Genomic DNA, 112631 nt, shown 5'->3' on the forward strand with positions numbered 1-112631 from the left:
CAACGCTTCTATGTCCTCCCGCAAGCGGTCTGAATCATTCATCAATTTGATGGACAGGAGGCAAAAAGGACTTGCGTCAGAACAGAGTATCTACGCGGGCTGCTTGTTAGGCGATTTTTTTCACGGAAAAGGTACGCGATGCGTACCCTGCCCGGCTATTGCTCTTCATAAGTGGCTCGGACATTATCAAGTCGCGTTTGACCAACGGCTTCAGAGCCATCATCCTTCAATACTCTACATGTATAGCCTGGATATGTTTTTTCAAAACGCTTATTCTTCCATTCATTGACAGTCATACTGCGGTTGGCGCGTCGATCAAAGTCGTATTTCGCAAATCCATTAGTTTTTGGATCTACCACATTCCCATTATTATCGAGAACTTCAACGTTGAAATTTTCTAGTTCTGCTAGAGCAGTCATTCGAGTTTGAAGAGTTGTCATTTTTTTCTCTCTTAGTTGTGGAGGTGCTGTCTACCTCCGGTAGGTCGGCTTACTGGAGGCTAACGTGTTCTAGATTGCACTAGGCTGCTCTTGTTCTAGACCGCGCGCAGTCTAGCTCATTACCGTCCTACCAAGACACACGCGATCAAGTGAAGCACGCAACCTTATCGTTCGCAACCTGCCATTCGATTCCCGCCTTTGATCAAGATCATCTCACCGCCAGTTAATCACCGAAACCCCGCCCGCATTGAATCCCGTCCGGAACGACAACCAAACGAGGATGACAGATGATAAACGCCGATGATCTGCGCGCGTTGCAGGCACCGCTGAGGAGCGTTACCGGGATGATTCGGCGGCGGTCGTGACGCTGCGGGCCGGGGGTCAGCCCGCGTAGATGTCGATGATGAACGAACCGCATCCATCGCAAACGATGCGGTCCACCGCTCAACCCTCCGCCCGCGCCGTGACGATCCCCTGTTTGGCCGCCCACAGCGCCACGTCCTCGCGCCGGATCGCGGCGGCCATCAGGCTCGGGAACTGGTCCGGGGTGCAGGCGAAGGAGGGCGCGCCGAGCGCGGCGAGCTTGGCGGCGAGCTGGTGGTCATAGGATGGCGCGCCCTCGTCGCTGAGCGCGAGCAGGACGATGAACTGGACGCCGGACTGGATCAGCTCGGCGGCACGCTGGAGCAGGTTGCGCTCGACACCGCCCTCGTAGAGGTCCGAGATGAGCACCAGGATGCTGTTGCGCGGCTCGCGGATGAGTTCCTGGCAGTAGCCGACGGCGCGGTTGATGTCGGTGCCGCCGCCGAGCTGGACGCCGAACAGCACCTCCACCGGGTCGGTCAGTTGCTCGGTGAGATCCACCACGGCGGTGTCGAACACCACCAGATGCGTTTTCACCGCCGGCAGCGAGGCCATGACGGCGCCGAAGATGCTCGAGTAGACCACCGAGTTGGCCATGGAGCCACTCTGGTCGATGCAGAGGATCACCTCGCGCTGGGTGCGCCGCGCCTTGCGTCCATAGCCGATCAGTTGCTCGGGGACGATGGTCTGGTACTCGGCCTGCCAGTGGCGCAGGTTGGCGCGGATGGTACGGTTCCAGTCGATCTCGGCGTGGCGCGGTCGGCGGTTGCGCTCGGCGCGGTTGAGCGCACCGCTGACGGCGGCGCGCATCGGCTCCTCCAGCTTCGCCATGAGCGCGGCGACGACCTTGTTGACCACGGCGCGGGCGGTGTCGCGGGTCTTGGCCGGGATGATGCCGCGCAAGGACATGAGCGTGGCGACCAGGTGCACGTCCGGTTGCACCGCCTCCAGCATCTCCGGCTGCAGCAGCATGGATTTCAGATCGAGCCGCTCGAAGGCGTCCTTCTGCATCACCTGGATCAGTGGGGACGGGAAATACTGGCGGATGTCGCCGAGCCAGCGCGCGACCCGTGGGGATGATGCACCGCTGCCGCCGCGTAGTCCGCCCGGACCATCCGGGTCGTAGAGCGCGCCGAGCGCGGTGTCGATCTGGGCGTCGATGCCGGAGAGCGCGCAGCCGCAGCCGGACTCGGCCGGTTCGCCGAGAACAAGACGCCAGCGCCGCAGTCGGTTCTGGTTCGGTGCCTGATCGGGGTCGGTCGGGCTGGTCATGGTGCAAGTCCCAGTAGACGTCTCAGCAGGGGAAGGGGCAGCTCACCGCGCGCCTGGTCGAAGGCCGTGGCCCGCGTCGCGGCGGGTGCGGCGGCCGCCGGCCGTCTGGCGCGCTCGCCGAGCTGGCGGCGCTCGGCCGGGGCGAAGGCGGAGAAGGCGCGCCGCAGCAGCGGCACGGCACGCATGAAGTGGTCTTCGGTCAGTCCGGCCAGCCAGCCGTCCACCAGACCCCACAGCGCCGGGTCGTGCAGCAGCACCATGGCGCTCTGGTTCAGGAAGCCTTCCAGCCAGGCCGCGGCCGGCGCCGGGTCGTTGGCGGCCGAGAGCGCCAGCGACATACGCCGCGCGGTCTCTTCCTGGTCGGCCTGCTGGGCGTCGAACAGCAGACGCGCGGCCAGACCGCACACCAGTCCGTGACAGCCGCCGGGCTCGGCCAGGCGGATCAGCGCCGCCGACCAGTCCGACTCGAATCCCTGGTCCTTCAGCAGACGCAGGTTCTGATCGGCACCCTGGATGGCCGAGCGCATGGCGGCGGCCGCGTCGTCGTCCAGCGCCGAGCAGGCGCCCGGCAGTCCGATGGCGGCGCGCGGCACCAGCCCGGCGAGCACGTGCGCCACCATGCCGCCGTCGGTCTGGCGCACGTTGCCGTAGCGCAGGATGGCGGCGAGCGGCGGGACGGCGGCCAGCATCTGCAGCACGTCGCTGGCGACCGCCGCATGGTCCTCCAAGATGTGCGTGACCGGGGCGATGGCCGACTGCAGGTCGGCGAGCAGGATGCGGTTGACCAGCTCGGACAGCTCCGGCAGCGATTTGGCGCGCTCGGCCGAGTCGATGACGAAACGGGTCGCCGCCTCCTCGACCCGGTTGCCCCAGCGGCTGGCCTCGATGATGGCGAGCGTGTGTCTGGGCTCCCACTGCAGGGTCCAGATCTCGTGGAAGGTGCCCTTGGCCGAGCGCCCGCTGCGGCCCAGATCGCCCCAGTCGATGCCGAGCAGCGACAGACGGTGCAGCAGATGGCTGCGTGCCAGGTCGTTGGGCTGGCGCAGATCGAGGTCGAGCGACTTGCGGCTGGCCTCCGGTTTCAGGCGTAGCGCACGCTGGCGCTCGGCGATGTCGCGCTGCAGCGGCACCGCCGGGGTCTGCTCCGGGGTGGTGCCGAGCCGGTCGCCGATGACCAGCGCGCGGGTGATGAGCCGCATGGGGCCGTCCTCGCCCTGGCAGACGACGGTGCGCAGCGCCTCGTCCAGTTCGTCGAGCCCGGGCTGCGGGCGTTCGCGCATGGCGGCCAGTGCATCGGCCAGACGCACCGCCTCGATCAGGTGTGCCGAGGAGCAGTCGAGGTCCTCGTCGCGGAACAGCCGCGCGGCCCTGGCGACCCAGCCGATGGCGCGCTGCTCGGGCGGGCTACGCCAGAGGTGTTCGTACCAGCCGGGTGCGTCGATGCCCGCGCCGTAACCGCTGGCGGTGCTCAGATGCGGGTAGGACCAGGGCACCCAGGTCGCGGCCACCTTGCGTTTGGGCAGCGACTTGAGCAGGGCGTTGTCGTCCTTCGCGCTCGGCAGTTCGGCCAGCGCCGGGACGTGCCAGGCGCCGCAGACCACGGCGATGCGCGTGAAACCCTCTTTCTGCGCCTGGCGCATCGACTTGCGCATGTGCGCCTCGCGCCGGGCCTCGCGCTCGCGCCGCTCGGGTGTCCAGTGCCGGGAGCCGGACTCCTCGCGCACCAGGGTCATGGCCTCGCGGATGGCGGCGAAGAGGTGCAGACCGTCGCCGCGTTCCTCGACCAGGTGGTTCCACCAGGATTCACCGTCGCTGTAACCGGCGGCGCGACCGAGCCAGTCGAGCGGGTCGTCCCGGACCAGATCGGCGGTCTCGGTGTCCGCCGCGGTCGGCTGGTCGGCCGCGTCCTCGGCTGGTGCGGTCACTGGTGGCGTGTCTGGTGACTCGGTCGCCGCCGGCGGTGCATCGGCCTCGTCTTCCGCCGTCTGCGTCCGACCGAGCTGGTGACAGATCGGCAGGTCGAAGAAGCGGGTCGGGATGTCGCGCGCGAGCCCGAAGCGCAGCGCCTGCCACTCGGGCGAGAACTCCGCGAAGGGATAGAAGACCGCGTCGCGCGCGTTCTCCGGGTCGTAGACCAGTAGCGCCACCGGCGGCACGAGCCCGGCGTCACGCATCAGCTCGAGCATCTCCTGCCCGTCGGGTGGACCTTCCACCAGCAGACAGTCTGGCTGCAGCGCCTCCAGCGCCTGGACCAGACTACGCGCGCAGCCCGGGCCGTGATGACGGATGCCGAAGAGGTGGAAGGGGGAGGGCACGGGGAAGTTCTCAGGTGTCAGTTTTCAGTTGTCAGTGTTCTGGTGACGAAGCTCCGGCTTCGTCACCTGCACGATGAAGCTCCGCTTCGCAACTGCGCCAAGCAATTGGAATAGGATCTCCCACATCATCAGCCTGCGCCCGGCGCGCCCGAAAGAGGTCAGAGCCTATGCACGTCAAATCTAGAAGCGGCCGGGTCTTCCGGATCCCCTCGGACGAGGAGGACACCAGGATCCGCGACGGGATCACGGCCGATCCCGATGCATGCGAGCTGTCGGACGAGCAACTGGGGCAGCTGCGTCCAGTGCGACGGTCGACATCCGAAGCGAGCAAAGAGGCCATATCCATCCCGTTATCGTCCGAGGTTCTGGACTATTTCAAGGCATCCGGACCCGGCTGGCAGACCCGCATCGACTCCGCCCTGAGGGAGTGGATCGAGACGCACCCGGCAGCCTGACCGCACCCGCGGCGCCATTCTTCTCGCTCACGACCCCCTTCTGGTGACGAAGCTCCAGCTTCGTCACCCGCGCGATGAAGCTCCGCTTCACGCCCCTGGGCGCGACGTGGCTCACTCCTGCTCCCGGCACGTCCGGTAGAGATCCTTCCAGTCCCCGCGTTCCTTCATCACCGTCTCCTGGTATTCGCGCCAGACAAATTCGTCATGCACCGAATCCTTGACGATGGCGCCGACCAGGCTGGTGGCGATGTTCCCAGCATCCACCACGCGGTCAACGCCACTTTGCCCTCTCAGGACACGGATTGCGCCCGCGGTAGGCTCGGTGTAGCCTCGCTTTGCGCGAAAACTGGCGATGTCATTCGCCGTTTCCGGTCGCCAGTCGAGAGGATCTGACGCAATGAGGACCGATATCCTAGGAGGCCGGTCATGAAGAAGATGCTTGCTTTGATGCTCGCGCTCATGTGCTCGGTCGCGCCGACCGTGCTCTTGGCCGCCGAGCCTAACCTGGTGGGTGACTGGACGCTGACTTTCCAGGGTTATTATGGCAATGACACCGTTGGTGTGACGTATGGTCAAGCCGACATGACCCTTCATATAACAGCCCAGACTGGCGGCGCATTTGCTGGCAACGCCGTGTTGGATGTCGATGGAAGCTCGACCCATGGACTCATCACAGGCGTCGCCCAGAAAAATGAGCTGCATATGGTCTGGGGTGGCAACAACTTCATCCACGGTACCATCGTGAATCCTGGTTCCAGAGGGAAGATGCGACTCAAACTCATCATGGAGACTCAGCAGATGAGCGATGCTGATACCCAGGGCGTTCTCTATGGAACCGGTGTAGCCCAATAAAGAGGCAGGGATTGCTCCTCGTCCACTTATGGTGACGAAGCTCCAGCTTCGTCACCTGCACGATGAAGCTCTGCTTCGCGACCCTGGGTGCGATCTGGCTCACTCCTGCTCCCGGCACGCCCGGTAGAGATCCTTCCAGTCACCCCGTTCCTTCATCACCGTCTCCTGGTATTCGCGCCAGACCAGTTCGTCCTGTACCGGGTCCTTGACGATGGCGCCGACCAGGCTGGAGGCGATGTCCCCGGCGCGCAGTACGCCGTCGCCGAAGTGCGCGGCGAGGGCGACGCCGTTGTTGATGACCGAGATGGCCTCGGCGGTGCTGAGGGTGGCGCTCGAGGTCTTGAGCTTGGTCTTGCCGTCCTCGGTCTGGCCGTTGCGCAGTTCGCGGAAGATGCGCACGACGCGCTGCACCTCCTTGAGCGCCGGCGGCTCGGCCGGCAGGGCGAGCGCGCGGCCCAGCTCGGCGACGCGCTTGCTGACGATGGCGACCTCTTCCTCGGCGCTGGACGGGACCGGCAGCACCACGGTGTTGAAGCGCCGCTTGAGCGCGGATGACAGCTCGTTGATGCCCTTGTCGCGGTTGTTGGCGGTGGCGATGGCGTTGAAGCCGCGCACCGCTTGGACCTCGGTGCCCAGCTCGGGGATCGGCAGCGACTTCTCCGAGAGGATGGTGATGAGCGTGTCCTGCACGTCGGCCGGGATACGGGTCAGCTCCTCGATACGGGCGACCTTGCCCTGTTCCATGGCGCGCATCAGCGGGCTCTGCACCAGCGCCTGGGTCGATGGACCCTTGGACAACAGCTCGGCATAGTTCCAGCCATAGCGCATCTGCTCCTCGCTGGTGCCAGCGGTGCCCTGGATCAGCATGGTCGAGTCGCCGCAGATGGCCGCCGCGAGGTGCTCCGAGACCCAGGACTTGGCGGTGCCCGGCACGCCGAACAGCAGGAGCCCACGGTCGGTGGTAAGGGTGGCGATGGCGGTCTCGATCAGACGGCGGCTGCCGATGTACTTGGGGCTGACCTCGAAACCGTTGTCGAGCCGGCCACCGAGCAGATAGGTCGCCACCGCCCAGGGCGACATGGCCCAGTTGGGCGGACGCTGACGGTTGTCGGCGCGTTTCAGTTCGTCAAGTTCCTCGGCAAAGGCGTGCTCGGCATGCTGACGCAGGATCTGGCTCATGATGATCAGGCTTCCCGGAGTTGGTGGATGAGTGTCTGGCGCTGCCGGATGACGGCGAGGGTTCGGGCCAGGGTGTCGGCGAACGGCTGAAGCTCCGGGCGGTCGAGCGACCAGCCGTCGGCGGCCTCGGCCAGCAGGTCGGCAGGCAGACAGCAGATGAAGTCGGGGAGCGTCCGGCGCAGGCTGTAGTCGTGCACGCCTTGCCCGTCCGCGAGCTGGCGGCGGATCCGGTCCAGCAGGCGGCGCGCGATGGGCGTCGAGAGCAGTGTGCCGTCGTGCATCAGACTCTGGGCGATGCGGCCCAGCATGGCGCCCAGGACGGCGCCGCGCGGCGGGTTTTCGATGACACCCAGCCAGTGCGACTCGCGCTCGGGTGGTGGCAGGCGGTCGATGAGATCGAATGGATCCAGATGGAGCCCCTTGACCGGCAGGCGTTGCAGCAGCGCCTCGATCCAGGCGACCGTCGGTGTCCGCGCCAGTGAGTCGATCCAGGCGCGCAGCAGGGCGAGTTCCCAGTCGGTGCCCTTGGCCCAGCGCACGCACTCGGGCGCATCCAGCCTGGTCTGGCGGTTCCACCAGTCGAGCGGCAGGGCGCGGGCCATCTGATAGAGCCACCAGGCACGCTGGCCGAGCCCGTCACCCTGGGGAACGCTCTCTTCGATGGCGTCCTTCTTCCACTCGGGATCGAAGGTCTCGGGCGGCTCGATGGTCGTCGTCTGGCGCAGTCGCTTGCGTTGCTGCCCGAGACAGGCGCCGACCCGCTCGCCCATGCGGGCGCTGTAGCGGCTGTCCGGCAGTCGAGCGAGCAGTGACGCCGCCTGCTGGCGCACCTCCTTGGCACGGTCCTTCAGACAGCCCTCAAGAAAGTCTTCGTCCTCCGCGCCCAGTCCGGTCGCGAACTCGGCCAGCAGACGGGCACGACCGCGCGCGTCGGTCTCGGCGAAGGTCGCGGCCAGTCGCTGGCGGGCGTCTGCCGGATCGGTGCGGCGCAGCGCGGCGAGGAAGCGTCCGCGCTGTTCCAGCGTGCCCTCGTCCCACCAGAGCGGATCGGGCGTCGTCTCGTCCGCCGCCAGGGCCGGCTGCCATTCCGGGTTGATGCGGGCCAGCCAGCGTCCGCGCTCGCCGACCACTGCCGGCAGCAGCGGGCGCAGCCAGGTCTGCTGGAGGGCGAGTCTCAGTGCGCGCGGCAGCAGACGCGGGGGCAGGGTGCGCCCGGCGCTGGCGAGCTGGCGCAGGGCCAGCGCACGCAGCGGATCGGGGCCGTCGTCGAGGATGGATTGCAGGGTCGAGACCAGTTCCGGTGTCCCGGCTGGCGTCTGCTGCGCGTCCGGGCAGGGCGCGAGCAGAGCCTGTTCGGTGACGCCGGGCAGGAAACCGGCGTCCGCGCAGACGGCGAGCACGCCGGCCAGGCGCAGCGCGGTCGGTTCGGGCGCGCTGGCGTCGGACTGGATCTGGGCTAGCAGTGCGCCGAGTTCACCGTCGGTGCTCGGCCAGTCGGGCGGGCGGCGCTCGGTGCCGATGAGGAGCTGGGTGGCGAGCTGGTCGATCAGTTGCATCAGGCGGGGCTCCGGGCGTCGGTCCAGACCAGTCCGGGCGCCCAGGCGCTGAGCGGCCGCAGATGTTCGCCGTCCCATTCGCCGAACAGGGTGAGCGGCGAGCCGCCAGCGATGGCGACCAGCGGCCAGGCGCCGTCCTCGTTGAGTTGCAGGCGCAGCGCGCAATCGTCATCCAGACGTAGCATCCAGCCAGCCCCGTCGGTCGGCTGCGGGACACCGGCGATTAAAAGACCGCGCGGCGACTGCCACGGATTGGCGGCGATCTGTCCGGCGAGGCGTGACAACATGTCCGCGAGCGCGGTCGGCCCGACCGGCAGGCGATCCGGCTGGCGTTGCGGCGGATCGACGCAGAGCGCACGCAGCGGGGCGGAGCCGGGATAAAAGGCGAGGGTCGCGGTCAGGGTGTCGCCGGTCACCAGACCTGGCTCGAAGCGGGCGCTGCCGTGGCTGTAGTCGAGCAGCAGCGCCTGCCGGCCACTGGCGCGCCCCTGGAGCCAGGCGCGGCGCAGCAGCAGACGCTCTTCCTCGGCGACAAAGACGCCCAATACCAGCCAGTCGTCGCTGACACGCTCGCCGCTGCCGAGCACGGCGTCCCGGTCCTGCGACAGACCCAGCGCCGCGCGCAGGTCGGTCTGCTCGGCGTCCGGCAGCGTATCAAGGCGGCGGGCGCCATCGATCATGAGCTGCATCCGCCCGAGTTCGGCCAGCAGTCGCCCGTGCCAGTGTTCGCCGCGTCCAACCAGCCCGCCCGCACGGCGCAGGCGGTAGGCGAGCCCCGGCAACTGAGCGTCGATCATGCGCGCGGCCATGGCGTCCCAGATCTCCGGCTGGCCCGGAAGCTGGGCCAGACCCTGACGCAGCCGGTCGGCCAGCCAGGTTTCCAGCTCGGCCAAACCATCCTGCATGCGCTGGAGCCGGATGGTCTCGCGGCGGGCGGCGGCCTGTGGATCCGCCGGTGCGGCTGAGACATCAGCCGACTGCTTGCGCTCCTGCCGCTCGGCGCGCTGGGTGCGCGAGGTCAGCCACTCGCTGACCCAGCCCGGCGGCTCGGCTTGGGTGAACTTATCGGCGTGCTGCAAGTGGAGCAGACCCAGCGCCAGACCGTGCTTGCAGGGAAACTTGCGGCTCGGGCAGGTGCAGCGGAAGGCGGGGCCGGAGAGGTCGATCTGAGTCTGGTAGGGCTTGGATCCGCTGCCCTGGCATTCACCCCAGATCGCCGTCTCGTCGTATTCGAGTCGCGGCCACTTGGCCGGGATCACCAGCCCCCTGGCTGACTTGACCGAGGAGGCGTCTGGCGCAAGTTGCAGAAGTTCATCGGCGCTGAGGTTCAGTGGCATGCGGCGCTGTCATCCGTCGTGGTGTGGAACCCTGGCCTGTCACGATCCGCCCTCGCCGGGTTCGCCGTTCTGGTTCTGAGATGCGATCACGGGGCGCTGGACGGGGCATCAATTCAGGTCATTTCCGGGAAATACTATACCCGGATCAGAATTTTGATTTAGACAGGATTAACAGGATTTTCCAAGATGGATGGGATTTACAAATCTTTGTTTTTAATCATGTTAATCTTGGATCATCCTGTTAATCCTGTCCATTGACGGCATTTCGGGCGAGTACGAACTTTGCTGAGAATCGCCTAAGCATCATCCCGCCCAGCGATAGAGGATGCACCCAACACCTCCAGATAATGCGCGGCGCTCTGTGCCTGCTCATAGTCGGCAACTGCCGCCCGCAGCCTTGCAGCCGGCGTCGGTTGTTCCAGCATGCCCTGCATGGCGTCGGCCAGGGCACTGACATCACCGAGCGGCACCAGTGGTGCAATGCGTCCGCCATCGAGAATCTCAGCCGGCCCGCTCGGGCAGTCGGTCGCGACCACCGGCACCCCGAGCGCCATCGCCTCGGTCAGCACATTCGGCGAGCCTTCCCAGGCGGAGGAGAGCACGAACAACCGCGCCCGCGCCAGCCAGGCATAGGGATTGTCCTGAAAGCCGGGCAGCTCGACGCTGTCGGTCAGGCCCAGTTCGGCGATCAGTGATTCCAGTCCGGCGCGTGCGCCGCCCTCGCCGAGGATCAGCAATCGGCAATCGCGGGTCGCCCGTACCTGAGCGAAGGCGCGGATCAGGGTCGGAAAATCCTTCTGGCGCTGCAAACGTCCCACACCCATGATGACCGGAGGCTGATCGGGCATCAGCCAGGGATGCGGGCAGGGCGCGGCGGCCTGGATCGTCAGGTCGGGCGTGATGACCGGATTGCGGATGACCTGGATCCGCTCGCGCGGCAATCGGGCGATGCGGGCGGTATCCTCGGCGACGCCATTGGACACGGCGACGATCCGATCGATGCGGGGATACAGCAGCCGGATCGGTGCATAGCGCAGCCAGCGTTCAACCGGCGTGCGGTCGGCCATCGCGGTGGACAGATTGGTGCCCAGGCGCAGCACCAGACGGGTATCGGTCCCAGCCAGTGCGCGCGCCAGCACGGCGGTGCGCCCGGCGCGGTCTTTTGCTGCCAGCAGGGCAGCAGGCCGGCGCTGGCGCAGATAGCGGGCCAGCGCCGGAATCGCCGCCAGGGTGTGCGTGACGTTCAGGTGGATCGGATTGACCTCGGGCGGCAGACGCGCCAGATGCGGGCTCTCGGCGCGCACCATGACCAGATCGACCGGCTGTCCAAGATCCACGAAGCCGTGCAGCAGATTGATCAGCATGCGCTCGACGCCACCGGCGCCGGAGAATGAGGCGAAGACGGCGAGCGGGGCGGGGATAACCCCGTTTGAGTCGGGCAGTGGGCGGCTGTTCAAGGTTTCTGAGATCCGGACGCAAGGTGTTTGAGTGTGCGGCAGCCGGGTCATGATAACTGAGCCGTCTGGTGCAGTGGTTGAGGCGATGATCCGTGTCAGCCAGGCACAAATCTTCCTCCGTCCCCGGTAGTCAACCAGACGCGGCTGACTTATTCTTCTGAATCACGGGATCAATCATCGTTTCTGGAGTCATCGCAATGGAGAGAAATCGGCTGATCGGAAGGCTTTTTCCGTTGATTTTGCTGGGATTGTCTGGCGGTGCCCTGGCGGTTGAGGTCTTTCCGCAACCCCAGGCCACGGGCATGGCGCAGTCCGCGCAACAGCTTGTGCAGCAGGCCAGCGTGCAGCGGTTGAGCGCGCTGATCGGACAGCGTCCCACACTCTCCGCCGCCAGACTGGAACTGACCGATGCGGATCGGGAGCGGATCGATGCAGACAACAGGGCGGCTCGCTCTGGTGCGCCGCTCAAGGTTGGTCTCGTCAAGGCGCTGGATATGCGCATTGATCTGCAACCGCTGGATGTCGATGCGATGACCGATCAGACCTATTCGTTCCTTGGCGGGCATGTCCGCCGCGCCGAAGGACACCTGACCTGGGCCGTGCGATTGGATACTGTGGGAGCGGCAGGTGCGCGGTTTCGCTTCGATGACGTCAGTCTGCCGAATGGGGCGTCGATTCATGTCTATAACGATGCCGGCGCGTCCCATACCTACTCTGCTGATCGCAAGAGTTTCTGGACGCATTCCGTCACTGGAGACCAGATCTACATTCAGGTCGAACTGCCCGATCAGGCCAGCGACAACGCTCACTTTCAGATCGGCGCCGTCATGCTGCTCGATGCCTCATCGGAGGCGTTCTGCCCCAACAATGCGCCCTGCGTCGAGGATGGCTCCTGTCATGACACCAGCGAATGGTCCGAAATCGACAAGGTTCGCAAGGCGGTCGCGCGCTTCAACTTCATTGAAGACGGCTGGAGTTACCTCTGTAGCGGCGGTCTGCTGGCCGATACCGACGACACCACGGCCATCCCCTATTTCCTGACCGCTGACCATTGTGTCAGCACGCGCGAGGTCGCCGCCACGGTGGAGACCTGGTTCGACTTCCGCACCGCATCCTGCAACAGCGAATGCCCCACCGGGCCGGGAACCTCATCCACGCTGGGCGCGACCCTGCTGAACAATTCAGCCCTCAACGATCACAGCCTGCTGCTGCTGGACGAAGAGCCGCCAGCGGATGCCTGGTTTCTGGGCTGGACCGACACCCCGGTCGCGCGCGCCAATGAGACCATGCTGTACCGTCTGAGTCATCCCCGTGGCTCGCCGCAGGCCTATTCGACCCATCGGATCGACACGAACGCTGAGACCTGCGGCAGTCTGCCGCGCGGTCCTTTTATTTACAGCCGTGATGTCGTTGGTGCAACGGAAGGCGGCAGCAGCGGTTCGCCTGTGATGCAGTCCAACGGTCAGGTTGTCGGTCAGCTTTACGGCGCCTGCGGTCTTGATCCCGACAATGTCTGCGATGTGGTGAACAACGCCAGCGTCGATGGCGCCTTTGCCAGTTATTTCCAGGATGTCGCGAAGTGGCTCAAACCCGATCCGCTCAATCTCCCGCTGACCCTGCAAAAGTTCGGCAGCGGCAAGGGTCGCGTGCAGTCGTCGCTGGACGCGGGTGATCCCGAGGCATTGGCTCAGGCCGGACTCAGCGTAACGCCGAAGCTGGCAGGCGGCACCCAGGTCGCGCAAACCGACTGGCCCTGGCAGGCCGCCATCAAGATCAGCACCTGGCGGGTCAATGGCGAATGGACCTGCGGCGGGTCGGTCATCGATTCCAGATGGGTGCTGACCGCCGCGCACTGTATCGTCGATGGCATCGAGGATCCTTATCACGAGTTTGTCACGGTCGCACCCGCCAACATCCAGATCCGCGTCGGTTCCGAGCGGTTTGAGTTTGGCGGACAGACCACAGGGGTCAGGCGCATCGTCAAGCACCCGGATTTCGATCCCGTCACCCGTGACAACGATCTTGCCCTGCTCGAACTCAAGGAGGCCGTCTTTGTCGAGCCGGTGCGTCCGGTCACTCTGGAACGCGAAGAAAAGCAGGCCTGTCCCGGCATTCAGGGCGCGGTGACTGGCTGGGGCACTGATGTCGCCTGCGGTCAGACGGCCAGGGTGCTGTCAAAGGTCAACGCCAGTCTGGTCGATCCGGCGCAGTGTCGCACGGCTTACGGCGCTGACAGCATCACCGGCAACATGCTCTGCACCGCGCCCGGAACGGATAATGGCACGCTGTGTCAGGCCGACGAAGGCAGTCCGCTGGTGGTCAGCAATGGTCGGGGTGGCTATGTCCAGGCCGGCATCCTGAGCCGGGGTGACGATGACTGCACGAACCCAACCCGACCGACCGTCCATACGCGCCTTGCCAATTATGTCGGCTGGATGGAAGGCATGACGGGCCTGGATCTGACCTCCGAGGTTGGCTCTGGCATCATCGACTGCGGCAGCACCTGTTCCGCCGAGTATCCCGGCGGCACCACCCTGACGCTCACCGCCACCGCCGATCCGGGATCCACCTTTGCTGGCTGGGGCGGCGCCTGCGAAGGCACCGAGAGCACCTGTCAGCTCACCGTGACCCAGGCGCTCAACGTCCGGGCGACCTTCAACTCGATTAACGCTCAATCGCGTGCGTGCGCAGGCTCGCCTTAGGTGAATCCGGCTGGGGCGAGCGAGCGTGAGCCCCAGCCGGATCACGCTTGGTGCGCCTGCTTTATCAACGCGGTTACGCGCGCGAGCAGGTACTTGAGCTATTTCGTATTCTGGATTGGATTCTCCGCCTGCCGGATGCGCTCTCACCGCGCCATCTGCCCCACAATGCCCTGAATCCCCGGATGTTCCATCAGACGCTGAATGCGCGGATCCGCACGCAGCCGCTCCAGATCGCCAGCGAGGATCAGGCGCGTCAGTTCAGGGTCGGCAAGGACGGCCTGAATCGCCGGGTCGTTCTGGAGCGCCGTGATCTGTCCCATCAATCCAGGATTGGTCGCCAGTTGCTGTTGAATGGAGGCGATCTCAGGCCCGTAGGCCGATACGTCGGGCGCGATCCCCCCGCCGCTGCCCGGCGGCTGAATCGAGCGGATCGCTGACTCGGGAACCGACATCTCGCCCAGGGTCGTGGAGCGGATCCGATACTGGCCGTTGTCGATCCCCACCAGCTCGCCGGTAATCAGGCTGCCATCGCTGAGTTCAATCCGGCTCTCGCCGGCCAGGAGCGGGTTGCCGCCTGCCAGAAGAAGACCGGCGATCAGTCCGCCCGCGACCCGCTGTCTTGAAAATACACGAAACATATTCATTAACCTCTCGATTGAAGAGCAATCCAAAGGATTGATGGTATCCTTGCCGCCGGACTTGAAAACAGCGCCGCGTCACGAAACGCTTAAACCGCGCCCACTCCGATAATCCTTGAGCCTGCCGGGGCCGACCCGATCCACAAACATCGCCTATCGCGCCGGGCGCGGTTTAAACCGTATGAATATGAATCTCTTGTTTGTTGCGCTCATCCCGTTGATGGGCGCTGCGCTGACCGCCTGGGTGTCCCGCTTCGGGCGCATGGGGTCGGCCTGGACGGCAGGAGGCGTGACGCTCCTCGCCCTGCTCTGTCTGCTCCCCTCGGCGGCGGCACCCTTTGATGGCGAGGTCATCGTGCAGCGATGGCCCTGGATCCCCGGCGCCGGTCTGGATCTGGCCTTCCGTCTGGATGGTCTGGGACTGCTGTTCGCCCTGATGATCCTGGGGATCGGCCTGCTGGTGATCCTCTATGCCCGCTATTACCTGTCCGAGCATGACTGCATGGGGCGCTTCTACGCCTATCTGCTGCTGTTTATGGGCTCGATGCTCGGCATCGTGCTGGCCGAGAACCTGATTCTGCTGCTGATCTTCTGGGAGATGACCAGTCTCTCGTCCTTCCTCCTGATCAGCTACTGGCGTGGGCGCGAAGATGCCCGGACCGGGGCACGCATGGCGCTCACCGTTACGGGTCTGGGCGGTCTGGCGATGCTCGGCGGCTTTCTGCTGCTGGGCGAGATCGCCGGCAGCTACGATCTGTCGGTGATCCTGACGATGGGCGATGTTATTCGTGCCCATCCGCTCTATACCCCGATGCTGGTGCTGATCCTGCTCGGCGCCTTCACCAAATCGGCGCAGTTCCCCTTCCATTTCTGGCTGCCCCATGCGATGGCCGCGCCCACGCCGGTCTCGGCCTATCTGCATTCGGCCACCCTGGTCAAGGCCGGGGTCTTTCTGCTGGCGCGACTCTTTCCGGTGCTCTCCGGCACGCCCGAATGGTCCTGGCTGGTCGGCGGCGCGGGGCTCACCACGCTGCTGATTGGTGCCTGGTTCGCGCTCTTCAAGCATGATCTCAAGGGTCTGCTGGCCTATTCCACCATCAGCCATCTGGGACTGATCACCCTGCTCTTTGGTATCGGCACGCCACTCGCCGCCGTGGCCGGCGTCTTTCATATCATCAACCACGCGACCTTCAAGGCGTCGCTCTTCATGGCCGCCGGGATCATCGACCATGAATGCGGCACCCGCGACATGCGCCGGGTCAATGGTCTGTGGCGCTTCATGCCCTATACAGGCACCCTGGCGATGGTGGCGGCGGCCTCGATGGCGGGGGTGCCGCTCTTCAATGGGTTCCTGTCCAAGGAGATGTTCTTTGCCGAGACCGCGACCTTTTTCGAGGAGCACGCCTGGGGCTGGCTGCTGGCGCTGGCCGTCGTGATCGCCGGGATGCTGGCGGTCGCCTATTCGCTGCGGTTCATCCATGATGTCTTTTTCAATGGCGAGCCGGTCGATCTGCCACGCACGCCCCACGAACCCCCGTTCTGGATGAAGGCGCCGGTGGCGGTGCTGGTCGCGATCTGTCTGCTGGTGGGCACGCTCCCGGCCTACACCGTGGCGCCACTGCTCCAGGCGGCCTCGGCTGGCGTACTGCAAGCGCCGCTGCCCGGCTATGATCTCGCCATCTGGCATGGTCTCGGTCTGCCCGTGCTCATGAGCATCCTGGCCCTGACCGGCGGGCTGCTGATCTATGCGGCGCGCCGCCCGCTGTTTGCACTGGCCGCGCGGCTGGAGGGTCGATTGGACGCCCGCGCCATCTATGACTGGGCACTCGGGCGGACGCTGGATTTTGCCGGGGCCGTGACTCGACGGCTTGATACCGGCTCGCTGCAACGGATGCTGCTGTTTTTCATGCTGTCTGCCCTGACGCTGGGTGCAATCGGCTTCATCGGTGGTGGTTCGTCGCTGACCGGGCCGCGTGTCCTGCTCCCGGTCGATGGCGTGAGCATCCTGATCGCGCTGGTGCTGGTGGCGGTTGCCATCGGCACCCTCATTCTGCACCGTCAGCGTCTGACGGCGCTGATCGTGATGGGCGCGCTGGGTCTGCTGATCGCGCTGATCTTCGTCAAGTTCTCCGCCCCTGATCTCGCCCTGACCCAGCTCACGGTTGAAGTCGTCACCATCGTGCTGCTCCTGCTGGCGCTCTATTTCCTGCCGCAGCAGAGCCCGGCTGAATCCAGCCGCGCGCGGCGCATCCGTGATCTTGGCGTGGCGACCCTGGCCGGCGGCGGTACGGCGGCGCTGACCTGGGCCATCCTCAGTCGTCCCTTCGACTCCATCTCGGGTTATTTCCTCGCCAACAGCGTTCCCGGCGGCGGCGGAGCCAATGTGGTCAACGTGATCCTGGTCGATTTTCGCGGCTTCGATACGCTCGGTGAAATCACCGTGCTCGCGCTGGCCGGGCTGGGCATCTACGCCATGCTCCGCGAGCTGCGTCTGCCCGGGCCGACCCACGACGATGCTGGGCGTCCCTGGAACTGGGACGCGCACCCCACCATCATGGCCGCGCTGGCGCGACTGCTGCTGCCGCTCGCGCTGCTGGTGTCGGTCTTCATCTTCCTGCGCGGTCACAATCTGCCGGGCGGCGGTTTCATCGCCGGACTCGTCACCGCCGTCGCGCTCATCATGCAATATCTGACGAATGGCGTGGAATGGACGCACCGCCGTCTCTCGCACGATCTGCACCCGCTGATCGGCTGGGGTCTGCTGATCGGCACACTCACCGGGCTGGCGAGCCTGATCTTCGGCTATCCCTTCCTGACCTCAACCTTTACCCATGTCCACTGGCCAGTCGTTGGCGAGTTCGAGCTGGCCTCGGCGATTGCGTTCGATCTGGGCGTCTATCTGGTCGTGGTCGGCGCCACCCTGCTGATCCTGGTTCATCTGGGTCTGATGCATGGAGCCAGTCACCCCAAACAGGGCATTCAACAGGAGTCGCGCTGAATGGAAGTCCTCATGAGTTTGATCGTTGGCGTCCTCACCGCCTGCGGGGTCTATCTGACCCTGCGCGGACGCACCTTTACCATGGTGCTGGGACTCACCTTTCTGTCCTATGCCGTGAATCTCTTTCTGTTTGCCACCGGGCGGCTGGTCGTCGGTCAGCCGCCCGTCATCGCGGCACAGATGGCGGGCTACACCGATCCACTGCCGCAGGCGCTGGTGCTCACGGCCATCGTCATCAGCTTCGCGATGACCGCCTTCATCGTCATGCTGGCGCTCAAGGCTTATGCAGAACTCGGTAACGATCAGGTGGACGGGCGTGCGGGGCAGGGGGGTGAGCCGTGAATCATCTGGTCATCGCCCCGCTGCTCCTGCCGCTGCTGACGGGCACGCTGCTGTTACTGCTGCGTCGCGTCCTGCCGCTCAATGTACGCCGCTGGCTGAGTCTGGCGGCAGTGACGGCGCAGGTGGTGCTGGCCGCGCTCCTGCTGCTGGCCGTCAGCAACGGCGACATCCTGGTCTATGCGCTCGGCAACTGGCCGGCGCCCTATGGAATCGTGCTGGTCGCCGACCGGCTGTCGGCCTGGATGCTGCTGATTACGGCGCTGCTGGCCTGGTTTGCCCTGCTCCATGCCATCTGGGGGACGGATCCGGGCAACCGCCACTTTCATCCGCTGTTCCAGTTGCAGCTGTTCGGTCTCAGCGGCGCCTTCCTGACCGGCGATCTCTTCAATCTGTTCGTCTTTTTCGAGATCCTGCTGCTGGCGTCATACGGTCTGCTGCTGCACGGCGGCGGCGCGGTGCGCACCCGCGCCGGGCTGCATTTCGTCGCCCTGAATCTGGCCGGCTCGACCCTCTTTCTGTTCGCCGCAGGAACCTTCTATGGCACGCTCGGCACCCTCAACATGGCCGATCTGGCGGTGAGAATCGCCGCGACGCCGCCCGACAATCTGAGTCTGGTGCGGGCGGCGGGACTGCTGCTGTTCGGTGTCTTCGCGCTCAAGGCGGCGCTGGTGCCGCTGCATCTCTGGCTGCCGGCGGCCTATTCGGCCACCTCCGCGCCGGTCGCTGCGCTCTTCGCCATCATGACCAAGGTGGGGGTCTATGCCTTGCTGCGGGTCGGCACCCTGATCTTCGGCGGGGAGGCCGGCCCGGTGGCGCATCTCTATGCCCCCTGGCTGCTGCCGCTGGCGCTCGCCACCCTGATGCTCGGCGTGCTGGGCGCGCTCTCGGTGACTGATCTGCGCCGACAGATTGCGTATCTGGTCGTCGTCTCGGTGGGACTGCTGCTGACTGCTTTCAGTCTCGGTACGCAGGCCGGGATCGCCGCCGGACTCTATTATCTGGCCCACACCACCTTTGCCGCTGCGGCCTTTTTCCTTCTGGCGGACAGCATCGCCAGGGGGCGCGGCGAGCGGCTGGACCGGCTGCATCCCGGTCCGCCGCTGGCGCAGGCCGGACTCGTCGGCGGGCTGTTCTTCATCACCGCCGTGCTGATCGCGGGTCTGCCGCCGCTGTCGGGCTTTCTCGGTAAATTTCTGGTGCTGCGTGCCGCGCTCGCCGAGCCCGTCTGGCCGTGGGTCATGGGACTGGTGCTTACGTCCAGCTTGCTCGTTGTGGTCGCGCTCGCCCGTTCCGGCAGTCTGCTGTTTTTCCGCGCCCAGGGCGTTGCCGCTGCCCCGCCCGTCACAGCCGGCGCGCTGCTTCCAGTCGCGGGATTGCTCGCGCTCTGTCTGGCCCTGACGCTCCAGGCCGGCCCGCTCGTTCGCTTCACCCAGGCGACAGCGGATCAACTGCTGCATCCACAAGGCTATATCCAGGCCGTCCTCCAGCCAATCGCCGACCGGGAGACTCAACATCAATGACCATCCGGCTTCTGCCCCATCCCATCCTGACCCCGCTCCTGACGCTGATCTGGCTACTGCTGGTCAACAGTGCCGCACCCGGACAGATCCTGCTCGGCCTGCTGCTGGGCTGGCTCATTCCACTGTTCACCCTGCGCTTCTGGCCGGATCGGGTGCCCATCCACCAACCACTCACCCTGCTGCGCTTTCTGTTCCTGCTGATCTATGACATTCTGGTCGCCAATGTCATCGTCGCCTTCCGGATTCTGCTGGGACCGAAGCATGTGCAGCCGGCGTTCGTGGTGGTGCCGCTCGATCTGCGTTCCGATCTCGGCATCAGCCTGCTGGCCAACACCATCTGTCTGACGCCGGGGACCGTCTCGGCCTGGCTCAGTCCCGACCGTCGCACGCTGGTGGTGCACGGGCTCGATGTCCGCGACCCGGAGGCGCTGGTGACCACGATCAAGCGCCGTTATGAGACGCCACTGCTGAAGGTCTTCGAGCCATGCTGAATCTTGCCGTCATCATCGCCTTCGGGCTGGTCTCAGCCGCCTTGGCGCTGACGTTCTGGCGTCTGCTGCGCGGACCGGATCAGCCGGATCGTATCCTGGCGCTCGACACCCTCTATGTGAACGCCATCGCGCTCCTGGTTCTGCTCGGCATCCATCTGAACTCGTCGCTCTACTTCGAGGCCGCGCTGCTGATCGCCATGATGGGCTTTGTTGGCACGGTCGCGCTGTGCAAATATCTGCTGCGCGGCGACATCATCGAATAGGCCCACCATGCTCGACATCCTGCTCTCCGTTCTGATCCTGACCGGCGCGATCTTCACCTTCATCGGCTCGCTGGGGCTGGCGCGTCTGCGCGATTTCTACACCCGTCTGCATGGCCCGACCAAGGCCACCACGCTTGGCGTCGGCAGCCTGCTGATTGCCTCCATGATCCATTTCAGTGCTCAGGGCGAGGGCGTGAGTCTCCATGAGATTCTGGTCACGCTGTTTCTCTTCATCACCGCCCCGGTGAGCGCCCACCTGCTGTCGAAGGCGGCGCTGCATCGGCGGGTAGAGTCACAGGCGCAGGTGCCGGCGCAGATCGAGGAGGCGGAGACACAGACCCATTTTGCTGCGCCAACGGTTGATCGCCTTTGATTTGCACGCTGTCTGTAACCGACAATCACGCCTGTCTTGCAGTCAATATCGGGGGTCTCTGTGGCAAAGGCATGGTTTCTGGAAGGCTACATCGGTGATTCCAAGCTCATCCGACGCTTGCGCCTGAACGAGTTTCCCTGTCGTGTCGGGCGTCAGCAGGATCTGACGCTCCCGCTCGATACGGTCGGCGTCTCGCGCAACCATGCCGAGTTTGTCGCCACCGGCGATGGCCGGCTGATCCTGCGCGATCTCAACTCCACCAATGGCACCTACATCAATCGCCAGCGCCTCGCGGGCGAGCAGGAGGTTCAGGCCGGCGACATCATTCACTTCGCCGATCAGGAATTCCGTCTGGTTGTCCAGGATCTCACCCCTTCCCAGCCGCTTTATCAGACCCAGATCGGCATCGGCCTGCTGCCCGAAAAGCTGCCGCAGGGCGCACGTGAGTTCCAGCAGATGCTGCTTACCGGCGCCGTCAGCGCCGCCTTTCAGCCGATTGTCGATGCACAGGGGAGCGTGGTCGCTCATGAACTGCTCGGTCGCGGCGCCTTTCCGGGCCTGCCGTCCTCGCCCTGGCCGCTGTTCCAGATCGCCGAGAGCCTGGACCTGGAGATCCCCTTCAGCGATCTGCTGCGCTGTCATGGCGTCGCCACGGCCTACCAGATCGATCCGCATGGCACCTATTTTTTCAACATCCATCCGCGCGAAACCGAGCAACCCGACCAGTTACTCCGGCGCATGGATCTGATGCGCGAGACCTTCCCGACCCTGCGGCTGGTGCTGGAAATCCACGAGGGCGCGGTCACCGATGTGCCGTTGATCCGCCGGATCCGGGACCATCTCAAGGATCTGGTGATCGATCTCGCCTATGACGACTTCGGCGCCGGTCAGGCGCGGTTGATCGAGCTGACCGAGGTCTCGCCGGACTACGTCAAATTCGACATGGCCCTGATCCAGGGCATCGACACGGCGACCGAGGCCAAACGTCAGATGCTTGGCATGTTCCAGCAGTTCCTGCGCGGACTGGGCATCGCGACCCTGGCCGAAGGGGTCGAGACCGCCGCCGAGGCCGAGGTGCTGCGGGATCTCGGGATCGATCTCTATCAGGGCTATTACTTCGCGAGGCCGGGCGATTTGCCCGTCACCGGCCATCTGGGGGCTTGGGGCAAGACATGATGTCATTGCGTGCAGCGGAGCGCGGTCTCTGTCTCGGGATAGGATTCAGCGGGACGGCAGCGACCAGCGTCCGGCGGCGGTCTCGTCCGACTGGCGCGCCTCGACCCAGCGTTCGCCCGCAGCGGTGCTTTCCTTTTTCCAGAAGGGCGCGCGGGTCTTGAGAGAGTCGATAAGGAATTCGCAGGCGCGAAAGGCGTCGCCGCGATGCGGGCTGACGACGCCGACAAAGACGATGGGATCCTGGGGCTCCAGCGTTCCGACCCGGTGGATGAGCGTGACGCCTTCCAGTTGCCAGCGCGCGGCGGCCTCGTCGGCGATGGCGGTCAGCGCCTTTTCGGTCATACCCGGATAGTGCTCCAGGGTCAGATGCGAGACGCCCTCGTTGAGATCACGCACCAGACCAACGAAGCTGACCAGCGCGCCGACGCGGGCATTGCCACGCCAGAGTGCCTCCTGTTCGGCGGCAAGGTCGAACGGCTCGGTCTGAACCTGAATGCGGCGCATCGATCAGCCGAGGGGGGCGACACCGATCATGGCCTGATGCAGCCAGAAGATGAAGAGCAGATAGAGCACCAGTCCGCCGACGAGGGCGATGGCATCGTTGCGCGGGCCGGGCGGTGCGCCCTGTACCGGCGGTCCAATCCGGTGCTTGAGCGAGATGCGGTCGGCGATGGCCCAGGCGAGAAAGGCGCCGAACAGGAGCAGATCGTGCAGTCCGCCGTTGGCGAGCAGATGAGCCAGCGCCCAGATCTTGACCGCCAGCAGCATCGGGTGCTTGACAGCGGTCTGGATGCGCCCCGGCAGATAGGCGGCGAACAGCAGGGTAAAGACCGGCAGCATCAGCAGCAGATTGATGTGCTTGAGCCAGGACGGCGGATGATACAGAACGATAGCAGCCTGACGCGCCTCGCCGTATCCCGCGAGGATCAGCATGAACCCGACCAGTGAGATCAGGCCATAGACGGCCTGCCAGGCCATGGGGCCGAATCGCTCGATCGCCGCCGCCCGCCACTGTGGTCTGACGATGGAGATCGAGTGCATGCCGAGAAAAACGATCAGACCAAGAATCAGCATGGTCATGTGACAACTCCTTAAACCGCGCCCGGCACGGTATGCGATGTTTTTGGATTGGATCGACCTTGGCAGCATCGACGACTGTCGGTGCTGGCGCGGTTTAAGCCTGTCTATTTCATCTGCATGGCGAAATCCTGATTTCTGCCAACTGCCTAAACCGCGCCTCCACGGATGTCGCTGACATCTCCAAAGCTAAACACAAACTGAAAATTAGGCATGTCGCGCTGGACGCGGTTTAAATCAGGTCCGTCGCGTGAGAAAAGCATCCAGCGCATTGGCAAACGCCTGTCTGTCACGCTCTCCGAGCGTCGCCGGTCCGCCTGTGTTGACACCCGTCGAGCGCAGCGTCTCCATGAAATCACGCATGTTGAGGCGCTCGCGGATATTTTCACGGGTGTAGAGCTGACCGCGCGGATTCAGGGCGTGGGCATCTTTGGCGATGACTTCCGCCGCCAGCGGGATGTCGGCGGTGATGACCAGATCGCCCGGCTCCAGACGCTTGACGATCTCGTTGTCGGCGACATCGAAACCGGGTGCAACCTGAATCGAGCGGATGAGACGCGAGGGCGGCAGACTCATCGGTTGATTGGCGACCAGTGTGATCGCCACGCCGACCCGCTCGGCGGCACGAAAGAGGATGTCCCGGATGACCCTTGGACAGGCGTCGGCATCGACCCAGATGCGCATCCTTACTCCTGTACCAGGATCCAGGGCTTGATGACCACCGCCCACAGACTGGCCTGAGTCTCGAACCAGCGTCTGGCCTGTTCGTCCGATACGGGCGCGACGGTCCCGTGCGATACTTCGCGCGCAATGGATGGCGCGTCGTCACATGCGATCAGCCGGGCGATCTCGATCAGATCGAGACCGTCCTGAACCCGGATCACCCTGCCTTGCGCGAAAAACCGCTGCAACTCCAGCCAGGGAATCCGCGCCGTCTCCTGATTGAGCCGGATGCGCTCCAGCTCCTCATGCCCTTCAATCCGCTCCATCGTCGGCTCGATCCGTCTGCGGCGTGTCGGCGGTCGTCTCGGGGAGATCGTCTTCCGCAATATGATCGGGCTCATGGACCATGACCAGTCCACCGAGCGGCGGCAGCGCGATCAGCAGCGAATGCGGACGGCCCATCCAGCTCACGGGCTCGGACTGCACCCCGCCCTGATTACCCATGTTACTGCCGCCGTACAGCTCGGCATCCGAGTTGATGGCCTCGCGATAGAAACCGGGCTCAGGCACGCCGATGCGGTAATCGGTACGTGGAACCGGGGTGAAGTTGAAAACGGCGACGACCAGATCCGCTCCGGCGCGGTCCTTGCGCAGATAGCTCAGAACCGACTGCGAGCTGTCGTGGCAGTCGATCCATTCAAAGCCGGAGGCGTCGAAGTCGATTTCATGCAGCGCAGGCAACTCGCGGTGCAGACGGTTCAGGTCGGCAACCAGTTGTTTCACGCCCTGATGCTGGGGTCGTTCGAGCAGCTCCCAATCCAGCTCGCCGGCAAAATTCCACTCGGCACCCTGGGCGAATTCGCAGCCCTGGAACAGCAGCTTCTTGCCCGGATAGCTGAACATGAAGGTATAGAGCAGACGCAGGCTGGCGAATTTCTGCCAGCCGTCGCCGGGCATCTTGTCCAGCATGGACTTCTTGCCGTGGACCACTTCGTCATGCGAGAAGGGCAGGACGAAGTTTTCGGTGAAGGCATAGAGCAGACCGAAGGTCAGCAGATCGTGATGGAAATGCCGGTAGATGGGATCCTTCTGCATGTACGACAGGGTGTCGTGCATCCAGCCCATGTTCCATTTCATGCTGAAACCCAGGCCGCCGAGATAGGTCGGGCGCGAGACGGCCGGCCAGGCGGTGGATTCCTCGGCGATCATGAGGCTGCCGGGATGCTGCTCATGGGTGACGCTGTTGAGCTGGCGGATGAAATCGACCGCCTCCAGATTTTCGTTGCCGCCGTATTTGTTGGGGATCCATTCGCCCGCGTTGCGCGAATAGTCCAGATAAAGCATGGAGGCGACGGCATCGACGCGCAGTCCGTCCAGATGGAATTCATCCAGCCAGTAGAGCGCGCTGGAGAGCAGGAAATTCTTCACCTCGTTGCGACCGAAGTTGAAGATGAGCGTGCCCCAGTCCTTGTGCTCGCCCAGACGCGGATCGGCGTGCTCGTAGAGTGCCGAGCCGTCGAAGCGGGCCAGTGCATAGGCATCCTTGGGGAAATGGGCCGGCACCCAGTCGAGCAGGACGCCGATACCCCGGCTGTGGAGATAATCGACGAAGAAACGAAAATCGTCCGGGGTGCCATGCCGTGCGGTCGGTGCGAAATAGCCGGTGCACTGATAGCCCCAGGAGGCATCGAGCGGGTGCTCGGTGATGGGCAGCAGCTCGATGTGGGTGAAACCCAGCTCGGTCACATAGTCGGCGAGTTCCTTCGCGAGGATCCGGTAGTTGACAAAATTACCGTCTGGATCGCGCCGCCAGGAACCGAGATGGACCTCATAGACCGAGAACGCCCGATGCTGCCAGTTCGCTTCCGCGCGTGCCGTCATCCAGTCCGCGTCAGTCCAGCGGAAGGCGGTTTCAGGACAGATGAGCCCGGCGGTCTGGGGGCGTTCCTGGAAGGACTGCGCATAGGGATCGATTTTGATATGGATATGACTGGCGTGGTCACGGATCTCGTATTTGTAATAGCCGCCGGTGGCGAGGCCGGGCACGAAGAGTTCCCAGACACCGGTGCCGCCGCGCACGCGCATGGGATGGGTGCGTCCGTCCCAGCCATTGAAATCGCCGACCACGCTCACCCGATCCGCATTGGGTGCCCAGACGGCGAACTGGACGCCGGAGACGCCTTCAACCTCGCGGACATGGGAACCCAGAAAACGATAGGCATGCCAGTGACGCCCCTCGCCGAACAGATGCAGGTCGAAATCGGCAAGCTGGGCCGGGAAGCAATAGGGGTCGTAATCCTGATGCGTCACGCCCGCTGCATCCTCCCAGGCGATCCGGTAACGCTCGGGTGCCTGCGAGGCGTCGCCTTCCCACACAAAGAGGTCGGTGCCCTCGATCCGGTGCAGCGCGGCCTGCGCCTCGACCAGGATTGCGCGTTCTGCCTGAGGCAGAAAGGCGCGCACGGTGGCCCGGTTCTCGCTGACGTGCCGCCCCAATACCTCGAAGGGGTCATGATGGCGCGCCTCGACGATGCGCAGCAGGGGTTCGGGAAGTTTGGGCGCGGAGCCTTTGGCGGTTGGCATCTGTTGTCGTGTCCTCTGCTGATCAGCGAATCGTGTCGCCCGCACCCCTGGTGATTGGGCTTAAAAGCTGTCGAAAAGCGGGTTTCGGCACCGCCTGCGGTTCCAAATCCAAGGGTTGCAAACGATCTTGATGGTACCATAAGGGCGCAAAGACAAATGCAGCCGCGCAACGTCTAAACAGGAGCCGGATCCATGCCCCATGCCAATCCCCGATTCATCAGCCGTCTGACCCGCAACACCCTGGCGCTGATCCTGGCCGGGGGGCGGGGCTCGCGGCTCAAGCATCTGACCGCCTGGCGCTCCAAGCCCGCAGTGCCCTTCGGCGGCAAGTTCCGCATCATCGATTTCCCGCTCTCCAACTGCATCAATTCAGGCATCCGCCGCATTGGCGTGCTGACCCAGTACAAGGCGCATTCGCTGATTCTGCACATCCAGAAAGGCTGGGGTTTCCTGCGCGGCGAGTTCGGCGAATTCGTCGAACTCTGGCCGGCCCAGCAGCGCGTCGTCGAGACCGCCTGGTATGCCGGCACGGCGGATGCCGTGTTCCAGAATCTCGACATCATCCGCGATCACAACCCCGAATATATCCTGCTGCTGGCAGGCGATCATATCTATAAGATGGACTATGGCGCCATGATCGCCTATCACGTCGAGAGCGGCGCCGACATGACCGTCGGCTGTCTCGAAGTCGAAACCGCGCGGGCCAGCGAGTTCGGCGTCATGTCGGTGGATGACGACAACCGGGTGCGCAGCTTCGCCGAAAAACCCAGCAACCCGGAAACCATCCCCGGCTCGCCTGATCGCTGTCTGGCTTCCATGGGCATCTATGTCTTCAATCGCGGCTTTCTCTTCGAGCAGCTCATCAAGGACGCCGGCACTCCCAAATCGAGCCATGATTTCGGCAAGGACATCATCCCCGCCGTCATCAAGCTCTACCGGGTGATGGCCTACACCTTCCGCGATCCCAAAAGCGGCGAGCAGGCTTACTGGCGCGACGTGGGCACCCTGGACGCCTTCTGGGAAGCCAATCTGGAGCTGATCGGCGTGACCCCGCCGCTCAATCTCTATGACAAGAACTGGCCGATCTGGACCTATCAGGAACAGTTGCCGCCCGCCAAGTTCGTCTTCGACGACGAAGACCGGCGCGGCATGGCGGTCGATTCCATGGTCTCGGGCGGCTGCGTCATCTCTGGCGCGACCGTTCGTCACTCGCTGCTCTTCTCCAACGTGCGGGTGAACTCATACGCCTATGTGGCCGATTCGGTCATCCTGCCGGACGTCGATATCGGGCGTAACTGCGTCATCCGCAACGCCGTCATCGACCGCTATTGTCAGATCGGGGAGGGCTCGACGATCGGCATGGATCCCGAGGCCGACCGCCGTGCCGGGTTCCTGGTGAGCGAGGGCGGGGTGACACTGGTCACACCGGAGATGCTGGGGCAGGAAGCCAATCATGTCCGTTGACGCCATTGGCAGTTGGCATGTTGATCCTGGCTGAATTCAACTCCGCCCATCCTGTGAATCGGGACGCTACCGAATCATGAATATCGTTTTGAATGGAGAGTGCAGGCAGGTCCGCGAAGGCGCGCACTTGTCTGATCTTGTCGTGGAGCTATCCCTCACCGGCCAGCGTTTTGCCATTGAGGTCAATGCCGAGCTGGTTCCGCGCAGCCGTTTCGCCGAGCATCGGCTCAACCCGGACGACCGGGTCGAGATCATCCAGGCCGTCGGTGGCGGATGACATACGGCTCATGAAAGGCTGTCGTACAATTCTGCCAACCGAATCCCCACCCGCAGGATCATTTCATGTCTACAGCAACCGCTCACCACGATCCGCTCCTCATCGCCGGCAAGTCATACCAGTCGCGTCTGCTGGTCGGCACCGGCAAATACAAGGACATGGATGAGACCGCTCGCGCCATCGAAGCCAGCGGGGCCGAAATCGTCACCGTGGCGGTGCGCCGCACCAATCTCGGCCAGAACCCCGGCGAGCCGAACATCCTGGACGTGCTGCCGCCCGAGCGTTACACCATCCTGCCCAACACCGCCGGCTGTTACGATGTCGAGACCGCCGTGCGGACCTGCCGGCTGGCGCGCGAGCTGCTGGATGGTCACAACCTCGTCAAGCTGGAAGTCCTGGGCGACGAGAAGACGCTCTTCCCGGATGTCATGGCGACCCTCAAGGCCGCCGAGATTCTGGTCAGGGAGGGCTTCGAGATCATGGTCTACACCAACGACGATCCCATCGTCGCCCGTCAGCTCGAAGAGATCGGCTGCATCGCCGTGATGCCGCTGGCCGCGCCCATCGGCTCCGGGCTCGGCATCCGCAATCCGCTCAACATCCTTACCATCGTCGAGAACGCCAAGGTTCCGGTGCTGGTCGATGCCGGCGTCGGCACGGCATCGGACGCCTCAGAGGCGATGGAGCTGGGCTGCGACGGCGTGCTCATGAATACCGCCATCGCGGCGGCAAAGAACCCGGTGCTCATGGCGAGCGCCATGCGCAAGGCCATCGAGGCCGGGCGTGAGGCGTTTCTGGCCGGACGCATGCCAGCCAAACGCTTCGCCTCGGCTTCATCGCCGATTGAGGGGCTGTTTTTCTGAGGCGGTCGTCGTCATCGCGGCTCAATCCGTCGGTGGTCGGCGGATGGATCGAACCAGGCGTGGGATCTCGGTTTCCAGGCTGTATTTCGGGCGGAAGCCGAGCGTGCGCTCCAGCTTCTCCGATGAATACCAGGCATCCCCGGTGAGTTTGGACAGGCCATCCAGGGTCAGCGGCAGGCGCCGACCGAGCAGGCGTTCGCCGATGGATCCTCCGGCAGCGGCGACACGCAGGGCCCAGAGCGGGACGGTCCAGCGCGGAATGGGACGGCCCAGCGCCAGCAGGATGCGTTCATAGATCCAGCGGGTCGAATAGGCGCGTCCGTCCGTGACACAGTAAATCTGACCGGCGCTGGCCGGATTCCGGGCGATCAGGATGGCAGCGGCGACGGCGTCCTCGATATGGATCGCCGAGCGGCGATTATTGATCTGCGGCCAGGGCGGAAAACGCCGCGCCGCGATGGCGGCGATCAGACGCGCGAGATTTCCCTTGTCATCCAGGCCATACACCATCGGCAGCCGCAGAACGCTGGCCTGGATGCCGGCTGTCTGTCCGGTCGCCAGCACCCGCTGTTCCGCCGCCAGCTTGGCGCGGCCATAGAGCGTGTCGGGCGCCGGAGTCAGGGTCTCGTCGGCGGGTCGTCCCAGCTCGCCGGCTGCATCGCCCATCGCCTTGACGGTGCTGATATAGATCAGGCGCTTGACGCCTGAGTCTGCGGCCTCTGCCATGAGGTTGGCGGTGCCTTCGGCTGTCACCGGCCAGTGGTTCGGCGCGTTGTAGAGATCGGGCTCGTCGGGTCGTGGCGCATAGCTCGCCAGATGAAAGAGCGTGTCGATGCCCGAACAGACCGATTGCAGGCTCGACGGGTCGGTCAGATCGCCGACGCGGACATCGACCCTCTGACCGGGCCAGAGATCGAGCGCGACCTGCGGGGCGCGGGTCAGGATGCTGACCGGCTGCCCTTCTTGCAGCAGGGTCGAGACGAGCAGACGGCCCACGCGACCCGTCGCGCCAGTCACCAAAATGTTTCCCAGTTCCAAACTTCATTCGCCCCAAAATAGACAGGATTAACAGGATTTTCCAGGATGGACAGGCTTTTTCAAAGCCTTGTTTTAGATCCTGTTAATCCTGTCTATTTCCTAAACCGGCGCACGGCCAACGACCACTTCACCCCGAAAAAATGCAGCCGGATGCCGAGGATGACCAAGAGGCTGAACAGCCGTGGATAGCGGCCAGCCTGGAATTTGCGAAAGAAGCGTTCCATCCCATGATGCTTGTGACGCTCCACCGCCAGGGGGTCGCCGGTGCTGCATGCCCCTTTGTGATGGATGACGCGAACATCGGGGACGAAGGCGATCTTCCAGCCCGCCTGATGGAAACGCACGAACCAGTCCAGATCCTCGCAATGCAGAAAATAGCCTTCATCGAGCGGGCCGACTGCATCCAGTGCCTGTCGCCGCACGAACATGAATGAACCCGAGATGGCCGCGACCTCGACCGGTTCGATCGGCAGCGGTTGGTCATGCAGATTCAAACGCGATCCTCGCGCTTGCAGCCGGTCCAGACCGGTGAATCGTTTGAGCGCGATCCAGGGATCGGGAATGGCGCGACGGCAGGCAACCTGCTCGGCGCCATCGGGATCCAGCACCAGACAGCCGGCCATGCCGACATCCGGGCGACGGTCCAGAAAGCCCGCCAGCCGCGCCAGGGTATCGGGCGCGATGAGACAATCCGGGTTCAGAAAGAGCAGATAGTCCGCGCAGGCGAGCGGCAGCGCCCGGTTGTTGGCCTTGGCGAAGCCCAGGTTGGCGCAGTGCTCCAGGATGGTCAGTCGTGGATCCTGGCCACAGGCGGACCTCACCCGCTCCAGGCTGTCATCGACCGAGCCGTTGTCGCTAACGATGATCTCCACCGCGACACTGGAGGCAAGCACCGCCGTCACGCACTCGGCCAGTAAGGGGCCGGCATTGTAGTTGACCACGATGACGCTGACGGCAGGCGGCTCGCGCTCGACCGGCATCATGACGCTGGCTCCAGATCCAGCGCCTCACGCACCGCCCGCTCGGCGGCGGCGAAGCTGAAATGCCGTTCCATGACCGCCAGACCGCCAGCGGACAGACGCGCCCAGAGCGCGTCATCGGTATCCAGACGCGCGATGGCCTCGGCAAAGGCCAGTGCGTCATCGGCAATCAGCACCGATTCGCCATCGACCAGATGCATGCCCTCGGCGGCGATGCTGGTCGCCACTACGGGCAGGCCGTAAGCAAGGCTTTGATTGATCTTGCCCTTGACCCCGGCGCCATAGCGCAGCGGGGCGACGGATAGCCGGCAGTTGGCGAACCAGGGCGCGACATCCGGCACATAACCCAGGATCTCCACCCCGTTGCCGGCACAGGCCAGCACCTCGGGCGGCGGATCCGCACCGATCACCCTGAGTGTCAGGTCGGGTCGGCGCGCGCGTAGCAGGGGCATGACCTCGCGACAGAAAAAGAGGACGGCGTCGCCGTTCGGCGGATGGGCGAAGGCGCCGATGAACAGCAGGTCACGCCGGTCGCCTGCCGGTCGCGCCGAGCCGTGGATGGCATGGATGTTCGAGACGATGCGAACCGGGATCTCCGGTGCCTCGACGGCCAGCAGATCGCGTTCCATCTCGCTGACGACCAGGGTCAGATCGGCCTGTCGCATCAGGTCCAGTTCCTGACGCCTGCGTGTCTCGGCGACCAGCCGCGTGACCCGGTCGCCGCGCATCGTCGCCAGCCGGCGCTCGCGCAGAAAATGCAGATCGACGGTATCGAAGAGGATGCGCGCCTGCGGACAATGACTGCGCGCGGCAGCCATGACCTGAGCGGCGGCGTCGGCGCGGCTCAGGATCACCAGATCATAGAGTCTGCCGCGCTCTGCCAGGTGACGCGCCAGCGAGCGCACAAAGGGACGATACAGCACCTCGACACCCTGGCACTGAAGCTCCGCCACATAGGGCTGGGGCGCTTCCAGATTGGCGGCGGCGAAGGTGACCTTGTATCCCAGCCTTTGCAGGATGTGGAACAGATTGAGCATGCGCAGCGAACCGGATTCGCGATCCGGGGTGATCATGTAATTATCGACCACCAGTACGCGTCGTTTGACCTGACGCTCCCGGGCGTGCTCCAGATCCTCGCCCCGTTCGCCAAAGTTGGCTAATTCAGGCTGCCAGCGCTGGCGAAAGGTCTCGGCATGGAGTTGCTGAAAGCGTTTCAGACCCTCGGCGGCGGTCTCGTCGCGTCCAGCGGTGACGCCCTCGAAATGTACGACCCAGGACAGCGGCTGATAGTAGACCTGCAAACCCGCCGCGCGGACACGAAAGGCCAGATCGGTGTCTTCGTAATAGGCGGGCGCAAAGACCGGGTCGAAACCGCCAAGCTGCCGGAACAGCGCGGTGCGGATCGCCAGCGCCGCGCCGGAACAATAATCGACGGCGCGGCGATAGCTGTATTCCGGCTTGTTGGGGTCGTCCAGATGGCCGTCATTCCAGGCCGAACCATCGCGAAAGAGGATTCCGCCGGACTCCTGCTGGCGTCCGTCGGGATAGACGAGCCGACTGCCGACCAGTCCGGCGTCCGGCGCCTCATCGAAAGTGCGCAGCAGGGCATCGAGCCAGCCCGGCTGGACCTGGGTGTCGTTGTTCAGAAAGACGATGAAGGCACCACGCGCCAGTTCCGCCCCGCGATTGCAGGTGCCTACGAATCCCAGATTCTCGGCATTGCGGACCACGCGCACGCCGGGGTAGTCGGCGAGGCGCGCGGCGGTGCCGTCACTGGAGCAGTCATCAATGACGATGACCTCAAAGGCCGCCTCGGTCGTCGCCTGTGCGAGCGCGGCGAGACAGTGATGGGTGAAGTGAAACTGATCATGCACCGGGATGATGATCGAGGCGAGGGGCGACTCCGGGAGCGGCAGGGCGACCGGCTGGAAAGGCTCGCTGCAGGCGATCAGTTGTGGCGGTCTCTGCACCGCCAGCGGCGTCGTGCGCAGGCGGCGTCTGAGCTTGTGCAGGAGCACGCGCGCGCCTTCGGTGCGCAGCACATGCAGCAGGCGGGGCAGATAACGCAGCGCGAAGCCAAAACGGCCCCGATTCTCGATCATTGTCATTCAGTCGAGCCTTGCCGTTAACGGATGGCGCCTGAATTCAATCGTGGCTGTGATCATGCGCATGGTGGTGGTGATGGTGATGGAAATGTTCGTGACGGTGCGCCGCGTCCTGGGCATGCAGGCGGGTGCTGTCCGTCTGAGTGGCTGGGCGAGTGGTCCGGCCCTGAGCCAGTCTGGCGCGCTGTGCCGCCAGTTCATGACGCAGCCAGTCCAGCCAGGGTTCCAGTTGGCCCGCGCCGCGCGTGGAAATGGTCTCGAATGGCGCCACGCTGGCCAGATTGCGCAGATACTGCTCGGCCCGCTCGGGCTGGAACTCGGGCAGCACCGTCAGGAGATCGGACTTGGTGCAGAGCACCAGGTCGGCGGTACGGAACATGACCGGATATTTGGCCGGTTTATCGTCGCCCTCGGGCACTGACAGCAGCGTGACATTGCGATGCTGGCCCAGATCGAAGCTGGCGGGGCAGACCAGATTGCCGACGTTCTCGATGAACAGCAGATCGACGCCGTGCAGGTCCAGTTGATGGAGTGCATCGTGGACCAGATGGGCGTCCAGATGGCAGGCGCTGCCGGTCGAGATCTGCACCGCTGGCACACCCTTGGCGCGGATGCGCAGCGCATCGTTCTCGGTCTCCAGATCACCCTCGATCACGGCGATGCGCAGTTCGCTCCCCAGCGCATCGATGGTGGCCTCCAGCAGGCTGGTCTTGCCTGCGCCGGGCGAGGACATGAGATTGAGCGCCAGCAGGGCGTAACGATCAAAATGCTCCCGGTTATGGGCGGCCTCATGATCGTTTTCGGTCAGCAGCCCCTTGAGCACGGCAACCGCCGCGCGTCCATCCTCGGTCAGCGCATGCTTGCCATCGCCCTGCACAAGATGTTCGTTGCCGGGTGTGATGTTGCAGCCGCAGGTATTGCACATGATTCGGATCTCCCAGCGAAATCGGCAGTCTACGCCATCGCCCGACGAAGGGTTAGTGCGGATCGCTCAATCAGGTCTGGCCGGACGCTCACAACAACCCCCGTTCGGCGAACGACACCCCGTCGCCGTCGCCCACGATGATGTGATCCAGCACCCGCACCTCGATCAGATCCAGCATGGACTTGAGACGCTGGGTGATGCGCAGGTCGGCCTGGCTGGGCTCGGCCACCCCGGATGGATGATTATGCGCGAAGATGACAGCGGCGGCGTTGGTGTCGAGCACCCGTCGCAGCACCTCGCGCGGATGCACGCTCGCGCCATCGATGGTGCCGCGAAACAGCTCCTCGAAACGGATCACCCGATGACGGTTGTCGAGAAAGAGACAGGCGAAGACCTCGTGCGGCAGGCCATAGAGACGCATCTTCAGATAATCGCGCGTGGCCTGGGGGCTGGTCAGCACGTCCTGCCCGTCGAGACGGGTCAGCAGATAGCGGCGGCTGAGTTCAAGCACCGCCTGCAACTGCGCGAACTTGGCCGTGCCAAGCCCCTTTTCCTGGCAGAAACGGCGCTGATCGGCGGCCAGCAGACCGGCGAGTCCGCCGAACGCGATCAGCAGCTCGCGGGCCAGATCCACCGCGCTCTTGCCCGGAATCCCGGTGCGCAGAAAGATGGCCAGCAATTCGGCGTCGGACAGCGCGCCCGCGCCGCGCTCCAGGAGCTTTTCGCGCGGACGTTCGTCTTCCGGCCAGTCCCTGATCGTCATACGCCCTCCCGCTTTGCGGTTTAATCCTGTCAAAATCTCCATCCGTCGGCGAGCGACCGGCGGATCGGTTAAACTTCGCGCTTCTATTTCAGGTCAGAATACACATTCAGCTCATGGATTTGAACCAGGGTTCACGGGTGCTGCTGGGCGTCGGCGGCGGCATTTCCGCCTATAAATCGGTCGATCTGGTGCGCCGTCTGAGCGAGCGCGGCTGCGAGGTGCGGGTGGTCATGACTCAGGCCGCGACCGCCTTTGTCGCGCCCCTGACCTTTCAGGCCGTCTCCGGCCATCCGGTGCGCACCGCGCTGCTCGATCCCGCTGCCGAGGCCGGCATGGGGCATATCGAACTGGCGCGCTGGGCGGACTGTCTGCTGATCGCACCGGCGACCGCCGATCTCATGGCGCGGCTCGCCGCCGGTCTCGCCGACGATCTGCTCACGACCCTGGCGCTCGCCACCGAGGCGCCGCTCTGTCTCGCCCCGGCGATGAATCAGCACATGTGGCGTCATCCGGCGACTCAGGCCAATCTGCAAACACTGCGCGCACGCGGGGCGCGGATTCTGGGTCCAGCCGAGGGTCAGCAGGCGTGCGGTGATGTGGGACCGGGACGCATGCTGGAACCGCTGGAGATCGCCGAGGCGCTGCGTCCGCTGGCCGGACGCCCGCTGGCCGGCGTGCGCGTGCTGCTGACCGCCGGTCCGACCCGCGAGCCGCTCGATCCGGTGCGCTATCTGGGCAATCGCAGCTCGGGTCGCATGGGCTATGCGCTGGCGACGGCCCTGAGCGATCTCGGCGCACAGGTGACGCTGATCAGCGGCCCGACCGCCCTCCCCATGCCGCCGGTCGCCGAATCGATCCAGGTCGAAACGGCGCTGGACATGCACGGCGCGGTCATGGCGCGCGCAGCTGACTGCGACCTCTTCGTCGCGACCGCTGCTGTTGCCGATTATCGGCCAGCCGACCCTGCCGACAGCAAGATCAAGAAAGACGCGACCGGGCTGACCCTGCATCTGGTGCGCAACCCCGACATCCTCGCCGAGGTCGCGGCGCTGACCCCGGCGCCCTTCACCGTCGGTTTCGCCGCCGAGACCGACCGGGTCGAAGACTACGCGCGCGGCAAGCTGGCAGCCAAGCGGCTGGACATGATCGCCGCCAATCTAGTCGGCGGCGCGACAGGCGGCTTTGAGCGGGACGACAATGCGCTCATGGTCTTCTGGCCGAACGGACGCCGCGACCTGCCCATGATGGACAAACGCCAGCTCGCCCGCGAACTGGCCGCACTCATCGCCGAACGCTATCGGGAACGCCATGCTGCATCCGCTTGAAGTCAAAATTCTCGATCTGCGGCTTGGCCGCGATTTCCCGCTCCCGCAGTACGCGACCCAGGGTTCCGCCGGACTCGATCTGCGCGCCATGCTGGAGACGCCGCTGGATCTGGCGCCCGGCGACTGCGAGCTGATCCCGACCGGGATGGCGGTGCATATCGCCGAACCGGGGGTCGCCGGCATGATCCTGCCGCGCTCGGGCCTCGGGCATCGGCATGGCATCGTGCTCGGTAATCTGGTGGGTCTGATCGACTCTGATTATCAGGGGCCGCTTATGGTCTCCTGCTGGAATCGTGGCGATGTGACCTTTCGGATCGAGATCGGCGAACGCATCGCTCAACTGGTGCTGGTGCCGGTGCTGCGGGCTGATCTGGTGCTGGTTGAGTCGTTCGAGACCTCCGAGCGCGGCGAGGGTGGTTTCGGGCATACTGGTACGCGATAATTGACTGTTTCTAAAATGAAAATTTTAGAACCGCAAAGGCGAAAAGATCGCAAAGGGTTCCCAATACATTCGCGTCGGATGGAAGCGGATCCGATCCACGCAAAGCCGGCCAAATGAGAAAGCTTGATTTCTCTTTGCGTCCTTCGCGCCTTTGCGGTTCGATTGTGTTTGTTGTTTTTCTGATGATTCACTGAGACTTGGCACACGATGACGCTCCCAACCACAAACGCCCAAACCATCGCCCATGTTCTGATCGAGGCGCTGCCATACATCCGGCGCTTTCAGGGCAAGACCATGGTGATCAAGTACGGCGGCAACGCCATGGTCGATGAAACCCTGAAAGAGGGCTTCGCCCGTGACGTGGTGTTGATGAAACTGGTCGGGGTCAATCCGGTGATCGTGCATGGCGGCGGGCCGCAGATCGGCTCATTGCTCGCGCGTCTCGGCAAGGCCAGCGAGTTCGTGCAGGGGATGCGCGTGACCGACGCCGAGACCATGGATGTGGTCGAGATGGTATTAGGCGGTCTGGTCAACAAGGAGATCGTGAACTTCATCAATCGTCACGGCGGCGCGGCGGTGGGTCTGACCGGCAAGGACGGCGATCTGATCCGCGCCCGCAAGCTGCTGCTCAAGCGCGATGCGCCTGAATTGCAAGCGCCCGAAATCGTCGATATCGGCCATGTCGGCGAGGTCCAGAGCATCGATCCGGCCATCGTGCACATGCTGGTCAAGAGCAACTTCATCCCGGTCATCGCTCCCATCGGTGTCGGCGAGGACGGACGTTCCTACAACATCAACGCCGATCTGGTCGCGGGCAAGATGGCGGAGGTGCTCAAGGCTGAAAAGCTGCTGCTGCTGACCAATACCGCCGGTCTGCTTGATGCCGAGGGTGCGCTCATCCCCGAACTGGATGCCGGGCGGGTCGAGACACTGATTGATGAAGGCGTCATCCACGGCGGCATGCTGCCGAAGATCCGCTGCGCGCTCGATGCCGTCCGCTCCGGGGTGAAATCGGCGCATATCATCGACGGGCGGGTCGAGCACGCGGTGATGCTGGATCTCTTCACCGACACCGGCGTCGGGACGCTGATCCGCAGTCGTTAGGCTACGGAATCGGCTATCGCGTCACGGCGGCGCGGAAGCCGTCACGGATCCTCTGGTCCTGTTCGGTGGAGCAGGGTCTGGCCGTCAGCCGCTCCCGACAATCCAGATCAAAATAGAGATACACCGGATCCGCGGCGCTCTTCTGAGCCCAGATCAGCGCGAACCGGCGATCCTCACGTTCGTCCTTCCGCCACGACAGGAGCAGTCCCGGCCCCGCGATTTCATCTTTGGGGTTGGTGTGGGCTCGGAAATAATCCATTGCCCGCTGCCAGTATTGACCGCATTGCTCAGCGCCCTGGCAGCTTATCGGATCATTCGATGCGGGATCGCCAGCCATTTCAGAAGGCGTCGGCGCGGGCAGCTTCTTCAACATGCGGTAACGCTCAGCGTTCTGCGCGAATTCCTGGCGAACCGGTCCTTTTTTCAGTGTCTGCTCAAGGATGAAGGCATAGGACTCACGCAGATGTGTTTCAGACTGGGCAATGCTGTCCGCAAGTGAGGCCGGGACAGCTTTGCCAGCGCGCTCCAGGGCGGCTTTTTCCTCATGCAGTTTTCCCAGGTGCTCCTGTTCCGGACGCATGGCGTCGCGTTTGGCCTGGATCGGCGCCTCGATGGCGGCGATGCGCCCCCTGCGCGCAAGCAGCAGATCGTCGATGGTGCGGTAGGTTTGCAGCAGCGCCTGATCAGCGGCCTTCTGCTGTTCGATCAGCCGTGCCGCTTCCGCTTGCAGACGTTCCTGTTCCCTGGCCTGACGCAATTCCTCTTCCGTGGGTGGCGGCGGGATGGTTTCGGTGCGCACCCCGACCTCATTGAGTCGGGTATGACCCTGTCCGAGCTGGGCGGGCGGCGGTTGATCCGTGTATTGGACTTCGCCCTGTTCGTCTACCCAGCGATACATCTGCTTTTGCGCATCGCTGCGTTCCGGCCAGCCGGTGGCCAGGAGACAGAGACCAAGCAGGGCGACTGTCATCAGTGATCGGGGGACGGAGCGGGCAGGGGTAAAGCGGTTTCTCATGTCATGACCTCTTGGCGTCGTTGCCGCGCAGGTGACGCGGATCGAAAAAAGGCGGTTGGTGCAGCCGTGCAGATGTTCCGAGACCGTCTCCAATCGTTGTCGTCTTCGTAATCGTCGGCTTGCGAATCTTCGATTACGACAACGACAACGAACGGCCTCGGGATTTCCAGGGCGCGTCACTAGGGCGGGGAGGGCGGCGGCTGCGTCACGGCGGCCCGGAAGCCATCGCGATGGGCGATGGCGGCCTGATCGATGCAGGCCAGACTCCCCGTGAGCCGGTTTTTGCACTGGAGATCCAGATAGAGACGGACGGGTTGCCCGACGCTTTGCTGAATCCAGGCAAGCGTCAGCCGGCGATGTTCCCGTTCATCCGTTTGAAAGGCGATCAGCAGACCGGCGCCCAGCATTTCGTCCTGAGTGCCGGCCTGCTGGCGGACGTAGGCCAGCGCACGGTCCCACAAGACCGCGCATGGTCCGCTGCCCTGACAGCTCACCAGATGTCCCAACAGGAGGTCGCCCGCCGGATCAGGGCTGGTTGCGGGCGGTTCGGGAAGCCTTCTCAGCCGGCTGAAACGGGCCATGATTGCATCGAATTCACGGCGGATCGCCGTTTTCTGGAATTCCTGGTCGATGATGGCGGCATAGCTGTCGCGAATCAGGGTTCCGGTCTGGTCGATCTCGCGTTTCAGTTCATCGGGGACGGGCTTGGCGGCGCGCTCCAGGTCCTTCAACTGCTGATGGAGCTTCAGCAATCGCTCCTGCTGGACGCGAATGCCATCGCGCTGGACCTGACTCAGCGCCTCAATGGCGGCAACCTTGCCTTCACGGGCCAGAACCAGATCATCAATTGAGCGGTAAAGATTGACCAGCCGCTGATCGTCCGCCTTCTGCTGGGCGATGCGCCGGGCCTCCTCGGCCTTCAGGCGTTCCTGTTCGCGTGCCAGATCGATCTCCTGCTCAGTCGGTGCTGGCGGGACTGTCTCGGTGGGGATACCTTCCGGGCTGAGTTTGGTGTGGCCCTGCTTGACCTGCCCCGGTGGCACCTGATCCGTGTAATGAACGGTCCCGCTCTCATCGACCCAGCGGTACAGGGTCGGCTGCGCCGCGCCGACCGCCAGCCAGGTGGCGACCGCCAGACAGAGAACGAAGCCCAACCACAGGCGGCGGGATGGTGACTTCAGATTCGTTCGCAGTCTGAAGCGCGCCATGTTCAGATACCGTAAGCGGCCCGATAGTCGCGCATGGCCTGCGCCACAGCCTCGCTGTTCGCACCCTCGTCGAGATAGGTAATGAGATCTGCCAGGGTCAGGATACTGTAGACCGGGATACCGAAGGTCTCGCGTACCTCGTCCACCGCCGAGCGTGCGTCCTGACCGCGCTCCTGCCGGTCCAGCGCGATGACGACTGCCGCCGGAGTCGCCCCGGCGGCGCGGATGATCTCGACCGACTCGCGCACCGAGGTGCCGGCGGTGATGACATCGTCGATGATGAGGACGCGCCCGGCCAGCGGGGTGCCGACGATGAGGCCGCCCTCACCATGATCCTTCGCCTCTTTGCGATTGAAGGCATAGGGCGTCTCACGGTCATGTTCGGTCGCCAGCATCACGCTGGTGGCGGCGGCAAGTGGGATGCCCTTGTAGGCCGGACCATAGAGCACATCGAAGGTCAGACCCGAGTTGACGATGCATTGGGCATAGGCGCGGGCCAGCCGGGCGAGCCGGGCGCCGGTATCGAAGCCGCCGGCATTGAAGAAATAGGGGCTCTGACGACCGGATTTGAGGGTGAAATCGCCGAAGCGCAGCGCGCCGATCCCGGTGGCGAAGCGCAGAAAGTCACGTTGGTAGTCATGCATCGCAATGGTTCCGCCGACAACAGTCACAGTTGATGAAAAGGTTCATTCCGGAGATCTGCCGTGTCGCTCACGCTCACCCAAGTTTACCTCACGGCCTGGCTGGTCGGGCTGCTGGGCGGGGTCCATTGTCTGACCATGTGCGGCGGTCTGGTCGGCTCGCTGACCGTCGGGCTGGCCCCGGACATCCGCTGCGATCCCTGGCGGATGCTGCCGTATCAGTTTACCGCTAATCTGGCCCGTGTCATTGGATATGGTCTCGCCGGTGCACTGTTCGGTGGTCTGGGTGCACTGCTGCTGCAAGTCGATTCACTCCAGATCGCACAGCGTGCGCTCTACGCCTTCGCCGGCATCATGATGATCCTGCTGGGACTCTATCTGGGCGGCTGGTGGCGTCTGCTGGCTGCAACCGAGCGTCTGGGCCTGATCCTCTGGCGGCGACTGCAACCGCTGACCAGGCGTCTGTTGCCGATCCACAGCCTGGGACAGGCCGCTGCCATCGGCTTCATCTGGGCCTGGATTCCCTGCGGACTGGTCTACAGCGTGCTCATCACCGCCATTGCGACCGGCAGTCCGCTCGACGGCGCGGGCGTGATGCTGGCCTTCGGTCTCGGCACCCTGCCGAATCTGCTCGGCATCGGGCTGCTCGCGGGCGCCGCCGCGCGTATTGCCGAACGTGACTGGGTCCGCAGGATTGCCGGACTGCTGATCATCGGCTTCGGTCTCCACGCGCTCTGGCGGTTGACCGGTTAAGCGCGCCAATGCGGCCTGCGTGGCCCGCAATCCGGCTATCGGGGCTCGACCGGAATCGGCAGACACCGGGGCCGCTGAATCAGCAGCCGTTTGTAACGGGCATGCTCGCCGCCGAGGATCTCGACCTGTGAGGGGGCGACGCCAAAGGCATCGGCGATGAAGCGTCGCAGCCCCTGGTTGCCTTTGCCATCGACCGGTGGCGACTGGATGCGCACCCGATAATGCTCACCGCCCGGATCAGGTCCGACGAATCCATCGCGCGGCGCACGGGGCTGAACCCGCACCGAGAGCTCCAGATCCTCGCCCTTCCAGCGATACCAGGACATTCGCCGCGCGCCTCAGAACGGACTGCCGACGAGCCACCTGAGCGGCGGAATCAGGAGCATGTTGAGCAGCACCAGGCTGATCATGACCAGCATGGGGGACAGATCGATGCCACCAATGGGGCGGATGACGCGCATCGCCGGGCGCATGATGGGGTCGGTGAGTCGCGCCAGCAGGGATACCGCCGGGTTATAGGGATCGGGATTGACCCAGCTCAGGACGACCCGGATCAGCACCGCGAACAGAAAGAGGTTGATGAAGAGTTCGACGACGGCCGGCACCGCCCAGCCCAGCGCCAGCAGCGGAAAGCGATCCACGCCGAGCAGCAGTCCCAGAATCGCCAGCTCGACGGCGGTCAGGAGCCAGACCAGCACCAGGGCTGCCAGATCCATGCCGCCATAGCCGGGGATGATCTGACGCAGCGGGCGGAGCACGGGCGTGGTGACCTTGACCACGAACTGCGAGATGGGGTTGTAGAAATCGGCCCGCGCCCATTGCAGCAGGAAGCGGATTGCCACCACGGCGGCATAGAGCCCGAACAGGGTCTGGATCAGGAAAACGAGCGGATCGATCAGATAGGAACCGGTCATGACTGCTCCGACAGGGTGTGAGAAAGTTCGGCGGCGCGGTCGCGGGCGGCGGTTGCGGCGCGTGCGACCAGATCATGCAGATCGGCCCCATTGAAAACAGCCAGCGCGCGTTCGGTCGTGCCGCCCGGCGAGGTCACCTGTTCGCGCAGACGGGACGGCGGCGCGTCGCTCTCCATCGCCATCCTGGCCGCGCCCAGGGCGGTCTGGATGGTCAGCAGGCGGGCGGTCTCGGCATCCAGTCCCAGGTCGATTCCAGCCGCTTCCATCGCCTCCATGAAGAGAAAGAAATAGGCCGGACCACTGCCCGAGATGGCCGTGACCGCATCGATCTGCGTCTCGTCTGCGACCCAGCGGATGAGCCCGACAGCACGCAGGATGGTCTCGGCGCGATTACGGCCTTCGGCATCCACTTCCGGGCTGGCATGCAGACCGATAGCGCCGCTCTGCACCATCGCCGGGGTGTTGGGCATGGCGCGCACGATGGGCAGCGTCGTCCCGAACCAGCGCTGCATGGCCTGTTCGGGAACGCCGGCCATGACTGAAATGACCAGCGGACGCCCGCTCTTGAGCGGCGTCGCAATGTCGCGGCAGACCGCAGCCGCCAACTGCGGTTTGACGCAGATCACCACGGTCTCCGCACCAGCGATGGCATCGGCATTCTGGGCGAAGGCCCGCACGCCGAAGCGGGACTCCAGGCTGTTGCGCCGATCCTGGCTGGGATCGGCGATTTGCAGGCTGTCTGGCGCCTGGCCATCGGCAATCAGGCCGGCAATCAGACTGGTGGCCATGTTGCCGCCACCGATAAAAGCAATCCTCGCTGTGGTCATGTCAACCCCGGAAAAGATGGAAGGGTGAAGTCTAAACCGCGCCCAGAGCGGTATGCGATGTTTTTGGATTGGATCGACCTTGGCAGCATCGACGATGCGTCGGAGCATGCGCGGTTTAAGCTATTAAAAAATATAAAATTTTAAACCGCGTCCCGGCTAAGGGTCGTGGATGTGCCAAACGTCGAACTCACTCGAAACGCAGCATCTCGCTCTGGACGCGGTTTAATGGCGCTCCCCGAAAATCGCGGTGCCGATGCGCACGAAGGTCGCGCCTTCGAGGATCGCGGCCTCCAGGTCATCGGACATCCCCATCGAGAGACAGGAGAGCGGTCGGGTCGGGGTGGCGAGCTGGTCGCGCAACATCCGCAGCGCGCGGAATGGCTGGCGCTGTGTCGTCTCGTCATCGCTCGGCGCGGGCAGGGTCATGAGCCCTCTGACCCGCAATCCCGGCAGGGTCTCGCACAGATTCAGCAGATCCGGGACCGCCGATGGCTCGATTCCGCCCTTGCTGGACTCGCCGCTCAGGTTGACCTGAAGACAGACATTCAGCGGCGGCATCTCTCCGGGCCGCTGTTCGCTCAGGCGACGCGCATGGGCGGAATCAGCCAGACCATGCACCCAGGCGAAATGGGTGGCGATCTGGCGCGTTTTGTTGGCCTGGATGCGACCGATGAAATGCCAGTCGATGTCGAGATCGGCAAGCTGGCTTATCTTGTCCAGCGCTTCCTGGAGATAACTCTCGCCGAAGGCCCGCTGTCCAGCCTCATAGGCGGCGCGGATGGCCTCAGCCGACTGCTTCTTGCTCACCGCGATGAGCGCGACGCTTTCGGGATCACGTCCGGCCCGCTCGGCGGCGGTGCGGATGCGCGCCTGGGTCTGGCGCAGGCTGGCTTCGATATCCTTGTTGGTCATGGGTTGCAGCCTGCTTCCAGCAGCCGCTGAAGCCGACGCAGCGCCTGTCCCCGATGACTGAGCCGGTTTTTGGTCTCGGGATCCAGCTCGGCGGCGCTGCAACCCTCTGTCGGCACGAAAAAGACCGGATCATAGCCGAAGCCATTCGTGCCACGGGGTGAGGTCAGGATGCGTCCCTCCCAGGTACCCTGGCAGATCAGCGGGGTCGGATCATCGGCATGACGCAGATAGACCAGCAGACACTGGAAACGCGCGGTGCGCTGGTTTTCGGGCACGCCTTCGAGTTCACGCAACAGCTTGAGCAGGTTCTCCTGATCGGACGCGCCAGCCCCGGCATAACGGGCCGAATAGATCCCCGGCGCGCCGCGCAGTGCATCGACCTCCAGCCCCGAGTCATCCGCGATGGCAGCCAGTCCGCTGTGTCGTGCGGCGTGCCGTGCCTTGAGAATGGCGTTCTCAACGAAGGTCAGCCCGGTCTCCTCGACCTCGGGGACACCGTATTCGCCCTGGGGCACGATGCGAATCCGCGCTTCGGTGAGCAGTTGACCGATCTCGCGCACCTTCCCGGCATTGTTGCTGGCGAGGACGATGGATTCGCCAGTGTGTGTTTGGCTCATTGTTCATTCCCCAGCTTATGTCAGCAATTCGATGGTGCATTCTCAACTCACCCACTCAGGGCCGCACGCTGCGCCGCCTGAATCTGCCGGATCCCGTTCGCCCCGAGCGTCAGCAGGGCATCCATCTCGTCGCGGCTGAATGGCGTGCCTTCGGCGGTGCCCTGGATCTCGATGAAGCGTCCCTCACCATCCATCACGAGATTCATATCGGTTTCGGCGGTGCTGTCTTCGGCATAGTCCAGATCGAGCACGGGCACCCCTTTGTAGATGCCGACCGAGACGGCGGCAACCTGCGACTGGAGCGGGTTGGTCGCCAGCTCGCCGCGCGCGATCAGGCCGTCGATGGCGTCGCGCAGGGCGACCCAGGCGCCGGTGATGGCGGCGGTGCGGGTACCGCCGTCGGCCTGGAGCACGTCGCAGTCGAGCGTGATCGAGCGTTCGCCCAGTGCACGCAGATCGGCGCTCGCGCGCAGCGAGCGACCGATGAGCCGCTGGATTTCCTGGGTCCGTCCGCTCTGCTTGCCGCGCGCGGCCTCGCGGTCGGTGCGGCGGTCGGTGGAGCGGGGAAGCATGCCATATTCGGCGGTGATCCAGCCGCTGCCCTGTCCTTTGAGAAAGGGCGGCACGCGGGACTCGACGCTGGCGGTGCAGAGCACGCGGGTGTCGCCGAATTCGACCAGCACCGAACCTTCCGCGTGACGGGTGAAGCCACGGGTGAAACGGAGTGGGCGAAGCTGATCGGGACGGCGTTGGGATGGTCTCATAAGGTCTCCGGTAAGGCTGTAGTAGTGCAGATGTTCCAAGACCGTCTCAGATCGTTGTCGTTGTCGTAATCGAAGATTTGCAAGCCGACGACAACGACAACGAACGGCCTCGGGATTTCTTAGGTGCTGCTGTCGTGTCTGTGATCACTGGCGGCTGATGGCTGAAAGCTGGTGGCTTGATGTCAAATGCGCCGGCTTTCGCCCAGCAGCTCCGAACTGGTTTCCTGAGTGAGGCGCGAAAGCTGGGGATCGTCGAGGTGCGGGGCCAGCACATTCAGCAGTTCGGTGGCGTCCTGCGGACGCTGCGCGGGATCCATGGCGAGCGACCAGTCGACGGCCTCCAGCAGAAACGGCGGGTAGCGGTCTTTCAATGCCTCTTTGGCGGGCAGGAGTTTATCTTCCTTTTGACGATCGGGGGCGGGTTGGGGGGTGCGCCCATCCATGCAGGTGCGCAGACTGGCGCCGACGGCATAGACATCCGTCCAGGGACCGACCTGACCGGCGCGGAAATACTGCTCGACCGGCGAATAACCGGCGGTGATGACCTGTCCGCCGCGCGCACGTCCGCGATTGAGCGGATGGACCGCGCCCAGATCGAGCAGCAGCGGCTGATTGCCGTGGCGCAGATGGATGTTGCCCGGTTTCACGTCCAGATGGAGCATGGCGCGCCGGTGCATCAGCGCTAGGGCATCGAGGACGGGCACGAAGACCTCCAGCAGAAAGGTGGTGCTGAGTCCGCCCTTGCGTTCGTGCAGATAGGAGCCGAGATTGCGTCCGCGCTCATTGGGCATCACCAGATAGCCGGTGTCGTTGGCGAGCAGGAAGGCCAGCACGCGCACGATATTGGGATGTTTCAGCGAGGCCAGCGCCTTGACTTCCTGAAAAAATAACTTCCGCCCGTGATGCAGGTTTTCGGTATAGTCCGGGGTGATTGGTATGATCCGCTGGTCGGGATCGCGGCTCGCGATCTTCTTGGGCATGTACTCCTTGATCACCACCTCCTCACCGCTATTCTCATCGAGAGCCAGATAGATGAGACTGAAGCCTCCTTTGGCGATGGACTTGAGGATCCGGTAGCTGCCCAGCAGGGTGCCGGGGCGAAGAGTCTCTCGGGCAGCAACGGGGGTCATGATTGCGTCTGTGGCGTTCCGGGCGGACGTTGGCTGAAGACAGCCGGTATAATAGACCGAATCACGCGCAGAATTGGGCTCCTTTGTCAGTTTCGCCCCTTCTTGATCGATCCGGGAGACCCCCACTCACATGATGAAAAGCATCGCACATGATTAAAAGCATGACGGCCTTCGCCCGCGAGACCCGCAGCGGCGACTTCGGCGAGCTGACCTGGGAACTGCGAACCGTCAACCATCGCTATCTGGAGCCGCATCTCCGTCTGCCTGAGGAACTGCGCGCACTCGATGTGGCGGTGCGGACACGGCTCTCGGCCCGTTTGCAGCGGGGCAAGGTGGATTGCGGTCTGCGTTATGTCCCGGCGCTCGGCGCGGTGGGCACGCTGCACATCAACCGGCCCTTCGTCGAGCAACTGCTGGCAGCCGGTCAGGAGATCGGCGTGCTGATCGGTCGCGGCGTCGAGCCCTCACCCTTTGAGCTGCTGCGCTGGCCGGGCGTCATCCAGGAGCAGGAACGGGATCTGGACCGGGTGACGACCGTGGCGCTGGAGCTATTGGAGGTTGCCATCGATACCCTGCTGGCGACCCGTGAACGCGAAGGCGTGCGTCTGGAGACCCTCCTGCGTGATCGTTGCGACCGGCTTCAGGAAAGCGTGGCGCGGGTGCGAGCGCGTCTGCCCGATGTCCTGGGCGGAGTGCGTCAGCGTCTCCATGATCGGCTCATCGAATTGCGCGCTGAGCTGGATCCGGCGCGACTGGAGCAGGAAATCGCCATTCTGGCCGCCAAGCTCGACGTGGATGAGGAAATGGACCGTCTGGAGGCCCACGTCGCCGAGGTGCGGGATGTCCTGACCCGCGACGAACCCGTCGGACGCCGGCTCGACTTCCTGATGCAGGAACTCAACCGTGAGGCCAACACCCTGGGCTCCAAATCCGCCGATGTCGCCGTCACCCGCGAGGCGGTGGAGATGAAGGTGCTGATTGAACAGATGCGCGAACAGGTTCAGAACCTGGAATAGCTGACGCCAACCAACCGAGTGAATGATGGTCGCGGGAATCCTCTTTATCGTATCGGCCCCCTCGGGCGCCGGCAAAACCAGTCTGGTCAAGGCGCTGCTGGCGCGCGACCCCGGTCTCAGCCTCTCCGTCTCCTGCACCACGCGCACCATGCGTCTGGGCGAGCAGGAAGGGATCCACTATCATTTTCTCGATCAGCCCCGCTTTCGTCAGGCGGTTGACGCAGGTGATTTTCTGGAGCATGCCGAGGTCTTCGGCAACCTCTATGGCACCCGTGAAACAGACGTGCGTACCTGTCTGGAAGCAGGTCGGGATCTGATTCTGGAGATCGACTGGCAGGGTGCCCGTCAGGTGCGTGAACGCTTTCCGGCGGCGGTCAGCATCTTCGTGCTGCCGCCGAGCATCGCCGAGCTGGAGCGCCGGCTGCGTGGTCGCGGTACCGACAGTGACGAGGTCATCGCCCGACGCATGACCCAGGCCCGCGATGAGATGGCCCATTACGCCGAATACGACTATCTGGTCGTCAATGACCGCTTCGACATGGCGCTCGATGCGCTCGCCGCGATCACCACCGCCGAGCGACTCCGCCTGGAGCGGCAGAGACCGCATTTGGCAAAATTGTTTTGAACTGATTTTCAGGATTGGAGTACGAAAACATGGCAAGAATTACCGTCGAGGATTGTCTCAATCACGTCGATAACCGCTTTGATCTGGTTCTGCTCGCGACCAGGCGGGCGCGACAACTGGCGCATGGCGTCGAATCCACTCTGCCCTGGGAGAACGACAAGCCGACCGTGATGGCGCTGCGCGAGATCGCCGCCGGTCATATCTCCAATGCCATGGTGCAGGAGGCCCAGAAGAAAATGGACGAAACGGCGGCGGCCATGGCGCTCAACACCGGTTTTGCGGTGGAAGAGCCGGAGATCGAATCGCCACGGGATGCGCGCGAATGACCTCAGCCCCTGTCCACCCGGATCGATTGATGCCGGCCCGGCGTGTCGGCTGTCGCGTCCCGCGCCATACCTGACCGGCACGGGTACGTCTCATGCAAACGGCCGTTGCACCCTCGCCTGCTGTCGGACCTGATTCAGGATCCGCCGACGCCGGGTTCAGCGCCGAGACGCTGGCGCCGTCTGCGCCGCGTTATCTCGCCAGTGACTTCTGCGCCTATCTCGAAACCTATCTGCCGCCCGATCAGGTCAGCGAATGTTATCGCGCCTATCTGTTCGGGGCCGAGGCCCACGAGGGCCAGAAGCGCAAATCCGGCGAACCCTATATCTATCATCCGCTGGCGGTCGCGCGCATTCTCGCCGAGATGCGCATGGACTATCAGTGTCTGATCGCCGCCCTGCTGCATGATGTCATCGAGGACACCCTGATCCCGAAGGAACAGGTCGCCGCCACTTTCAGCGAAGAGGTCGCCGAGCTGGTCGATGGGGTCAGCAAGCTCTCGCAGATCGCGTTCAACTCACGTGCCGAGGCGCAGGCGGCCAGTCTGCAGAAGATGCTGCTGGCGATGACCCGCGACATCCGCGTGATCCTCATCAAGCTCGCGGACCGGCTGCACAACATGCGCACGCTCGATTCAATGAGCCCCGAAGCCTGCCGGCGCATCTCGCGCGAGACGCTCGACATCTTCGCCCCCATTGCCAACCGGCTCGGCATCAATCGGGTCCGGATCGAATTGGAAGAACTCGGCTTCGCGCATTACTGGCCCTGGCGCCGCCGGGTGATTCAGTGTGCGCTCCAGAGGACCGTCGGCGCCCGCGTCGAGATGGTCGGCACGGTCGAAACGGCACTGAAGCAGGCGTTGCAGCAGGAGAGCATTCAGGGCGCGGTCGAGGGCCGGCGCAAGCATCTGTACGGCATCTATCGCAAGATGCGCGACAAGTCGCGCGGTTTCTCGGATCTGGTCGATGTGTTCGCCTTCCGGGTGACGGTGGACCGGGTCGATACCTGTTATCGCGTGCTGGGTCTGATCCACAATCTCTACAAGCCGGTTCCGGGGCGCTTCAAGGACTATATCGCCATCCCCAAGACCAACGGTTACCAGGCGCTGCACACCGCGCTGGTGGGTCCGCAGGGCATCCAGATCGAGATCCAGATCCGCACCGAGGACATGCAGCGGGTCGCCGAATCCGGCATTGCCGCCCACTGGATGTACAAGGCCGGCGGACAATCTCCCGCCAATCCCGCCGCACTCGCCGCCGACTGGTTGCAGAACCTGCTGGAGATGCAGCGCGAGGCCGGCAACTCGGTGGAGTTCCTGGAACACGTCAAGGTCGATCTCTTTCCGGGCGAGGTCTATGTCTTCACGCCCAAGGGGCGGATTCTCAACCTCAAGCGCGGCGCCACGGTGGTTGATTTCGCCTATGCGATCCATTCGGATGTGGGTAACAACTGCGTGGCCGCCCGTATCGACCGGCGGATGGCGGCCCTGAGCACGGCACTGCGCAGCGGTCAGACCGTCGAGATCATCACCGCACCCGGCGCGCGACCCAATCCGGGCTGGCTGAATTTCGTCGTCACCGGCAAGGCCCGCGCCAACATTCGCGGCTATCTCAAGAACATCCAGCAGCGCGAGGCGCAGGTCTTCGGTCAGCGTCTGCTGACGACCGAACTGGCAAGTTTCAACCTCGATCTCGATCATATCGATCCCATCCGACTCGCCACCTATCTGGCTGACGCCAATCTGCGCGATCTGGACGATCTGCTCGGCGACATCGGTTTAGGCAATCGTCTGGCCACGCTGGTCGCACGTCATCTGGCGGGAAATGAGAGTGATGAGAGCGCCAGCGAGACCAGCCGCGACGGGGATGTCCATCCGCATCGGCTGGCCATTCGCGGCACCGAAGGCATGGTGGTGAATTTCGCCCGCTGCTGCCGGCCCATCCCCGGTGACGGCATCGCCGCACTCTTCAGCCCCGGTCGCGGCATCGTCGTCCACCGCAGCGAGTGCCGCAATCTGGGCAGTCTGGAAAGCAAGCGCGACAAGCGTCTGGACGTGGAATGGGCCAAAGATCCGGAAGGCGAGTTTCCGACCGAAATCCGGGTCGAGATCGGCAACCGTCGCGGGGCGCTGGCGGTCGTCGCCGGTGCCATCGCCGAACTGGGCTCCAATATCGAAACCGTCCAGTCACGCGAAAAGGATGGCATGACAACCGACCTGGAATTCCAGCTTCTGGTCAACAGCCGCGCCCACCTCGCCCGCATCATGCGCCGTCTGCGTCTGATCCCGCTCGTTACCCGCATCACCCGCATCACCCGATCTTAAACCGCGCCCTGTGCGACAGGCGATGCTTGTGGTTGGACCGATCCTGGCCGCCTCAATGAGCGTGTGAGCTGGCGCGGTTTAAGATTAAAACAATGCCTTGAGAAATCCTGTTCACCCTGGAGAATCCTTTTCATCCTGTCTATTCAAGCGCAGTCAGCTTCCAGTCTCAGATCTGATTCAGCGCATCCAGCAATCGACCCGGCTCATCCTCGTCGAGACGGGCGAAGAGCTGATCCGCGCGTCGCTCCAGTTCTTCCGTATCCGCCTGGAGCAGAATCTCCTTGATGTCGAGAATGGCGCCGGGCTGCATGCTGAATTCGCGCAGTCCGAGCCCCAGGAGCAGGCGTGTGAAGCGCGGGTCGCCGGCTATTTCGCCGCACATGCTGACCGGAATCTGAAGGTCACGGCCCGCTTCGATGACGAGACGCACCAGCCGCAGGATGGCGGGATGGGTGGGATCAAACAGATAGTTGACGGCCTCGTCCAGACGGTCGATGGCCAGGGTGTACTGGATCAGGTCGTTGGTGCCGATGGATAGAAAGTCCATGCGACGGGCAATGGCGCGCGCCGTCAGCGCGGCGGCGGGAACCTCGATCATGGCGCCAACCGGCATGGCGGGATCATAGCCAAGCCCCTCGCGGTCGAGCTGACGCTTGATCTGAGCGATGAGGGTGAGCACGGTGTCCAGCTCCTGGACACTGGTGACGAGCGGCAGCATCAGACGCACGGGGCCGAGCGCGGAGGCGCGCAGGATCGCCCGCACCTGCGGGAGAAACAGCTCCGGCTCTTTGAGACAGAGCCGGATCGCGCGCAGGCCGAGCGCCGGATTGCTGACGCTGGCACCCAGGCTGGTGATCAGATCACTGCGCTTGTCGACGCCCAGATCCAGGGTGCGGATGGTGAGCGGGAGACCGTCGAGACCTGCGATCATCGCGGCATAGGTGACCAGATGCTCGTCCTCGTCCGGGAGGTCGTCACGGTTCATGTAGAGGAATTCGGTGCGATAGAGACCAACGCCGGCTGCGCCATTGGCCTTGGCGAGCGCCACATCCTCGGGCAGTTCCAGATTGGCCAGCAGACTGACGGGTACCCCGTCGCGGGTCAGCGCGGGCCGACCGACCAGCTCGCGCAGACTGTGCTGGCGCGCCTTGATTGCATGCAGACGCTGACGAAAAGCCGTCAGGATGGACTCGTCGGCATTGGCGAGCACGGTTCCGGTCTCGCCATCGACCACCAGAAATTCGCGCGAACGCAGATAGCGGGTGGCGTCGTGGATGCCCATCACGGCCGGCACCCCCAGGCTGCGTGCGAGGATGGCGGTATGCGACATGGGGCCGCCACATTCGGTGACGAAGGCCACGGCACCACGCTGACGCAGCAGAATGGCGTCCGCTGGCGTGAGATCGCGGGCCACGACGACACAGCCGTCGAGATCCTGGGATGACGGAGCGGGCTGGAGGCTGTCGCCGCGAAGACAGGCCTGGATCTGCCGCACTACGTGCTCGATGTCGTCGCGCCGGTTTCGCAGATAGGGATCGTCCATCTCGTCGAAAACCTGCACCAGAATGTCACGCTGCACCTGGAGCGCCCATTCCGCATTGCACAGGCGATCCGCCACGATGCGCCGTGCCTCGTCGATGAGGTTGGCGTCTTCGAGCATCAGCAGATGGGCATCGATGAAATCAGCGATCTGGGCGGGCCGGCTGGCTGGCTGTTCGCGCAGGGCTCGCAGCGCTTCGCGCGCGGCGGCCACCGCCAGATCGAGACGCGCGATTTCGGCATCGACCTGATCGGCCGTGATGGGCGTGTGGGACGCGCCGTTGGCGCCACGCACGTCGATGAACGCCGGACCCAGGGCAATCGGGCAGGATGAAGCGATCCCGATACCCTGAAACGCGGTGGTCACTCGGCTTCTCCGAAGCGATCCCGGATCAGGGTCTCAATCGCCGCGATGGCCTCCGCCTCATCGTCGCCTGCGGCCTCGACCGTGACGACCGTGCCCTGACTGGCGGCCAGCATCATCACCCCCATGATGCTTTTGCCATTGACGCTCTGGTCGCGTCGGGCGATCTCGACGCGGCTTGCGAAGCGACCGGCGCATTGCACCAGCTTGGCCGCCGCCCGCGCATGCAGCCCCAGTTTGTTACAGATCTCGAATTCTTTGCGGATCATTCCGTTTGCGCCTGTCTTGTCTGAAGTCTGTGTTCACTGTCTCGCCTGACAGGCGCAGGCGCCATCGCGTCCGCCCTGCAGCGCCTTATCGACCACTGTATCCAGATCCAGCTCGGCATAGTTCAGCGCCCGCAGCAGCATGGGCAGGTTCACGCCTGCCAGCACCCGTAAACGCGGATGCCGGTCCAGCAGCGCCACCGCGACATTGGCTGGCGTGGCGCCGTAGAGATCGGTCAGGATCAGTACCCCGTCGCCCTGGTCCAGTCGCTCAATGCAGCGCAGTGCGTCCGCAACCAGCGTCTCGCGGGGCGTGTCGTTGACCACTTCCAGCGCCTCGACACCGGGCGGGGAGCCGCCCAGAATCTCGCTGGCGATCCGCAGCAGATCGCCCGCCAGTGGACGATGGGTCATCAGCAGGACGCCAATCCTCATGACAGCTCCCGGTGTCTGACCATGACCTCATGGCCGAGTGCCTCGAAGTGCTGGCGCAGCGTCTCGGTCATGTAGACCGAGCGGTGCTGACCGCCGGTGCAGCCGATGGCAATGGTCAGATAGCTGCGGCCATCGGTCTCGAAGCGCGGAATCCAGTCGGAAAAAAACGCGAGAATATCGTCACGCATGCGTCGGACCTCGGGGCTGGTTTCCAGAAAGGCCACGACCTGGGGGTCGCGCCCGGTCAGTGGCTTGAGTTCGGATTGCCAGTGGGGATTGGGCAGACAGCGGACATCGAAGACGAAATCCACGTCCTGCGGAACGCCATGCTTGAAGCCAAATGATTGAAGCAGGATGGATGCCTTGGGCGAGGCATTGCCGACCGCCCAGCCGCGCACCCTGTCGCGCAATTCGTGAACATTGGTGTGCGTGGTGTCGAGACAGAGATCCGCGCACCGCCGGATCGGCTCCAGCAGGTCGCGCTCAAGCTCGATCGCCTCAGCGAGCGAGCGGTCGCCACGGGTCAGCGGGTGCTTGCGGCGGGTCTCGCTGAAGCGTCGGATCAGCGCCTCGGTCTGCGTCTCCAGAAAGAGCACCTGACAGGCGATGCCCTGATCCAGGGCCGTGCAGACGAGCGCCGGAAGCTGGCTCAGTTCGTCCGGGTTGGCGCGGGCGTCGATGCCGACGGCGGTGCTGGCAAAGGCTGAATCGAGCCGTCCGCGCAATTCGAGCACCAGATCTTTCAGCAGAAAGAGCGGCAGATTGTCGATGCAGTAATAGCCCAGGTCTTCCAGTGTATGGAGTGCGACACTCTTGCCGGAGCCGGACAGACCGCTGAGGATGACCAGTTTCATGAGTGCAGATTACAGGCTGGACCGGTCTGACGGCGCATGACCCGGCGGTCAGCGCCGCACCCCCGGCGGATCGGGCCGGTCGATACTGATCGCGCGGGCCTGACGGTCGATGAAATCCACCCCGGCGTCATAGCCGCGGATCCGCAGGATCTGATGTCGCACCGCCGCTTCGACCAGGATCGCCAGATTGCGACCGGGCGCCACCGGCATGATGATCTTGGGCACCGCCACGCCCAGAATGTTGGTTGCCGTCAGACTGCCGGTGAGCCGGTCGATGGAGTCGAGCTGCTGTCGGTCCAGCGGTTGCAGATCGATGATGAGGTTGAGTGTCTTGGTGCGCAGCACGGCGCCCTCGCCGAACATGGCGCGGATATTGAGGATCCCCAGACCGCGCACTTCGAGAAAATCGCGCAGTGTCTCGGGGCAGGTGCCGTCCAGCGTCTCCGGGGCGATGCGGGCGAAACGCGGCGCATCGTCGGCAATCAGACGATGTCCCCGGGTGATGAGGTCAAGCGCGAGTTCGCTCTTGCCGACCGCCGGGTCGCCGATCAGCAGCACGCCCATCCCCAGCACTTCGATGAAAACGCCGTGAACCGTCTTGCGCTCGGCCAGCGCATGGGCCAGAAAATAACGCAGATGGTTGATCAGCTCCTGATCGCCGAGCGGCGAGCCCAGCAGCGGTGTCTGCGTCCGTTCGGCGTAGTCGCGGATGGTCGCATCCGGCTGGATATCGTCGGCGAAGAGCACGGCGGCGGGACAGTCTGCGAATAGCCGGTCGATGGTTTCGGCGAAGGCGGTGCTGCCGAGACCGGCCAGATAGACCTGCTCCGGATGACCGATGATCTGCAGCCGGTTCGGGTGGATGCAGTTCAGCGAGCCGATGAGCGAGCGGCGCGCATGCTGCGGGTTCTCGCCGCGCAGGGGACGCAGGGCGTCTGGCTCGGGGGTCAGCCAGCGCAGCTTGAGTTGAGGGCCGGTCTGCGCGATCAGTGCTTGCAGGCTGTCGATCATGGCGGGTCTGGATAGCCTAGCGGCTGTTCAGCACGCGCAGGAGCGCGGCGGGCGAATCCGCCTCGCGCAACTGCGCCCGGATCGACGGGTCACTGAACAGACTGGCCAGATGCGCCAGCAGGCGCAGGTGTTCTTCATTCGCGGCCTCCGGCACCAGCAGGGCAAAGGCGAGATCCACAGGTTCGCCGTCTGCGGCGTCATAATCGACGCCGCTGGCGGTTTTCACGAAGGCGCCCTGGACCTGCGTGACCTCCCTGATGCGGGCATGCGGCAGGGCGATGCCGTGGCCCAGTCCGGTACTGCCCAGTCGCTCGCGTTCCAGCAGTCGCTCGAAGATGGACTCGGTGTGCAGGCGTGGATGATCGCCTGCCAGCAGGTCGGCAAGCATTTCGAGCAGACGCTTCTTGCTCGCGATCTCAAGACCGCATCCAATGCGGGCTTCATTGATCAGATCGGGGCTGAACATGGGTCCAACTCCTGTTTAGTCGCCAGCGCGCCTGACGGCGCGGGGATCGGGGCGCGATACCCGTAAGGGGTGTCGCAGGCCAAGGGTTTTACTCATGAATGCGGTGAGCCTCGGATCATCCTGACGACAGAATCACGTTCATCGTTTGCATCTCGTCTGTCATCGTCTCAATGAAAACACCTCGAACGGGAGGCCTGCTCTCCGTCCGAGGCGCCGCGTGCGTTCCAGGGAGGCACGGCTGTGGTGAGCCGCTCAGGTGGCTGCGTTAATCCTCTTCAGCCTCGGCGATCCTGGAGGAGCTGGTCACGCCGCGATGACTGCTTTTCTTTTCCTTGTAGCGCAGCACCTGCCGATCCAGCTTGTCGATGAGGGCGTCGATGGCGGCGTACATGTCCTCATGGACGGAGTCGGCAAAGACCTTGCCGCCATTGATATGGAGCGTCGCCTCCGCCTTTTGGGCGAGTTTTTCCACACTGAGGACGACGTGGGCGTTGATGACGTGGTCGAAATGTCGCGCCAGGCGCTCGAATTTATTATCGACATAGACCTTTAGCGCATCGGTAACGTCGATGTGGTGACCCGTCAGGTTGATCTGCATCATATGACTCCTAAGGTTCAAACGGCCTGTCAAGCCAGGCGTTTGCGCTCGTTCGAGGGTGGGATACCCATTGCCTCGCGGTATTTGGCGACTGTCCGGCGCGCGACATTGATGCCCTGTGCCTCAAGATCCTTGGCGATTTTCTCGTCGCTCAAGGGTTTTCTGGCGGATTCTCCCGCAATCAGCTTGCGGATCAGGGCACGAATGGCCGTGGACGAACACTCGCCGCCAGAAGCGGTGTTGACGTGAGAGGAAAAAAAATATTTGAACTCGAACGTGCCTCGCGGTGTGTGCATGTATTTCTGTGTCGTGACCCGTGACACGGTGGATTCATGCAATTCGAGCGCCTCGGCGATGTCGCGCAGCACCATGGGCCGCATTCCCTCATCGCCCTGCTCGAAAAAATCCTGTTGCATTTCCACGATCTTGGAACCCACGCGCAGAACCGTTTCATTGCGGCTGGACAGGCTCTTGATGAACCAGCGAGCCTCCTGCAGATGACTCTTCAGAGTGGTGCTGTCGGCGCTCTGATCGGTACGTCGGATCAGACGCGCATAATCTGCATTCACTCTCAGTTTGGGCGTCGAGTCGGGATTCAGCTCGACATGCCAGCGGCCTTCCAGTTTGCGCACGAAGATGTCAGGGACAACGTACTCCGAAGGCGCCTCTTCAATCAAGCCGCCAGGTCGTGGATTGAGACGGCGGATGAGGTCGAAGGCGCCGGGGATCTCCGCTTCAGACGCCTGCAACTGGCGCGCGAGCGCACTGACGTCCTGCCGGGGCAGATGATCGAAGCCGTCGCGGCAGATGCTGATGGCAAGGCTCCGAAAGGGTGTCTCGGCGGGGAGCTGGCGCAACTGGATCAGCAGACATTCGCGCAGATTGCGGGCGCCGACACCGGGTGGATCAAGCGACTGGACCCGATGCACCAGGGTTTCCACGTCGTCGGGATCGAGATCCGGGTGATCGATGGTCGCCAGCAGTTCGTCGATGTCGATGCGTAGATAACCATCTGCGTCGATGGCGTCGATGATGGCCTGGGCAATCATGAAATCGCGTTCATTCAGACGGCTGAGGTTCAACTGCCAGGCGAGATGATCGTGCAGGGTCTGCGGACGGCTCTGATGGGCGAAGGGATCGAAGTCCGAGCCGTCATCGGCGCTGTGGGCGCTGGTTGGGAGATAGGAGTCGTAAACATCGTCCCAGTGCGTATCAACCGGGAGTTCGTCGGGCATCTCGCTGGATTCGGCGCGGATTTCCTGATCGATATGGCGATCCGGTTCCATCTGCACGCGCTCTGCCTCATCGATCTGCGGGCCACGGATGTCGTCGGCCTCGCCGGCCTGGAAACGGTCAGCCTCATCCCCTTCCTCCAGCATCAGATTGGTGTCGAGCGCCTCCTGAATCTCCTTCTGGAGTTCGAGCGTGGACAATTGCAGCAGCTTGATCGCCTGCTGCAACTGCGGCGTCATGGTGAGGTGCTGACTGAGGCGAAGCTGGATGGATTGCTTCATCGATCACGCTGAGGTCTTGAGACGATCCGTTTAAGGGGGAAAGCAATAAGGGTGCCTAACGCGATTCTAGCCCATTTCAAACCGTTGTGTTGCGGCATTCGCGCACCCCGCCGGACAGGGCGCTTAGGCCGTTTCCCGAAACCGGAAAGGTCACATCGAAAAATCGGCCCCCAGATAGACCTCGCGCACCTGCCGGTCGGCGAGCAGGTCGGCCGGTGCGCCAGCGGCGATCACGTTCCCGGCGCTGATGATATAACCCCGGTCGCAGATGTCGAGCGTTTCGCGGACGTTATGGTCAGTGATGAGCACGCCGATCCGACGGTCGCGCAGATGCGAGACGATGGCCTTGATATCGCCGACCGCGATGGGGTCAACCCCGGCGAATGGCTCATCAAGCAGCATCACCACCGGATCCACTGCCAGCGCGCGGGCGATCTCCAGACGTCGCCGTTCGCCGCCCGAGAGACTGAGCGCCAGCGACTCGCTGACATGGGCGATGCCCAGCTCCTCCAGCAGCCGCGCACAGCGCTGTTCACGCTCGGGTCGCTTGAGATCGCGGCGCGTTTCCAGGATCGCCAGGATGTTCTCGCGCGCGGTGAGCTTGCGGAAGACCGAGGGTTCCTGCGCCAGATAACTGAGTCCGGCGCGGGCGCGGGCATGCATGGGCAGACGGGTGATGTCCTGATCGTTGAGCAGGATGCGGCCCTCATCCGCCGCGATCAGGCCGACGATCAGATAGAAACAGGTGGTCTTGCCCGCGCCATTGGGGCCGAGCAGACCGACCACTTCGCCGGGTTCGACCGTGACGCTGACATCCCGCAGCACCTGACGGCTGCGATAGTTTTTCTTGAGCTGCTCGGCGCGCAGTGCGGTCATGGCGTGTCCGGGGTGATGGTGATCCTGACCCGGCCCGATCCGCCAGCGCGAAACTGCGCGTGCGCGCGATCATAGACGATGCGTTCGCTGCTGAGACGGTCGGTGCCCTGATTCAGCCGGGCCTCGCCGATCAGGGTCAATTCATCGCGGTCGGCGTCATATTCCATGCGTTTGGCGAACGCCTCGACCTCGCCCTCGTCATTGTCCAGAAGCTGTTTGTAGTGAGCGGGCGCGCCGAGGGCAATGATGAGCCGGGGCTGGCGGTCTTCGCGATGGTAGACCGTGACATGGTCAGCGAGGAGCCGCATGCTGCCCTGATCGACCTGAACATGACCGACATAGACGCTGGTGCTGTCGCCCTCGCGCACCTCGACCTCGTCGGCCTCGATCTGGATGGGCTGACTGGCGTCCTCCTTGAGCGCCCACACCGGAAGCGAGACCAGGACCAGCAGGATGCCTGCCAGTCGCCACAGGTCACAGCATGGGCCAGCAGCGGAAGCCGGGGGTGACGTTGCAGAGCGGTTCATGGTTTGGTCTCCGGTTCAGGCGCAAAGCGAATCTGGGTGCGCCCCTGAAAGGTGGCGCGCATCGGCTCGGCATACCAGAGCCGCATGCCCTTGGCGGTGAGGACGTCGCCGTCGCTGCGGATACGCACCGGCAGATCGGTCTCGGCGAGCGCCTGGGTCCGCCAGACATCGAGTCGTTCGGTTTCCAGATGGGTGGCGCGGGTTTGTCGGTCGCCCTGGCGGTCGAGCCGGACATCGCCGCTGAGACGGATCTGCTCGCCGCCAGCCAGCACGATTCCCTGTTCCGAGCGGGCATTCCAGGGTGGACCGTCCGGCTGGAACAGCGTCAGACGCGGCTGGCTGAGTTCGGAGACACCCTCAGCGACATAATGCCGTAATTCGTCCGCCACCAGACGCCGGCTCGGTTTGCCGTTCGCATCGGTTTCCAGGGCGGTAAAGTTCAGGGCCACATAATCTGGCAGACGGGCGCGCTGACCTGCCGGGGCAACCTCATCGGGATGTATCTGGATCTGCCACCAGGCCAGCGCACCGGAGAGGGTGAAACCGATCCCCAGCAGCCATTGCCGGCGCGATGGCAGCCAACTCAGAGGCGGGTTCATCGATAGGGCGCCAGAATGCGCTCCAGATTGCCCTGCGCATCCAGAATGAACTCGCACACCTCGCGCGCCGCGCCGCGTCCGCCATTGGTCTGGGTGCACCAATGGGCCTGCTGCCGGACCAGCGGATGGGCATCGCCGACGGCGACCGCCAGACCGGCCCGGCGCATGACCGGCAGATCCACCACATCATCGCCGACATAGCCGATCTGTTCATCGGCGAGCCCCAGACGCTGGCGGAGATCCTCATAGGCCGGGAGTTTCTCTTTGCAACCCTGATAGATGTGTGCCACGCCGAGGCTCTCCATCCGGTTCTGCACCACCCGTGAGGAGCGCCCAGTGATAACCGCCAGCCGCACACCGCTCTCGCGCAGCATGACCATGCCCTGACCGTCGCGCGAGTTGAACACCTTGTATTCCTGCCCGCCGTCGCCGAGATACAGGCTGCCGTCGGTTAGGACGCCATCGACATCGAAGATCAGCAACTGGATACGGGCGGCGCGTGCGCGAAGGTCTGGCATGGAGTCGTGATCCTCTGGCGGTTCTGTTCAGCGCAGCAATGCGTTGAATAGACAGGATTAACAGTATTTCGCAGGATTGACAGGATTTTTCAAATCATTGTTTTTAATCCCGTTAAACCGCGCCCGGCGCGGTATGTGATCGTTGAGGATTGAGTCGGCCTTGGCAGAATCGACGACCGTTCGAGCGGGCGTGGCTTAAAATATTAAAAAATATAAAGTTTTAAACCGCGTCTCCACTGATGTCGATGACATCTCCAAAGCCAAACACAAACTGAAAATGACGCCTATCGCGCTGGACGCGGTTTAATCCTGTCTATTTTCCTGCTCACACCACACCCGCACGCAGCAGGTCGTGCATGTTGAGCGCACCGATCGGGCGGCGGTCGGCATCCAGCACCAGCAGCCCGTTGATCGACTTCGATTCCATCAGATGCAGTGCCTCCGCAGCGAGGGCGTCGGCGGCGACGGTCAGACAGGTCCGCGTCATCACCTCTTCGATGACTGTGAGATGAACGGCGATGCCGCGATCCAGCGCCCGGCGCAGGTCGCCGTCGGTGAAGATCCCGGCCAGCATGCCATCGGCATCGACCACTGCCGTCATGCCAAGCCCTTTGCGTGACATCTCGTCCAGGGTCGCCAGCAGGCCGGTGCCGAGCGTCACCCTGGGCAACCGCTCGCCGCGATGCATGATGTCGCCGACATGCAGCAGGAGCCGGCGCCCCAGACTGCCGGCAGGATGCGAACGCGCAAAATCCTCGGCGGTGAAGCCCCGGCTTTCGAGCAGCGCGATCGCCAGCGCATCGCCCATGACGAGCGCCGCCGTCGTGCTCGATGTGGGCGCGAGCCCCAGCGGACAGGCCTCGCTCGCCACGCTGATGTCCAGACTCACATCGGCCTCGCGATCAAGCGTTGAACCGCGTCTGCCGGTCATGCTGATCATGGGCACCCCGAGCCGCTTGAGGATCGGCAGGATGGTCAGCAGTTCGGCGGTCTCGCCTGAATTGGAGATCGCCAGCACCACATCTTTCGGCGTAATCATGCCGAGATCGCCGTGGCTGGCCTCGCCGGGATGGACGAAGAAGGCCGGGCTGCCGGTGCTGGCCAGGGTCGCCGCGATCTTGCCGCCGATATGCCCGGATTTGCCCATTCCCAGCACCACGATCCGCCCCTCGCAGGCCAGCATATAGCGACAGGCGGTGACGAAGGCGTCATCGATCCGTCCGACCAGCGCGGTCACAGCGGCGGCTTCGGTTTCGATCACCGCGCGCCCGAGCGCCTGAATCCGGTCTGCCTCACCGCTCGCGAGAGCGGCCTGTCGCGCGCCGAGTTGCCGTCTTGCTGTCATGCCTGTCGTGGATCCTGTTGTGTCCTGATCGCTGGGAGAAGTTTGCGGGAAGACGCCGGAAATTGGAATCGACCGCTGTGCCGGGAAACCAGGCGGAAACTCCCGCGCTACAACTGCCGCAGCTCGAACAACAGCCCATCGGCCTCGCGCCGGGCGGATTCCTCGCTCATCTCCCGCGCCCAGACCGCCAGCAGATCGCGCAGACGCCCGCCGTCCTCTGCGCCACAGGTCGCGAGAGACTGGCGCGCCGCCGGCAGCCCGCCGCGCCGATACGCCAGCAGCAGTCCGTGCAGACGGTCCCAGTCGGTCTGTGGCGCTTCCAGGCGGCGCGGATCGCGCTCTTCGGGTCGCGTCAGGCGCAGTCTGGCGCCCTTGCGGGCCAGTGGGGCGGCGAATCCCTGCTCCTCCGCTCGGGCATTGCGGGTGCGGCGACCGCTGGTTTCCTGGTTGACGCCAATGAATCGCTGCCCCGGTTCGATGCGGTAGCCGCCGGGCTTGCTTTCCAGACGAACTGTCATGGATTTTGACAGGCTCAACACCTCGTCATAGGGGATGTCGGCCAGTCCATAAATCCCATAGAGCGTCAGGGCCATGGCGGTCTCGGGGTCGAGATCGTCGATCTTCAGCCGTCCTTCGGTGATGCGCTGGATCTGGCTCTCCGCGACCACACGGCTGGCCTCGTTCATCGCCCGCAGCGGCGAGACCGGTTCGTCGCCGTCCATGACGGGCCAGTGTTGGGACAGCACATGCAGCGCCCGTCCGTAAGCGGCGACCATCTCATCGACCACGCTGAGTTTGAGCGGGGCGAACTCGCGCAGACCATGGATCACGGCGGCGCGGATCCGGTGCTGGACGCCCTGACCGCCGAGACCGGTCCAGGAGGCGGGATCCTTCGTCTCCAATGGACGCTTGCGGCAGGCGATAAAAATCGAACTGGCGGCGGCAGCCAGGTCCTTCTGGTGCATGGAATTGGCGCCTTCCGACTCGACCGGGAAGGAAGCGGTGATCTGCCAGCCTGACTCGATCAGCGACCGGGTCAGGGTCTCCCAGGCCTCCTGCGTCTTGTGGGTGAACATCAGGGTCAGGATGCCGTCGTCGCGCAACACCCGTCGGCATTCGCGGAAGATTTCGGCCATCAGACGTTCGTATTCAGCGGCGGCGGCCCTGGCGCTCGGGTGACGCGCCCGGTTGGCGACCGCTTCGGACTGCTTGTCGGTCAGACGCCGACCGAAGAGATCGGGATAGAGATCGCGCAGGGTGCGCCGCTGCCAGACATAGAAGAAATCCGACAGCTCGGCGTACTGCACATTGTTGTAATAGGGCGGGTCCATGCAGACCAGATCGACCGTCCCATCGGCGACCTCGGGCAGATGGGCCGCCGTACCCTGGCGGATGGTCAGCGGCGGCTGACCGCCAGTGGCGGCATGGAGCGGCGCGACCAGTTCGGCGATCCCCTGATAGGCATCCACCACCTGTGACAGCCCCCAGGCCGCACCCGAGCTGGGTCCGGTGAAGATCATCTCGCCGAAGGTCCATTGGATGGCAAAGTTGTGGCGGCTGAAGGTGCCCTTGACCACGCCACGGGTGAATTCCCAGCGTGTGTGTTTGCTGTTGTAATCCAGACCCTTGTCGATGCCAAACTGAAGATAGGTCACGACTGCGCGTCCGCGCTCCGCGCCCAGCCCGGCCAGAATCGCCGGTTTGAGCTGGTTCAGCCCGTTGATCAGAAGCAGATGGCCGAGCAACTGGCGTGGGGTGAACATGTCACACCAGCGCCGCTCGCCATATACCCGATGACCCCGGTCATAGTTCGAGATGCGATCAAAGCCTTCCGTGGGAATCAAACCCGTTGCCTCCCAGTCATCCCAATTTGCCGCCAACCGTGCCCGCGCTGACTCCAGTGCCGCGAGATCGCGCTCATTCGGCGCGCGGAAAAAGCGGACTTTTTCAGTCTTGATCTGACCGGCCTGTGCCCCGCTGCGGTAACGCAGCGGCTGACCGTGACGGTCGAGTCGGGGCTGAAGCCGCTCGGCGACGATGGCATACAGACGGTCGGTCCAGGCGCCATGCGGCGATTCGCCGCGCGCCTGACGTTTGATCTCGTCGCCGTCGATGGCCTGGCGACAGTGTGGACAGGCGCCGACGCCTCGGTTGACGAAGGCCGCCTGCGGATCCTCGCCGTCCGGCCCCCGACCCTGCTGGATGCGATAGGTCTCGAACGAGACGCGAGCGCCGCTGGCGCGGCCATCGGCAATCACGCGCACGCCCCAGGGATTGGCGGCATCCTTCGACAGCCAGCAGGTATTCAGCAGCGGCGCCTCGCCGCCGCAGTGAGGACAGATGACCTGACGGACATAGAGCAGCGCCCGGTGATCGTGTTCCGGGACATCGAATTGCGGCAGCAGATCCGGGCAATGCCGCAGATGTTCGCGCAGCCGCACCCGCTCGGATTCAGGGAGCGGCGAGAAGGGCGCAAGCCCCGCCATGCCGTCCTCGACCTGATCGAGCAGCTTCCGGCCCCAGCGCCGAATGTCATCCGCCAGATCCGGCCCGAAGCGTGCGGGATAGTCCAGGGTGGCGTAGAGAATGGTCGCGGCGACCGGGTTGAGCTCGTTGGACACCACGGTATGACCGAGCCGCAGCGCCTCGAATGGAATCGAACCGCCCCCCGAGGTGGGATCGAGCACGGTCAATCCTGTCGGTTGAGGGCGTGTCGGCGTGGTGAAGGCGCGTCCGTAGCCGTAAAGATCTTCCGCATCCCATTTGAGCGCCTGACCGAGCGCCTGTCTGACCGCCGGGAGTCTGGCGAAGGCGAGACGTTCGTTGACCTGGGCCGGATTCCCCATTGCCCGCCGCACCGCCAGCCGTTCGCCGCGCTCGGGCAGCGGTTCCGGCAACGCCTGCGACTCATCCGCCCAGCACGCGAGCAGCGGATCCTTCGCCAGCGCCGGATCGCGTTCGCGTATCCGCTCGATCAGGGCACGATTCGTCGTCCGCCGCACCTGCTCCTCGCGCAGCGCCTTGAGGATTCGGTCATCGACTGCCAGCGCTTCGCTCTCGTCGGCGCATACCACCCGTCCCGACAGATCACCGGTCAGGGTCCAGGGTGCGCCGTTCACCAGCGCCTGCATCCGCTCGATGCCAAGCTGGCGCACGAACCGTTCGGGATCCGTGTCGGCTGGCGCCAGCGATGCGAGGATCGCCGCCCGACTCGGCGTCAGCGGCCGGCGCGCCCACCAGACGTGCAGGAAATACAGCGGCGGCAGCGCCGAACTGGCGCCGCGCTCCCGCTGCGTTTCCGCCCCGACCTGATGACAGGGAAAGCCGTGCTCGATGAGGCGCCGGTCGTTGAGTGGATCGAATGGATCCTGCCCCATGGCTGCATGCTCCTGGGATCAAAAACAGTCTTCATTTCTGAAAATACGTCACGCCGGGCAGTCCTTCGAAGTGGTTGTCGGCGGTGACCAGATCGACCTGGTGTTTTCGGGCGCTGGCGTAGATCACGGCATCGGCAAAGGCGAGCTTGTGCAACAGCGCCAGATCGGCGGCCATGAGCGCAATCTCGGTGCTCAAGGGAACAATCAGACTGCTCTCGGCAAGGGCGATGGTGTCGTGCGCCGTCGTTTCGTCGGATTCGCGTTTGACCCACCTGTACAACTCGTATTGCACCGTGGTTGGTACGAGCAACTCCGATGGATCCTTCATGTACGGCGCAAAGCGATCCGCCAGCGCGCCGTCCGTGAGCCACTCGATCCAGCCGCAGGTATCGACGAGGATCATCGATCACGTTCCAGGCGGTCTGTCCGGTCTCGATAGTCGCTCGTATCGGCGCCTCTCAAGATCCCGCGCATCTCATCCAAAGGACGAATGGGAGCCAGCACGATGGTGTCGCCTTTGGGGATGACGGCAAATTTCTGACCAGCCTGAAGATGCATGTCCTCGCGGATCGCTTTGGGGATAGAGAGTTGAAACTTGCTGGAGAGTGTAACGGACGCCATCGCCTGACTCCTTGCGTATTGTTGATCGATTAGGGTTCCGTAAAATATCGCATCTGGTGGCTTGGCGCCAAGGCGGCTCTCCGGGATCATGGGTCCGCCTTGAGTGAAATTGGCTTGGTCGCGTCCTGCATCCCGCACCCTGACGACTGGCCGCAAGACAGTCACCTTGCGTTGCGTTCAACCAAGTCTACGACCGCAACCGCTCCAGCATCCGTCCCACCCCCGCATCCTGCGCCTGCCCGCCGAGCATGAGGCGCATCCCCGCGATCGCCCAGCGCCGGGCGTCGGGGCTGAAACCGGTGATGCGCGAAAGCCAGTAGGCGGCTTCCTCGCGGGTGAAACGCTCGATACGCCGCGCCATCAGCTCGACCCGGTCCAGATCGGCGACCCGCTCCTGGAGCCGGAAGATCAACCCCAGCTTGGCGCCCGACTCTTCGTCCAGCGGCAGGTTGAGACGCAGACGCAGACCCTCCTGGGTCAGATACCGCTGGATCTCCAGCGGGACGCCGGATTCGTCCTGCACGCCCGCCACGATGCTGCGCAGCACCGGCAGACAGCGGCGCAGACTGTCGCCTGCAAGATGGCCGCGCTCGGCCAGCGCGCCCTGGCGGACGGGCGCCTCGCCAGACGGGGTCGGGAGACCGTCGGCTTCCAGATTGGCGTCAGACTGGCGCTCCTTGAGCACCAGGACCGGAATCGGCGCACCCTGCCATTCGGTGATGCGCAGCACGAAGGGCGCTTTGCGCCAGTGTGGCTCCAGATAGCGGCGGTGATGCTCGGTCAGGTTCAGGATTGTCCGGGGGGCCACGAAGCTGTCAGTCCTGTTCGAGCGCTTTGACCAGCGGGCACTCGTCCCGTGGGCCGGTGATGCGGAGGTGCGCTTGGGCCAGGGGTTGACTGGCCGGGGTGACGAGCCCTGAGAGCACTTCCAGCAGCTCACCAAGCCGCTTCATATCCGCTGGCGGACAATCCTGCAACAGCAGGCGCAGACGCCCCCCGCCGGGGAGTCTCAGGTCCGTCAGGTCGAGCACGTCCAGCGTCGAACTGGCGCCGCGTTCGTAGAATCCACCCAGGCGTCCGAGCAGCGGCAGCAGCCGCGCGGCGGCCTCCCGGCCCTGCAGCTCCAAGTGTCGGGGCGCGCTCTGGATCCAGCCGCGACGCGACGCCTCGGCGGGCGAGAGGATGACATCTGTCTTGCCCACCGCGTACAGGATGGCGGTCGCGCCATGCATGAGGTCGTCCGGTGCCTCGTCCTGCTCCGGACTGCCGCTGTAGGCCAGCGCCTGCTCGTCGTGGATGACCTGCTCGATGGCGATCAGGATGTCCGATTCGGCAATCTCGCCGTGGGCATCGACCACCTGATCGATGATCTGCGCGACATAGGCGGCCGGCTGTCTCTGAATGGCTTCGGCCACCCAGCTTTCGACCAGCGCCGGATCCGGGTTGGTCGGGCCGCCGAGCCAGCCGCGCTGTCTGGCGCCTGAGGGCGTCACGATGGCCCAGCCCGGCGTGCGCAGATCCAGCTCGGGCGGCAGGGCCTCGGTATCGCGGCTGTCAATGACATCGGGCCGGGTGTGGTGTTCGTCCGCGAACTGGAACAGACACCAGGCGCCGCGCGCCACGCCTTCGCGGATGATCTGGTCGAAAACCGTCCGCGCCTCCAGCATGGGCCAGCGGCGGTCGATGGCGAAACCGGCGCGCAGTTGTTCACAGGTCGGGGTCTGACCGAGGCTGAAAAACAGTCTGCCCAGCAGATTGATGCATTCCTGGGTGCGGGCGCGCTCGGCGGTGATGAGCTCGCCGTCCTCGTACAGCACGCGATGAATCTCGGCGATGACGGCGGCGCCGCTCTCGCCACCGGCGGTGTGGATCGCTTTGCGCACGATCTGCCCGGAAGCGGATGGATACCAGAGCCCGTCGTAGTGCTGGGTGATGACGGTTTGCAGGGCCAGATCGCGCTCTCTGGTCTTGCGCTCGAATTCCTCTTCGTCAAGCTGTTTGGGCCTGATGCCATGATGATCGGGCGCCGCCAGGAGCAGATTGCGGGCGATCACGTCACGGGCGAGATTTTCCAGCCGCCGCCGGGCCTCCCGATTGCTGATGACCCGCTCATCGCTCCAGATCTCGCCCTGGACGCGAACCGTGCGCGGCACCAGCAGCATGACCAGATTCTGCTCGATGCGCGGTCGGTTGGTGCCGACAGTGGTGACGAAGGCGTCAACATCGATCTGATCGGCGCCGAGGGCGACGAGTCCCAGCGTCGGGCGCCCGGTCCTGTCCTTGATGTGCTCGGGCAGCGTCACATCCTGGGCAACCTGAAAGGTGGTGTCCGGGCGGACGATCTTGCGTGCGGCGACATCCAGAAAATCGGCCACCTGGGTCTTGTCGAGACGGCTGCGGATCGCCGCCAGGGCGCGGTTGATGCTGGCGTCGAGACTGGCGTAATAGCGCCCGAACGCTTTGCTGTAACGCAGATAGAAGGCGCCACGGTCGCTGTCCTCAATGGTCTTCAGCGCCGCCTCGACCTGTGAGGGCGCGAGACCCGGAAAGCTGATCTCCAGCAGCGCATCGCGCAGATTGATGCCGAAGAGCGGTGTGCCGAGTCCCTCGTGACGACCGACCAGGCTGTGCAGAAACACCGTCTTCCAGGCGTATTCGTGGAATGGATGGCCCTCCGGATGCGGATGACGGCGATCCGCCAGCCCGGCACGGCTGGTCCCGCCGGTCAGCGTGCCGGTATCCACACCGCCGATGTCGGTATTGAGGATCGGCAGCAGCTCGCCGCCGCCGGTGCGACCGATCAGCTCATTGACGATCCGCGCATCGCGCAGATTGAGGTGACAGGTCTGGATCATGGGCACCGCCTGGCCCTTCTCCCACAGACTGCGCACCGCCAGCGCCAGCACCCGCAGCACACCGCGCGTGCCCTGGAAGTTGGCGAGGGTCGCCATCTTCTGATTCAGGAACTCGACGAAGGTGGGGTGGAAGGGATAGAGATCGCGCATCGTCGCCCGGTAGTCCTCGCGGCTTGCCCGATCCGGCAGCAGGTCGGCGGTCTTCCGATAGAGATTCCAGTAGGCATCGACGGTTTCCGCGCCAGCCGTCCGATCGACGCTGAGGAACAGACGCCGGGTCAGCACGCGGCTGATCTCGTTGGCCTGGACGGGAACCACGCCGGTGGCGTCGCGCGAGACGACACTGAGCACCCCCGCCTGGGCGGTCTGCGCCATGGCGGCGGCCTCTTCCTGAGTCACGGCCTCGCCGCGAATGGCGCTCAGGAGTCCGGCGAGCGTTTCGGTCTGGGTGGCGAAGGCGTCGGTCTGGCTCGCCAGTGTCACCACCACGACCATGTTGGAATGGGTGCGGGCGTAACCGGCAAGCGCCATCAGAAACGCGGCCAGTTGATCCGCGCCCTGTGCATGGGCGGCAGCCAGCCGCGCCGCATACTGCGCCAGCTCGTCGAGCAGCAGCAGCACCTTGCGGTCGGCAAACACCCGGTCCAGAAACGCCTTGCCCGGCGCCGCGCGCGAGTTGGCGTCGGTCTCGACCTGACGATACAGCGCCTCGCCACCGATCTGCAGGGCGATCTCGCCCCACAGCGTATAGGGCGTCAGCGTCTCGCCCTGCGGCGGATGAACCGGGATCTCGTCGCCCGCGATTCCGACCACCTGCACCGTCCCCGGTTCATGCAGGGTTTCAGGATCGACCATCTGCGTATCGAGACAGTCGCGGGCGACCTCGGCAATGTAGGCGCCGAAGAATCCCAGATGGATCAAGGCGATCAGGGCGTGTGTCTTGCCGCCGCCGAAAGCCGTTTCAAGCCGGTAGATGGCCGGCACGCCGTTGTCGCCGCCAAGACGCGCCAGCACCTCGGACAACAGCATCCGCAGACCGTCCGTGGGAAAGGTCGCCTCACTGAAGAACCGCTCCGCATCCGTGTAGAGACTGCTCACCTGGCCGGCTCCTCCCCGATAATGGGTCATGACCTGAGAGAGGCTGGCGGTGAAGATCTCGGGGTTGAAGGCACCGGTGAGCAGATCCGGACGGGGGATGCAGGTCTCAAGAATCGACTTCATCGAAAGTTTCCTTTTCGATTTGGTGTGGATGCGAACAGGGTTGCGGCCTGGACCCGGCCTTTCTCTTCGCAAGCCAGTCCATCAATGCGTCGCCAATGAAAACGCCTCAACGGAAAACGACCGTCAAGGCGTTGAATGGGGCTCGACTGGCGCTGATGCGGAGGGTTTGCAGACCTCGTCCGCAACGCCCGGGCGTTCAGGGAGGTCAGGCGCCGGTGGGCAGGAGTTTAACCGAACCCTGGTTAAATTGCGCCTGCACTCGTTCCATGCGGCGTGCGCTGAAAGACATCCATCACTTGCCGAAACCTTGACAGCCTTCAGGCGATGTCAGCAATCTTGAATGCCACTGAATCTGAAAAAACTGAAACATGATGTCTGCTCGCAATGAGACCTTGAAACAATGGCTGGCGGCGCAACTGGACGGCGAGCCGTTCACGCTCGCCCCCGCCTCGTCAGACGCCAGCTTTCGTCGCTACTGGCGGGTGACCCATGCCAGCGGCACCCTGATCGCCATGGACGCCCCGCCGGCGGTCGAGGACTGCGGGCGCTATGCCGATCTCGCACGGCGTTTTCGCGCCATCGGGCTCAATACGCCGGAGATCCATGCAGAGGACCGCGAGCAGGGTTTTCTGCTGATCTCGGATCTGGGTGATCGTGTCTATCTGAGCCAGCTCAATGACCAGACCGCAGACGACCTGTATGCCGATGCGCTGGAGGCGCTGGCGATCATTCAGTCGCGCGGCCCGCTGGACGGTCTGCCGCTTTACGATGCCGATTTTCTGCGGCGTGAGCTGGGACTGTTCCGCGAATGGTTTCTGGAGGCGCATCTGGGCCTGCGGCTCGACGCGGATGAACGGGCAATGCTCGACCATGTCGATGATGTCCTGATCGCCAGCGCCCTGGAACAGCCGCAGGTCTGCGTGCATCGCGATTTTCACTCACGCAATCTGATGCTGACCGCGACCGCAAACCCCGGCGTGCTGGATTTCCAGGACGCCGTGGTGGGGCCGCTGACCTATGATCTGGTGTCGCTCCTGCGCGACTGTTACATCGTCTGGCCGGCGGCGCGGGTCAGGGACTGGGCGCTGGGCTACCGCCAGCGCGCCCGTCAGTCCGGTCTTCTGGCGGAAGAGGATGCCGGGCGTTTTCTGCGCTGGTTCGATCTCATGGGGCTACAGCGGCATCTCAAGGTCTGCGGCATCTTTGCCCGTCTGAATCTGCGCGACGGCAAGCCCCATTATCTGGACGATCTCCCGCTGACGCTCGATTATGTGCGCGACGTGGCGGGGCGTTACGCCGAACTGGATGGCCTGTCGCGGTTGCTGGCCGAGCGGGTCATGCCGCAGATGGGTGCCAGCACCTGATCATTTGCCCTTGGCTGGCGGGGGCGGTGGGTCGAACAGATCGGCGAGTCCTTCGAGTTCCTCCTGCGCGATCTCTTCCTCGGTGCGTGGCGGCGTGCTCCAGGCCGCTTCGACGGGGTCGTCTGGCTGGCTCGCTTCGGCCTTGCCCGGTGCCGGAGTGGCAGGCTTCGGAGCGGGTTCGTCGTCCGCTTCGATGTCATATTGCAGCGTCTCACCGAACACATCATCCAGATTGTCGGCGGACGGCGACGCAGGCGGTTCATCCTGTCCCTCAGGCTCGTCCTGAGCATCGTCGAATAACAGCGCATCCAGATCCGCCGTGGACTTGCTGGCAGGCTCGGCCTTAATCTCGGGTTCAGGCTCGCTGACATCTGGACGGGCATCCGGCCTGTTTTGATCCAGTTCCAGCGTCTCTTCCTCCAGCGTCTCTTCCTCGAAGACGATATCTGCCGCGATCACATCCTCTGCTGGTGCCGACGGCGGACTGGCTGGCGTCTCGGGCGGCGCCTGCGCTTTGTCGAAGGCGGCCATGTATTCGTCCATCAACTGTTCGAGCGTCCGTTTCGTGTGTTCCAGCTCGGTGGCGAGTTGGGTCTTCTCGTGCTCAAGACTGCCGATCTGGCTGCCGATCTCGTCGGCAGGCACCATCCCGCTCGGCGTCAGGCCCGCCCAGGGGGTCAGAACCTTGGTCAGTTCAGCCGGCAGATTCTTCAGCTTCTCGCCGTCGCGTTGCAGATAGAGACTCAGCATGGCGCTGTAAAACGCCTGTTCGCGCTCGACATACGCATCGACCCTGGACTCCAGTTCCGCGCCTTCCAGACCGTAGGTCGATTGAAACAGGGTGGAGAGCGCATCGCGTCGCGAGACCTCGTTGTTCGCCAGTTCTTTGATCGCCGCATCGGCATGGGCGTGATCCGTCTGGAGCGATTGACGCTGCCGACGCAGCAGCACAAAGAGAATGGCCCAGGCCGCGAGGGCGAATTCAACCGTCAGGATCAGTCCGGCAATTTCGAGTGTGCTCATGTCCGCTTCGCCTTTGCTTACTTCGTCGCTGGCCGCTTGAGCAGCCACCAGGTCGGACCCAGCAGCAGGGCCAGGATGGCATTGCCACCGAGCAGATAGAGGCCGAGCGTGATCCAGGAGAGTCCGGTGCTGGCGGGTTCAGGTTCCGGCTCGGCGTGCGGGACGACGAAGTCGAAGATGACCTGTCCGGGGGCGGGCTCGAAACCGATGGATTCGCCAGTCAGGGTCCGTGCCGTCATGCGTCCCTTGATGCGGTATTCACCCGGTTTTGCGACTGGCAGCCGGAGAACCGGCGGGGTGTCGGTCATGGCCGGCAGATCGACCACGGTTTTGTATCCCTCCGGCCCTTCTACCAGCAGATAACCGAACAGGGTCTTGGGATCGATCAGGTCGGGTTCGGTGCCCAGGGTCAGGATCAGCGATGCCGTGGGCGCGGTGTCCGTCGGAGGCTCCTGGTCATAGCGGATGGTCACGGGCGGGCCGGCGATCTTGAAGCGTTTCATCGTCTGACGCTTGAAGGTGCCGCCATCAATGGTGACTTGCAGTTGATAGATGCCCGGCGCCAGCGTCTGCGTTTCCAGGTCGCCCATGTAGCGTTCGCTGTCCGGGGCCAGCGTCAGCGGCAGGTCGCTCGGCTGGGTGGCGGCGCCCGGTGGGGCTGGCGTGGCGGCGGCTCCGTTCTCGCTGGCGGGTGCCTGTTCCGGGGTCTTGTTGACGACCTCGGTTTGCCCGGCTGCCGGAGCCGGTTCGCCGGCGGCGATGTCCGTCAGGCCGGCTTTGGCGGTCAGCAGCTCCAGCAGATCGCGTCGGGTCAGGGGCTGCTGATGGTCGGTCAGCCAGGTCTCGATACGCAGGGTGTCGCCAGCGCGCAGCGAATTCGGCAGCGGGCCAAGCCCGACCCCCATGTCCGTCACCACGGCCACGCGATTATCGGGATCCGAGATGCCCTTGAGCCGCCAGCGACCCGGCTTGGGGTTGGGCAGCGTGACCAGATCGTAGCCGGCCTCGGCACGCCAGACGCCGCCTTCAGGCAGGCGCGTGGCGGAGATGGTTTCACCGCCGGGAGCCACCAGTTTGGTCGGCTCGGTCTGGCCCTCCTCACGGAAGGCCAGCAGGGTGAACTCGGACACCTGATCGTCGATCTCGAAACGGTTGCCCTCCAGCGGGACCGTCGTCGGCGCGGCGGTCTGTTCCAGCATGCGCAGAAAGACCCGTTGCAGCTCGTCCGCATCCTTGGCGGATTCCATCCAGCCGCCGGTTTCCTTCGCCAGCAGACGCATGAGCTGGGTATCGACCTGATCCGAGAGCGCGATGCCGTGCACCTTGATCTTGGCGGCCTTGAGGCGTTCCAACTGTTCGCCGAGGATACGTGCGCGGGAGGCGACGCTTTTATCCGCCTCTTTGGCGACATCGACCAGACCATCGGTCAGCACGATGAGATGACGCTCGCGGGTCTCGTCCGGCTTGTCCCAGCCAGCGGTCGCCGCATTGATCGCCTGTTCGATGTCGGTGAACAGACCGCGTGAGTGGATGCGGTCGAGTCGGGCGCGCGTCCGGGTCTTCCATTTGTCGTCGATCCTGCCGGGCGGGGCCAGCACTTCGACCTTTTCGGCAAACAGCCAGATACCGGCCTCGGCGCCGGCTGGCAGCAGCTCGTTCACCAGTCGCAGGGCCGGGACACGCAGATTCTGCGGGTCGGTCTGGCGCATGCTGCCGGAGACATCGATCAGGATGCGGACATCGGGGGTAGCGGCGAACAGCGGGCCGGCAGCCGCCAGCAGTCCGAGCAGCAGGAGCGCAAACAGCGATGGGCGGAGCGGATCAAAACAGGGACGTATCGTCATGGGCGCCAGCCGGTTTGGCAGTAATGAAGTCGTTGCGCGGTGTCAGAAGCGCGGATAGCCGTTCACGGCAGCCACAATTCCAGGCAGCCGCCCGGCAGGACGTGACCATTGCGCAGCCGCAGCCGTCCGGTTCTGCCGGCGGTTCTGTGCAGTTGTGCAATCTGGGAGGCAAAGTAGAGTCCGAGCCGGGTGCGGCTGGGATTCTCCGCCTCCTGCACCGATACCGGGGCATCGGTCAGCCACTGTGGCAGATTGCCCGGAAAGCCGGTGCCATCGTCCTCGACCCGAATCACCAGATAGCCCGCCTCCTCTTCGGCACTGAGCAGAATGTTCGCGCGCGCATAGCGGCGTGCGTTGCCGATGGTGCTTTCGAGCACGCTGCGAACCAGTTCTGTGTCGAAATAGCCGCTCAGTGCCGGGTCGCAGCGATAACTCAGATCGAGATTGAGCGCGCGGCAGACGGACTGCGTGTCGGCGATCACCTCGTCGAAAAAATCCTCCATGTTCTGCTCGGTGACGCGGACCGCAAGCTGTTCGTGACCCAGCCGATAGAGAGTCAGCAGTTGGATCAGATTGCTGTTGGCCCGCTGCGCTTCATGTCGCAGGATCTGCGCCTGACGGGGATCGGCAAGATGATTGTTGGGGTCGTCGATCAGTTCGTCGAGATTGTTGAGGATGACGCCGAGCGAGTTTTTGATATCGTGGATGGACAGTGCAAGGATGTCGGAGAAATCCATGATGACCTTTGTGGCTCAGGTTTGGGGCGTGAGTTTGCGCAGGCGGGACGTGACCTCGGCCAGTCGCCAGTCCTGTGGGGCGAGCGCATGCAGCCGCTCCACATAGCGGCGAACGGCGAGCAGATCCTCGGCGGTCGCCCCCAGCTTTTCCATCTTCATGATGCAGGCCTTGGCGGCGTTGAGATTGATGGTCTTGTTGCCCGGCATCTCTTCGCAGGCTTCGTGCAGCAGTGCGATGGCGGCGTCGAATTCGCCCTCTTTGATCAGGCGCACGCCCCTGTTGTTGGTCGTGACGACACGCTTCTGGATCTCGCGGATCGCGGTTTCGGCATCGTAATCCACTCCGGCTTCGCGGCAGGTCTGCACGATTTCCATGAGGAACTCATCGTCGTCATGGTTGTTGGCGATGGCCTTGTGGAGCAGCCGGGCGGCCTTGTCCTGCTCACCCAGTTGCGCGCAGGTCTTGGCCATCTCCAGGCCGAGTCTGGAGTGAGACGTCTCGCCGAATTCAGCCATCGCCTGTTCCGCCGCACGCAGCGCCTCAGTGGCGCCCGCCATATCGCCCTGGCTCTGTTTGACGATGGCGGTGGCGGTGGCCTTGTAGAAGGCGGTTTCGGGATTGCCGGCAAAGACCTTGCCGATCTCGCCGATGATCTTCAGCGCCTCGCCATGTTTGTTGTTCGCCGACTTGGATTTGGCCAGTCCGGCAAAGAGCGACGGGTGGTTGAGCACTGAATGTCGGGCCAGGTTCACGGCCTGACCGAAAGCGATCTCGGCCTCCGGGCCATGGCTGTTGTTCAGTGCCAGTTCACCCAGCATCTGCTGGCGCTTGAGACCGCGCGGCGAAAGTTTGACCGCCCTGCGCAGCGTGGCCTCGGCCTCGGCGAACTGTTGCAGCGTCGTCTGGCTTCGGGCCAGCCAGTCATAGGCGGCGATCAAATCGCGATCCGTTTCGAGCAGTTCTCTGAACACCTCCTGGGCCTCGGCGTAGCGTTTTTTGCCAAACAGCGATCTGCCCATCCCCAGGCGCGCCCAGACGATCTCGCGTCCGGCAAGCACCTGCTCGCAGATCGCCATGGCGTCGTCGTAGCGATGGGCGGCGAGACAGATCTCCGCCTTGAGCTTGAAAAGCTCCGACAGGTTTTTGGGTGCGGCGGCGATGAGTGCATCCAGCTCCGCAATGGCGGCGCCATAGTCCTTGGCGACCAGTGCCTTATCGACCTTGCTCAGATGGGCCTTGCGCTCGAACAGTTTGTCGAGACGGTTCTTGAGCAGATCCTTGGTGAAGGGCTTGGCCAGATAGCTGTCGGGCGCGTACTCGACCGCGCCCATGACCATGTCGCGCGCGTTCTCCGCCGTGACCATGATGAAGATGCTGTCGACCCCGAGCAGGAGACGGTGCCGGGCCTCCTCCAGCACCTGCTGGCCGTCCTTGCCCGGACCCAGGTTGTAGTCGCACAGCACCACGTCATAGTGCTTGATCTGCATCTGCGTGATGGCGTCGTTGCCGTCACGCGCCTGATCGATCCTGTTGACGCCGAGCGAGCGCAGGATGCTGCGGATGGCCGCGCGCATGTCGGGGAAGTCGTCAATGACCAGATAATTCTTGTCGGCAAATGCTTGCGCCATCTTGCTGCGTCCCGTGCGCCTGGAAAAGTTGCTCTGCCCCGATGGCCGGTGGTGTCGATGCTAACCCTCTGCGTCCTCAATCATCAAGACGATTTGTATCCGAGGCCGCCAGTTCGCGCGCGATGGCGCGGTAGCCGATGTCGCGCCGACAGAAGCCGCCGTCCCAATGGATGCGGTCCACGCGCTGATAGGCCAGTCCTTGCGCCGCCGAGACCGTCTCGCCGAGCGCGGTCACGCAGAGCACACGCCCGCCGCTGGTCAGAATCCGCCCGTTTTCCAGTCGGGTGCCGGCATGGAAGACCCTGGTTTCTCCGCCGGGCGTCTCATCCAGTCCCTCAATGGGGCGGCCTGTCGCATAGTCGTCCGGATAGCCCCCGGCTGCCATGACCACGCCCAGCGCCGGGCGCGGATCCCAGTCGGCATGAATCTCGCCAAGCCGTCCCGCAATCGCGGCCAGACAGAGCGCGACCAGATCCGAGCGCAGACGCAGCAGCAGCGGCTGGGTCTCGGGGTCGCCCAGCCGGCAGTTGAACTCCAGCACCTTCGGCGTGCCGTCCGGGGCGATCATGAGCCCGGCGTAGAGGAAACCGCGATAACGGATGCCCTCGGCGGCCAGTCCGGCGACCGTCGGGCGCATCACCTCGGCCATGATCCGCTCATGGATCGCCGGGGTCACGATGGGGGCCGGCGAATAGGCGCCCATGCCGCCGGTGTTCGGCCCCCGGTCGCCGTCATCGCGTGCCTTGTGGTCCTGCGAGCTGGCGAAGGGCAGGATGTCCATCCCATCGACCATGACGATGAAGCTGGCCTCCTCGCCAGTGAGGAATTCCTCGATCACGACTCGCGCGCCAGCCTGACCGAAGCGGCCCGCACCCAGCATGTCGCGCACCGCCGACTCCGCCGTCGCCAGATCCTCGGCCAGGATGACGCCCTTGCCGGCAGCCAGCCCATCGGCCTTGATGACGATGGGTGCGCCGACCTGACGCAGATAGTCGAGTGCCGGCTCCAGCTCGGTGAAGACGCCATAGGCCGCCGTGGGGATGGCGTGCCGGGCGAGAAAGTCCTTGGCGAACGCCTTGGATCCTTCGAGTTGAGCGGCCTTCTGGCGCGGACCGAAACAGGGCAGACCGGCGGCCTCGAAGGCATCGACGACCCCGGCGACCAGCGGCACCTCGGGGCCGACGATGGTCAGTCCGATGGATTGCTCGGTGGCGAAACGCACCAGCGCCGGGATGTCATCGACAGCGATGGGGACGTTTTCCACGCCCGGTTCGCGTGCGGTTCCGCCATTACCGGGGGCGACGAAGACCTGCTCCGCCAGCGGTGACTGCGTCGCTTTCCACGCCAGTGCGTGCTCGCGCCCGCCGCTGCCAATGATCAGGATCTTCATGGGGATTGCGTTCATGCTCGGGGCTCGAATAGACAGGATTAACAGGATTTTTCAGGATGGACAGGATTGCAAATCCGCATGCGTCAGGGGCGATCTGGTCTGGGGTGACGTGGCGATGCCGGGTGTCAGCCGAATGAAATCAAGCCGCGCCGGCTCGACTGGATGAACTGCACGATGTGGTCTGTCTCGGGTCCGGGATACTCCCGTTCGGCGCGCACCAGCGCCTCGGCCAGCCGCAGTCCCGAGCGCAGTACCAGCCGATAGACCGCCTTGATCCGGTTGCGCTGTTCCTGATTGAAGCCGTTGCGTTTCAGTCCGACCAGATTGAGCCCGAGCATCCGCGCCCGGTGTCCGTCGGCCAGCGCGAAAGGCGGCACGTCCTGGGCCACGCCGGTCACGCCCGCGACCATCGCATAGGAGCCGATCCGGCAGAACTGATGCACCGCGACCTGACCGGAAAGAAAGACGCCGTCCTCCACCTCGACATGACCGGCGAGTGTGGCGGTATTGGCGAAGACATTGCGATCACCGACGATGCAGTCATGTCCGGCGTGCGAGAAGGCCATCCAGTAATTGTCATGGCCGATGCGGCTTCCTTCCTCGGATTTGATGCCGCAACTGATGTTGACGTTTTCCTTGAAATGATTGCGGTCGCCGATGACCAGCGGGCGGGCCTTGTCGGGCGTAAAGGTCAGATCCTGGGGCTCGGAACCGAGCGTCACGCCATGACAGACACGGTTGTGCGCACCCATCCGCGTGGCGCCGAAGATACGCACGCAGCTCTCGATACGGCAACCCTCGCCGATCACCGCCCCGGACTCGATGATTGAATAGGGACCGACCGTGACCGATTCATGGAGTTGGGCGCCATCTTCGATGATGGCAGTGGGGTGGATGTTCATTGACATTGAACCGCGCCTGCTGTGACCCGCTGGCCGTGCATGTTGGCGCGATTCTGCTGCAACCAACAGGCGGTGGCGCTGGCGCGGTTCAAGATTTTAATTCGATTCATTTTATTGAGCCGCGTTGCGCCATTGGTGATGGGTTGGTGAGAGATCGATCACATCCATCAAGGATGCAGATTGCATCAGGTCGCGGCTCAATGCCTGAAATGCCGCATCCCGGTGAAGACCATCGCCATGCCATGCTCGTTGGCGGCGGCGATGACCTCCTCGTCACGCATTGAGCCGCCGGGCTGGATGACCGCCGTGATGCCGGCCTCGGCGGCCTGATCGATGCCGTCGCGGAAGGGGAAGAAGGCATCGGACGCCATGACCGCGCCAGCGACCGCAAGCCCCGCCTGTTCGGCCTTGATGCGGGCGATGCGCGCCGAGTTGACCCGGCTCATCTGGCCTGCGCCGACGCCGATGGTCATGCGCTCGCGACCGTAGACGATGGCGTTGGACTTGACGAATTTGGCGACGCGCCAGGTAAAGAGCAGATCGGTCATTTCCTGTTCGGTCGGGACGCGCTCGGTCACGGCGCGGATGTCGGCGCTGAGTCGCAGATCCGCATCCTGAACCAGCAGACCGCCGTTGACCCGCTTGAAATCGAGCCGATGAAGCGACTCGCTGTGCCAGTCACCGCATTCCAGCAGACGCACGTTCTGCTTGGCGGCAACCGCCGCGCGGGCGGTCTCGGAGACGCGCGGGGCGATGATGACCTCGACGAACTGACGCGCGACGATGGCGCTTGCGGTCTCGCCGTCCAGCTCGCCATTGAAGGCGATGATGCCGCCGAAGGCCGATTCGGGATCGGTCTGGTAGGCGCGGTCATAGGCTTCGAGCAGGCTGGCGCCGAAGGCGACGCCGCAGGGATTGGCGTGCTTGACGATGACGCAGGCCGGTGCCTCGCCGAACTGTTTGACGCATTCGAGCGCCGCGTCGGTGTCGGCGATGTTGTTGTAAGAGAGTTCCTTGCCCTGAATCTGACGCGCGGTGGCGATCCCCGACTCGGCGATGTCATGCTCGACATAGAAGGCCGCGTGCTGATGCGGATTCTCGCCATAGCGCATCGACTGCTGGCGCTTGAACTGAAGGCTGAGTGTGCGCGGGAAAGCGGTCTCCGCGCCAGTCTCGGTGCCGTTCTCGGCGCGGGCGCTCAGATAATTGGCGATGGCGCCGTCGTAGCGTGCGGTGTGCTCGAAGACCTTGGCCGCCAGATCGAAACGGGTGGCCTCGCTGACACCGCCCTGTTCGGCCATTTCGGTCAGCACCCGCGCATAATCGGCGGCATCGACCACCACGGTGACGCTGGCATGATTCTTCGCCGCTGCGCGCAGCATGGTCGGGCCGCCGATGTCGATGTTCTCGATGGCGGTCGGCAGATCGCAGTCGGATCTGGCGACTGTCTGCTCGAAGGGATAGAGGTTGACCACGACCAGATCGATGGGCTGGATCGCGTGGTCCGCCATCACCTGATCATCGATCCCGCGCCGGCCCAGGATGCCGCCGTGGATGCGCGGGTGCAGGGTCTTGACACGCCCGTCCATCATTTCAGGAAAGCCGGTGAAGTCGGAGACCTCGATGACCGGAATACCCTGCTCGGCAAGCAGCCGGGCGGTGCCGCCGGTGGAGAGGATCTCGACCCCCCGGGCGGCAAGCGTCCGGGCGAAATCGACCAGACCGGTCTTGTCGGAAACGCTGATCAGGGCGCGTTGAATGGCTTGCATTGATTTGATCCGGGGCTTGGGTTTATGAATTCAGTCGTGAGTCGTCAGCGGTTGATCCCGTAGTCGCTGAGTCGTTTGCGCAGGGTGCTGCGGGTCAGGCCAAGCATGCGCGACGCCTGGCTGAGGTTGCCGTTGGCATGGTGCAGAACGCTTTCAAAGAGCGGGCGCTCGACCTCTTCCATCACCAGGCGGTAGAGGTCGGTGACATCATGATCCGCCATGTTCTCCAGATAGAATCCCAGGGCGCTGCGCACGCACTGATTCAGAGGCGTCGCGTCCGTTGCGTCCTGGATCCGCAGCCCCGTCGGGGTGGAGTTGGATGCCTGTGGTGCAGCCGCTGTGTTCATGCCGCGTGCGTCTCCGTGTCGGGGTCGTGGTCGAAAAACGCGATCACCCTGGACAATTGGTCCACGGGGGTCTGCGTTCGGTTGATTTCATCTCTGAACGCCGCCGCGCCGGGCAGGTGGCGGCAGTACCAGGCGATGTGCTTGCGCGCGATGCGTACCCCGCCATGAGCGCCGTAAAACCGGTACAGCTCCTCAAGGTGCTCGTGCAGGATGTCCTTGATCCAGTCTGTCGGAGGGGGGCGGGTTGCGTCGCATGCGGGCTCGACGGGCGGCTGGCCCGCAGCCAGGCCGGCGGCGATGTCGCGGAAGATCCAGGGGCGTCCCTGGGCCGCGCGTCCGATCATGATAGCATCCGCGCCCGTCTCGTCCAGAATCCGTCTGGCCTGTGCGGCGGTCGCGATGTCGCCGTTGGCGATCAGCGGTATGGTCACCGTCTCACGGATGGCGCGCAGGGTGTCGTGTTCGGCCGGTGCGCCGTAGGTGCAGGCGCGCGTGCGACCATGCACCGTCAGCGCCGCGATCCCGGCCTCCTGCGCGATGCGGGCGATGCGGATTGCATTGCGCGTCTCGGGCGACCAGCCGGTGCGGATCTTCAGCGTCACCGGCGCCTCGACCGCCGCCACCACGGCGTCGAGAATGCGCGCAACCAGCGTCTCGTCGCGCAGCAGCGCCGATCCGGCGGCCAGTTTGCAGACCTTCCTGGCCGGACAGCCCATGTTGATGTCGATGATCTGCGCGCCGAGTCCCACATTGATCTTTGCGGCCTCGGCCATCGCGACCGGGTCCGCGCCGACGATCTGCGCCGAGATCGGCCCCGATTCGCCGCTGTAGTCCAGGCGTCGCACCGATTTGGTGGTGCCCCAGAGTGCGGTGTTGGCGGACACCATCTCGGCCACCGCCAGCCCTGCGCCGAAACGCCGGCAGAGGACGCGATAGGGACGATCCGTGATTCCGGCCATCGGCGCCAGGATCAGATTGTTGGCAAGCCGGTAAGGGCCGATGGACAGCGGGCGCAGCGGTGGGTTGGGATTTTGCATCAGTGGATTCAGTCGTCAGTTTGCAGTCTTAAGCGGTCAGTTTTTCATGGGCGGCTGTCACTATAATCAGCCAATCCATTCGAGTCTCAGGGAGTCGCAAACATGCCGCAAGCCGCCGCAAAAACCAGCCATTTTACCTATGGCGACTATTGCCAGTGGCCCGATGATGAGCGTTGGGAGTTGATCGATGGTCAGGCCTTCGCCATGTCGCCCGCGCCGACACGTCTGCATCAGGAATTCGTCGTCGAATTGGCCGCGCAGATTCATCCTCAACTTGCCGGCAGAGATTGCCGTGTCTATGTCGCCCCCTTCGATGTGCGTCTGCCCAAGGGCGAGGAGACCGATACGCGCATCGATACCGTCATTCAGCCCGATGTCGCCGTGATCTGCGATCCGTCCAAGCTCGACGACAAGGGCTGTCGCGGGGCACCGGACTGGATCGTCGAAATCATTTCACCATCCAGTGCCGCCCAGGATCAGATTCGCAAGCGCGCACTTTACGAGCGGCACGGCGTGCGCGAATACTGGCTGCTGCATCCGGTTGATCGGGTGCTGACCATCTACCGTCTGGACGGGGATGGCGTCTTCGGCAAGCCGGAGGTGCTGGAGCTGGAAGGCGCAACCGCCGTTGCCGCCGTGCCAGGTTTGGAAATCCGCTGGCCGGAATGAATGACCTCGGGAACTCCCGCCGCACTGACTTGCCCATACACTCTCACTTTCGCCCGTACCCTGACCGGAGTTTGCATGTCACGAGGATTGATTGTCGTCTGTCTCTGTCTGCTGCCGCTCGTCGCGGCCGCCGCGCCGCCCGTTCAGGAGCGCCAGCTCGCCAACGGTCTCAGGATCCTGGTCAAGCCGGATCAGCGTGCGCCCATCCTGACCTCGCAGATCTGGTACCGGATCGGTTCCAGCTACGAATATGGCGGGATCACCGGAATCTCGCATCTTCTGGAACACATGATGTTCCAGGGCACCGAGCGTTTCGGCCCCAACGAGTCCTCGCGTCTCGTCGCCGAGAATGGCGGCGAGGAGAACGCCTTCACCGGACGCGATTACACGGCTTATTATCAGAATCTGGCCAATGACCGGCTGGCGGTCGCCTTCGAGCTGGAGTCTGATCGCATGCGCAATCTGACCCTGGGCGAGAAGGAATTCGCCAAGGAGCTCGAAGTGGTGAAAGAAGAGCGGCGCATGCGCACCGACGACGACCCGCAGGCGCTGACCTACGAGCGATTCATGGCCGCCGCCTATGACGCCTCGCCCTATCGCAACCCGGTCATCGGCTGGCCGAGCGATCTGGAACAGTTGACCGCTGCGGATCTCCGCGATTGGTATCGTCTCTGGTACGCGCCCAACAATGCGACCCTGGTGGTGGCGGGCGATGTCGATCCCGAACAGGTCTTTGCGCTGGCCGAGAAGTATTTTGGCCCGCTCAAGGCCGAGAACCTCGCCCCGCCCAAGGCGCGCGCCGAACCGCCGCAGCTTGGCGAAAAACGTCTGCGGGTGAAGGCACCGGCCAAAGAGCCCTATCTGTTGATGGGCTATAAAACGCCCTCGGTTGCGGGTGCCGACGAGCCCTGGGAACCCTATGCGCTGGAGATTCTGTCCTCGATCCTGGATGGCGGCGACAGCGCCCGTCTGGCCCGTGAACTGGTGCGCGGCAGTCAGATCGCCGCCTCGGTGAATGGTGCGTACACCGCCTTCGAGCGTTTGCCGGGGCTCTTTCTGTTCGATGGCGTACCAGCCAAGGGCCAGACCGCCGAGACGCTTGAGCAGGCCGTGCGCGAGCAGATCGCCCGTGTCCAGCAGGAGCCGGTCAGCAACGCCGAGCTGGAGCGCGTGCGCACCCAGGTCATCGCCGACAAGGTCTATCAACAGGATTCGCTCTTCTATCAGGCGATGCAGCTCGGACAGCTTGAGACCATCGGTCTCGACTGGCGGCTCGCCGACACCTATGTCGAGCACCTCGCCGCCGTCACGCCGGAGCAGATCCAGGCGGTCGCCCGCAAATATCTGATCCCGGACCGGCTGACTGTGGCTGTGCTGGATCCGCAACCGCTTGACGAGCAGCAGGCGGCAAAAGCCCCGACGACTCTGGGAGGACAGGCCAATGTGCGTTGAACGACGTTTTTTTGATCGAATCGGTCGGAGTCTGGCTGCCCTTCTTCTGCTCGCCACCGGCGTTGCCCAGGCCACGCCCGAGATCCAGACCTGGCAGACGCCGGGCGGTGCGCGGGTGCTCTTCGTCGCCGCACCGGATCTCCCCATGGTGGATGTGCGGGTGGTCTTCGACGCCGGCAGCGCCCGCGATGGCGCGCAATCCGGTCTGGCCTCGCTGACGGCGGACATGCTCAATCAGGGCGCAGGTGACTGGGGCGCCGATGCGCTCGCCGACCGGCTGGAAGCGGTTGGCGCCAAACTGGAAGCCACTGTGGATCGTGACATGACCGTGGTCGTGCTGCGCTCGCTGACCCGGCAGCCGGCGCTGGATACCGCCGTCGAGACGCTCGCCACCGTGCTGGCCGCGCCGACCTTTGCCGCGTCCGATCTGGAGCGGATCCGCGAAAATCAGCTCGTCACACTGCGGCAGGAGCAGGAATCCCCCAAGACCGTGGGTCAGAAGGCGCTCTATCGGGCGATCTTTGGCGTGCATCCCTACGCCGCTGATCCGGGTGGCACGGCGCAGACGGTCGCCGCGCTCACTCGCGAGGATCTGCTGGCCTTTCATGCCCGTTATTACAGCCGCGCCAATGCGGTGGTCGCCATCGTCGGCGCGCTCGACCGCGCCGGTGCGGAATCACTGGCCGAACGCCTCACCGCCCGGCTGCCAGCCGGCGAGCGTGCGCCGACGCTGCCCGAGGTGCGTGATCTGACCGCCGGCAGCCTGGAGCCGATCACCTTCCCGTCGAGCCAGACCACGGTGCTGGCCGGTCAGCCGGGGATGCGTCGGGGCGATCCGGATTATTTTCCGCTCTATGTCGGCAACCATATCCTGGGCGGCAGTGGTCTGGTCTCCTTGTTGATGAACGAGATCCGCGAGAAGCGTGGGCTGTCTTACAGCACCTTCAGTTACTTCATGCCACTGGCGCAGCCCGGCCCCTTTTTCATGGGGCTCCAGACCAGGAACGATCAGGCGGATCAGGCCCGCGCCGTGCTGTTGGAGACCCTGCAACGCTTCATCGAAACCGGCCCCAGCGAGGCTGAGCTGACCGCCGCCAGAAAGAATCTCACCGGGGGCTTTCCGCTGCGCATCGCCAGCAATGGCGATATCGTCCAATATCTGGCCGTGATCGGTTTCTATGGCCTGCCGCTGGATTATCTGGACCGCTTCACGGCGCGCGTCGAGGCCGTCACCGCCGGGCAGATCCGCGATGCCTTTGCGCGTCGTGTTCATCCCGAGCGGCTCGCCATCGTCACGGTCGGCGGTCAGACCGATCCGGTGTCCATGACCCGTGACGCGGACAACTAACCAACTGCGCCTCATCGGCGGCCGTTTTCGCGGTCGCCGTCTGCCCTTTCCCGATCAACCCGGTCTGCGCCCCACGCCGGATCGGGTGCGCGAGACCCTGTTCAACTGGCTGGCGCCGGTCATCCAGGGCGCGCGCTGTCTCGATGCCTTCGCCGGGAGCGGGGCGCTTGGGTTCGAGGCCGCCTCGCGCGGTGCCGGCGAGGTGGTGCTGATCGAGCGATCACCGTTGGTTGCGCGCCAGTTGCAGGCCAATGCGCAAGCCCTGGGCGTGGCGGAGATGAAGATCCGGCAGGCCGATACGCTCCAGTGGCTGGCGGCGGCGGGGCGTCCGTTCGACATCGTCTTTCTCGATCCGCCCTTTGCCGATGACCTGCTTGAGCCGGCCATCACCCATCTGGCTGGTAATGGCTGGCTGGCGCCGGGCGCGCGCGTCTATCTGGAGGCTGCGCACCAGAGCGGTTTTCCGCCGCTGCCCGAGAACTGGGAGCTGATCCGCGACAAGACCGCCGGACAGGTGCGTTATGGGCTGGCGGTGGCGCACTCCGGGACGGTCTGAAAACCAGGAAATCGACATCGAAAGATCCGGATGCCGGGAGCCGGGTCTGTCAGACGCTGGCGCTGCCGGCAGACTCAGGTTTGCAGCGGCGCGAACGCTTCGCAGTCAGTAGGGAAAGCGTTTATGATTGTAGGGTGATCAATCGATCAGATACGATTTCTACAGCATGGAGACTCACTTGATCCATTCCCCCCGCCCGGCCCTGAACCTCCAGTCCACTGACACTGAGGAGATGGACCTGTTTGCGGACGACGCCGACATCGAGCGGGCCTCGCGCTCGCTCAAAGCCATGTCCCATCCGCTGCGACTGAAAATCCTCTGCACCCTGGGCGACCAGGAAATCAGCGTGCAGGACATCGTCGCGCATGTGGGAACCTCCCAGAGCAACATTTCCCAGCACCTGGCCATCCTGCGCGACAAAGGGATTCTGGCCTCCCGCAAGGACGCCAACCGCGTCTACTACCGGGTCAGCGACGGGCGCACCCTGCGTCTGATCGGGATGATGCGCGAGGTGTTCTGTTATCACGATCACTGATGATCGAATCTTCCGGCCAATCAAGGATGACGCCCACCCTCTTGATCCTTATACTTCAACGCCCTTGAATCTCTCGATATCCGTCAACGCTGCGCGCGTTGCCGGGTATCGGTCTTCCGCGTCGCCATCCTGTCCGCCTGCGTGCGACGCGACAACCTTAAGCGAGACCGCAGACCGATGTTAGATCAACTCGTCGAGTTCGTCGGCAATCACTGGTACCTGTTTCTGGCCCTGGCCGTGATTGTCGGACTGCTGACCCATAACCTGATCGTCGGCAGCAAAGGCAGCGTCGATCCGCTCCAGGCCACCGACATGATGAACCGCCGCGAGGCGGTGGTCATCGATGTGCGCCCGGCGGCCGATTTCGCCAGGGGCCACATCATCAATGCCCTGAATATCCCCATGAACGGGTTCAAAAATCAGTTGGCGACCCTGAACAGATACAAAGACAAGCCCATCATCGTGAACTGCCGCTCCGGGTCGCAGTCATCCATGGCGTGCGGTCATCTGCGCAAAGCGGGTTTTGAAGAAGTCTTCAATCTCCAGGGCGGCATCATGGCCTGGGAGTCGGCCAATCTGCCGCTCACCCGTAAAAAGCGCTAACTGCGTTCATTTTGCCTTTCAACTCATATCAGGAATCCGGCATGACCGAACACGAGCAGTCCCCCACCGAGCGACAGTTTTCCGTCCAGCGCGTCTACACCAAGGATGTGTCATTCGAATCGCCGAATGCGCCGGACATCTTCCGTGGCGAATGGAAGCCCACGCATGAACTCAACCTCAACACCAGGATCAACCAGCTTGCCGAAAACATCTACGAAGTCGTGCTGTCGGTGACGGTTTCCGCCAAGATCGAAGACAAGACCGCCTTTATCGTCGAGGTCCATCAGGCCGGCATCTTCAGCATCGGCGGCTTCAGCGAACAGGAGATGGGGCCGATGCTCGGCGCTTATTGTCCGAACCTGCTCTTTCCCTACGCCCGCGAAGTGGTTTCCGATCTGGTGGTCAAAGGCAGTTTTCCGCAGCTTGTGCTGCAACATGTCAACTTCGACGCTCTCTTCGCCCAGCACCATCAGCAGGCGATGGAAGAGGCTCAAGCCGAAGGTGCCAAACATTGAGCGAGTCCGCCGCCACGGTCGCCCTGCTGGGTGCGGGCTCCTGGGGCACCGCGCTCGCACTGCTGCTCTGTCGCAACGGTCATCGGGTGCGGCTTTGGGGGCATGAGACGGCACAGATCGAGGCGCTGCGCCAGGACGGTGAGAATCGTCAGTTTCTCCCCGGTCATCCGCTGCCAGCAACGCTGATTCCGACCGATTCGCTCGACGAGGCGCTGGCCGATGCCAGCGACTGTCTGGTCGTGGTGCCCAGCCATGCCTTCCGGCATGTCGCCGAGGATTTGAGCCGCCGGTTGCCCGCGACGCTCGGCGTGGCCTGGGCCACCAAGGGTCTGGATGTCAAGACCGGGCAACTGCTGCATGCGGTTGCACAGGAAACGCTTGGCGCGCGACCGCTCGCCGTGGTCTCCGGTCCCAGCTTCGCCCAGGAGGTCGCGCATGGTCTGCCGACCGCCGTTACCGTCGCCTCTGCGCAGGCGGACTTCGCCGAGCGTATGGCCCGTCTGCTGCACGGCGAACGCTTTCGCGCCTATACCAGCACCGACATGGTCGGCGTCGAGGTCTGCGGTGCGGCCAAGAACGTGCTCGCCATTGCCACCGGCATCGCCGATGGTCTGGGCTTTGGCGCCAATACGCGCGCCGCGCTCATCACCCGTGGTCTGGCCGAACTGATCCGCGTCGGCACCGCCCTGGGCGGACGCGCCGAGACCTTCATGGGACTGGCCGGGATCGGCGATCTGGTGCTGACCTGTACCGACGATCAGTCGCGCAATCGCCGTCTGGGTCTGGCGCTGGCGCGCGGGCAGAATCTTGCCGAGGCGCAGGCCGTCATCGGTCAGGAGGTCGAGGGTGTCGTCACGGCACTGGCGATGCATCGCCTGTCCGCGCGACTGGGTATCGAGATGCCGATCAGCGAGCAGGTCTACCGCGTGCTCTATGAACAGGTCTCGCCCGATCAGGCGACCCGTGCGCTGCTGGAGCGCGAGCCCAGGCCGGAGTTCGGTTGATATAAGCGCTTCCAGCCGCCAGCGGCTGAAAATTGACCGCTGGTGGCTGATTCATCGCCGCGCCGCGCCCGCAAACCCCTGCTGACGCCAGGCTTCGAACAGCACCACGGCCACCGCATTCGACAGATTCAGGCTGCGATTGCCCGGAAACATGGGGATATGGATGCGCTGTCCGTCCGGTACGGCATCGATCACCGCGCCGGGAAGACCGCGTGTCTCAGGCCCGAACAGCAGCGCGTCGCCCGCCTGATAGCAGGGCTCGGTGTAGGCCCGCCCGCCGCGCGTGCTGGCAGCATAGAGACGCGGTGAGGCGAGACTGGCCAGGCAGTCGTCCAGCGAGTCATGGAGCCGGACATCCGCCCATTCGCGATAATCGAGTCCCGCCCGCCGCAGCAGACGGTCATCCAGCGAGAATCCGAGCGGCTGTATCAGATGCAGACGCGCCCCCGCATTCACGCTCAGACGCATCACATTGCCCGTGTTCGGCGGAATCTCGGGCTCGTAAAGAATCACCTCAAACATCTTGTGCCCATTGTTGAGTCGGCGAGAACCCTGTCGGCTTGACCGGCATTCGTTTGCGCGTGGTATATTAATGTTTCAGTATGCACTGAATTTGCTTTTCTCATTTGACCAACAACCGCTGGGGGACAGGTTCATGAGCGACATCGCCGCGTTGAAACAGGAAAAGCAGGAACTGATCGAAAAAATGCTGGAAATGCAGAGTCAGTTCATTGATTACGAGCATCAGCATGGTGTCTCGGGCAAGGATTACTGGGGGGTGTCCGATGGTCTGCTGGCGACTTATCGCCAGGACTATCAGGATCTTGCCAATCGCGTTGTGAACCTTGCCCACACCATCGTCGGCACCTCGCGTTCTTGAGCGGGTTGCCGGGACACCTGAACCCCGATTTTACCTGAACCGCCTCGCACCAAACGCGGTTGGTTGCTGCAAGGGCGTCCCTTGCGCGAAACAGCCTCTGTCAGGCTGAACGCGGTTCAGCGGTGTGGACGGAAGCCGCGTAGCTGGCTGGCGAGCAGTCCGATGGTCTCGCGGCTCTGGCGCGGGCCGAAGCGCGCCGGGATATAGAGCGCCAGGAAGCGGCTCACCGGCGGGGTCAGGTCCGGTCGCTGCGTCATCACCCGCTGGCCGAAATCGCTCGGACCTTCGCTGGGACGGCGCGGCAGACCGGCGCGGGCGAGCCGCTGGCAGAAGCGTGCATAGTGCGCGTCGAGCGGATCCGGCTGCGTCCGGTCGCGCAGCAGCGCGAGCAGGATGAGTCCGAGCGTCAGCGACACCGCCAGCACCATCAGCACCACAAGTCCGTATTCCCGCAGCCCGCCGAATCCCAGGCGCTCCAGCAGGGCAAACTGGTCCTTCGCCGAAAAATCCAGCACCCAGTTCTGCCAGGTGGCGTCGAGCGTGTCTGCCAGCAGACGCAGGTTTCTGGCGAACTGCGCCAGCGCGCTGGCCTGAGCCAGATCGAAGCGAACCGAGGTGCCGCCGCCGATGAGCTGTGAGGCGCTGCGGTTGTCGATCCGCGACGGATCGACGGCGGCGGTGGGATCGACCCGCACCCAGCCCTGTCCGTCGAGCAGCACCTCCACCCAGGCATGGGCGTCCGACTGCCAGACCATCTGATAGCCGCCGATGGCGTTGGCCTCGCCGCCGAGATAGCCGAGCACGATCCGCGCTGGAATACCGGCGGTGCGCATCAGCAGCGCGAAGCTGCTGGCATAGTGTTCACAGAAACCGCTGCGGGTCTCGAACAGGAATTCGTCGGACGGATTGGCGCCGAGTCGCGGCGGCAGCAGGGTGTAATGGAAGGCCTCGCGATTGAAGAAGGCCAGTCCCTGCCGGACCAGTTCCGCGTCGCTCGCGCTGCGCGTTCGCCACTCGTCCGCCAGCGCACGCATGCGCGGGGTGATGTTGTCAGGGAGCTGCAATCCCCGCTCCCGCTCTCGGGCATCCGGTTCGGCGGTGCGATAGTCGAGCGCGGAACGCATTCGGTAGCGTTTGACGGCGGTGAGCGACTGGCGTGACAGCAATTGGAAATCGGCATCCAGGCTGGACTCGTCCGGCGTATCGAGCGGCAGATCCAGGGCGAACAGCCAGCGTTTGCCGCTCGGCTCCAGCAGGATCTCGTAATCGATCAGGTTGCCCGATTCCACAAGCGGGGCCGCGCTTGATCCGGCGGGAAGATCGCCGGGCGACCAGCGGCGGCCATCCATCTCCCACAGTACCGGGCCGCGCCAGTAGAGCTGATTCGGATTCGGCGGCGGACGATCAAAGCGCACCCGAAAGGCCAGTTCGCCATTGACGACCAGTTCACTGATCGCACCCGGTTCCATGCTGTCCGACATCCCGGTCAGTCCCTTGGTGGTGTCCACGCCCAGACTCCAGAGCGGCGCGTTCAGACGCGGAAAGAGCACGAAGAGCACCAGGGTCAGGGGCAGCGCCTGGAGCGACAGACTGGCGGCAATGCGCAGGGTTGAGCGCAGTCGCGCCTCACCCAGACCGCCGTTCAGATCGACCAGCATGGCGACCGCGCCGACCGCCATGACCCCGAGATAGAGCGTCAGCGGCAGCGACTGATCGAACAGAAACTGGATCACGATCAGAAAGCCGAGCAGGATGGCGACCAGACGCAGATCGCGCTTACTGCCCAGTTCCAGCAGCTTGAGCGCGAGCATGGTGACGAAGAGCGCCGTCCCGCCGTCCTGGCCGACCAGACTGTGATTGGCATGCAGACAGTTCGCCACCCCGGCCAGCGTCAGCAGCGCGCGGATCCAGGTGCCGGGGAGCGCCGTGTGCCACCTGAGCCCGGCCAGCCGGATGACGAACAGGAACAGCAGAAAGGCGCTGACCTGCCAGTGCAGATAGGGCGTCAGCGGCAGAGCGGCGGCGAGCACCAGCAGACTGAGCCAGAGCGTCTGCGCGGCATCGGGCCGCTCAATGGATGGAATCGGTTGCGTGGGTATCATCGAAGAGCGCCAGCCGGGTGAGACAGCGTTGAGTATGGGCCTGACCCTGCGCCAGACCTTCAACCACGCCCGGCAGACGCAGCCCGAAACGGACATTGGCGGCGTCGGCATCCAGCACCTGCCGGGTCAGCAGACCGAGACGGATCTCGGGATCCGGCGCGCTGAGACGCGACCAGTCGATCCAGACCTCCTGCCCCTGATCGCCGCCATACTGCTTGACGAAGAGGCCGCGTTCGCGGGCATAGGCCTTCCAGTCGATGTGTCGCGGCGAATCGCCATGCCGATAGCCGCGCGAGCCGACATAATCCTCGGCGCCTTCGCCCCTGGTCCGATGCGGGCGGCGGGCATCGCCAGCGTCATGTCCTGGCTCGGGCGCCTGCCGTGCCGGCAGCGGATAGACCAGGGTTGCGGCATCCGTCGCCACATAACACCAGGCGCGGAAGAGCTGCATCGGATGACGGGTCTCGATCATCAGGTCTTTGATCCGCAGCCTGCCGCGCCGCGCTGCCGGGAGCCCGAGCGACACCAGCCGCTGATCCCCGTCCGGCACATGGACCGGCGGTGGGGCGTCCGCGTCCTTGCGGAGCTGGATGTCATGGCGCGGGCGCTGACCCTCGGCGCGCAGCGTCACCTCGAAGGTCGCGGTTTCGCCAGCGAAGACCGGCGGCCCGCCGCGCACCTGGACCGCCAGCCCGAGCAGATTGAACCAGGCGTGATGCATGGCGACCAGGCCCACCGAGGCCAGAAAAAAGGTGAACAGCAGCCCGAGATTGTTCTGATAATTGAGCGATCCCAGCAGCATCACCATCAGCACCGTGCCGAACATCAATCCGGTACGGGTCGGCAGGATATAGATCTGCCGCGCACCGACCCGCGCCACGCCATCGGCGCCGGTCGGCACCCGGCGCAGCAGGTTGCTGAATGACTGCCGCGAACGTGCGGCGATCTGAGCGAAAGCGCCGGTCATGCCGGGTCGTGTCGAGGTGGATGCGTTTGACAATGCGATCAATCCCGGTCGATGCGGTTTAACGCTGCGGCGGGGTTTCGGACCCGGTCGATTTTCGTCTGATCCGCAAGTCTTTACCGTTCTGTGATCCGGCCAGTCCCCGGTTCAGGCTGACCAGCAGCACAAGCAATCCCCCCAGCAGCCAGCTCATCATGGGCGCCCAGTCGAGGATCGGGGCCAGATCCGCCTGTTTGGGCCAGCCCGCGAGGTTGATCCCAAGACGCAGAAAGGCGGCGCCGGCCAGCACGGCGAACAGGATCCCCGTATAGGTCGCAATCCGTTGCGGGCGTCCGCAATCCGCAGCCAGACCGAAGGCGGTCGCAAGCGCCGTCCCCCAGCCCAGCCCGGCGAGCAGATAACCGCCGAGCGCGGCCTCAAGCCCCGTCAGGCCGGTCAGCCACAGCCCCAAACCACCCAGGAGACAGGACGCAGCGAAGACCCGCGCCGCACCCCAGCGGGCGCTGAGACGGCCAGCCGTGAAGGCGGCAAGGCTGAAGCCGATCCAGAAGACCGGAAGGAGCCAGGGTAGTTGCGACGGATCGACATCAAGCAGATAGCGCGGTGCGGCCTGAATGAAGACGGCAATCTGCACCGCGAGGGCAGCCAGCAGCACCGCTGGCAGAAAGCCCCAGACCGGGAGCGGAGACGATGGCACGTCGGGCGCCGCTGCGGCGACCGGGACGCCGTGCCGCTCGGCGGCGATCAACCCGGTCGCGACCAGCAGCAGCGCCAGACTCGACACGGCAAAGGGCAGACGCGGATCCACACCGGTCATCAGGGTTCCGAGATAGGGCGAGAGTGCGGCGGCCACGCCCATGCCGAGCAGGGCGAATCCGGCCAGACGCGGGACGGCAGGCTTGGCGGCATGACGCGCGAGCAACCCGAAGAGCGGTGCGCGCAGGGCGGACGAGCTGACCACCCACAGCGCCGTCACGGCGAGGAAGAGCTCCGGCCCGGCACCGAGTTGCGGCAGCCAGGGCAGCGCCAGAAAGGCCAGACAGGAGAGCACCGTGACCGCCATGACCGCATAGCCAATTCGCGCGTAGAGCCGGAAGGCGCGATCCGCAGCAAAGCCGGCGGCGATATCGAAACAGGCAAAGAGCACCTGATCCGCCAGCAGAACCCAGCCCGTCCAGTGTTTTTCGATCCCGACCGATGCGAGCAGTCCCGGCAGGAAAATGACATAAAGAACCCAGGTCGCCAGCAGAAAGAACTGCACGACGCCAAGATAGATGGACAGCCCGGTCAGGCGGCCGGCGGATGGGCGGGGATCGGCGTTGGTCATGGGCGACTCCGACTGGAGGGCGCGGTTCAGGTCTGATCCTGAGCGAATGCCGCATGGTCTGAAAAGCCATGATGGGGATTCGCTGGCGCAGTCCAACCCGCCATCCTGGCGGGATCCGCGCTTTGCGGTCCTCTCCGAATGTCGCGACAATGGGACGCCGCTCTCGACCGGAACCCTTTCATGCGCGCCACGCTGCTCTTTTTCGCTTATTGTTTCCTCTGTTTCGTCCTCGCGGCGTTCGTCGCGTCAGCCCTGCTGGCGACCGGCTGGATCGAGCTTGAACCGCATCGGGTCATGAGCCGGCTGGCGCAGATCTTCATCCTGCTCGGGATCTGGCCGCTGCTCCGGCTGCTCCAGCTCGCCGACCGCGCGTCGCTGGGTTATGGCGTGAGCGGGCCGGCGCTGCGCCGCGCGGTCGGCTGGGGCTGGGTCCAGGGCGTGGCGATCCTGCTGGCGCTGGTGCTGGCGCTGCTGGCGCTGGAGATCCGCGTGCCGGATCCAAATCTGGCCGACTGGTCCACGATCCTTGGCAACGTTGCACAGGCGCTGATCGGCGGGTTGCTGATCGGGGTGCTGGAAGAGACCTTTTTTCGCGGCGCGCTCTATACGGCGATCCGGCGACGGGATGGATTGGCGTCGGCGCTTATTTGGTCCTCGCTGCTCTATGCCCTGCTGCATTTCATGAAACCGGGCGCGCTGCCTGAGGGCATGGCCTTCGACGGTTCGGGCAGCCTCTGGATGTTCGTCCAGGTCTTCGTCGATGTCTTCCAATGGAAGCATCTGGATTCGCTGGTCGCGCTCTTTCTGGTCGGTCTTTTTCTGGCCCTGGTGCGTGAACGCACCGGGCACATCGGCTGGTGTATCGGGCTGCATGCGGGCTGGGTGTTCGTGATCCAGACCACCCGTCGGGTCACGGACGGCAACGAATCGTCCGGGCTGGCGTTCCTGGTGGGCGGGTACGATGGCACCATCGGCTGGCTGGCGGCGCTCTGGATCGGACTGCTGGCGTTGGGTTACGGGGCGCTGACCCGACAGGGTGAGAGGCGATGACTGGCCGGGCAAAGCGCAGCTCACTCGGTATGCTGTTGCGGTCTGATTCTTAGACAGGATTGACATGATTTCTTAAATCACTGTTTTAATTCTGCTGATCCTGTCGAAAGAGGTTACAGATTGCCACGTTGTCTCAAGGGAGATCAGACGATGATTGGAATTTGGCAGCGATACAGCCTGGATCGAGTTCGTGGGCGGATGCTCGCGTTCTGTCTCCTGTGCGGGCTGGGAGTCTGGATGGGTGCGGGTACGGCCACGGGCTTGCCCGCCGGGCCGACTCCACCGCCTCAATCGCTTCATGTCGTCACCGACGATAATTTCCCGCCCTATGTCTTTCGGAATGCTGACGGGATCCCGGAAGGCTTCATTGTCGATCTGTGGCGACTGTGGGAGCGCCGGACCGGCATCCCGGTCAGGTTGACCGCGACGAACTGGGCGGAGGCCCAGGCGATGATCCAGTCCGGTCAGGCGGATGTCATCGACGCCATCTATCGCACCGCTCCCCGCGAACCCCTGTATGACTTCTCCGCGCCCTACACCAATCTGCCGGTGGCGATCTTCGCGCATGCCTCGATCAGCGGCATCAACAGCGTGCAGACGCTCAAAGGCTTTCAGATCGGCGTCCAGGAGGGTGACGCCTGCATCGACAAACTGCACGAAAACGGCATCAACGAACTGATCGAATACCGCAATTACCGGGAGCTGATCGCCGCCGCCCGGCGACAGGACATCAAGGTGTTCTGTCTCGACGAATATCCGGCCAATTTTTATCTCTATCAGGCCCAGGCCCAGCATGAGTTCATCAAGGCGTTCGCGCTCTACGAAGGCCAGTTCCACCGCGCCGTGCGCAAGGGCGAGACCGACACCCTGAGACGGGTGGAGGAGGGGATGCAGGCGATCACCCCGGACGAGATCGATGCACTCAGAGATAAATGGCTCGTTTCGGTGCCAGGCGCGTTTCTTTACACCCGCCATCTGGTGTGGGGAGGGCTCCTGATGATCCTGTGCGGCGCACTGCTGGCGCTGTGGAATCTGCTGCTGCGCCGACGGGTGGTCGCCAAGACCGCCGCGCTCGAACTGGCGCTCGCTGAATTACAGGCCGCGCATGACGCCATTCAGGAGGCCAATGACAATCTGGCGGCAACCCTCAACGCCATCCCGGATCTGTTGTTCAAACTCGATTCCGACGGACGCTACCTGGATGTTTTCGCCAAACCGGAAGTTCTGCTGGCGGCGCCCAAGGATGTTTTGATCGGGCGCAAGGCCAGTGACATCCTGCCTGAGTCCGCCGCCCGCACGGTCATGGATTCCATCCAGGCCGCCGCCCGCACGGGCAGCGACTATGGCCGCTCCATTCAGTTGGCGATGGATGACGGTGAGCACTGGTTTGAGCTCTCGACGACATGCAGTGAGTCGAAAGCGGATGGCGCAACCCGATTTCTCATGCTGTCGCGCGACATCACTCAGCGTCGCGAATCCGAGCTGGCGCTGATCCGCATGAAGGAGGCGGCGATCACGGCGGAAAAGGATCGTTTTTTCCGGCTGCTGTTCGATGCCGCGCCGGTCGCTCTGGCCTATTTGAAGGGCGATGTCATTGAATCGCTCAATCGGCGCTGCATCACGCTCTTTGGTTATCGGGAGGGCGATCTGTTCACACTCGAAGGCTGGTGGTCGATGGCCTTTCCCGATCCTGCGTATCGCGAATGGGTACGGCAGCGCTGGACTGCGGTCCTGCAGCGTGCGCAGGTGTCTGACGGCATTGTCGAGAGCCTCGACTATCGTGTGCGGACCAGGGCGGGCGAGGAGCTGACGCTCCTGATCGGCGGCCAGATTTTCGAGGACGGACTGATCGTGACCTTCACTGACATCAGCCCGCTCAAGCGGATCGAAAACGAGCTGACGGTCGCCAAAGAAGAGGCGGAAGCGGCGAACATCGCCAAGAGCGCCTTTCTCGCCAACATGAGCCATGAGATCCGCACGCCCCTGAATGGCATCCTCGGCATGGCGCATGTGCTGCGGCGCGGGCGGGTGACGCCCGAGCAGGCGGCTCAGCTCGATACCCTTGCCGCCTCCGGCAAACACCTGCTCGGCATCCTCAATGACATCCTCGACCTCTCCAAGATCGAGGCCGGCAAGCTGGTGCTGGAAGAAAAGGATTTCGTGCTGGCCGAGATGCTGAACACAGTCTTTGCGCTCATCCGTGAGGAGGTGAAGAAAAAGGGTCTGACGCTGCGCATCCATGTCTCCGGCATGCCGCAGGCGCTGTGCGGCGATGCGACCCGACTGGCGCAGGCACTGATCAATTATCTGGGCAATGCGATCAAGTTCACCCATGCCGGCCACATCGATTTCAGCGCGCGCGTGCTGGAGGCAACGCCAGACGGCTATCTGCTGTGCTTCGAGGTCAGCGACACGGGTATCGGTGTGACCGACGAACAGCGCGCCCGACTCTTTTCACCCTTCGAGCAGGCTGACAACTCGACCACGCGCAAATATGGTGGCACCGGTCTGGGGCTGGCGATCAACCGTCGTATCGCCCGCTTGATGGGCGGTGAGGTCGGTGTGGAGCGCACGCCGGGTCAGGGGGCGCGATTCTGGCTGACGGTGCGTCTCCGGCGCGGCAGTCAATCGCTCACCGCGCAGCCGTCATGCGATCAGCCCGTTGCGCGCTTGAAGGACGGGTATCACGGGGCGCGCATCCTGCTGGCCGAAGACGATCCGATCAATCAGGAGGTCGCGCGGCTGATGCTGGAGGATGTCGGACTGCAAGTCGATCTGGCGGCGGATGGGGCAGAGGCGGTCAGGATGGCTCAGGACGCCGATTACGATCTGATCCTGATGGACATGCAGATGCCGAACCTGGATGGCATCGGAGCCACACGCGCCATTCGTCAGCTTCCCGGCCACGCCGATCTGCCGATTCTGGCGATGACCGCCAATGTCTTCGCCGAAGACAGCGAACGCTGTTTCGCTGCCGGGATGAACGATTTCATCCCCAAGCCGGTCGTTCCAGAGGTGCTGTATGGGATTCTGGCCCGGTGGCTGACGCCGGCCCGATCTCAGTCGGGTTACGAATTCAGACAGGATTGACAGCGTCTCAGCGCGGCGGCGCGATGGCCGGATGCGATCCGTTGCCACTCATGGTTGATGGCGAGCAGGACACCAGCAGCGCCTGTTCGGAGGCGATACCAATGAGGGCAAGAATCAGCAGCAGACCAAGAAATTTACGCAGCAGAACAGGCATCGTCTCGGATTCATTCGTTGGCGGGCGAAAAGTTGAGAGGTGGCGCCTCTCCCGCGCGGCATTATCCCCCTGAAGTGGGAGGTTTCAACCAGAGAATTTTCGATGACGCTCCGCAGGCGACTGATCGACTGAGGTTCGGTGACCTAAAGCCCCGTCTGACGCTGCCAGTAGCCGGTCATCTCCAGATAGCCGCGTCCGATCTCGATCTCGTCTTCGATGAGACGCGACGCGCCCTCCCAGTAGACGGCCCCGGTGGAACGCCGTCCGTCGAGTTCCTGATCGTCCATCAGCGGGCGCAGCGCGAACCGCCGGCCATCGATCTCGATCTCCCATTCGACCGGATAGTCGGCACCGGTGCGTGGCGACTGCCAGCGACGCAGCGGGTTGAAACGCACCTGTGCGGGCGTGAGGATGCGGATCCTGCCATTGGCCTGCCGGAACGTGCCGCCGGCCCAGAGCGGCGAGCCGTCGCGCTGGCGCATCTGAAAGGCCATCAGTGAGCCGCCGTCATGCAGATTGATGCCGATCCAGTCCCAGCCCTGTGCCGTCTCGGGCAGGATCTCGCTCGACCATTCGTGATCCAGCCAGGCCCGTCCGTTGACCGTCCGCTCGGCATCGGCGAGCCGCAGCCGACCCTGTACTGCAAGCTGAGGCCGGCTGTAATAGTGGCTGGCGTTGGCCGGGGCCGGGGTCTTCTGGCTGAAACCGTTGCGGCCATTGAGGACCGGCGGGCCGGCGGGGGTCAGGGTCAGATCCAGCGCGAAGTCGTCGGCGTCGATGCGGGTGCGATAGGTCTCGTCTTCCAGCATCAGATCCCAGTCGCCGATCCAGGCATGGGTGTGCCCGGTCGCGGCGCCGGACAGCGGCTCCAGCGCCCGTTCGGCGCGCTCGGCATGGATGAGATGCCCGGTGACCGGATCGGCGATGGCGGCATGGGCGAGGATGAGCTGACGCGGGGCGAAGCGGCTCGGATTGTCCGCGCCGATGCCGGTGCCGACGCGAAAGAAGGTCACCTGAAAGCCGCGCTCGATCCCTGCGTCATCGGTCAGCCAGCCGGTGATGTACCACCATTCGGTGCGGTAGTCGGGATGCGCGCCCGTGTCTTCGGGAAAGACTGGCTGGCGCCCCTCCAGCACCGGAGCAAAATCGGCGGCCTGCGCCGAGACGATCAGCAACAGGGCCAGCGCGAGACCCGCCCAGCGGTTCAGGACATGACGAGTGGGCCGGATCATCACCAATCCTCCCGCACCGCCAGCACGGCATCCTGACGCATCGCCTGCGCGCCGGCCAGACGGGCGGCGAGCGCGGCGAGCAGGATCAGCGAGAGGCCGAAGACCAGCAGCGCGACAACAGGCAGTTGCAGATCCATGCTCCAGCGAAAGCTCTGACGGTTGACGACCTCGATCAGAACCAGGGCGATGGCTCCGCCCGCCAGCAATCCGACGCCCATGCCGACAGCCGCAGTCAGCGCCGCTTCCACGCTCAACAGGGTGCCGATCTGACGGCGCCGCAGACCCAGATGACGCAGGATGCCGAATTCCTTGCGGCGGCTGGCGGCGAGTGCGGCGAAGGTGGTGCCGATGCCGAAGAGTCCGATCAGGACCGCGACGGCTTCCATCAGATAGGTCACCAGAAAGGTGCGATCAAAGACCGCCAGGATCATGGCGCGCAGTTCACCCGGCAGGATCATCTCGCTCGTCTGCTCGCCGAGGGTGGCGCGGATCGCCGTCATCAGGGTTTCGGGTGCGGTGCCATCGGCCAGAAACAGACCCAGATCATTGGTGAGCCAATCATTGGTCAGCGCCCGGTAATCGTCCAGCTCGATGACGACCGCGCCTTGCTGACGGGCGTAGTCGCGCCAGATACCGGCGACCCGGAACGGCTGGAGCCGGTCGGCCAGCGGCAGCGCGAGCGGATCGCCGACCCCGAGCCGCAGCCGGTCGGCCAGCGCCTCCGAGATCCAGGCGGGATGGGCGTCATCCGATCCTGTCGGCTGAAGCGAACCGGCGACGAGCGGCAGACCGTTTCCCGTGCGCACCGGACGCGCGATCAGCGCAATCGATTCACGCATCGGGTCGAGCCGCAGGCTGGCGAAACGCACCGGATAGACATCGATAACCCCCGGCAGGGCGGCGATCCGGGCGACCGTCTCGGGATCCAGATAGCCGCTCGCCGTCGCAGCGGAGGCGCGCAGATAGAGATCCGCCGGCAGCATCCGGGTCAGCCAGCCGTCCACCGAACTACGGAACGAATCGACCATGATCGCCATCGAGACCGCGAGTGCGACGCTGGCGACGACCCCGGCGCCGGCCACCACCGCCTGTCCCGGCGCGGCGGCGAGACGCGCGCGTGCCAGACGCAGGGTGAGCGCACGCGGCGCACCCAGCCGGCGCATCGCCCAGAGGGTCGCGCCGGGCAGGATCAGGATGGCGCCGATGAGAACCAGCAGCACCGCCAGATAACCGCCGACCGACACGCCGGCCAGCGGCGGCGGCAGACAGAGCAGCGCGGCGAGGATCAGGCACAGGAGCGCCGCGCCCCAGCGCGGCTGTGCCCGATAGACCTCGGCCTCATCGCCGGCCCGCAGGCCGCGCGCCGGAATCATCCGCGCCGCCTCGCGCGCCGGCAGCCAGGCACCGCCCAGTCCCGCGAGCACGCCCAGCGTCAGATAGACCAGCGTCAGGAGCGGCTCGAAACGCAGCGTCGGTGCAATCCCGCGAAAGAAGCCCGCGCCCAGATCGCCGCCGATCAGACGGAAGGCCAGCGCGGTCAGCAGATAGGCCAGCGTCACCCCGATCAGTCCGCCGATCAGTCCGAGTACGGCGCCTTCGGCGAGCAGACCGCGCCGGAGACTGGCGCGGTCGAGTCCGAGTGCACGCAGCAGGGCGAACTCCTGACGCCGCCGCACGACCGCGAGCAGTTGGGCCGAAAAGACCAGAAAACCGCCGGTCAGGAGTGCGATGGCAGCGAGCATGGTCAGATTGACCCGATAGGCGCGCGACAGTCCGGTGACCTCGGACTCGGCGTCGTCCGGGGTCAGGATGGCGACGCCGGGCGGGAGCAGGTCAGCCAGCCGCCGTTGCGCCTCGCCGCGCTCGATTCCGGGGGCGAGCCGCAGATCGATCCGGGTCAGCCGACCGATGCGGTCGAAGACCTGCTGCGCCGCGCCGATGTCCATGACCGCCAGTATCTGACCGACCCCGGCGCCCGGCACCGAGCCGCCGATGCGCAACGCCTGCTCGCGCACGCCGATCTGCACCGTCAGGCGGTCTCCGGCGGCGAGTGCGAGCCGGGCCGCAGCGGCGGGGCTGAGAAAGAGCGCATCGGGCTGGAGCGGTCCCAGGCGGTCGATGCGCTCGGTCGGCGTGCCGTCTTGGACATCGGTCATCGGCAGCAGCGACGGCGTCACCTGCGCCACGCGAAAGAGATCGATGCCGAAGATGCGCAGGGTCTCGTCGCGCCCCGGCAGACGGGCCTCGATCTCCAGGACGGGGCTGGCTGTGGCAATGTCGGGATGTCGGGCGAGCAGCGGATAGAGTGCGTCGTCGAGACCGGCCTGCGAACCGACGATCTGGAGATCCGCCGTGCCGCTCAGGAGTCGGATGCCGCGACCGAATTCATCCAGCGCGGCGGAATGGATGAGCTGGACCGTGAGCCCGAGCGCCACGCCGAGCGCAATGGCGAGCAGTGAAAGTGAGGTAGCGAGCGGGCGGCGCCAGAGACTGGCGAGAAAGACATGCCGCAGGGCCGCGTTCATGCCGCGACCAGTCCGTCCCGGGTCAGGCGCAGCACGCGGTCGGCATGCGTGGCGGCGGTCGGTGAATGCGTGACCAGCAGACCGATGGCGCCAGCACTGTGGATGGTCTCGAACAGGAGCTCCAGCACCCCGGTCGCGCGCTCGGGATCAAGGTTGCCGGTCGGTTCGTCGCACAGCACCAGCGCCGGTTCGTGCACCAGGGCGCGGGCGATGGCGACCCGCTGCATCTCGCCGCCGGAGAGATGACGCGGCCAGTCGTCGGCGCGCGCACCTAATCCGACCCGCTCCAGCATGGCGCGGGCGCGCTCGCCCGCTGTCCGGTCGTCCAGATCGAGCAGCCAGAGCGGCAGGGCGACGTTCTGCGCCAGGGTCAGGTGCGGCAGCAGATGAAAGGACTGAAAGACGAAACCGAAATCGCGCCGTCGCAGACGCGCGAAGTCGTCCTCGTTGAGTGCGGTCAGCTCGGTGTCGCGCAGCCGGATGCGACCGCCATCCACCGGTTCCAGACCGGCGAGACAGTTGAGCAGGGTCGATTTGCCGACCCCCGATTCACCCATGATGGCGACCGACTCGCCGGGCGCGAGCCTCAGCGAGACCGCCTGGAACAGTGGGTGTTCAGAGACGCTGCCGAAGCGTTTGGACAGATTCTCGATGGACAGCATTATCTGCCCGGACGCACCAGGGCACCCAAGCCAACGGCCTCCAGCGCCTCCAGCAGCAGGCGGCGCACGGCCTCCGCGTCCTCGCATTGCAGCGCGACCTTGAGCACCTCGCGGGCGCGGGCGCGGCTGATGCTGCGGATCACCCGCTTGATGCGCGGCAGACTGCCCGCCCCCATGCTCAGGCTGTGCACGCCCATGCCGAGCAGCAGAAAAGTGGCCAGCGGATCGCCGGCCATCTCGCCGCAGACGCTCACCTCGCGTCCGTGGACGCGCGCGCCGGTGAGGATCTGGAGCAGGGCGCGCAGGATCGCCGGATGGAATTCATCATAGAGTTTGGCGACATGCGGGTTGTTGCGATCCACGGCGAGCAGATACTGGGTCAGGTCGTTGGTGCCGACCGAGAGAAAGTCCACCCGCCGCGCCAGCGCCTCGGCCTGATAGACGGCCGCCGGCACCTCGATCATGACCCCGACCGGGGGCATTTTGACCTGATAGCCTTCCTCCAGCAGCTCATCGTGGGCGCGATGGATCAGCAGCAGCGCGTCGTCCACCTCGTTGAGCGTGGTGATCATGGGCAGCAGCAGCCGCAGATTGTCGAGCCCGATGGAGGCGCGCAGGATCGCCCGCACCTGGGTGAGAAAGATCTCGGGATGATCGAGGGTGATGCGGATGCCGCGCCAGCCGAGAAAGGGGTTGGCCTCGTGCATCGGAAAATAGGGCAGGGGTTTGTCGCCGCCAATGTCCAGGGTGCGGATGGTCACCGGGCGGGGCGCGAAGATTTCGAGCACATGACGGTAATTGGCCATCTGCGCGCTCTCGCCCGGAAAGCTGTCGCGCACGATGAAAGGCAGTTCGGTGCGGTAAAGCCCGACCCCGGCGGATTGTTCGATCCCGAGCGGGCGGCTCTCCGAGACCAGACCCGTGTTCAGATAGAGCGGCACCAGATAACCGTCGGTGGTCTCGGCGGGGAGATGGCTGAGGGTCTGGAGCTCGGTGGTCAGCGCGGCGTCGTCTTCGGCGAGACGCAGATATTCGGAGCGTACCGCCGGCCCCGGCGAGACATAGACGCGCCCGCGATAGCCGTCCACCACCATCTCGCGTCCCTCGATGCGTCCAACCGGCAGATCGGCGACGCCCATCGTCGCCGGGATCCCCATGCCACGGGCCAGGATGCCGACATGCGACGAGCCCGAACCCTTGGTGGAAACGAGACCGACCAGCTTTTCGCGCGGCACCTCGGCGATCTGCATGGCGCTGATCTCCTCGCCGACCAGGATCGTCTGCGGTGCGTACTGAATGGGCGCGGCGGTCAGGTGTTGCAGGTGCATGAGGATGCAGCGACCCAGATCGCGGACATCCGACGCCCGCTCGCGCAGATAGGCATCGTCCATGTTGTCGAAGACCCGCGCATGCTCGGCGATGGTCTCGCGCAGCGCGCCCGGCGCCCAGTTGCCGGTGCGGATGCGCGAGAGCGTGCCGTCGATGAGCGTGTCGCTCTCCAGCATCAGACGCCAGGCGTCGAAGAGCGCCATGTCCTCGGTGCTCAGGTGCGCCTGGGTGCGGGCGGCGAAACGGTCCAGATCATTGGCGACATCGCGCACCGCGCGCCGGAAGTCCTCGACCTCCGCGTCCGGGTTGTCGGGACGGCGATCCGGCACCGCGTCCAGGTCCGCCGGCGGATAGACGACCACCGCCTGACCGATGCCGATCCCCGGCGAGGCCGCCAGGCCCGGCAGAAAGCGCTGCGGGATGCCGTCGTCCTGGAGTCGCGCCAGCTCGCCGCTGGTACGGGCGAAGGTGATGGCCCCGGCAAGCTGCGAGGCCAGGGTCATGACGAAGGTGACTTCGTCCTCCTCGAAGTGACGCCGCCGACGCTGGCGCAGCACCAGTACCCCGAGCACCTTGCGGTTCTGGATGATGGGCGCGCCGAGAAAGCCGTGATAACGCTCCTCGCCGGTATCGATGATGCACTCGTAGCGCGGATGGGTCGCGGCGTCGTCGAGATTGATCGGTTCGGCGCGCTCGCTGACCAGTCCGATCAGTCCGCGTCCCAGTTCCAGACGCACCCGGCCCACCGCATCGGCGCGCAGTCCCTCAGTCGCGTGCAGGACGTGCAGCCGGTTGTCGAAATCATTGAGATAGACCGAGCAGACATCCGCACCGACCGCCTGTTTGACGCGGTGCACGATGATCGATAGCGCCTGCTCCAGATCCTGGGCGTTATTGACTTCCTGAACGATGCGACGCAGCGATTCAAGCATGCGGGGGACTCATCCGGTGATCGCTTTTGACAGGATTCTTTAGCCGCCTGTTTTCAATCCTGTTCATCCTGTAAATCCTGTCTGATTGACAAATTGTTAGGAGGTTTCCGGGAAAGTTCCTACCAGAGTCAAGGCTCCAAATGGACAGGATGAACAGGATTTCGCAGGATTGACAGGAGACAAACCATCGTTTTCTGAATCCTGTCCATCTTGAAAAATCCTGTGAATCCTGTCCATTGACGTCCTCGCCGTGGGTAGATTGTTTTCAGGAAATCACCTTAACGGGTCCGCTCCCCGGTCAGGGGAGCCGCTGACGCAGCAGTCCAACGGCGCGGGGATAGGGCTCCTGGCGTTCCGGCGGGCCTTCGGGATAGAGGATCGGCGCCAGTTCCTCAAGCGCCTGGAGATAGACCCGGCGCTTGAAGTAGACGACCTCATGTAAGGGCTGCCAGTAGCGAACCCAACGCCAGGCGTCGAATTCGGGCTTGTCGGTGCTGTCGAGACAGAACGCCTCTTCGCTACAGTTCACCCGCAGCAGAAACCAGATCTGCTTCTGGCCGATGCAGGTCGGGCCGCAATGACGCCGGATATAGCGTTTGGGAAGGTGATAGCGCAGCCAGCCACGGGTGGAGCCGAGGATGGTCACATGCCGTGCCGTCAGCCCGACCTCTTCTTCGAGTTCCCGATACATGGCCTGCTCGGGGGTCTCATCGGCATTGATGCCGCCCTGGGGAAACTGCCACGCATTTTGGCCAACGCGGCGCCCCCAGAATAGCCGGCGATCCCGATTGCTCAGGATGATGCCGACATTGGGTCGAAAGCCGTCATGGTCGATCACAAGGAATCATGTCCTGTTGGCAGGTTCTGGCCCATTTTTCCATATCCGGCTCGTTGCCGGCAAGCTGATCGCTACATAAGCAATTACCAATCAAAGATTTGCCGCCATCTGGTCGGAACCGGTCAGACGGGCGGCGGCGGAGCGGCTTGAAACGCAAGGTCAAATCCGCGAATATCGCCGCCTTTTGGCGCTGTCTCGCGATGGCATGACGGGATATCCGTGCGTCAATCAAATGAATCCGCCATGCCCGGCGGGGGGATGTCTGGACATGGCTCTCGCAATCTTTGATCTCGACAACACCCTGCTCGGCGGTGATTCGGACTATCTCTGGGGCGGTTTTCTCGTCGCCGAGGGTATCGTCGATGGCGACAGTTACGCGCGTGCGAACGAGCGCTTCTATCGCGAGTACCGGGACGGTACGCTGGATATCGATGAATTTCTGCGCTTTGCGCTGCGTCCGCTGCGTGATCATCCCCGCGCGCTGCTGGAGTCGCTGCGCGAGCGGTTTGTCGCCGAACTGATCGAGCCGATCATGCTCCCGGCGGCCCGCGACCTCATCGAGTCGCATCGCGCCGCTGGCGACACCCTGCTGATCATCACCGCCACCAACGCCTTCGTCACCGCGCCCATCGCCGCGCGCTTCGGCATTCCGCATCTGCTCGCGACCCTGCCTGCCGAAGATGACGAGGGCAACTATACCGGCGAGGTCGCGAGTGTGCCGACCTTCCAGCAGGGCAAGGTCATCCGGCTGGAGCAGTGGCTTGCCGAACAGCGTCTGGATCTGACCGGGAGCCGTTTCTACAGCGACTCGCACAATGACCTGCCATTGTTGGAACGGGTCGATCACCCCGTTGCCGTCGATCCCGATCCCCGGCTGCGCGCCATCGCCGAAGCGCGCGGCTGGCCCGTCATCTCGTTGAGATGATGGCCTGGATGTGCCGCATCCGAATTTCAGGTTGAGCATTCATCCTCCTTCACCAGTCCGTCATCGAACTCACATACGCCTGCAACAGTCGCGACCTACCATTGCCCTCCAACCTGTTGGTTATCTTTATTCGAGGGTCTGCAATGGTCGCTACTGCCCCAGCCTTGGTCGCCAAGCGCGGCGAACGTCTTTTCGTCGAACTCGCCTCTTCCGTGCAGGAGGTGCGCGAGGCTCAGTCCCTGCGCTACCAGGTGTTCGGCGAGGAGATGGGGGCGCAGCTTAAGGGCGGGGCGGGGCTGGATGTCGATGAATTCGATGAGGTGTGCCAGCATCTGCTGGTGCGCGAGAGCCAGAGCGGTCGCGTCGTTGGCTGCACCCGTCTGCTGACCGACGCCAGCGCCCGGCGTCTGGGGCGTTTCTACTCCGCGAGTGAGTTCGAACTCGAACCGGTCGCGGCGCTCAAAGGGCGTCTTCTGGAGGTCGGTCGGACCTGTATCGCGTCCGAATTCCGGCAGGGCTCGGCCATTGCGGTGCTCTGGTCGGGTCTGGCCGGGTTCATCCATCTGCACGGCTTCGATTATCTGTTCGGCTGCGCCAGCATTCCGCTCGGCGATCAGGACATCCAGGCAGCGGCGATCATGAACCGGCTGCGGCGGCAGGCGATGGCCCCTGAGCATCTCCATGTGCGCCCGCGTGTGCCGCTGCTGACCACCCTGGCCGATGAGGACACGGTCGATGCCCCCCTGCCGGCGCTGCTGCGCGCCTATGTCCGGCTGGGCGCCAGGGTCTGCGGCGAGCCCTGCCGGGATCCCGCTTTCGGCGTGGCCGACGTGCTGATGCTGCTCGATGTCCGTGAGCTCAATCCCAGCTATTCGCGTCATTTCATTGACCGGCTGACGGATGCCTGAGATGCCGATGTGGCTCACCTCGATTTGGCGCAGTCTGCGGGTCGTCGAGCATCTGGCGACGGGCATTCTGATCGCCGTCTTCATCAGTCTGCGCACCCGGTTCGACCAGCCTCCGCCGTGGGTGCCGCGCGCGGTGAGCTGGTGGCAGCGCCGTCTCTGTCGCGCGCTGGGGGTGCGGCTGCGGGTCGAGGGTCGCATTGAACCGGGTTGCCTGCTGATCGGCAATCACATCTCCTGGCTCGATATCCCCATCGTCGGGACGCAGGGCGAGATCGGCTTTCTCGCCAAGTCGGACGTGCGCGGCTGGCCGCTGATCGGCTGGATGACCGAGATTGCCGGCACCCGCTTCATTGCGCGCGGTGGTCATCAGACGGGTGACATTGCGGCGAGTCTGGTGGCGGATATCGCGGGCGGGCGTCCGATGATGATCTTCCCCGAGGGGACGACGACCGACGGTCGCACCCTCGGCCATTTCCATTCACGACTCTTTCGCATCGCCCAGGGTTCGGGGATCCGGATTCAGCCTGTCGCGATCCGTTACCGTGCGGGTGAAGATCCGACGCCGGACCATCGCGTCCCCTATGTCGGCGAGGATACCCTGATCGCCAATCTCTGGCGGCTGGTGCGTCACCCTGATCTGGTCGCCTGCGTCCAGTTTCTGCCGCCCATCGCGGCAACTGAGGGCGATTCGCGCCGTGCCCTGGCTGAACAGGCGCGGTCGGCCATTGTCGATGCGCTCGCGCTGAATCCGCGCGGCGCCGGTCAGTCAGCTCCTGGCGTGTCGGCGGAGCCGATCGCGTCTCCCGGCGCATCCGCCGCCAACTGTCTTGAACCGCAGCCGGTCCTGACATGATGCAGCGGCTCAACATCGCCATCGTCACCGAGACCTATCCGCCCGAGATCAATGGCGTCGCCAACACCATGCTGCATCTGGCGGAAGGTCTGGCGGAGCGGGGACACCGGATGCAACTGGTTCGTCCGCGCCAGCATGCCGATCGGGACCAGTCCGCGACGGGTTCGATCACGCCTTATCTGGTGCCCGGTCTGCCGATTCCCGGTTATCACGGGTTGCGCTTCGGGCTGCCGGTTTACTGGCGTCTGCGTCGCAACTGGCATCGCAGCACGCCGGATCTGGTCTATATCGCCACCCAGGGACCGCTTGGTCATGCGGCGCTGGCCGCTGCGCGGGCGCTGAAAATTCCCACGGTGACGGGCTTTCATACCCAGTTCCATCAATACAGCCAGCATTACGGGCTGGGCATCCTGACCCATCGGATCGCCGATACCCTGCGTCATTTTCATAATCGCTCGGACACCACGCTGGTGCCGACCGTCGATTTGCAGACCGAACTCTCTGCGGGCGGCTTTCAGAATGTGCAGGTGTTCGGTCGCGGCGTCGATGTCGAGCGTTTTTCGCCCGTCTGGCGCGATCCCGATCTGCGCCGCGCCTGGGGCTGCGAGGATGACACCCTGGTCGTCCTCTATGTCGGACGGGTCGCCGCCGAGAAGAATCTGGATCTCGCCCGCGAGTCCTTTGCGGCGATCCTGTCCGACCGGCCCGATGCCCGTTTCGTCCTGGTTGGCGATGGGCCTGAACTCGCGCACCTGCGACGCGATTTCCCGGATTTCATCTGCACGGGATCAAAGATCGGCGCGGAACTCTCGGCCCACTATGCCTCGGGCGATCTCTTTCTTTTTCCCAGTCTGACCGAAACCTTTGGCAATGTGGTCACCGAGGCGATGGCGAGCGGTCTGCCGGTCATTGCCTTCGATTATGCGGCGGCCCATGCCCATATTGAGCCCTGGGTGAACGGCGTGACCTTAACGCCTGGTGATCGCACGGCCTTTATCGCCGCCAGTCGTCAGGCGGCACAGGATCAGGCGAGCCGGCGACAAATGGGAGAGGCGGCCCGGCAGACCGCCGAGGGCATCAGTTGGGAACGGGTTCTCGGTGTGGTCGAGGAGCGTCTTTTTGAAGTCATCAACCGACAGCGTGGAACGGAGGCAGGTCATGCGACTCTGGCTGCAACATCTGAATGAATTCGAGGCGTCGGCCTGCCGTATCTGGGGTCGTCCGGGGCGGCGTCAGTGGCTCCAGGGGCCATTTGCCGTGGTCAGCCGTCTCGGCGACGGGGTGTTCTGGTACAGCCTGATGCTGGTGCTGCCCCTGATCTATGGTCTGGAGGGATTTCAGGCCAGTCTGCACATGGCGGCGACCGGCGGCATCGCGCTGGCGCTCTATAAATCGCTCAAAGGGGCGACACGACGTCAACGTCCCTGCCATTATGCGAGCGACATCGTGAACCTGGTGGCGCCGCTCGACCAGTACAGCTTCCCGTCCGGCCATACCCTCCATGCCGTGAGCTTTTCAACCGTCGCCATCGCCTATTTTCCGCCACTGGCGTGGCTGCTGATTCCGTTCACCGTGCTGGTCGCCAGCTCGCGCGTCATTCTCGGCCTGCATTATCCGAGCGATGTGCTGATGGCCACCCTGATCGGGCTGGCGCTCGGCTACGCCAGTCTTTCACTGATTGCCTGACAGCAAAAAGCCAGGCTTGGCGCCTGGCTTTTTTACGCTTCGGAAACGGCTTTACTGGGCTTGATTGGGTGCGGGTGCAGCAGCGGACGGAGCCTGCGGAGGCATTGGCGGAACCGGTGCGGCATAAGGAGCGGCATAGGGATAACCGCCGCCATAGTAAGGGGCGGCACCATAAGGTGCGCCGTAACCGCCGTAGTAAGGCGCATAGCCGCCGTAGTAGGGGTTGCTGTAGCCGTAACCATAACCATCGCCGCGACCATATCCACGACCGTAGCCGCGACCGCCGCCGCCCATGCTCATGTTGAAGTCGCCGTAGCCGTCGCCGAACATATCGCCGAGGCCATTACCATAGCCGGAGCCGGGTCCACCCCAGCCCGGACCGCCCCAGCCCGGCCCCCACCACGCGGAAGCGGAAGCGGAAGCACCCAGAAGCGCGGCAACTGCAACAGCCGTAGCAAATTTTTTCATTTTTCTCTCCGATCAGGTTTTGAGGTTGACGGCAGGCGTGGTCGCTGTCTGGATGACCACATGAGGAGTTTATATTAGCAAATGATTAAATACAAAATTATCTTTTTGCCAGCCGCCAGCCGCCAGTGCGAATGAATTCGCACCTAAGCGTCCGCCCCATCCAATCGCCGTCTGATCCTTGTCAGATCCTCCCACGCCTTGGCCTTTTGATCAGGCGAACGCAGCAGGTAGGCCGGGTGATAGGTCACGCGCAGCGGAATGGCTGATGGCCCGAAGCTGAACCAGCGTCCACGCAGCCGTCCGACCGTCACGTCTGTTTTCAGCAACTGCTGGGCGGCAATGCGCCCTGCCGCCAGGATGACCCGAGGCTGAACCAGAGCCACCTGCCGCAGCAGATAGCCTTCGCAGTGCAGCACCTCGTCGGCGTGCGGATCGCGATTGCCCGGCGGACGGCATTTGAGCACGTTGGCAATATAGACCTGCTCGCGGCTGAAGCCGATGGCGGCCAGCATGCGGGTCAGCAGTTGTCCGGCCCGTCCGACGAACGGCTCGCCCTCACGATCCTCGTCCGCCCCCGGCGCCTCGCCGATGATCATGAGATCCGCATCGCGCCTGCCGACGCCGAAGACAGTCCGGGTGCGGGTCGCGCAGAGTCCGCAGGCACGGCAACCGGTGACCGTGGCCTCCAGCGTCTCCCAATCCATGCGTTCGATGGCGTTTCCTGGCCTGTCGCTGGCGGGGGGCAGATGGGCGATGGCGTCCCATGCATCCAGCAGGGCGGGCGAGCAGCCCGATTCATCGAACCGATCGAACGGCATCGGGTCAGGTTCGATTTCAATCGGAGGTAACCGTTCAGCCCCCCTCCCCCCGGCCCCCTCCCGCGAGGGGAGGGGGAGACGCTCAAGTTTGGTTTGAACGGGCTCGGGAGGGCTGGGGAGAGGGGGCGAAATCGGCTCGGGTGCGACTGGCGCGATCTCGATCTGATCCGCGACCGCCGCCAGCGGTGCGCGCCGCTCCCAGATCGTCACGCCCAGTGCATCCAGATAACCCCGTCGCCGCGCGTCATCCATCGATCGGCCCTCAGACATCACCACTCTGCGGATGGGCGCGCTCGGCCGGGTGCAGGATCTTGTTGCAGGCATTGAGATACGCCTTGGCCGAGGCGATCAGAATATCGGTATCGGCACCCTGACCGTTGACCACGCGCCCGCCTTTTTCCAGTCGTACCGTCACTTCGCCCTGAGCGTCGGTGCCGCTGGTGATGGCGTTGACCGAATAGAGCTTGAGTGTGGTGCCGCTGGCGACGATGGTTTCAATCGCCTTAAAGGTCGCATCGACCGGCCCGCCGCCAGTGGCCGAGCCGGTCTGTTCCACCCCGTCGAAGGCCAGCACCAGATTCGCGCTCGGGATCTCGCCGGTCTCGGAGCAGACGTGCATGGAAATCAGCTTGACCCGCTCGTTGGCCGTTTCCAGCGTGGCGTCGGTCACCAGCGTCTGGAGATCCTCGTCGAAGATCTCGTGCTTCTTGTCGGCCAGATCCTTGAAGCGGGCGAAGGCAGCGTTGACCTCTTCCTCCGAATTCAGCACCACGCCCAGCTCCTGCAAACGGGCGCGGAAGGCGTTGCGTCCCGAATGCTTGCCCAGCACCATGCGGTTCTCGCTCCAGCCGACATCCTCGGCGCGCATGATCTCGTAGGTCTCGCGATGCTTGAGCACGCCGTCCTGATGGATGCCGGATTCGTGCGCGAAGGCGTTGGCCCCGACGACGGCCTTGTTCGGCTGCACCGGGAAGCCGGTGATGCCCGAGACCAGACGCGAGCAGTTCATGATCTGCGTGGTGTCGAGCCGGGTGTCGCAGTCGAAGAGATCCTGACGGGTGCGCACCGTCATCACGACCTCTTCCAGCGCCGCGTTGCCGGCGCGCTCGCCCAGACCGTTGATGGTGCACTCGACCTGCCGCGCCCCGTTGCGCACCGCCGCCAGTGAGTTGGCGACCGCCAGGCCCAAATCGTTATGACAGTGGACCGAGAAGATCGCCTTGTCCGCATTCGGGATGCGCGCGCGCAGGGTGGCGATGAGCGAGCCGAACTGATCCGGGATGTTGTAGCCGACCGTGTCCGGGATGTTCAGGGTTCTGGCACCGGCATCGATCACCGCCTCCAGGATCCGGCAGAGGAAATCGATCTCGGAGCGTCCGGCGTCCTCGGGCGAGAACTCGACATCGTCGGTATGGTTACGCGCCCGTCTGACGGCGTGGATCGCCTGCTCCAGCACCTGATCCGGCTGCATCCGCAGCTTCTTCTCCATATGAATGGGCGAGGTGGCGATGAAGGTATGGATGCGTCCGGCATTGGCGCCCTTGAGCGCCTCGCCCGCGCGGTCGATGTCGGCGTCCAGCGCACGCGCGAGACCGCAGATCCGGCTGTCTTTCACCGCCTCGGCCACCGCCTTGACCGCCTCGAAATCGCCGGGGCTGGCGATGGGGAAACCGGCCTCGATCACATCCACGCGCATTCGCTCCAGCGCCTTGGCAATGCGCACCTTCTCGTCGCGCGTCATCGAAGCCCCAGGGCTCTGCTCGCCGTCGCG

107 protein-coding genes (1 of these 107 running past the window's edge) are annotated in these 112631 nt (G+C 64.2%); 38 read left to right on the forward strand and 69 right to left on the reverse strand.

Going from position 1 to position 112631, the window contains the following annotated elements:
• Positions 1–155: 155 nt before the first annotated feature.
• The 3 genes from EDC35_RS05875 to EDC35_RS05885 form a co-directional block, all read right to left on the reverse strand.
• Complete coding sequence (locus EDC35_RS05875; protein WP_132976325.1) at positions 156–440, reverse strand: hypothetical protein; 285 nt, start codon at positions 438–440, stop codon at positions 156–158.
• A gap of 444 nt (positions 441–884) precedes the next feature.
• Positions 885–2075: a vWA domain-containing protein gene (locus EDC35_RS05880; protein ID WP_132976326.1), complete on the reverse strand. Its 1191-nt coding sequence runs from the start codon at positions 2073–2075 to the stop codon at positions 885–887.
• Positions 2072–4390 (reverse strand): DUF5682 family protein, encoded by a 2319-nt coding sequence (locus EDC35_RS05885; protein ID WP_132976327.1) that lies wholly within the window; start codon positions 4388–4390, stop codon positions 2072–2074. The genes EDC35_RS05880 and EDC35_RS05885 overlap by 4 nt, the downstream gene beginning before the upstream one ends.
• 167 nt (positions 4391–4557) lie before the next feature.
• Here EDC35_RS05885 and EDC35_RS05890 point away from each other — a divergent pair, with 167 nt between their 5' ends.
• Complete coding sequence (locus EDC35_RS05890) at positions 4558–4845, forward strand: BrnA antitoxin family protein (protein WP_132976328.1); 288 nt, start codon at positions 4558–4560, stop codon at positions 4843–4845.
• Positions 4846–4956: 111 nt separating this feature from the next.
• Here the strand turns inward: EDC35_RS05890 and EDC35_RS05895 are convergent, their stop codons facing one another.
• Positions 4957–5109, reverse strand: coding sequence for a hypothetical protein (locus tag EDC35_RS05895; protein ID WP_207896134.1), 153 nt, complete (start codon positions 5107–5109; stop codon positions 4957–4959).
• A 162-nt stretch (positions 5110–5271) separates the two neighbouring features.
• On the opposite strand from EDC35_RS05895, the gene EDC35_RS18485 reads away from it, so the two are divergent.
• Complete coding sequence (locus tag EDC35_RS18485) at positions 5272–5697, forward strand: hypothetical protein (RefSeq protein WP_165903361.1); 426 nt, start codon at positions 5272–5274, stop codon at positions 5695–5697.
• A 99-nt stretch (positions 5698–5796) separates the two neighbouring features.
• Here EDC35_RS18485 and EDC35_RS05900 read toward each other — a convergent pair whose 3' ends face one another.
• From EDC35_RS05900 to EDC35_RS05915, 4 genes are all read right to left on the reverse strand, one after another.
• The gene (locus EDC35_RS05900; RefSeq protein ID WP_132976329.1) at positions 5797–6876 is read right to left on the reverse strand and encodes an ATP-binding protein; all 1080 of its coding nucleotides are present in this window, start codon (positions 6874–6876) and stop codon (positions 5797–5799) included.
• A gap of 5 nt (positions 6877–6881) precedes the next feature.
• Entirely contained in the window at positions 6882–8432 is a 1551-nt protein-coding gene (locus EDC35_RS05905; protein ID WP_132976330.1) for a DUF5691 domain-containing protein, read from the reverse strand.
• Positions 8432–9769, reverse strand: coding sequence for an SWIM zinc finger family protein (locus EDC35_RS05910; protein ID WP_207896136.1), 1338 nt, complete (start codon positions 9767–9769; stop codon positions 8432–8434). The genes EDC35_RS05905 and EDC35_RS05910 overlap by 1 nt, the downstream gene beginning before the upstream one ends.
• Positions 9770–10065: 296 nt before the next feature.
• The gene (locus EDC35_RS05915; protein WP_279387981.1) at positions 10066–11226 is read right to left on the reverse strand and encodes a glycosyltransferase; all 1161 of its coding nucleotides are present in this window, start codon (positions 11224–11226) and stop codon (positions 10066–10068) included.
• Positions 11227–11474: 248 nt separating this feature from the next.
• On the opposite strand from EDC35_RS05915, the gene EDC35_RS05920 reads away from it, so the two are divergent.
• Positions 11475–13928, forward strand: coding sequence for a S1 family serine peptidase (locus tag EDC35_RS05920; protein ID WP_165903363.1), 2454 nt, complete (start codon positions 11475–11477; stop codon positions 13926–13928).
• Between the two features lie 143 nt (positions 13929–14071).
• Here EDC35_RS05920 and EDC35_RS05930 read toward each other — a convergent pair whose 3' ends face one another.
• Positions 14072–14572 carry a hypothetical protein gene (locus EDC35_RS05930; protein WP_132976333.1) on the reverse strand — a complete coding sequence of 167 codons (501 nt, stop codon included), beginning with the start codon at positions 14570–14572 and terminating at the stop codon, positions 14072–14074.
• 181 nt (positions 14573–14753) lie between these two features.
• On the opposite strand from EDC35_RS05930, the gene EDC35_RS05935 reads away from it, so the two are divergent.
• From EDC35_RS05935 to EDC35_RS05965, 7 genes are read left to right on the forward strand one after another with little or no spacing between them, the layout of a single operon-like run.
• Positions 14754–17564: a monovalent cation/H+ antiporter subunit A gene (locus tag EDC35_RS05935; RefSeq protein ID WP_132976736.1), complete on the forward strand. Its 2811-nt coding sequence runs from the start codon at positions 14754–14756 to the stop codon at positions 17562–17564.
• Positions 17565–17906 (forward strand): Na+/H+ antiporter subunit C, encoded by a 342-nt coding sequence (locus EDC35_RS05940; RefSeq protein ID WP_132976334.1) that lies wholly within the window; start codon positions 17565–17567, stop codon positions 17904–17906.
• The gene (locus EDC35_RS05945) at positions 17903–19426 is read left to right on the forward strand and encodes a monovalent cation/H+ antiporter subunit D (RefSeq protein ID WP_132976335.1); all 1524 of its coding nucleotides are present in this window, start codon (positions 17903–17905) and stop codon (positions 19424–19426) included. Before EDC35_RS05940 ends, EDC35_RS05945 begins: the two co-directional genes overlap by 4 nt.
• A complete protein-coding gene (locus tag EDC35_RS05950) occupies positions 19423–19917 on the forward strand; it encodes a Na+/H+ antiporter subunit E (RefSeq protein WP_132976336.1) in 495 nt (164 codons plus the stop codon). Before EDC35_RS05945 ends, EDC35_RS05950 begins: the two co-directional genes overlap by 4 nt.
• Complete coding sequence (locus EDC35_RS05955) at positions 19911–20180, forward strand: K+/H+ antiporter subunit F (RefSeq protein ID WP_132976337.1); 270 nt, start codon at positions 19911–19913, stop codon at positions 20178–20180. The genes EDC35_RS05950 and EDC35_RS05955 overlap by 7 nt, the downstream gene beginning before the upstream one ends.
• A 7-nt stretch (positions 20181–20187) precedes the next feature.
• Entirely contained in the window at positions 20188–20553 is a 366-nt protein-coding gene (locus tag EDC35_RS05960; protein WP_132976338.1) for a Na+/H+ antiporter subunit G, read from the forward strand.
• A 60-nt stretch (positions 20554–20613) separates the two neighbouring features.
• A complete protein-coding gene (locus EDC35_RS05965) occupies positions 20614–21729 on the forward strand; it encodes an EAL domain-containing protein (protein ID WP_132976339.1) in 1116 nt (371 codons plus the stop codon).
• Positions 21730–21774: 45 nt separating this feature from the next.
• Here EDC35_RS05965 and moaE read toward each other — a convergent pair whose 3' ends face one another.
• The 5 genes from moaE to glgB form a co-directional block, all read right to left on the reverse strand.
• A complete protein-coding gene (moaE, locus tag EDC35_RS05970) occupies positions 21775–22233 on the reverse strand; it encodes a molybdopterin synthase catalytic subunit MoaE (protein WP_132976340.1) in 459 nt (152 codons plus the stop codon).
• Between the two features lie 3 nt (positions 22234–22236).
• A complete protein-coding gene (locus EDC35_RS05975) occupies positions 22237–22809 on the reverse strand; it encodes an NnrU family protein (protein ID WP_132976341.1) in 573 nt (190 codons plus the stop codon).
• A gap of 234 nt (positions 22810–23043) precedes the next feature.
• Positions 23044–23490, reverse strand: a complete 447-nt coding sequence (locus EDC35_RS05980; protein WP_132976342.1) for a YaiI/YqxD family protein — start codon at positions 23488–23490, stop codon at positions 23044–23046.
• A gap of 2 nt (positions 23491–23492) precedes the next feature.
• Positions 23493–23795, reverse strand: coding sequence for a DUF2288 domain-containing protein (locus tag EDC35_RS05985; RefSeq protein ID WP_132976343.1), 303 nt, complete (start codon positions 23793–23795; stop codon positions 23493–23495).
• Complete coding sequence (glgB, locus tag EDC35_RS05990; protein WP_132976344.1) at positions 23782–26052, reverse strand: 1,4-alpha-glucan branching protein GlgB; 2271 nt, start codon at positions 26050–26052, stop codon at positions 23782–23784. Before glgB ends, EDC35_RS05985 begins: the two co-directional genes overlap by 14 nt.
• Before the next feature lie 192 nt (positions 26053–26244).
• On the opposite strand from glgB, the gene glgC reads away from it, so the two are divergent.
• From glgC to EDC35_RS06005, 3 genes are all read left to right on the forward strand, one after another.
• The gene (gene glgC / locus EDC35_RS05995; RefSeq protein WP_132976345.1) at positions 26245–27516 is read left to right on the forward strand and encodes a glucose-1-phosphate adenylyltransferase; all 1272 of its coding nucleotides are present in this window, start codon (positions 26245–26247) and stop codon (positions 27514–27516) included.
• A 76-nt stretch (positions 27517–27592) separates the two neighbouring features.
• A complete protein-coding gene (gene thiS, locus EDC35_RS06000) occupies positions 27593–27793 on the forward strand; it encodes a sulfur carrier protein ThiS (RefSeq protein WP_132976346.1) in 201 nt (66 codons plus the stop codon).
• Positions 27794–27858: 65 nt separating this feature from the next.
• Positions 27859–28656: a thiazole synthase gene (locus tag EDC35_RS06005; protein WP_132976347.1), complete on the forward strand. Its 798-nt coding sequence runs from the start codon at positions 27859–27861 to the stop codon at positions 28654–28656.
• A gap of 21 nt (positions 28657–28677) precedes the next feature.
• Here EDC35_RS06005 and EDC35_RS06010 read toward each other — a convergent pair whose 3' ends face one another.
• From EDC35_RS06010 to radC, 5 genes are all read right to left on the reverse strand, one after another.
• Positions 28678–29673, reverse strand: a complete 996-nt coding sequence (locus EDC35_RS06010) for an NAD-dependent epimerase/dehydratase family protein (protein WP_243651475.1) — start codon at positions 29671–29673, stop codon at positions 28678–28680.
• A 113-nt stretch (positions 29674–29786) separates the two neighbouring features.
• Entirely contained in the window at positions 29787–30677 is an 891-nt protein-coding gene (locus tag EDC35_RS06015) for a glycosyltransferase family 2 protein (RefSeq protein WP_243651478.1), read from the reverse strand.
• Positions 30674–32782: a glycosyltransferase gene (locus EDC35_RS06020; RefSeq protein ID WP_132976349.1), complete on the reverse strand. Its 2109-nt coding sequence runs from the start codon at positions 32780–32782 to the stop codon at positions 30674–30676. The genes EDC35_RS06015 and EDC35_RS06020 overlap by 4 nt, the downstream gene beginning before the upstream one ends.
• A 37-nt stretch (positions 32783–32819) precedes the next feature.
• On the reverse strand, positions 32820–33704 hold the full coding sequence (gene hypB / locus EDC35_RS06025; protein ID WP_132976350.1) for a hydrogenase nickel incorporation protein HypB: 885 nt from the start codon (positions 33702–33704) through the stop codon (positions 32820–32822).
• Between the two features lie 88 nt (positions 33705–33792).
• Positions 33793–34467, reverse strand: a complete 675-nt coding sequence (radC, locus tag EDC35_RS06030; protein ID WP_132976351.1) for a RadC family protein — start codon at positions 34465–34467, stop codon at positions 33793–33795.
• Positions 34468–34580: 113 nt separating this feature from the next.
• Here radC and coaBC point away from each other — a divergent pair, with 113 nt between their 5' ends.
• From coaBC to argB, 3 genes are all read left to right on the forward strand, one after another.
• Complete coding sequence (coaBC, locus tag EDC35_RS06035; RefSeq protein ID WP_132976352.1) at positions 34581–35792, forward strand: bifunctional phosphopantothenoylcysteine decarboxylase/phosphopantothenate--cysteine ligase CoaBC; 1212 nt, start codon at positions 34581–34583, stop codon at positions 35790–35792.
• A complete protein-coding gene (dut, locus tag EDC35_RS06040; protein ID WP_132976353.1) occupies positions 35776–36234 on the forward strand; it encodes a dUTP diphosphatase in 459 nt (152 codons plus the stop codon). Before coaBC ends, dut begins: the two co-directional genes overlap by 17 nt.
• Before the next feature lie 207 nt (positions 36235–36441).
• Positions 36442–37338, forward strand: coding sequence for an acetylglutamate kinase (argB, locus tag EDC35_RS06045; protein ID WP_132976354.1), 897 nt, complete (start codon positions 36442–36444; stop codon positions 37336–37338).
• 13 nt (positions 37339–37351) lie between these two features.
• On the opposite strand, the gene EDC35_RS06050 is transcribed toward argB, so the two are convergent.
• The 3 genes from EDC35_RS06050 to pyrE form a co-directional block, all read right to left on the reverse strand.
• Positions 37352–38353, reverse strand: coding sequence for a DUF4124 domain-containing protein (locus EDC35_RS06050; protein ID WP_132976355.1), 1002 nt, complete (start codon positions 38351–38353; stop codon positions 37352–37354).
• A 179-nt stretch (positions 38354–38532) separates the two neighbouring features.
• A complete protein-coding gene (locus EDC35_RS06055) occupies positions 38533–39561 on the reverse strand; it encodes a DUF4124 domain-containing protein (RefSeq protein WP_132976356.1) in 1029 nt (342 codons plus the stop codon).
• A gap of 2 nt (positions 39562–39563) precedes the next feature.
• The gene (gene pyrE / locus EDC35_RS06060; protein WP_132976357.1) at positions 39564–40205 is read right to left on the reverse strand and encodes an orotate phosphoribosyltransferase; all 642 of its coding nucleotides are present in this window, start codon (positions 40203–40205) and stop codon (positions 39564–39566) included.
• Between the two features lie 60 nt (positions 40206–40265).
• On the opposite strand from pyrE, the gene EDC35_RS06065 reads away from it, so the two are divergent.
• Positions 40266–40955 (forward strand): sulfite exporter TauE/SafE family protein, encoded by a 690-nt coding sequence (locus tag EDC35_RS06065; protein ID WP_132976358.1) that lies wholly within the window; start codon positions 40266–40268, stop codon positions 40953–40955.
• Between the two features lie 35 nt (positions 40956–40990).
• On the opposite strand, the gene EDC35_RS06070 is transcribed toward EDC35_RS06065, so the two are convergent.
• The 7 genes from EDC35_RS06070 to EDC35_RS06100 all read right to left on the reverse strand — a co-directional run bounded on the left by EDC35_RS06070 (position 40991) and on the right by EDC35_RS06100 (position 46119).
• On the reverse strand, positions 40991–41281 hold the full coding sequence (locus EDC35_RS06070; protein ID WP_132976359.1) for a DUF167 domain-containing protein: 291 nt from the start codon (positions 41279–41281) through the stop codon (positions 40991–40993).
• Between the two features lie 12 nt (positions 41282–41293).
• Positions 41294–41869, reverse strand: coding sequence for a YggT family protein (locus EDC35_RS06075; RefSeq protein WP_132976360.1), 576 nt, complete (start codon positions 41867–41869; stop codon positions 41294–41296).
• Entirely contained in the window at positions 41866–42696 is an 831-nt protein-coding gene (gene proC, locus EDC35_RS06080) for a pyrroline-5-carboxylate reductase (RefSeq protein ID WP_132976361.1), read from the reverse strand. Before proC ends, EDC35_RS06075 begins: the two co-directional genes overlap by 4 nt.
• 222 nt (positions 42697–42918) lie before the next feature.
• Positions 42919–43608 carry a YggS family pyridoxal phosphate-dependent enzyme gene (locus EDC35_RS06085; RefSeq protein ID WP_132976362.1) on the reverse strand — a complete coding sequence of 230 codons (690 nt, stop codon included), beginning with the start codon at positions 43606–43608 and terminating at the stop codon, positions 42919–42921.
• Positions 43605–44225 (reverse strand): XTP/dITP diphosphatase, encoded by a 621-nt coding sequence (locus tag EDC35_RS06090; RefSeq protein WP_132976363.1) that lies wholly within the window; start codon positions 44223–44225, stop codon positions 43605–43607. Before EDC35_RS06090 ends, EDC35_RS06085 begins: the two co-directional genes overlap by 4 nt.
• A 47-nt stretch (positions 44226–44272) precedes the next feature.
• Positions 44273–44989 (reverse strand): ribonuclease PH, encoded by a 717-nt coding sequence (rph, locus tag EDC35_RS06095; RefSeq protein ID WP_132976364.1) that lies wholly within the window; start codon positions 44987–44989, stop codon positions 44273–44275.
• Positions 44990–45171: 182 nt separating this feature from the next.
• Positions 45172–46119, reverse strand: coding sequence for a serine/threonine protein kinase (locus EDC35_RS06100; RefSeq protein WP_132976365.1), 948 nt, complete (start codon positions 46117–46119; stop codon positions 45172–45174).
• A 149-nt stretch (positions 46120–46268) separates the two neighbouring features.
• Here EDC35_RS06100 and EDC35_RS06105 point away from each other — a divergent pair, with 149 nt between their 5' ends.
• From EDC35_RS06105 to EDC35_RS06120, 4 genes are all read left to right on the forward strand, one after another.
• On the forward strand, positions 46269–47135 hold the full coding sequence (locus tag EDC35_RS06105; RefSeq protein WP_132976366.1) for a YicC/YloC family endoribonuclease: 867 nt from the start codon (positions 46269–46271) through the stop codon (positions 47133–47135).
• 25 nt (positions 47136–47160) lie between these two features.
• A complete protein-coding gene (gene gmk, locus EDC35_RS06110; protein ID WP_132976738.1) occupies positions 47161–47760 on the forward strand; it encodes a guanylate kinase in 600 nt (199 codons plus the stop codon).
• Between the two features lie 29 nt (positions 47761–47789).
• Entirely contained in the window at positions 47790–48086 is a 297-nt protein-coding gene (gene rpoZ, locus EDC35_RS06115; protein WP_132976367.1) for a DNA-directed RNA polymerase subunit omega, read from the forward strand.
• A 92-nt stretch (positions 48087–48178) separates the two neighbouring features.
• Positions 48179–50407: a RelA/SpoT family protein gene (locus EDC35_RS06120; protein WP_132976368.1), complete on the forward strand. Its 2229-nt coding sequence runs from the start codon at positions 48179–48181 to the stop codon at positions 50405–50407.
• Between the two features lie 166 nt (positions 50408–50573).
• On the opposite strand, the gene ptsP (EDC35_RS06125) is transcribed toward EDC35_RS06120, so the two are convergent.
• The 18 genes from ptsP (EDC35_RS06125) to EDC35_RS06210 all read right to left on the reverse strand — a co-directional run bounded on the left by ptsP (EDC35_RS06125) (position 50574) and on the right by EDC35_RS06210 (position 69393).
• Positions 50574–52313 carry a phosphoenolpyruvate--protein phosphotransferase gene (ptsP, locus tag EDC35_RS06125; RefSeq protein WP_132976369.1) on the reverse strand — a complete coding sequence of 580 codons (1740 nt, stop codon included), beginning with the start codon at positions 52311–52313 and terminating at the stop codon, positions 50574–50576.
• Entirely contained in the window at positions 52310–52579 is a 270-nt protein-coding gene (locus EDC35_RS06130; protein ID WP_132976370.1) for an HPr family phosphocarrier protein, read from the reverse strand. The genes ptsP (EDC35_RS06125) and EDC35_RS06130 overlap by 4 nt, the downstream gene beginning before the upstream one ends.
• A gap of 33 nt (positions 52580–52612) precedes the next feature.
• The gene (locus tag EDC35_RS06135) at positions 52613–52990 is read right to left on the reverse strand and encodes a PTS sugar transporter subunit IIA (protein WP_341539427.1); all 378 of its coding nucleotides are present in this window, start codon (positions 52988–52990) and stop codon (positions 52613–52615) included.
• Between the two features lie 17 nt (positions 52991–53007).
• Complete coding sequence (gene rapZ / locus EDC35_RS06140) at positions 53008–53865, reverse strand: RNase adapter RapZ (RefSeq protein WP_132976372.1); 858 nt, start codon at positions 53863–53865, stop codon at positions 53008–53010.
• A 48-nt stretch (positions 53866–53913) separates the two neighbouring features.
• The gene (gene hprK / locus EDC35_RS06145; protein WP_132976373.1) at positions 53914–54876 is read right to left on the reverse strand and encodes an HPr(Ser) kinase/phosphatase; all 963 of its coding nucleotides are present in this window, start codon (positions 54874–54876) and stop codon (positions 53914–53916) included.
• 16 nt (positions 54877–54892) lie between these two features.
• Positions 54893–55342 (reverse strand): PTS sugar transporter subunit IIA, encoded by a 450-nt coding sequence (locus EDC35_RS06150; protein WP_132976374.1) that lies wholly within the window; start codon positions 55340–55342, stop codon positions 54893–54895.
• A gap of 265 nt (positions 55343–55607) precedes the next feature.
• A complete protein-coding gene (gene hpf / locus EDC35_RS06155; protein ID WP_132976739.1) occupies positions 55608–55940 on the reverse strand; it encodes a ribosome hibernation-promoting factor, HPF/YfiA family in 333 nt (110 codons plus the stop codon).
• A 29-nt stretch (positions 55941–55969) separates the two neighbouring features.
• Positions 55970–57454 (reverse strand): RNA polymerase factor sigma-54, encoded by a 1485-nt coding sequence (locus EDC35_RS06160; RefSeq protein ID WP_132976375.1) that lies wholly within the window; start codon positions 57452–57454, stop codon positions 55970–55972.
• Positions 57455–57604: 150 nt separating this feature from the next.
• Complete coding sequence (gene lptB / locus EDC35_RS06165; RefSeq protein ID WP_132976376.1) at positions 57605–58330, reverse strand: LPS export ABC transporter ATP-binding protein; 726 nt, start codon at positions 58328–58330, stop codon at positions 57605–57607.
• On the reverse strand, positions 58327–58857 hold the full coding sequence (lptA, locus tag EDC35_RS06170; RefSeq protein WP_132976377.1) for a lipopolysaccharide transport periplasmic protein LptA: 531 nt from the start codon (positions 58855–58857) through the stop codon (positions 58327–58329). Before lptA ends, lptB begins: the two co-directional genes overlap by 4 nt.
• Complete coding sequence (gene lptC / locus EDC35_RS06175) at positions 58854–59456, reverse strand: LPS export ABC transporter periplasmic protein LptC (RefSeq protein WP_132976378.1); 603 nt, start codon at positions 59454–59456, stop codon at positions 58854–58856. Before lptC ends, lptA begins: the two co-directional genes overlap by 4 nt.
• On the reverse strand, positions 59453–59974 hold the full coding sequence (gene kdsC, locus EDC35_RS06180) for a 3-deoxy-manno-octulosonate-8-phosphatase KdsC (RefSeq protein ID WP_132976379.1): 522 nt from the start codon (positions 59972–59974) through the stop codon (positions 59453–59455). The genes lptC and kdsC overlap by 4 nt, the downstream gene beginning before the upstream one ends.
• A gap of 325 nt (positions 59975–60299) precedes the next feature.
• A complete protein-coding gene (locus EDC35_RS06185; RefSeq protein ID WP_132976380.1) occupies positions 60300–61319 on the reverse strand; it encodes a KpsF/GutQ family sugar-phosphate isomerase in 1020 nt (339 codons plus the stop codon).
• Positions 61320–61426: 107 nt separating this feature from the next.
• Complete coding sequence (locus tag EDC35_RS06190; RefSeq protein WP_132976381.1) at positions 61427–64696, reverse strand: DUF1156 domain-containing protein; 3270 nt, start codon at positions 64694–64696, stop codon at positions 61427–61429.
• A gap of 31 nt (positions 64697–64727) precedes the next feature.
• Complete coding sequence (locus tag EDC35_RS06195) at positions 64728–65099, reverse strand: type II toxin-antitoxin system VapC family toxin (protein WP_132976382.1); 372 nt, start codon at positions 65097–65099, stop codon at positions 64728–64730.
• Complete coding sequence (locus EDC35_RS06200) at positions 65096–65407, reverse strand: AbrB/MazE/SpoVT family DNA-binding domain-containing protein (RefSeq protein ID WP_243651479.1); 312 nt, start codon at positions 65405–65407, stop codon at positions 65096–65098. The genes EDC35_RS06195 and EDC35_RS06200 overlap by 4 nt, the downstream gene beginning before the upstream one ends.
• Before the next feature lie 97 nt (positions 65408–65504).
• The gene (locus EDC35_RS06205; protein ID WP_132976383.1) at positions 65505–66125 is read right to left on the reverse strand and encodes a DUF7680 family protein; all 621 of its coding nucleotides are present in this window, start codon (positions 66123–66125) and stop codon (positions 65505–65507) included.
• A 7-nt stretch (positions 66126–66132) separates the two neighbouring features.
• Positions 66133–69393: an ATP-binding protein gene (locus tag EDC35_RS06210; RefSeq protein ID WP_132976384.1), complete on the reverse strand. Its 3261-nt coding sequence runs from the start codon at positions 69391–69393 to the stop codon at positions 66133–66135.
• Positions 69394–69764: 371 nt separating this feature from the next.
• On the opposite strand from EDC35_RS06210, the gene EDC35_RS06215 reads away from it, so the two are divergent.
• Positions 69765–70757 (forward strand): aminoglycoside phosphotransferase family protein, encoded by a 993-nt coding sequence (locus EDC35_RS06215; RefSeq protein WP_207896149.1) that lies wholly within the window; start codon positions 69765–69767, stop codon positions 70755–70757.
• Here EDC35_RS06215 and EDC35_RS06220 read toward each other — a convergent pair whose 3' ends face one another.
• The 9 genes from EDC35_RS06220 to dusB form a co-directional block, all read right to left on the reverse strand.
• Positions 70758–71780 carry a hypothetical protein gene (locus tag EDC35_RS06220; RefSeq protein WP_132976386.1) on the reverse strand — a complete coding sequence of 341 codons (1023 nt, stop codon included), beginning with the start codon at positions 71778–71780 and terminating at the stop codon, positions 70758–70760.
• Between the two features lie 17 nt (positions 71781–71797).
• Complete coding sequence (locus tag EDC35_RS06225; RefSeq protein ID WP_132976387.1) at positions 71798–73624, reverse strand: VWA domain-containing protein; 1827 nt, start codon at positions 73622–73624, stop codon at positions 71798–71800.
• Between the two features lie 62 nt (positions 73625–73686).
• Entirely contained in the window at positions 73687–74361 is a 675-nt protein-coding gene (locus EDC35_RS06230) for a sensor histidine kinase (protein ID WP_132976388.1), read from the reverse strand.
• Between the two features lie 15 nt (positions 74362–74376).
• Complete coding sequence (locus tag EDC35_RS06235) at positions 74377–75990, reverse strand: tetratricopeptide repeat-containing response regulator (RefSeq protein WP_132976389.1); 1614 nt, start codon at positions 75988–75990, stop codon at positions 74377–74379.
• 76 nt (positions 75991–76066) lie between these two features.
• A complete protein-coding gene (purD, locus tag EDC35_RS06240) occupies positions 76067–77380 on the reverse strand; it encodes a phosphoribosylamine--glycine ligase (RefSeq protein ID WP_132976741.1) in 1314 nt (437 codons plus the stop codon).
• A gap of 125 nt (positions 77381–77505) precedes the next feature.
• A complete protein-coding gene (gene lpxA, locus EDC35_RS06245; RefSeq protein ID WP_132976742.1) occupies positions 77506–78282 on the reverse strand; it encodes an acyl-ACP--UDP-N-acetylglucosamine O-acyltransferase in 777 nt (258 codons plus the stop codon).
• A gap of 197 nt (positions 78283–78479) precedes the next feature.
• Positions 78480–80051 (reverse strand): bifunctional phosphoribosylaminoimidazolecarboxamide formyltransferase/IMP cyclohydrolase, encoded by a 1572-nt coding sequence (gene purH / locus EDC35_RS06250; protein ID WP_132976390.1) that lies wholly within the window; start codon positions 80049–80051, stop codon positions 78480–78482.
• A gap of 44 nt (positions 80052–80095) precedes the next feature.
• On the reverse strand, positions 80096–80398 hold the full coding sequence (locus EDC35_RS06255; RefSeq protein ID WP_132976391.1) for a helix-turn-helix domain-containing protein: 303 nt from the start codon (positions 80396–80398) through the stop codon (positions 80096–80098).
• Entirely contained in the window at positions 80395–81435 is a 1041-nt protein-coding gene (gene dusB, locus EDC35_RS06260) for a tRNA dihydrouridine synthase DusB (RefSeq protein ID WP_132976392.1), read from the reverse strand. Before dusB ends, EDC35_RS06255 begins: the two co-directional genes overlap by 4 nt.
• 102 nt (positions 81436–81537) lie before the next feature.
• Between dusB and EDC35_RS06265 the strand changes: the two genes are divergently transcribed.
• The 8 genes from EDC35_RS06265 (at position 81538) to EDC35_RS06300 (ending at position 88117) form a co-directional block, all read left to right on the forward strand.
• Complete coding sequence (locus EDC35_RS06265; protein WP_132976393.1) at positions 81538–82104, forward strand: Uma2 family endonuclease; 567 nt, start codon at positions 81538–81540, stop codon at positions 82102–82104.
• A gap of 75 nt (positions 82105–82179) precedes the next feature.
• Positions 82180–83556: a M16 family metallopeptidase gene (locus EDC35_RS06270; protein ID WP_132976394.1), complete on the forward strand. Its 1377-nt coding sequence runs from the start codon at positions 82180–82182 to the stop codon at positions 83554–83556.
• The gene (locus EDC35_RS06275; RefSeq protein ID WP_132976395.1) at positions 83546–84904 is read left to right on the forward strand and encodes a M16 family metallopeptidase; all 1359 of its coding nucleotides are present in this window, start codon (positions 83546–83548) and stop codon (positions 84902–84904) included. The genes EDC35_RS06270 and EDC35_RS06275 overlap by 11 nt, the downstream gene beginning before the upstream one ends.
• A complete protein-coding gene (rsmD, locus tag EDC35_RS06280; protein WP_132976396.1) occupies positions 84888–85460 on the forward strand; it encodes a 16S rRNA (guanine(966)-N(2))-methyltransferase RsmD in 573 nt (190 codons plus the stop codon). The genes EDC35_RS06275 and rsmD overlap by 17 nt, the downstream gene beginning before the upstream one ends.
• Positions 85461–85692: 232 nt before the next feature.
• Positions 85693–85995, forward strand: coding sequence for an ArsR/SmtB family transcription factor (locus EDC35_RS06285; RefSeq protein ID WP_243651535.1), 303 nt, complete (start codon positions 85693–85695; stop codon positions 85993–85995).
• Positions 85996–86172: 177 nt separating this feature from the next.
• A complete protein-coding gene (locus tag EDC35_RS06290) occupies positions 86173–86598 on the forward strand; it encodes a rhodanese-like domain-containing protein (protein WP_132976398.1) in 426 nt (141 codons plus the stop codon).
• Positions 86599–86639: 41 nt separating this feature from the next.
• Positions 86640–87113 carry a protein-export chaperone SecB gene (gene secB, locus EDC35_RS06295; protein ID WP_132976399.1) on the forward strand — a complete coding sequence of 158 codons (474 nt, stop codon included), beginning with the start codon at positions 86640–86642 and terminating at the stop codon, positions 87111–87113.
• The gene (locus EDC35_RS06300; protein ID WP_132976400.1) at positions 87110–88117 is read left to right on the forward strand and encodes an NAD(P)H-dependent glycerol-3-phosphate dehydrogenase; all 1008 of its coding nucleotides are present in this window, start codon (positions 87110–87112) and stop codon (positions 88115–88117) included. Before secB ends, EDC35_RS06300 begins: the two co-directional genes overlap by 4 nt.
• A 51-nt stretch (positions 88118–88168) precedes the next feature.
• Here EDC35_RS06300 and EDC35_RS06305 read toward each other — a convergent pair whose 3' ends face one another.
• A complete protein-coding gene (locus EDC35_RS06305; protein WP_132976401.1) occupies positions 88169–88639 on the reverse strand; it encodes a tRNA (cytidine(34)-2'-O)-methyltransferase in 471 nt (156 codons plus the stop codon).
• Positions 88640–88772: 133 nt separating this feature from the next.
• Between EDC35_RS06305 and EDC35_RS06310 the strand changes: the two genes are divergently transcribed.
• On the forward strand, positions 88773–88997 hold the full coding sequence (locus EDC35_RS06310) for a hypothetical protein (RefSeq protein WP_132976402.1): 225 nt from the start codon (positions 88773–88775) through the stop codon (positions 88995–88997).
• 116 nt (positions 88998–89113) lie between these two features.
• Here EDC35_RS06310 and EDC35_RS06315 read toward each other — a convergent pair whose 3' ends face one another.
• The 3 genes from EDC35_RS06315 to EDC35_RS06325 are packed head-to-tail and all read right to left on the reverse strand — an operon-like array spanning position 89114 to position 93390.
• Positions 89114–91099: a transglutaminase TgpA family protein gene (locus EDC35_RS06315; RefSeq protein WP_132976403.1), complete on the reverse strand. Its 1986-nt coding sequence runs from the start codon at positions 91097–91099 to the stop codon at positions 89114–89116.
• A complete protein-coding gene (locus tag EDC35_RS06320) occupies positions 91068–92066 on the reverse strand; it encodes a DUF58 domain-containing protein (RefSeq protein ID WP_132976404.1) in 999 nt (332 codons plus the stop codon). The genes EDC35_RS06315 and EDC35_RS06320 overlap by 32 nt, the downstream gene beginning before the upstream one ends.
• A gap of 58 nt (positions 92067–92124) precedes the next feature.
• Complete coding sequence (locus EDC35_RS06325) at positions 92125–93390, reverse strand: MFS transporter (RefSeq protein WP_132976405.1); 1266 nt, start codon at positions 93388–93390, stop codon at positions 92125–92127.
• Positions 93391–93570: 180 nt separating this feature from the next.
• Here EDC35_RS06325 and EDC35_RS06330 point away from each other — a divergent pair, with 180 nt between their 5' ends.
• Together EDC35_RS06330 and EDC35_RS06335 are read left to right on the forward strand one after the other, a co-directional pair.
• Positions 93571–94440 carry a CPBP family intramembrane glutamic endopeptidase gene (locus EDC35_RS06330; protein ID WP_132976406.1) on the forward strand — a complete coding sequence of 290 codons (870 nt, stop codon included), beginning with the start codon at positions 93571–93573 and terminating at the stop codon, positions 94438–94440.
• Between the two features lie 150 nt (positions 94441–94590).
• Complete coding sequence (locus EDC35_RS06335) at positions 94591–97530, forward strand: ATP-binding protein (RefSeq protein WP_132976407.1); 2940 nt, start codon at positions 94591–94593, stop codon at positions 97528–97530.
• Between the two features lie 7 nt (positions 97531–97537).
• Here the strand turns inward: EDC35_RS06335 and EDC35_RS18490 are convergent, their stop codons facing one another.
• The 6 genes from EDC35_RS18490 to EDC35_RS06360 form a co-directional block, all read right to left on the reverse strand.
• Positions 97538–97684, reverse strand: a complete 147-nt coding sequence (locus EDC35_RS18490) for a hypothetical protein (RefSeq protein WP_165903364.1) — start codon at positions 97682–97684, stop codon at positions 97538–97540.
• Between the two features lie 143 nt (positions 97685–97827).
• Positions 97828–98916 carry a lipocalin-like domain-containing protein gene (locus EDC35_RS06340; protein WP_132976408.1) on the reverse strand — a complete coding sequence of 363 codons (1089 nt, stop codon included), beginning with the start codon at positions 98914–98916 and terminating at the stop codon, positions 97828–97830.
• Positions 98916–101441 (reverse strand): FtsX-like permease family protein, encoded by a 2526-nt coding sequence (locus EDC35_RS06345; RefSeq protein WP_132976409.1) that lies wholly within the window; start codon positions 101439–101441, stop codon positions 98916–98918. The genes EDC35_RS06340 and EDC35_RS06345 overlap by 1 nt, the downstream gene beginning before the upstream one ends.
• Positions 101438–102103 carry an ABC transporter ATP-binding protein gene (locus EDC35_RS06350; RefSeq protein ID WP_132976410.1) on the reverse strand — a complete coding sequence of 222 codons (666 nt, stop codon included), beginning with the start codon at positions 102101–102103 and terminating at the stop codon, positions 101438–101440. Before EDC35_RS06350 ends, EDC35_RS06345 begins: the two co-directional genes overlap by 4 nt.
• Positions 102103–104364: a phosphoenolpyruvate--protein phosphotransferase gene (gene ptsP / locus EDC35_RS06355; RefSeq protein WP_132976411.1), complete on the reverse strand. Its 2262-nt coding sequence runs from the start codon at positions 104362–104364 to the stop codon at positions 102103–102105. Before ptsP (EDC35_RS06355) ends, EDC35_RS06350 begins: the two co-directional genes overlap by 1 nt.
• 298 nt (positions 104365–104662) lie before the next feature.
• Positions 104663–105202 carry an RNA pyrophosphohydrolase gene (locus EDC35_RS06360; RefSeq protein WP_132976412.1) on the reverse strand — a complete coding sequence of 180 codons (540 nt, stop codon included), beginning with the start codon at positions 105200–105202 and terminating at the stop codon, positions 104663–104665.
• 268 nt (positions 105203–105470) lie between these two features.
• On the opposite strand from EDC35_RS06360, the gene EDC35_RS06365 reads away from it, so the two are divergent.
• The 5 genes from EDC35_RS06365 (at position 105471) to EDC35_RS06385 (ending at position 109574) form a co-directional block, all read left to right on the forward strand.
• Complete coding sequence (locus tag EDC35_RS06365) at positions 105471–106127, forward strand: histidinol-phosphatase (protein ID WP_132976413.1); 657 nt, start codon at positions 105471–105473, stop codon at positions 106125–106127.
• A gap of 143 nt (positions 106128–106270) precedes the next feature.
• The gene (locus EDC35_RS06370) at positions 106271–107035 is read left to right on the forward strand and encodes a GNAT family N-acetyltransferase (protein WP_132976414.1); all 765 of its coding nucleotides are present in this window, start codon (positions 106271–106273) and stop codon (positions 107033–107035) included.
• 1 nt (position 107036) lies between these two features.
• Positions 107037–107888, forward strand: coding sequence for a lysophospholipid acyltransferase family protein (locus EDC35_RS06375; RefSeq protein WP_243651482.1), 852 nt, complete (start codon positions 107037–107039; stop codon positions 107886–107888).
• Entirely contained in the window at positions 107885–109075 is a 1191-nt protein-coding gene (locus EDC35_RS06380) for a glycosyltransferase family 4 protein (RefSeq protein WP_132976415.1), read from the forward strand. The genes EDC35_RS06375 and EDC35_RS06380 overlap by 4 nt, the downstream gene beginning before the upstream one ends.
• Positions 109047–109574: a phosphatase PAP2 family protein gene (locus tag EDC35_RS06385; RefSeq protein ID WP_132976416.1), complete on the forward strand. Its 528-nt coding sequence runs from the start codon at positions 109047–109049 to the stop codon at positions 109572–109574. The genes EDC35_RS06380 and EDC35_RS06385 overlap by 29 nt, the downstream gene beginning before the upstream one ends.
• A 51-nt stretch (positions 109575–109625) precedes the next feature.
• On the opposite strand, the gene EDC35_RS06390 is transcribed toward EDC35_RS06385, so the two are convergent.
• The 3 genes from EDC35_RS06390 to EDC35_RS06400 all read right to left on the reverse strand — a co-directional run.
• A complete protein-coding gene (locus EDC35_RS06390; protein ID WP_132976417.1) occupies positions 109626–110042 on the reverse strand; it encodes a sulfur globule family protein in 417 nt (138 codons plus the stop codon).
• Between the two features lie 143 nt (positions 110043–110185).
• A complete protein-coding gene (locus tag EDC35_RS06395) occupies positions 110186–111130 on the reverse strand; it encodes a uracil-DNA glycosylase (RefSeq protein ID WP_243651495.1) in 945 nt (314 codons plus the stop codon).
• On the reverse strand, positions 111123–112631 hold the 3' portion of the coding sequence (locus tag EDC35_RS06400) for a 2-isopropylmalate synthase (RefSeq protein ID WP_132976418.1). 42 nt of this gene lie beyond the right edge of the window; the window shows 1509 of its 1551 coding nt (coding positions 43–1551); the start codon falls outside the window, past its right edge; its stop codon occupies positions 111123–111125. Before EDC35_RS06400 ends, EDC35_RS06395 begins: the two co-directional genes overlap by 8 nt.

This window comes from Thiobaca trueperi, assembly GCF_004342175.1.
Lineage (GTDB): Bacteria > Pseudomonadota > Gammaproteobacteria > Chromatiales > Chromatiaceae > Thiobaca > Thiobaca trueperi.

What these genes read in the sequence shown, in the direction of transcription:
- EDC35_RS06160 (WP_132976375.1), bottom strand. Translation starts at nt 57,454, where the DNA reads ATGAAGCAATCCATCCAGCTTCGCCTCAGTCAGCACCTCACCATGACG.
- ptsP (WP_132976411.1), bottom strand. Translation starts at nt 104,364, where the DNA reads ATGCTTGAATCGCTGCGTCGCATCGTTCAGGAAGTCAATAACGCCCAG.
- EDC35_RS06195 (WP_132976382.1), bottom strand. Translation starts at nt 65,099, where the DNA reads ATGATCCTCGTCGATACCTGCGGCTGGATCGAGTGGCTCACGGACGGC.
- rpoZ (WP_132976367.1), top strand. Translation starts at nt 47,790, where the DNA reads ATGGCAAGAATTACCGTCGAGGATTGTCTCAATCACGTCGATAACCGC.
- EDC35_RS06330 (WP_132976406.1), top strand. Translation starts at nt 93,571, where the DNA reads ATGCGCGCCACGCTGCTCTTTTTCGCTTATTGTTTCCTCTGTTTCGTC.
- EDC35_RS06375 (WP_243651482.1), top strand. Translation starts at nt 107,037, where the DNA reads ATGCCGATGTGGCTCACCTCGATTTGGCGCAGTCTGCGGGTCGTCGAG.
- lptC (WP_132976378.1), bottom strand. Translation starts at nt 59,456, where the DNA reads ATGAACCCGCCTCTGAGTTGGCTGCCATCGCGCCGGCAATGGCTGCTG.
- hpf (WP_132976739.1), bottom strand. Translation starts at nt 55,940, where the DNA reads ATGCAGATCAACCTGACGGGTCACCACATCGACGTTACCGATGCGCTA.
- EDC35_RS06085 (WP_132976362.1), bottom strand. Translation starts at nt 43,608, where the DNA reads ATGACCAACAAGGATATCGAAGCCAGCCTGCGCCAGACCCAGGCGCGC.
- EDC35_RS06210 (WP_132976384.1), bottom strand. Translation starts at nt 69,393, where the DNA reads ATGAAGTCGATTCTTGAGACCTGCATCCCCCGTCCGGATCTGCTCACC.
- EDC35_RS06220 (WP_132976386.1), bottom strand. Translation starts at nt 71,780, where the DNA reads ATGAGCACACTCGAAATTGCCGGACTGATCCTGACGGTTGAATTCGCC.
- EDC35_RS06310 (WP_132976402.1), top strand. Translation starts at nt 88,773, where the DNA reads ATGAGCGACATCGCCGCGTTGAAACAGGAAAAGCAGGAACTGATCGAA.
- glgC (WP_132976345.1), top strand. Translation starts at nt 26,245, where the DNA reads ATGCCCCATGCCAATCCCCGATTCATCAGCCGTCTGACCCGCAACACC.
- EDC35_RS06090 (WP_132976363.1), bottom strand. Translation starts at nt 44,225, where the DNA reads ATGAGCCAAACACACACTGGCGAATCCATCGTCCTCGCCAGCAACAAT.
- pyrE (WP_132976357.1), bottom strand. Translation starts at nt 40,205, where the DNA reads ATGCATGACTACCAACGTGACTTTCTGCGCTTCGCCACCGGGATCGGC.
- secB (WP_132976399.1), top strand. Translation starts at nt 86,640, where the DNA reads ATGACCGAACACGAGCAGTCCCCCACCGAGCGACAGTTTTCCGTCCAG.
- EDC35_RS06120 (WP_132976368.1), top strand. Translation starts at nt 48,179, where the DNA reads ATGCAAACGGCCGTTGCACCCTCGCCTGCTGTCGGACCTGATTCAGGA.
- EDC35_RS05950 (WP_132976336.1), top strand. Translation starts at nt 19,423, where the DNA reads ATGACCATCCGGCTTCTGCCCCATCCCATCCTGACCCCGCTCCTGACG.
- radC (WP_132976351.1), bottom strand. Translation starts at nt 34,467, where the DNA reads ATGACGATCAGGGACTGGCCGGAAGACGAACGTCCGCGCGAAAAGCTC.
- dut (WP_132976353.1), top strand. Translation starts at nt 35,776, where the DNA reads ATGCTGCATCCGCTTGAAGTCAAAATTCTCGATCTGCGGCTTGGCCGC.
- argB (WP_132976354.1), top strand. Translation starts at nt 36,442, where the DNA reads ATGACGCTCCCAACCACAAACGCCCAAACCATCGCCCATGTTCTGATC.
- EDC35_RS05900 (WP_132976329.1), bottom strand. Translation starts at nt 6,876, where the DNA reads ATGAGCCAGATCCTGCGTCAGCATGCCGAGCACGCCTTTGCCGAGGAA.
- gmk (WP_132976738.1), top strand. Translation starts at nt 47,161, where the DNA reads ATGGTCGCGGGAATCCTCTTTATCGTATCGGCCCCCTCGGGCGCCGGC.
- EDC35_RS06315 (WP_132976403.1), bottom strand. Translation starts at nt 91,099, where the DNA reads ATGATACCCACGCAACCGATTCCATCCATTGAGCGGCCCGATGCCGCG.
- EDC35_RS06005 (WP_132976347.1), top strand. Translation starts at nt 27,859, where the DNA reads ATGTCTACAGCAACCGCTCACCACGATCCGCTCCTCATCGCCGGCAAG.
- EDC35_RS06230 (WP_132976388.1), bottom strand. Translation starts at nt 74,361, where the DNA reads ATGGATTTCTCCGACATCCTTGCACTGTCCATCCACGATATCAAAAAC.
- EDC35_RS05985 (WP_132976343.1), bottom strand. Translation starts at nt 23,795, where the DNA reads ATGGAGCGGATTGAAGGGCATGAGGAGCTGGAGCGCATCCGGCTCAAT.
- EDC35_RS06150 (WP_132976374.1), bottom strand. Translation starts at nt 55,342, where the DNA reads ATGTTCAGCCCCGATCTGATCAATGAAGCCCGCATTGGATGCGGTCTT.
- EDC35_RS05880 (WP_132976326.1), bottom strand. Translation starts at nt 2,075, where the DNA reads ATGACCAGCCCGACCGACCCCGATCAGGCACCGAACCAGAACCGACTG.
- EDC35_RS06320 (WP_132976404.1), bottom strand. Translation starts at nt 92,066, where the DNA reads ATGACCGGCGCTTTCGCTCAGATCGCCGCACGTTCGCGGCAGTCATTC.
- rapZ (WP_132976372.1), bottom strand. Translation starts at nt 53,865, where the DNA reads ATGAAACTGGTCATCCTCAGCGGTCTGTCCGGCTCCGGCAAGAGTGTC.
- EDC35_RS06105 (WP_132976366.1), top strand. Translation starts at nt 46,269, where the DNA reads ATGATTAAAAGCATGACGGCCTTCGCCCGCGAGACCCGCAGCGGCGAC.
- EDC35_RS06215 (WP_207896149.1), top strand. Translation starts at nt 69,765, where the DNA reads ATGTCTGCTCGCAATGAGACCTTGAAACAATGGCTGGCGGCGCAACTG.
- EDC35_RS05980 (WP_132976342.1), bottom strand. Translation starts at nt 23,490, where the DNA reads ATGCGCATCTGGGTCGATGCCGACGCCTGTCCAAGGGTCATCCGGGAC.
- proC (WP_132976361.1), bottom strand. Translation starts at nt 42,696, where the DNA reads ATGACCACAGCGAGGATTGCTTTTATCGGTGGCGGCAACATGGCCACC.
- EDC35_RS18490 (WP_165903364.1), bottom strand. Translation starts at nt 97,684, where the DNA reads ATGCCTGTTCTGCTGCGTAAATTTCTTGGTCTGCTGCTGATTCTTGCC.
- EDC35_RS06265 (WP_132976393.1), top strand. Translation starts at nt 81,538, where the DNA reads ATGCCGCAAGCCGCCGCAAAAACCAGCCATTTTACCTATGGCGACTAT.
- EDC35_RS06350 (WP_132976410.1), bottom strand. Translation starts at nt 102,103, where the DNA reads ATGCTGTCCATCGAGAATCTGTCCAAACGCTTCGGCAGCGTCTCTGAA.
- EDC35_RS06285 (WP_243651535.1), top strand. Translation starts at nt 85,693, where the DNA reads ATGGACCTGTTTGCGGACGACGCCGACATCGAGCGGGCCTCGCGCTCG.
- EDC35_RS06190 (WP_132976381.1), bottom strand. Translation starts at nt 64,696, where the DNA reads ATGGGGCAGGATCCATTCGATCCACTCAACGACCGGCGCCTCATCGAG.
- EDC35_RS18485 (WP_165903361.1), top strand. Translation starts at nt 5,272, where the DNA reads ATGAAGAAGATGCTTGCTTTGATGCTCGCGCTCATGTGCTCGGTCGCG.
- EDC35_RS06275 (WP_132976395.1), top strand. Translation starts at nt 83,546, where the DNA reads ATGTGCGTTGAACGACGTTTTTTTGATCGAATCGGTCGGAGTCTGGCT.
- EDC35_RS05940 (WP_132976334.1), top strand. Translation starts at nt 17,565, where the DNA reads ATGGAAGTCCTCATGAGTTTGATCGTTGGCGTCCTCACCGCCTGCGGG.
- EDC35_RS06385 (WP_132976416.1), top strand. Translation starts at nt 109,047, where the DNA reads ATGCGACTCTGGCTGCAACATCTGAATGAATTCGAGGCGTCGGCCTGC.
- EDC35_RS06270 (WP_132976394.1), top strand. Translation starts at nt 82,180, where the DNA reads ATGTCACGAGGATTGATTGTCGTCTGTCTCTGTCTGCTGCCGCTCGTC.
- EDC35_RS05890 (WP_132976328.1), top strand. Translation starts at nt 4,558, where the DNA reads ATGCACGTCAAATCTAGAAGCGGCCGGGTCTTCCGGATCCCCTCGGAC.
- EDC35_RS06380 (WP_132976415.1), top strand. Translation starts at nt 107,885, where the DNA reads ATGATGCAGCGGCTCAACATCGCCATCGTCACCGAGACCTATCCGCCC.
- lptA (WP_132976377.1), bottom strand. Translation starts at nt 58,857, where the DNA reads ATGAACCGCTCTGCAACGTCACCCCCGGCTTCCGCTGCTGGCCCATGC.
- EDC35_RS06075 (WP_132976360.1), bottom strand. Translation starts at nt 41,869, where the DNA reads ATGACCGGTTCCTATCTGATCGATCCGCTCGTTTTCCTGATCCAGACC.
- dusB (WP_132976392.1), bottom strand. Translation starts at nt 81,435, where the DNA reads ATGCAAAATCCCAACCCACCGCTGCGCCCGCTGTCCATCGGCCCTTAC.
- EDC35_RS06185 (WP_132976380.1), bottom strand. Translation starts at nt 61,319, where the DNA reads ATGACAGCAAGACGGCAACTCGGCGCGCGACAGGCCGCTCTCGCGAGC.
- EDC35_RS06200 (WP_243651479.1), bottom strand. Translation starts at nt 65,407, where the DNA reads ATGATCCCGGAGAGCCGCCTTGGCGCCAAGCCACCAGATGCGATATTT.
- EDC35_RS05935 (WP_132976736.1), top strand. Translation starts at nt 14,754, where the DNA reads ATGAATCTCTTGTTTGTTGCGCTCATCCCGTTGATGGGCGCTGCGCTG.
- EDC35_RS06335 (WP_132976407.1), top strand. Translation starts at nt 94,591, where the DNA reads ATGATTGGAATTTGGCAGCGATACAGCCTGGATCGAGTTCGTGGGCGG.
- EDC35_RS06100 (WP_132976365.1), bottom strand. Translation starts at nt 46,119, where the DNA reads ATGACCCCCGTTGCTGCCCGAGAGACTCTTCGCCCCGGCACCCTGCTG.
- lpxA (WP_132976742.1), bottom strand. Translation starts at nt 78,282, where the DNA reads ATGAACATCCACCCCACTGCCATCATCGAAGATGGCGCCCAACTCCAT.
- EDC35_RS05960 (WP_132976338.1), top strand. Translation starts at nt 20,188, where the DNA reads ATGCTCGACATCCTGCTCTCCGTTCTGATCCTGACCGGCGCGATCTTC.
- purD (WP_132976741.1), bottom strand. Translation starts at nt 77,380, where the DNA reads ATGAAGATCCTGATCATTGGCAGCGGCGGGCGCGAGCACGCACTGGCG.
- EDC35_RS06370 (WP_132976414.1), top strand. Translation starts at nt 106,271, where the DNA reads ATGGTCGCTACTGCCCCAGCCTTGGTCGCCAAGCGCGGCGAACGTCTT.
- hypB (WP_132976350.1), bottom strand. Translation starts at nt 33,704, where the DNA reads ATGTGCAATACCTGCGGCTGCAACATCACACCCGGCAACGAACATCTT.
- EDC35_RS05975 (WP_132976341.1), bottom strand. Translation starts at nt 22,809, where the DNA reads ATGACCATGCTGATTCTTGGTCTGATCGTTTTTCTCGGCATGCACTCG.
- EDC35_RS06255 (WP_132976391.1), bottom strand. Translation starts at nt 80,398, where the DNA reads ATGAACACAGCGGCTGCACCACAGGCATCCAACTCCACCCCGACGGGG.
- rph (WP_132976364.1), bottom strand. Translation starts at nt 44,989, where the DNA reads ATGAGACCATCCCAACGCCGTCCCGATCAGCTTCGCCCACTCCGTTTC.
- lptB (WP_132976376.1), bottom strand. Translation starts at nt 58,330, where the DNA reads ATGACCGCACTGCGCGCCGAGCAGCTCAAGAAAAACTATCGCAGCCGT.
- EDC35_RS06235 (WP_132976389.1), bottom strand. Translation starts at nt 75,990, where the DNA reads ATGGCGCAAGCATTTGCCGACAAGAATTATCTGGTCATTGACGACTTC.
- EDC35_RS06340 (WP_132976408.1), bottom strand. Translation starts at nt 98,916, where the DNA reads ATGATCCGGCCCACTCGTCATGTCCTGAACCGCTGGGCGGGTCTCGCG.
- purH (WP_132976390.1), bottom strand. Translation starts at nt 80,051, where the DNA reads ATGCAAGCCATTCAACGCGCCCTGATCAGCGTTTCCGACAAGACCGGT.
- glgB (WP_132976344.1), bottom strand. Translation starts at nt 26,052, where the DNA reads ATGCCAACCGCCAAAGGCTCCGCGCCCAAACTTCCCGAACCCCTGCTG.
- EDC35_RS06325 (WP_132976405.1), bottom strand. Translation starts at nt 93,390, where the DNA reads ATGACCAACGCCGATCCCCGCCCATCCGCCGGCCGCCTGACCGGGCTG.
- kdsC (WP_132976379.1), bottom strand. Translation starts at nt 59,974, where the DNA reads ATGCCAGACCTTCGCGCACGCGCCGCCCGTATCCAGTTGCTGATCTTC.
- EDC35_RS06055 (WP_132976356.1), bottom strand. Translation starts at nt 39,561, where the DNA reads ATGGCGCGCTTCAGACTGCGAACGAATCTGAAGTCACCATCCCGCCGC.
- hprK (WP_132976373.1), bottom strand. Translation starts at nt 54,876, where the DNA reads ATGATCGACAGCCTGCAAGCACTGATCGCGCAGACCGGCCCTCAACTC.
- EDC35_RS06390 (WP_132976417.1), bottom strand. Translation starts at nt 110,042, where the DNA reads ATGAAAAAATTTGCTACGGCTGTTGCAGTTGCCGCGCTTCTGGGTGCT.
- EDC35_RS05955 (WP_132976337.1), top strand. Translation starts at nt 19,911, where the DNA reads ATGCTGAATCTTGCCGTCATCATCGCCTTCGGGCTGGTCTCAGCCGCC.
- EDC35_RS05875 (WP_132976325.1), bottom strand. Translation starts at nt 440, where the DNA reads ATGACAACTCTTCAAACTCGAATGACTGCTCTAGCAGAACTAGAAAAT.
- EDC35_RS05905 (WP_132976330.1), bottom strand. Translation starts at nt 8,432, where the DNA reads ATGCAACTGATCGACCAGCTCGCCACCCAGCTCCTCATCGGCACCGAG.
- EDC35_RS06135 (WP_341539427.1), bottom strand. Translation starts at nt 52,990, where the DNA reads ATGACCCATCGTCCACTGGCGGGCGATCTGCTGCGGATCGCCAGCGAG.
- EDC35_RS06225 (WP_132976387.1), bottom strand. Translation starts at nt 73,624, where the DNA reads ATGACGATACGTCCCTGTTTTGATCCGCTCCGCCCATCGCTGTTTGCG.
- EDC35_RS06395 (WP_243651495.1), bottom strand. Translation starts at nt 111,130, where the DNA reads ATGTCTGAGGGCCGATCGATGGATGACGCGCGGCGACGGGGTTATCTG.
- EDC35_RS06070 (WP_132976359.1), bottom strand. Translation starts at nt 41,281, where the DNA reads ATGTCCTGGTATCGCTGGAAGGGCGAGGATCTGGAGCTCTCGGTGCGG.
- EDC35_RS06305 (WP_132976401.1), bottom strand. Translation starts at nt 88,639, where the DNA reads ATGTTTGAGGTGATTCTTTACGAGCCCGAGATTCCGCCGAACACGGGC.
- coaBC (WP_132976352.1), top strand. Translation starts at nt 34,581, where the DNA reads ATGGATTTGAACCAGGGTTCACGGGTGCTGCTGGGCGTCGGCGGCGGC.
- EDC35_RS06020 (WP_132976349.1), bottom strand. Translation starts at nt 32,782, where the DNA reads ATGACAATGATCGAGAATCGGGGCCGTTTTGGCTTCGCGCTGCGTTAT.
- EDC35_RS06345 (WP_132976409.1), bottom strand. Translation starts at nt 101,441, where the DNA reads ATGAACGCGGCCCTGCGGCATGTCTTTCTCGCCAGTCTCTGGCGCCGC.
- thiS (WP_132976346.1), top strand. Translation starts at nt 27,593, where the DNA reads ATGAATATCGTTTTGAATGGAGAGTGCAGGCAGGTCCGCGAAGGCGCG.
- EDC35_RS06130 (WP_132976370.1), bottom strand. Translation starts at nt 52,579, where the DNA reads ATGATCCGCAAAGAATTCGAGATCTGTAACAAACTGGGGCTGCATGCG.
- moaE (WP_132976340.1), bottom strand. Translation starts at nt 22,233, where the DNA reads ATGCGCCGCATTCAGGTTCAGACCGAGCCGTTCGACCTTGCCGCCGAA.
- EDC35_RS06050 (WP_132976355.1), bottom strand. Translation starts at nt 38,353, where the DNA reads ATGAGAAACCGCTTTACCCCTGCCCGCTCCGTCCCCCGATCACTGATG.
- EDC35_RS06015 (WP_243651478.1), bottom strand. Translation starts at nt 30,677, where the DNA reads ATGATGCCGGTCGAGCGCGAGCCGCCTGCCGTCAGCGTCATCGTGGTC.
- EDC35_RS05910 (WP_207896136.1), bottom strand. Translation starts at nt 9,769, where the DNA reads ATGCCACTGAACCTCAGCGCCGATGAACTTCTGCAACTTGCGCCAGAC.
- EDC35_RS06290 (WP_132976398.1), top strand. Translation starts at nt 86,173, where the DNA reads ATGTTAGATCAACTCGTCGAGTTCGTCGGCAATCACTGGTACCTGTTT.
- EDC35_RS06365 (WP_132976413.1), top strand. Translation starts at nt 105,471, where the DNA reads ATGGCTCTCGCAATCTTTGATCTCGACAACACCCTGCTCGGCGGTGAT.
- EDC35_RS05930 (WP_132976333.1), bottom strand. Translation starts at nt 14,572, where the DNA reads ATGAATATGTTTCGTGTATTTTCAAGACAGCGGGTCGCGGGCGGACTG.